The organism is Gordonia zhenghanii, assembly GCF_021738965.1.
Taxonomy (GTDB): Bacteria; Actinomycetota; Actinomycetes; order Mycobacteriales; family Mycobacteriaceae; genus Gordonia; species Gordonia zhenghanii.
On sequence record NZ_JAKKOQ010000012.1, the window covers coordinates 114,263 to 217,700 of the forward strand.

The following is a 103,438-nucleotide window of genomic DNA, read 5'->3' on the forward strand; positions in this document are numbered from 1 at the left end:
CGACATACGCGCGGCTGTTCATGTTCCCGCAGACCTACGCCAAGCACGACATGCCGAACGCCCTGCCCGGTCTCGCGTGGGTCGCTGCTCGATTCCCCGCGGTCGCCGTGGTCGAGACGCTGCGGCGCATTCCGCCGCTGGGACGTGTGCACGAGAAGGTCATGCGCTGGCACCGAGAGAACTGGTATCGCGCCCAGATGTCCGACCGCGAAGCCGAATTCGACGCGTCCGGAGCGTTGCGCCGATGACCGACGACTACCGAAAGGGACTCCTATGACACAGTCTTCGACCGACGGGGCCCAGCTCGACGGGGAACTGCTGTACCTCCGCGGATTCGGCAACGAGCATTGCTCCGAGGCTGTCGCAGGCGCGTTGCCGCCGCTGCAGAACTCGCCGCAGCGCCCGCCGTTCGGGCTGTACGCCGAACAGATCTCCGGCACCGCGTTCACCGAACCACGGGCACACAACCGGCGTACCTGGTGCTACCGCATCCGGCCGACGGCCGGGCATCCGCCGCTCGCTCGTATCGACGACGGCGCTCTGGCGTCCGCACCGTTGCCCGGCGGCCCGGTGCCCAACCGGTTGCGCTGGAACCCATTGCCGCCCAACCCGTCCGGGACGGACTTCGTCGACGGCCTGTACACCGTCGCAGGCAACGGCGACGTGCTCGCCCGCACCGGCATCGGGGTGCACCTCTACTCGGCGACGACGTCCATGACGCGCCGCTACTTCCAGAACAGCGACGGCGAGCTGCTGATCGTCCCGCAGTCCGGGCCGCTCCGGGTGCGGACCGAGCTGGGCGTCGTCGACGCGGCCCCGGGCGAGATCGTGGTGATCTCGCGCAGCATCAAGTTCGCCGTCGACCTGCCAGGCGGCGCGTCCGCGGGCTATGTCTGCGAGAACTACGGTGCGCCTTTCGAACTGCCCGAGCTCGGCCCGATCGGCGCCAACGGGCTGGCACACGCCCGGCACTTCCGGCACCCGGTGGCCGCATACGAGCAGGGAGTCGGCGAGGCGCAGCTGGTGCACAAGTTCGGCGGGCACCTCTGGGCGTGCACGCTTCCGGACTCACCGCTCGACGTGGTCGCGTGGCACGGCACCCACGGCGTGTACGTCTACGACCTGGCTGAGTTCAACGTCTTGGGCACCACCAACTGGGACCACGCCGATCCGTCGATTCACACAGTGCTGACCTCGCCGACACCGATCCCGGGGCAGGCGAACGTCGACTTCTGCGCGTTCGGTCCGCGCTGGCTGGTCGGCGAGCACACGTTCCGTCCGCCGCACTTCCACCGGAACGTCATGACGGAGTTCATGGGCCTGATCTATGGAGCACACGACTCCAAGGCCGAAGGATTCGTGCCGGGCGGAGCGAGCCTGCACAACATGTTCGCCGCGCACGGGCCCGACCTGACGACCCACACGCTCGGCACCGAAGCCGAACTGTCGCCGCAGAAGTTCGACAACTCGATCGCATTCATGTTCGAGACCCGGCTGCCGCTGACCGTCGCCGAACAAGCCATGTCGGGAGGCCACCGACAACCGGACTACGACTCGGCCTGGGGTGGTCTCACCCCGCGCTTCACCCCACCCACCAGCACTCCTGAAGGAGACGACCGATGACCGATACAGCGAACGCAGCGGCCCGCTTCGAACCGACGATTCCCGACGTCAGTCTGCGGATCGGCGACACCCGTCGCGCGGCCTCGGGCGGGGCGACGTACGTCTCGACCAATCCGGCCGACGAGAGCGTCGTCGCCGAACTCCCCGCCGGAACCGAGACCGACGTCGACGCCGCAGTCGCGGCCGCCCGCGAGACGTTCGAGTCGGGCGTCTGGTCCGAACTGCCGGGCGCCGAGCGCGGCCGCATCCTCTCGCGCGCCGCCGACCTGATCGAAGCCGACGCCGAGAACCTCGCGGCCCTCGAATCGGTGGAGATGGGCAAGCTGTACGTCGACAGCGTCAACGGCGACATCCCGGCCACCGCCGGGACCTTCCGGCACTTCGCGGGATGGGCCGACAAGATCGTCGGACAGACCTCGGTCCTCCCGAGCTACGGTCCGCAGCAGCGTTTCGGCTACACCCTGCGGCAGCCGCTCGGCGTCGTCGGCGCCATCACGCCCTGGAACAACCCGGCGGTGATCGCCGGCTGGAAGCTCGCGCCTGCATTGGCGGCGGGCAACACGGCCGTCATCAAACCCGCTGAGGACGCATCCCTCTCGACCATCCGCCTCGCGCAACTGCTCGTCGAGGCCGGAGTGCCCGAAGGCGTGCTCAACGTGGTGACCGGCCTCGGCGAGGAAGCCGGCGCGGCGCTCGCCCGACACGAGGGCATCGACAAGATCAGCTTCACCGGCAGCGCGCGCGTCGGCCGAACCATCGCGCCCCGCGCAGGCGACAAGTACCGCAAGATGACCCTCGAACTCGGCGGCAAGTCGCCGCAACTGGTGTTCGCCGACGCCGACCTCGAGCAGTCCATGCCATGGATCGCAATGGGCAACTTCTACCACCAAGGGCAGGTCTGCGCGGCGGGCACTCGCGTGCTCGTCCATGAATCGCGGGTCGACGAGGTCATCGCAGGCCTCGTCGCCGCGGCCGAAGCCGCCGTCATCGGCGACCCGCGTGACGCGTCGAGCACCATGGGCACCATCGTCAACCGCAAACAGCTCGACACGATCGAACGCTACATCGGCCTCGGCACGAGCGAGAACGCCGAACTGATCACCGGCGGGAAAGTCCTGGACCGGGCGGGCTACTTCGTCGAGCCGACCGTGTTCCGCGGACACAACGACCTGACGATCGCCCGCGAAGAGATCTTCGGCCCCGTCGCCACCGTCATCCCGTTCTCCACCACCGACGAAGCCGTACAGATCGCCAACGACACCGAGTACGGGCTCAACGCCATGATCCACACCAGCAGCCTGTCCACCGCACACTCGGTGATCCCCCGACTGCGCGTCGGCATGGTGTGGGTCAACGGCTGGGGCGTTCCCGAACCCGGTCTGCCTTGGGGCGGCCGCGAAGCCAGTGGCTACGGGCGCGAACTGGGGCAGTCTGGTATCCATGCCAACACCGAAGAGAAGACCGTCCACCTTGGTTTCTAATACAGGGGTTTCTAATACAGGGGTTTCTGAAACGCGGGCACCCGACAACGCAGGCGCATTGGCCGATCTCCGGGTTCTGGAACTGGGCACGCTCATCGCCGGACCGTTCGCGGGCAGGCTGCTCGGCGATCTCGGAGCCGACGTCATCAAGATCGAGGCTCCGGGCAAAGCCGATCCGCTGCGGACCTGGGGGCAAGCCGAGGTCGACGGGGAACGGGCCTTCTGGACCGTGCACGCCCGCAACAAACGGGCCATCAGTCTGGACCTGCGCTCCGGCGAGGGACGGGAGATCTTCCTCGACCTCGTCGAGCGCAGCGACATCATCGTCGAGAACTTCCGGCCGGGCACCCTGGAGAAGTGGCAGATCGGCTATGACGTTCTCGCCGAACGGAATCCGGGTATCATTCTGGCTCGAGTCTCCGGCTACGGACAGACCGGTCCGGCCGCGTTCAAAGCCGGCTACGCCTCCGTCGCCGAAGGAGTCAGCGGACTGCGCTACATCAACGGGTTCCCCGGAGGTCCCGCGCCGCGGCTGTCACTGTCCATCGGGGATTCGCTCGCGGGCATGTTCGCGGTGCAAGGCGTGCTGGCCGCGTTGCACACCCGCCATCTCACCGGTCACGGTCAGGTGGTCGACGTGGCGCTCACCGAAGCCTGCCTGGCGATGCTCGAATCGACGATCCCGGACTACGACCTCGGCGGCGTCGTCCGGCAGCCCTCCGGCACCAGGCTCAGCGGGATCGCGCCGTCCAACCTGTATCTGACGCGGGACGAACGGTGGGTGATCATCGCCGCCAATCAGGACACCGTGTTCCGGCGCCTGTGCGCGGTGATCGGCCGCGAAGACCTGATCGACGACGAACGCACCCGAGACCACGTGGCCCGCGGCAAGCACGAGGATCTCCTGGACGAGATCATCGGCGCGTGGGTCGCCGACCGCGACGGAGCCACGGTCATCGATCTGATGGCCGAGGCAGGGGTGGTCGCTGGCCCGGTCAACACGGTCGCCGACGTCGTCGCCGACGAACAGTTCCAGGCTCGAGAGATGTTGGTGCCGCACCCGGACGAACGCCTGGGCCGCGACGTGCTCGGGCCGGGTGTGGTGCCGAAACTGTCGGAGACGCCCGGCAGCGTCCGGTCGGCCGGACCGGCGTCCGTCGGCCAGGACAACACCGAGGTGTACTCCGGCTTGCTCGGCCTCGACGAGCAGCGGCTCGCCGAGCTCGCCGCCGCCGGAGTCATCTGAGTCCAGAAGCGATCTGAATCGGGGGCCGGACGGCGCCCGACAGAACACAACGAAGCGAAGAACAGGAAACGAGATCCCATGACGACCATCGACGCCGTTGAAGCGTGGAACGGGCCGGGCCGCAGCGACGGAACCATCACCGCAGTCCGCCCCGAGCACAACGCCCTGCACGCGCGGGCGGAGCGAACCGCCTTCGAGCATTGGTACTTCGACGCGCACCTCGACAACGGCTACACCGTCGTCGGCTTCCTGGTGAAACGTCGCCCCGAAGACCCGCCGATGGCGCGCCCCTGGGTCGAGGTCATCGTCTACAAGCCGGACGGCAGCACGCTGCAGATCTCGCAGAAGTATCCGGTACGGGCCGCGCACTTCTCCACCGATGAGGTGGACGTGCGGATCGGCCCGAACTCGGCTCGCGTCGAATTCGACGAGAACGACATGCCGACCTACTTCGTGACCTTCGACGAAGAAGACGTGCAGCTCGACCTCGAGTTCCGCAACGAGATTCTGCCCTGGATGCCCGGACGCGGGGAGACCCAGTTCGGCGACGGCGGCGTCTTCGGCTGGTGCGTCGGCGCGCCCCGTGCAGCGGTGAGCGGCACCGTCGCCATCGGCGACGACCGATGGGAGGTGACCGGCCGCGGCTACGCCGACCACAACTGGGGCGTCGGCAACATGCCCCGCGTCATCGAACGCTGGCACTGGGGCCGCCTCTACACGCAGGACTACTCGCTGCTCTACGCCGTGGTGGCCTGCAACGAGAAGTACGGAAACCTACAGATCATGCCGGTGATGCTGGCTAAGGGCGACGAGGTCCTCCTGTCCACGGGCGACGTCGAGTTCACCCTCGGCCCGTCGGTCTACGACGACGTCGCCAGACAGGACTACCCGGAGACGTTCACCCTCGAAGCGCCCGGAAAGTTCCGGCTCGAGATGAGCGTCCGGCAGGTGTTGCAGTCGTACTCCCTGATCGAACAGATGCCGGTGATCGGAAGCAAGGTGATGCGACCGATCGCCGACCGGGTGATCGGCAAACCCGGGTACTTCCGATTCCAGTCGGACTTCACCCTCGCAGTGACACAGGACGACGGCTCGGTCGAGACCGTGGAGGGCAGCACCCTGCACGAGTTGGTCGCGTTGAGTTGAGCGAGCGCGGCGAGTAGCGGCCCGCTCAGCGCTGCGGCGGCGCGAACGTCAGATATCCGGTCCCGGAACCGGGCGACACTGCTTCGTCTAGGTCGGCGAGATCGTCGTCGGTCGGCGCCCACAGCACCGACTGCGCGTTCGCGGTGATCTGCGCCGACGACGTCGCCCCCGCGATGATCGAGTCGACTGTCGGTTGCGCGCGCAATCCGCCGAGCGCCACGTCGAGCATGCTGATGCCGCGGTCGGCCGCGAACGCCCGGACAGCGTCCACGACGTCCCAGTCGGCGGCGTCGTACCGGAACGACTCGGTGACCAGGCGCGACCCCGCGGGCGGCGCCTCGTCGCGCGAGTACTTGCCGGTGAGCAGACCGTACGCGAGCGGGAAGTAGGGGAGCAGACTCATCCCGTAGCGCTTCAGCGCAGGCACGAGTTCGGCTTCGGCGCTGCGGTTGTACAGCGAGTACTCGTTCTGCGCGGTGATGAAGTGCTCGCTGCCGATCGCGTCGGCGACGCCCGCAGCGTCGGCGACCTCCCACGCCGCCAGGTTCGAGCAGCCGATATAGCGCACCTTGCCGGACCGGACGAGATCCGTCAGCGCCGACAACGTCTCGTCGATCGGCGTGATCCGGTCGGGCGTGTGCAACTGGTACAGGTCGATGTAGTCGGTGCCGAGCCGCTGCAGGCTGCCTTCGACGGCCCGCGACATGTACGAGCGGCTCGCGCGGTTGGTCTGCGCGCCCGGGTAGACGTCGCCGAGATCCATGCCGAACTTCGTCGCGATGACGACCTCGTCGCGGTGCGAGCCGAGTGCTTCCCCGAGCATCGCCTCCGACTGTCCTGCGCTGTACGAGTCGGCCGTGTCGAAGAAGTTGACCCCGTTGTCGAATGCGCCCGCAACGACGTCGTTCGTCGCGGCCTGGTCGATCCGTCGGCCGAAGGCGTTGCAGCCGACGCCGAGCGCCGACACCACCAGGCCGCTGTCTCCGAGAGGCGAGTAGTCCATGATTCGCACGCTACTCGCGGTGGCACCGGACGACCTCGTCAGCTTAGGCTGAAGACCATGGCGGACCGGAACGATGCGTGGTTCATTGCGGGCGAGGTCAGAGTCGTGTTCAGCCGTCTGCGTCGGCGGTTCCGGGAGGTCGCTGCCTTCGATGAGCTCACTCCGTCGCAGACCGTGGTCGTGAGCCGGCTCGCGGGAAGCGAGATGTCGTCGAGCGATCTCGCCGACGCCGAACGGGTGCGTCCACAGTCGATGGCGGCGACGGTCACCGTCCTGACCGAACGGGGCCTCGTCGAACGTGCCCCGGATCCGAATGACGGTCGCAGGCAAGTTCTCTCGCTCTCGGCCCAAGGGCGTGCGCTCGTCGACGGCACCCGTCGCACGCGCGACGAATGGCTCGCGCACGCCGTCGACGAGCGCCTCACCGAGACCGAACGCGAGACGCTCGCCGCAGCACTTCCGCTGCTGGACCGGCTCGCAGACTGACGAGAACCGTCCCAGTATCTCGACACGACAAGACACGACACGACGAGAGAAGGAACTGTATGCCACTCACTCAGGTCGACGAGAACGCCGCACTGGTCGTCATCGACCTCCAACGCAACATCGTCGGCAGGTTCGCGGAGGCCGCACAGCAGACGGTGGCCAATTCGGCGGCGCTCGCCGCCGAATTCCGGGCCGCAGGGCGGTCGGTAGTGCTGGTGAACGTCGCAACGCGACCGCCGGGCCGCACCGACGTGGGCGCGGGCACCGGTGAGTTCGCCGCCGACGACATCATCGTCGACGCGTCGCTCGGGTCCGCCGCAGACGACATCCTCGTCACCAAGCGCGGGTGGGGCGCGTTCACGAACACCGACCTGGACGCGCGGCTCCGCGAACGCGGCGTCACCCAAGTCGTGATGACCGGGATCTCGACGTCGATCGGTGTCGAGTCGACCGCCCGCAGCGCCTACGAGCACGGCTACCACGTGGTGCTCGTCGAGGATGCGATGACCGACTCGGGCACCGCCGCGCACGACTACTCGGTCACGTCGATCTTCCCGAAGCTCGGCGAAGTGACGACCACCGCCGACGTCATCGCGGAGCTCCACGGCTGACGGAACGCGCCCCGCTCGACCCCGGTGCAGGCCACCTGGCTCTCAGGCCAGCATGTCCTTGACCATCGGGACCACCTTCTCGCCGTACAGCTCGATGGAGCGGCGCTGCACGGAGTGGGGGACCGGCTGGTCGTACTTGAAGTCGAACCGGTCGATCTTCAACGCCTCCAAGGTGCGCGCGATCTTGCGAGCGACAGTCTCGGGCGACCCGAGATACAGTGCGCCGTCGGTGATCTCGTTCTCGAAGTCGGCAGGAGTCGGTGCGGGCCAACCGCGTTCGGCACCCATCTGGCGTCGCATGGCGAACCACCCGTCGTAGGCGAGCTCACGCGCCTGCTCGTCGGTGTCGGCGACCAACCCCGGCGAGTGGACGGCGATCGGCGCACGCGGACGCCCGAACTGGTCCTGCGCGCGTTCGAACAGGTCGATGTACGCGGCGAAGCGCTCGGGTGCACCGCCGATGATGGCCAGGAACAGTCCGAACCCGTGCTCGGCCGTGCGCACCACCGACTCGGGTGATCCGCCGACCCCGACCCATGCCCGCATGCCGTTCGCGGTGGTCGGGAACACGCGCTGCTCGCTGAGGGCGGCGCGCGTGGATCCGCTCCACGTGACTGGCTTCTCGGTGAGCAGTTTCGACAGGAGGTCGAGCTTCTCGTCGAACAGGACCTCGTAGTCGGCCAGGTCGTACCCGAACAGCGGGAACGACTCGATGAACGAGCCGCGACCGGCGACGATCTCGGCTCGCCCGTCGGAGACGGCGTCGAGCGTCGCGAAACGCTCGAACACCCGGACCGGGTCGTCGGAGCTGAGGACGGTGACGGCCGAACCGAGGCGGACCCGCTCGGTCCGCGAGGCGATCGCCGCGAGCACCGTCTCCGGGCTCGACACGGCGAAGTCGGGACGGTGGTGTTCGCCGACGCCGAAGAAGTCCAACCCCGATTCATCGGCGACGACAGCGTCGTCCACCAGGTCTCGGATGACTTGGGGATGGGTAACCGGCGAGCCCTGCTCGTCTTTCGTGACCCCGCCGAACGTGTCCAGACCGAACTCGATTTCACTCATATCGGTGTCAACGTGCCGGGTCAGCGGGTATTCCCCGCTCTGCATGCCCCTGTTCTGCGGATCCATGTTCTGCAGGTCACTGTCGGGCATGGCTGCGCAGCCGGTGGGGGCCGGACCAACTAACCTGTGAGGCGACAACCGGAGTTCGGCTGCCTTACTGCCCGGTGGCCCGAATCGATTTGGAGACGAAGTGAACCTCATCGGCGTGATCGGTGGCGGCACCATGGGTGCCGGCATCGCAGAAGTGTGTGCCAAGGCCGGCAGCGACGTGATCGTGCTGGAGACCAAGCAGGAGTTCGCGGACGCGGCGAGCGCGCGGATCGCCAAGTCGATCGGTCGCGGCGTGGCCAAGGGCAAGATCTCGCAGGAGGACGCCGACGCTGCGATCGCCCGTGTTCGCGTGACCCTCGACGTCGCCGAGTTCGCCGACCGCGAGCTCGTCATCGAGGCCGCCCCCGAGGTCGAGGCCATCAAGCACGACATCTTCGCCAAACTCGACGAGGTCGTGAAGCCGGAGGCCATCCTGGCGACGAACACGTCGTCGATCCCGGTCATCAAGATCGCCGCGGCGACCAAGCATCCTGAGCGCGTCGTCGGCGTCCACTTCTTCAACCCGGTCCCGGTGATGCCGCTCGTCGAGATCATCTCGACGCTGCTGACCTCGGACGAGACCGCGGCCTCGGTCACCGCCTACACGGGCGAAGTGCTCGGCAAGACCACCGTTCAGGCGGGCGATCGTTCGGGCTTCATCGTCAACGCCCTACTCATCCCGTACCTGTGCCAGGCCATCCGCATGTTCGACTCGGGCTACGCGACCGCCGAGGACATCGACGCCGCGATGAAGGGCGGCTGCGGCTACCCGATGGGGCCGCTGACCCTCTGCGACACCGTCGGCCTCGACATCTGCCTCGCCGCCGCCGACTCGCTGTACGCCGAATTCGCCGAGCCGCACTTCGCACCCCCGGCGCTGCTGCGCCGCATGGTCGACGCGGGACGCCTCGGCCGCAAGAGCGGTCGCGGGTTCTACGACTACAGCAGCTAGGACGACGTCGCAGAACGGGCGGAACAACTGCGGTGCACCGGGTGTTGAAGCCTCTGAACACCCCATTCATCGGAGGCTCCAACATGCAGGTCGAGATCTGGACCGACATCAACTGCCCGTTCTGCTACCTCGGAAAGAAGCGGTTCAACGACGCGCTCGCCGGGTTCGAGAACGCGGCCCGAGTGCAGGTGACGCATCGGTCGTTCGAGCTGGACCCGACGGTTCCCGCCGGAACCTCGAGCGGGGTCGTCGAGCACATCGCGAAGAAGTACGGGCGCAGTCTCGAGCAGGCCGCAGACGGGGAACGTCAACTCGGCGCAGCCGCCAATGAGGCGGGGCTCGAGTACGTGACGTCCGGGCGCGACTCGGGCAACTCGTTCGACATGCACCGACTCCTGCACTGGGCGGACGAGCTCGGCCGCCAGGAGTTGATGCTCGACGCCCTGTACCTCGCGAACTTCGCTGACGAGGCCCCGCTCTTCGGCAGCGACGATCGGCTCGTGGAGGTCGCCGTCGGTGCAGGCTTCGACGAGGAAGCTGTCCGTGATGTGGTCGCTGACAAGACTCGCTACGCCGACGCCGTCCGGCGCGACGAATCACAGGCGCAGGAGTTCGGAGTCCAAGGCGTCCCGTTCTACGTCTTCGACCGCAAGTACGCCGTCTCCGGCGCCCAACCCGTCGAGACGTTCGCGCAAGCCTTGACCAAGGCGTGGGGCGACCGACCTGCAGTGCCGCAGATGCTGAACGCGGACGGCGACGCCTGCGGTCCCGACGGTTGCGCCGTGCCGCAGTAGGTTCCCTCCGTTGATCGAGCGGTTCCTCCGTTGATCGAGCGGAGTCGAGATCGCCTGTGGTGAGCGGGGTCTCGACTTCGCTCGACCGGCGTGGGGTCTCGACCGGCGGATTGGGTCTCGACTTCGCTCGACCGGCGGATGGTGGGCTCGACCAGCGGAGCTGTCTCGACTTCGCTCGACCGGCGGATGGTGGGCTCGACCAGCGAGATCAGGGCGAAGTGGCCAGGTAGTCGGGGAAGCCGTACTGATCGTGGGGTCCGATGACCGCGAACTCGAAGAGACCGTCACCGGAGGCGGCGTCGGCGCCGTCGGTATAGGTGAACGTCGAGTAGTGGTCGACGGGACAGAACATCTTCATCGTCGGATCCAATTCCGAAATGCGGTTCCGCACGGCTTCGACCTTCTCGTCGCCCTGCCACATCCCGTGCCGCCAGTCCTGCTCCAACCCGTAGCCGGTGCCGAAACCGATGTAGTTGGCCACCCGTGGCTCACATCGCACACTCGAAGCCGATCCGTCCGGCTTCACGAAACGCAGCGTCGCGCCGGAGGGTTCTCGTGTGCCCGAGACGAATTCGATGTCGTGCTCCACGCGGCCCAGCCATTCCGGTTCGCGTGACGCATCGTTCCAGACGCGTCTCGCGTCGCCCATGATCCGCTCGCCCGTGCGTAACTCCTGGACGATCACGACGATCGCGTACTCGTCGAACCGCATCACCGAGTAGATCCAGAAGAACGACGCCGCGTCGCTCTCTGCGGCGCGACGGCCCGCGGGCTCGGCCTCGCCGACCGGCCGAACGCCCCACGACCGGTCGCGGTTGCCTCGCCAGGTGTCCGGCTGGACGTCGTAGTCGACGCCGTCCACCGACAGCGCACCCGTCCACGTCCCGGTCTGGACGAACCGCATCGTGTCGAACGTGACCCGCTCCAACTGGCGCTGGAAATGCCGTGGCTCCAGCTGTGCGGGCCCTTCGGCGTCGAAGACCAGGTCGAAGGAGACGTCGCCGTGCTCGGGCTCCAGCGACACTCGAAGACGCTGGAGGCCCGCCAGGACCTGAACCCTCAGCGGCCCGATGGACAGGTCGTTCCGGTTGTCGCCCAACGCTTTCGATGCTCGAACGACGATGTGGTCGTCGCCGCGACGGACCACCGCGAAGCCGTCGACCACACCGAGGTTCGGGTAGACGCCCAAGCCGACGATCAACCACGGGTCCGGACCGTCGCCGCGCATGTCGCCGTGGCAGTTGAAGTAGTAGCGGTCGTAGAAGTTGCGGTCCGACGTCCCGACATGACGCACCACCTCGGCGATCTGGTGGATCGGGTAGTCGTCCATCTCGGAGAGAGTCATGATCTCGACTCCGCTCGATCAGCGGGTGGGGGCTCTCGATCAGCGGAAGAGGATCTCGACTCCGCTCGATCAACGGGTGGAGGCTCTCGATCAGCGGAAGAGGATCTCGACTCCGCTCGATCAGCGGGTGGGGGCTCTCGGTCGGCGGAAGGGGATCTCGACTCCGCTCGATCGGCGGAGGAGGAGGCTCGATCGGCGGAAGGGGAGGAGGCTTGATCGGCGAGAGCGGGCCAATAGGTGCCGGCCATCATGGCGTCGAGGGTGGCGCGGTGCAGGATCATGTCGTCCGGATCGGCAGGCTCCTCGGCCTGGCCGAAATGGATGGCGCGGCAGTTGATTCGATACATGATGACAGCGTGGATCAAGGCCGCGTACAGCGTGTAGAAGTTCAGGTCGGCGGGGGTGTGACCGGTCTGGCGCTCGTATTCGGCGGCGACGTCGTCGCGCGTCAGGAACGCAGGCATTCCGTCCAACTCGGCCATCTCGGTGAGGTCCTGGAAGAAGCGGTGGATGAAGATCATCCACGCGACGTCGAGTTCGCGCGGACCGATCGTCGCCATCTCCCAGTCGAGGACGGCGACCGGCGCGAAGTCCTGGTACACGATGTTGCCGATCCGAGCGTCGCCCCAACACAACACCGGGTCGGCCGGCGCGGGCAGGTGTTCCTCGACCCACGCGAACCCGCGCTCGATCAACGGCGCACCGGTTCGGCCGCCGGACGCCCACCGGTAGAAGTCGCGCAGCCGACGGATGTGTGCACGCAACGGATCCTCGCCCGGCTCAGGCAGTGCGACGCCGACGTCGGGCAGGGGAGCGGCGTGAATCTTCGCGAGCACCCCGACGGACTCGGTCATCAGCCGCTGCTGTTGGTCGGCACTTCCCTCGGACACCCATGAGCCGAACGTGTACGGCATCACGTCCGGCGGGACCTCACCGTCGACGCGACTCATCACGAAGAACGGTGCGCCGAGCGCCGCCGAATCCGGTTCGGACCACCACAGTCGCGGCACTGGAACGTCGGTGTGCTCGGCGACGTGACCGATCAGCTGGAACTGTCCGTCGAGGTCGTACGAGGGGAACACCGGGTCGCTGTCGGGCATCGGCGCGACCCTGGCCACGAGTTCGTGATCGATCCCGTCGATTCGCGCCGACACGAGCAACGTCTCGCTCGACATCCCGTTGGCCGACGGGATCTCGACTGACGTGACTTCGGCTCGGGGGCCTTCGTGCGTCTTGATCCAGGCGTCGAGGCGTTCGCGGAGCCACTCCGGGTCGCGGCGTGACTCGCTCGGCCGCGCGACTTGGGCTCCGTCATTCTCTGTGATCGGTGACACATTTGAATTGGAACACGTTTCAGTTCATTGCGGGCCGGTTGGCACGGAATGGATCTCAGGCCGCAGATCTTCTCTATCGCGCGCAGATAAGTTATCGTCGTTAACGTAACGGTGTAAACGTAAGGGGAACTCGTGCTGTCACGTGTTGCGGAGCGAGTGGTCGCTGCGCCGAGAATCGTCCTGGCCATCGCGGTGGTGATCCTGGCGCTGAGCGGCGTGTACGGACTCGGCGCCGCGCAGAAGATGCTGTCGGGCGGCTTCGAGGACCCGTCCGCCGAGTCGAGCCACGCGACCGCGGTCCTCGACGAGACATTCGACCGCGGGGGCATGCAGTTCGTCGTCAAACTCGACGGCGACGCCGACATCAGCACGAACGCCGATGCGATCGCCGCCCGCGACGAGATCCTCGCGATTCTCGACGCGAAGTCCGTCGCCCGCGGCGGTTACGTCCAGCAACCCGTCATGACGGTGTGGAACACACCGGACCTCGCGGGCGAACTCCTCAGCACCGACAAGACGTCCACCCAGATCGTCACGTCGATCGGGGGCGGTGACGAACAGGCGCCCGGCAACGCCGAGGAACTCGCAGACCTGGTCGGGACGCAACGGCACGGCGTCGACATCTCCACCGGCGGGATGTCGCTCGTCTACGGCCAGATCAACGAGCAGACGTCGAAAGATCTCGCCGTCGCCGAAGCCATCGCCATCCCGATCAGCTTTCTTCTGCTGATCGTCGTGTTCGGCGGTGTCGTCGCAGCGTTGCTCCCGGTGCTGATCGGTGGCGTCGCGATCGTCTGCACCCTCGCCCTGCTGCGTCTCTTGACGTCGTTCGTCGACGTCTCGATCTTCGCGCTCAACCTCACCACGGCGATGGGGTTGGCGCTCGCCATCGACTACACCCTGCTCATGGTGACCCGGTACCGCGAAGAAGTCGCTCGCGGACTCGACCGTCGCGCCGCGATAGTCCGCACCGTGGACACTGCGGGCCGCACGGTCGCGTTCTCGGCCGTCACGGTGGCACTCGCATTGGCGGCGCTCGCGATCTTCCCGATGTACTTCCTGCGATCGTTCGCCTACGCGGGCGTCGGGGTGGTGGTGGTCGCCGCGATCGCCGCGCTGGTCGTCACCCCCGCGCTGCTCATGGTTCTCGGCGACCGCGTCGATGCTCTCGACGTCCGACGAGCAGCCCGCAGACTGTTCCGAAGGCCGGCCACGGTCGACGCCGCGTCGAAGCCGATCGAAGAGTCCGGCTGGTACCGGCTCGCGAGCGCCGTGGTGCGTCGCGCCGTCCCGGTCGCCGTCATCGTTCCCGTCCTGCTCCTGATCCTCGGCGCGCCGTTCCTGAACCTCAAGTTCGGGTTCCCCGACGAGCGAGTCCTGCCTAAGGACACCGCGGTCCATGCGATGGCCGACGAGACGCGTGCCGACTTCGCGCAGAACTCGGGAGGTTCGGTCCTCGCGGTCATCGAAGGCGACGTGTCGCAGACCGATCTGCGGCACTACGCCGCAGCGGTCTCGAAGGTCGGCGACGTCGGTGCGGTGACCTCGCCGGTCGGTACCTTCGTCGACGGGAACGCTGTTGCGCCGGGCGCGCCCGGCGACGCGAAGGACGGCGTCGCGCTCCTGTCGATCTCGAGTGACGTCGATCCGATGACCGATGCGGGCTCCGACCAGATCGCCGCGCTGCGGGCGCTCGACGCGCCACCGGGCGGGAACGTCTCGTACACCGGTCTCGCCGCAGTGAACGCCGACGCCGTCGACTCGATGTTCGCGCACCTCCCGTGGGTGCTGATCGTCATCGCCGTCGCGACGTACATCCTGTTGTTCCTGTTCACCGGCAGCGTGCTGCTGCCGTTGAAGGCGCTCGTGGTGAACGTGCTGTCGCTGTCGGCGACGTTCGGCGCCATGGTGTGGATCTTCCAGGACGGGCACCTCGGTGCGCTCGGCACCACACCGCTCGGCTACCTCGTAGCGACGATGCCGGTCCTCATGTTCTGCATCGCCTTCGGGCTGTCGATGGACTACGAGGTGTTCCTCCTCGGCCGTATCCGTGAAGAGTGGCTCGCCTCGGATCGGACTCGAGCCGCGAACGATCACGCCGTCGCGGTCGGACTCGCCCGGACCGGGCGGGTGGTCACCGCCGCCGCGCTGCTGATGGCCATCGTGTTCGCGGGGATCGCGGCGTCGGAGGTGTCGTTCATGAGAATGTTCGGAGTGGGTTTGACGCTCGCGGTGCTCATGGACGCCACGGTGATCCGGATGTTCCTGGTGCCGGCGTTCATGCGGTTGATGGGCGCGTGGAACTGGTGGGCGCCAGGCCCGCTTCGCAGACTGCACGACCGCATCGGGTTCAAGGAGGAATGAGCGGACATGACCGATCCCGTCGAGCCGCGACCGAGGTCGCCGCGCGGCAGCGGTGACCAGCTCGCAGACGAGATCATCGACGCCACAACAGAACTGCTGATCTCGCTCGGCAGTGCCGAAGCGGTGTCGATCCGGGCGGTGGCACAGCGCGTCGGGGTCACGTCGCCGTCGATCTATCGGCATTTCGACGACAAGGACGAACTCCTCGACGCAGTGTGCGCCCACTACTTCGAACGCTTCGCCGACGTCATGAAACAGGCGTCCGAGGGCGTCGACGACCTGTGGGACCGCGTGCTCGCCCAAGGTCTCGCCTACATTCGCTTCGCGATCGACAACGACGTCGTCTACCGGACGGCGTTCGTGCGCATCACCGAACCGGGCAGGCCGTCGAAGACCGACGAAGTGCTGCTGTCGTCCGCGTTCGTGTACTTCTCCGACACCGTCGAGCAGATGATGGCGCAGGGGATGCTGGAGCCCGGGAACCCGGTGACGACCGTCATGAAGCTGTGGTCGGCGGCGCACGGGGTCGCGTCGCTGATGATCTCGAAACCCGGGCTGCCGTGGGGGGACGGTCTCGAACTGGCCGAGCAGACGTTGCGCGCCGTCGCCGACGGGATGGGCCGGCCGCGCGTATGAACGACGCAAGAAACGCCCATTCGGTCAAGAACCGGTAAAGTGGGGAACATAGCGGGTCCGACGTTCGTTGAATCTTCGAATAAGTCGTTCGCAGACATTTGATGCGCACCGTAACCGTCTAAGGAGCACACGTGCGAGAGAGCAGCAATCCGATCATGCGAGGCGTGGTCCGCGACAACAAGAAGGATGCGTCCGGCTACGCGAACTTCGGAGCCGGCATGGCCGGCGTGGGCCAGGCATCGATGATGCAGGGACAGCAGCAGCACGCGGATCAGTACACGCAGCCGGGCTACACCCCGTCGACCACGACGCGCACCCTCACGATCGACGACGTCGTCACCAAGACCGCGATGACCGTCGGTGTCGTGATCGCGTTCGCGATCGCCACATACTTCGTCATCAGCGGTCGCGACACCGTCGACGCACAGATCGCGCTCGCCGCGCCGATCATGGGTGTCGGCGCGATCGTGGGCCTCGTCCTCGTCCTGGTCGCGAGCTTCGGCCGCAAGCAGGACAACCCGGCGATCGTCTTGGCGTACGCGGCCTTCGAGGGCCTGTTCGTCGGCGCCATCTCGTTCGTCTTCGCCAACCTCCGGGTCAGCGACGTCTCGGCGGGATCGCTCATCGGCCAGGCCGTGCTCGGCACGATCGGCGTCTTCGTCGGCATGCTCGTGGTCTACAAGGTCGGCGCCATCCGCGTCACGCCGCGTTTCACACGCATGCTGATGGCAGGCATCTTCGGCGTCCTCGCGCTGGTGATCGGTAACTTCGTGATCAGCATGTTCACCGGTGGCGACGCCTTCGGCATCTACTCGGGCGGACCGATCGCGATCATCTTCTCGCTTGTCTGCATCGCGCTCGCCGCGTTCTCGTTCCTCCTCGATTTCGACTCAGCAGATCGACTGATCCGCGCGGGTGCACCGGCGAAGGCCGCGTGGGGCGTCGCCCTCGGCCTGACCGTCACCCTGGTGTGGCTGTACGTCGAGATCCTGCGACTGCTGAGCTACCTGAACAGCGACTAGTCGTCTGACGCGTTCGACGGCCCGGGCCCCACGGCATCACCGTGGGGCCCGGGCTCTTTCGTGCGGTGAGTGCGAGTGCGCGACGCCGGTTTACGCGAGGGCGTCGACGGCGAGGTGGAGCGCGGTGGTGACGGTCAGTTCGCGGACCTGCTGCCGGTTACCGGGAAACGATCGGGTGACGGTGCGAGTCTCCCCGCCTGCCACCGCGATACCGATGCACACGGTGCCGACCGGCTTGCCGGGGACTGCGCCGCCCGGTCCCGCGATGCCCGTCGTGGAGATCGCGACGTCGGCGTTCAGCCGGGCCGCGACTCCGTCGGCCATTGCGGCGGCGACCTGCTCGCTGACGGCGCCGTGCTCGGCGATCAGATCGGCGGGGACGTCGATCGCGTCGGTCTTGACGTCGTTCGAGTACGAGACGACGCCGCCGAGCATGTACGCGGACGATCCTGCGCGCTCGGTGAGGCGAGCCGCGACGAGGCCGCCCGTGCACGATTCGGCGGTCACGATGGTCCGGCCCGCGAGCCGTTCGATCAGGAGGTCGTCGATCTCGCGTCCGTCGGTCGAGTAGATGCGGTCGCGGTGCCGATCGAGGAGGAAGGACGAGAGAGCGTCGTAAGTTGCGGAGTGCTCTGCCGCGAACCGAGTGGTGATCTCGAGCTCGCCGCCGCGCATGCACGTGGTGATCTCGAGCGAGCCGAATCCGTCGACGGTCTTCTCGGCGTCGGCGAGCGACACGGCCAGGTCGGGTTCGGACAGCCCGAAGGCGCGGATCGTCGCCAATGCGTTCGGCACCCGGTTACGCAGAGCGGCGGTGACGGCTCCGGTGTCCAGAGCGCTCGGCCACATCGCCCGCAGTTCCCGCGGGGGACCGGGGAGGACGAGGACTGCGGGGAGGTCGTCGGTTCCGGGCACCGCGACGCCGGGTGCGGTGCCCGTCGGCGGAATCGCCTCGGCCCCTTGCGGAACCAATGCTTGCTTCTCGATGGACGCCACGGTGGACGCGGGCAACTCGTCGATGTCTGCGTACTTTCGCCACCCGCGGATCACCGACTCGATGGTCTGCGCCATCACGGCGTCACGCGCGACGGGGCGCGACGCGAACTCGGCGACCGTCGCAACCGTCAGATCGTCGGCCGTGGGGCCCAGCCCGCCGGTCGTGACGATCAGGTCGACGTTCTGGTCGGCCAGGAAACGTAGTTGGGCGAGAAGGTCGTCGGGCCGGTCGCCGCACACGGTCAGATGGGCGACGTCGACGCCGAGTTCGAGCAGTCGCTGCGACACCCACGGCCCGTTCTGATCTGCGATCCACCCGCTCAGTACTTCGGTCCCAGTGACGACGATCCCCGCACGTGTACTCACGAATTCGAGAGTACGCGTGCGGGGATCGAGGTTTTAGCCCGCTGGTCGAGCGGCCCACGCTGGTCGAGCGGAGTCGAAACCCTACCAACGTTAGTCGAGACCCACTTACGTTGGTCGAGCGGAGTCGAGACCCCACTCACGCTGGTCGAGCGGAGTCGAGACTCAGCCCAGGCTGAACGGCTTGCCGTACAGCGTGATGTTGCCCTTGAAGGTGTCGGTCTTGGCCTGGACCTTCACGATGGCGCGCGCTGAGGCGTGGCCTGCGCAGCCGTCGACGCCGAAGCGCTCCTGGCTGTAGGCGAGACCGCCACGGCCCTTGGTGAAGCTGATGGAGTTGATGTCGTCCTCGTCGCCGGAGACGTTGATGATCGGCTTGAACGCCGTCTCGCCGGGTCCGAGCTTGAAGCCGCCGCCGACTTCGCTGGTCCCGGACGCTGTGCCCTTGGCTGTGTCACCGGTAACCCCCGCGCCGCCCTCGCCGGATGCGCCGAAGTTGACCTGGCAGCCCACCTGGTAGCCGGAGGTGAGCGTCGCGCCCTTGATGTCGCCCTTGGTGGTGATGGCGATCTTGCCCGACACCAACACCTCGCGGCTGGTCGGGATGTTGGTGACGGCCTTGGTGCGGGTCACCGACTCGTCGAACAGGCGGATCTGGATGCTGTTGCCGTCGCCGAGGTTCTTGCTCTTGAAGCCGCCGGGCAGTTTGCCTGCGTCGGCGGTGCCAGCCACGGTGCCGGAGACGGCGATGAGTGCGGCGCCGGCGACTGCGGCGCCCGCTGCGATGCGAGAGTTCTTCTTCATATCAGTTCAAGTCCTTGTGCAGAAGGTCGTCGGGAGGTCAGTTGAGGCTGAACGGCTTGCCGTACAGGCTGGACTGGACGTAACCGCTGTCCGCGGAGATCGCGTCGTCCTCGGTGCTGAAGCCGTCGGCGGCCAGCACCTGGACCACGGAGCGTGCCGACGCGTAGCCGCCGCACTGCTCGACGTTGATGTTGAACGAGTCGACCATGACGGTGCCCTTGCCCTTCTTGAGGGAGAGGGAATCGCCCTTGACGAACTTCACTTCGCCCGGCTTCAGCGGCACGGAGAGCGAACCGCTTAGGGACGGCGAGGTGCCGATGGTGCCCGACAATCCGCCTTCGAGGCCGGTGATGTCGATCTGGCAGCCGACCAGGTAGCCGACGGTCATGGTGCCGGTGCCCTTGCTGAGCGTGGCCTTGTAGGTGCCCGAGACGGCGGCCGAACGGCCTGCGCCGTTATTGGCGACCGAGTGCAGCCCGCGGGCGCTCTCGCCGGAACGCTTGATCTTGACGACTTGACCGTCGATGCCGGTCGAGGTCTTGCTGCCGCTGGGGAGGCGCGCTGCATCGGCGTCGCCTGCGCTGATCATCAGTCCAGCGGCGCCGACTGCCGAAACAGCGGCGACCGCTGCGGCGCGACGCGCGATCGTTGTGGCCTTCTTGCTCATTCAGGTTCTCCTACAGGTGCGGGGAGGGTCAGACGTTCGGATGGTTTCCGGGGGAACTGTAACGTAAGGCCACCCTCAGAGCGAACGTTAAACTCACCGTAAACCGCATTTAACCTGATGAATCCCTCACGATTGGCACAGATTTAACCCAGCGTTAGCTTTGGGCTTTCTCAGGAAATGCGAAACGTCCAATTTGCGCCATATATGCGTGACTCAAAGTAACGGTCTGACGATCGTTAATAATGTGTGACAAATCACGTCACTTGCACTGCCTCAAGGCTTTTCGAACACGCTGCTGGATATCTTTCGCGGCCGGTGTGAGGTATTCGGTGTCGAACGTCGGCAGCTCGCCACAGTCGCCGACGCGGGTCGATCCCTCCCATTCCTGGTCCGATTCTTTCCGCATACCGTGCTCGGAAGTAAGAGTCCACTTCAATGTCATAGGCGAGAGTTGTGCGGCGTCGAGTTCGGACGCCAGTGCGACGAGAGTGTCGTAGGCCGCCGGGTCCTCGGGGACTTCCACCCTTACCAACGAGATGCCGACACCGTCGATCTCGACGTACTCCGGAACGGTCGACAGTCCGGCGACCACGCGCTGAGCCGATACGACGGCCGCGTCGGTCGTCGGTGATCCGAGCGACCACCCGGGTCGCACGCCGCCTTCGTCGACTTGTAATGATCCGACAAGCGGAATGTCGCCCGCGACCTGAACGACGTCGCGCACAATCGCCGACGGGTCGTGCACTTCGACCCGACCGAATGACGTCACACCGTCGGAGATGTCGAGCGTGACGTTGCCGATGACCGGATGCAGGTCGCGGGCGAGGCCGGCTCGGGTCGCCGCCCACTCGGGATCGAAGGTCGTCCACATCGATATGGCCGTATGCTCGTCGACGACGATGTCCACCGTCACGCCGTACTCCTCGAGGCTGTCGGCCTTGGCCGCTCCGATCGTCGAGGTCACGTCGCCGACCTGCGCGGTCGACGCCGCAGGCATGTCGACGTCGAGCGACACTGTATAGCCCGCGGTGAAGTCGTGGCTGTAAAACATGTCGACGGCGTCGACGCCGGGCATCGACGCCAGAGTGTCGCGCAGCTCGTTCGCTTCCTTACTGCGATCGGGAGGGCCGCAGGCTGCGATCGCAGCGGTCACCACGACGACGACGAGCAGTGCCACCAGGCGTCGGACGGTGGTCAGACGGACAGCCATGTGCTCAACGTATCGGCCCAGATCGGCCGTGTACGTCAAAGGACGGACCCGGGAAACCCGGATCCGCCCTTTGGACGATGCGTCAGATCAGCTGAGGCGCTCGATGATCATCGCCATTCCCTGGCCGCCGCCGACACACATGGTCTCCAGGCCGAACTGGCCGTCGTACGTGTTCAGGTTGTTCAACAGGGTGGTGGTGATGCGGGCGCCGGTCATACCGAACGGGTGGCCCAGCGCGATCGCGCCGCCCGACACGTTCAGCTTGTCGTGGTCGATGCCGAGCTCGGCAGCCGAGCCCAGGACCTGGACGGCGAACGCCTCGTTGAGTTCGGTCAGGTCGATGTCGTTGATCGACATCCCGGCGACCCGCAGCACCTTGCGGACCGCTTCGATCGGGCCGAGGCCCATGATCTCCGGGCTCAGTCCGGTGGCCGCGGTCGCCACGATGCGGGCGAGCGGCTTGAGGCCGAGCTCCTTGGCCTTGGTGTCGCTCATGACGACGAGAGCGGCGGCGCCGTCGTTCAACGGGCAGGCGTTACCGGCGGTGATCGTGCCGTCCGGACGGAAGACCGGCTTCAGCTGCGAGATCTTCTCGTACGTGGTGCCCGCGCGGGGGCCGTCGTCGGCGGTCACCTGGGTGCCGTCGGCCAGCGTGATCGGGTCGATCTCGCGAGCGAAGAAGCCGTCGTTGATGGCCTTCTCGGTGCGGTTCTGCGACAGGACGCCCCACCGGTCCTGGTCCTCACGGGAGATGCCGGTGTAGCTGGCGACGTTCTCGGCGGTCTCGCCCATCGCGATGTAGACGTCCGGGATCAGACCGTCCTCGCGGGGATCGTGCCAGGCGCCCGCGCCGCCCTCGGCGGTCTTCGCGGTACGGGCCTGCGCCTCGTCGAACAACGGGTTCTTCGAGTTCGGCGCGCCGTCGGCAGCACCCGAGATTCCGAAGCTCGAGACGCTCTCGACGCCGCCCGAGATGAAGACGTCGCCCTCGCCTGCCTTGATCGCATGGAACGCCATGCGCGTGGTCTGCAACGACGACGAGCAGTAACGGTTCACCGAGACGCCGGGGAGGTGGTCGAAGCCGAGCTGAACGGCGACGCTGCGGGCGATGTTGTAACCGCCCTGGCCGCCGGGCTGGCCGATGCCGAGGTGAAGATCCTCGATGAGCGACGGGTCGAGTTCGGGCACCTTCGCGAGGGCCGTCGCCACCATCTGGCGAGCCAACTCGTCCGGGCGAACGTCCTTCAACGACCCCTTGCCTGCGCGGCCGATCGGGGAACGGGCTGTTGCAACAATCACTGCTTCTGTCATGCGCGCCAGCCTACCTTTGTTACAAGAATTCGTTTCGTGTTCAGTCCTGGCGACGGCGGTGTTCCGTCCGCTCGGCGGGCCGGTCAGGTGAGAACACCGCAAAGGTGCGACCATGGACGTTATGCGCATCGCGAATCACGTCGTCGACCTGGTCGGAAACACCCCGCTCGTGAAGCTCAACTCGGTTGTGAAGCCGGGAGCGGGCCTCGTTGCAGCGAAAATCGAGTACCTCAACCCAGGCGGCAGTTCCAAAGACCGCATCGCCACCCGCATGATCGACGCGGCCGAGGAGTCCGGCGAACTCAAGCCGGGCGGCACCATCGTCGAGCCGACCTCCGGCAACACCGGCGTCGGGCTGGCACTCGTCGCCCAGCAGCGCGGCTACCACTGCGTTTTCGTGTGCCCCGACAAGGTGGCCGAAGACAAGCGGAACGTGTTGCGCGCGTACGGCGCAGAGGTCGTCGTGTGCCCGACGGCCGTCCCGCCGGAGCACCCCGACAGCTACTACTCGGTCTCCGACCGGCTGACGCGAGAGACGCCCGGCGGCTGGAAGCCCAACCAGTACGCGAACCCGGCAGGGCCGCAGTCGCACTACGAGACGACCGGCCCCGAGATCTGGAACGACACCGACGGCAAAGTGACCCACTTCGTCGCGGGTGTCGGCACCGGCGGCACCATCACCGGCACCGGCCGGTACCTCAAAGAGGTGTCGGACGGCGCCGTGAAGGTCGTCGGCGTCGACCCCGAAGGCTCCGTCTACTCGGGCGGATCAGGTCGTCCGTACCTCGTCGAAGGCGTCGGCGAAGACTTCTGGCCGGACGCCTACGACCCGACCATCCCCGACGAGATCATCGCCGTGAGCGACTCCGACTCGTTCGAGATGACCCGCCGCCTGGCCCGCGAAGAGGGACTGCTCGTCGGCGGATCGTGCGGCATGGCCGTCGTCGCCGCACTCGAAGTCGCCGAACGTGAAGGACCCGACGCCCTCGTCGTCGTCCTGCTGCCCGACGGCGGCCGCGGCTACATGTCGAAGATCTTCAACGACGACTGGATGAGCAGCTACGGCTTCTTGCGCACGCCGCTCGACGGTCGGGAGGCTCCGCAGTCGACGGTCGGCGACCTGCTCCGCGACAAGTCCGGCTCGCTGCCCGACCTCGTCCACACGCACCCGCAGGAGACGCTGCGCGACGCCATCGAGATCCTCCGCGAATACGGGGTGTCGCAGATGCCCGTCGTCGGAGCCGAGCCGCCGATCATGGCCGGCGAGATCAGCGGAGCCGTCAACGAACGCGACCTGCTGTCGGCCGTGTTCGAAGGACGCGCCAGCCTCGCCGACCCGGTGTCGGCGCACATGGGTGAGGCGTTCCCGCTGATCGGCTCCGGCGAGCCCGTCGCTGCCGCGATGCGTGCACTCGGTGAAGCAGGCGCACTGATGGTCGTCGAAGAGGGAAAGCCCGTCGGCGTCATCACCCGCCACGATCTCCTCGCGTTCGCGAGCACCAACCCGATCCCGGCACACAAGGAAGGCTGACGACATGGGCGATCACGGTTTCTCCACGAAGGCGATCCACGCGGGCTGGGACCCGGACCCGCAGACCGGCGCCGTCAACGTGCCGATCTTCGCGAGCTCGACGTTCGCACAGGACGGCGTCGGCGGAATGCGCGACGGCTTCGAATACGCGCGCACCGGCAACCCGACGCGTCGGGCGCTCGAGGCCAACATGGCCGCGATCGAAGGCGGCACGTACGGGCGCGGATTCTCGTCCGGTATGGCGGCCACCGACGCGATGCTGCGGGCAGGCCTGCGCCCCGGCGACCACATCGTCATTCCGAACGACGCCTACGGCGGGACGTTCCGTCTCATCGACAAGGTGTTCACCCAGTGGGGGATCGACTACTCGGTCGCGCCGGTCGTCGACCCCGACGCCGTGGCCGCAGCGATGACGCCGCAGACCAAGCTCGTGTGGATCGAGACGCCGACCAACCCGCTCCTCAACGTCGGCGACATCGCGAAGCTCGCCGACGTCGCCCACGCGGGCGGCGCGCGGCTGGTGGTCGACAACACCTTCGCCACCCCGTTCCTGCAGCAGCCCCTGGCTCTGGGCGCGGACGTCGTCCTGCACTCGACCACCAAGTACCTCGGCGGTCACTCCGACGTCGTGGGCGGCGCGATCGTCACCAACGACGAGCAGACCGACGCCGACATCGCGTTCCTGCAGAACGGATCCGGCGGCGTGCCGGGACCGTTCGACGCCTACCTGACGATGCGCGGCATCAAGACGCTGTCCGTGCGGATGGACCGGCACTGCGACAACGCGGAGAACCTCGTCGACTTCCTGGCGTCGCACAAGGCGATCGACACGGTTCTGTACCCGGGACTCGCCGGGCACCCCGGCCACGAGACCGCCGCTGCCCAGATGCGTCGTTTCGGCGGCATGATCTCCGTTCGCCTCGCGGGCGGACGCCAGGCGGCCCTCGACTTCTGCGCGAAGACCAAGGTCTTCACGCTCGCCGAGTCGCTCGGTGGCATCGAGTCGCTCATCGAGCACCCGGGCGCCATGACCCACGCGTCCACGGCGGGCTCGCTCCTGGAGGTTCCCGACAACCTCGTCCGCCTATCGGTCGGCATCGAAGACATCGAGGACATCCTCGCGGACGTCGACCAAGCGTTGAGCTGAGTCTCGCGACACTTCGGCACTTTCTTTCGGCGTACGGCCGAAAGAAAGTGCCGACTTCGTCAGCCGACGTTTCGTCGCAGTTCGATCGCGGTGCCGAGCTCGCGTAGGACCTCGTCTGGGGCGAATTCGAGGCGCTTCCAGGTGAAGATCAGCGGTAGCCAACCGATATTGACCAGCATGTTCGTGATCTCCTGATCGCGTTCCCACTGTGCATGGGCGTGGTGGAACGCCCACCCGTGCAACTGGACGGCGATGCGCTCTTCCGGCCAGACGAAGTCGATGCGGTGGCCGCCGACGTACTGCTGTTGCAGCCACCCGTCGATCTTGTGCCTGCGGAGGAAGCGGACGAACTTTCGTTCCAACTCCGACTCCGACAAGTCTTCGGCCGAGGCCAACAGCTTTCGGGCTTTAGCCATCCCGTACACACCGGAGTTGCGGTCCGCAGCGGCGCGCAGTTGTCGCAGCGTCACCAGTCTGCGGAGGAGTGCGGCGTCCATCATGTCGATGCCGTCCCGAAGTGCGGCGGCCCCGAGCAACACGGTGAGCGGCCGGGCGGTGACGGCGATGCCGCGGACGGTGGCGATGTCCTCGGCGGGGAACGCGCGGCGTCGGACCTCGGTGTGGACTGCGCACGCCGCACCGTGCGCAGTGCGGGGGACCGACAGCGTGATCGGCGTCGGCAACTCGTCGGTGAGCCCGTGCAGCCAGACGGCCGACGTCCGATCGATCACGCCGCCGTGCGCGAGAGCCGCTGTCCGGACGAGTGCGATGTCGGTCATCCGATGCTCGGCGGACAAGAAGGTCGAGTTCGCGTGCCGAATCCACAGTCCGGCAGTCGACTTCCCGTAGACCTCGTCGTGTGACATCCCCAGCGACTTAGCCTGATCGGTCGAGATCACGCCGTCGTGCTCGGCCAGAAACTCGGCGACCTTCACCGCCTTTGTCCGTCGTTCCCCCATACTCAGTCAGACGCAGCGGCACCTAATCCGGTTCCACAGCGCCACGTTGCGCGTGTCGAACCGGCACGCGTTCCGCGCCGAACACTTCGGCACTTTGTTTCGGCGTACAGCCGAAAATAAGTGCCAGAGTCTTTTTACATGCCGGCTTGTAGCCGGAGCCCGGCCAGTACGAGGTCCAGTCCGGCACGGAACTGGTCGGCGTCGTCGTGCGTCGCGAACTCATCGACGATGTAGTGGACGAACGGATACTCGTCGGGGTCGAGCGAACGCCACTGGTCGGCGGCGCGGGCGATGAGCTCCTCGCCGGACACGGTTCCGTCGCGCACCTCGGCTGGCACCTGCTGACCGAGGTCGGTCGCGGTGCCGATGACGAATCCGAGCACCGCGGACACCCCGTGGAATGCCTCGCGCGGACCGAGTCCCAACCGCATCACCTGCTGGCCGAGCGCCTCGTACATGCGCATGCCGTTCGGTTGAGTTCCATTGTCGCGCATCAGGTATCGACCCAGCCATGGCCGTTCGACGACGGCGTCGAACAGTGCGACCGCAACGGCCCGCAGATCGGAGATCGGATCGTCGGTGTCCGCGAACTCGTCGGTCTGTTCGACGACTCCGCCGAGGACGTGGTCGGTCGCGCGGTCGAGGAGCTCGTCCCGGTTATCGACGTACCAGTAGATGCTTGCGACGCCGCCGCCGAGCCGGGCGGCGAGTGCCCGGAACGTCAGCGCGGCCTCGCCTGCCTCGTCGAGCAGCGCGACGGTCTCGCCGATCACGGTCTCCATCGAATGCGACGCGCGGCGCCTGCCTCGGCGCGGCGTCGACCCGTGTGCTGTTCGCTGTGTCATCGGACCTCCCCCTTGCACTCTATCGAACGCCGTTCTATTGTATGGAACGCCGTTCGATAACCGAACGCTGTTCGATAGAGAGGAGGGGGTCCCATGGCGACGACCACTGAGGCCGCACCGACCCGCACGTACCCGTCCCTTCGCGCGGCCTGGATTCCGATGGCGGCCCTGTGTCTTGCCTTCTTCGTGGAGATGGTCGACAACACCCTGCTGACGATCGCGCTGCCGACCATCGGCCGCGACCTCGGCAGCGGGACGACCGCTCTGCAATGGGTCACCAGCGCCTATTCGCTGACCTTCGGCGGACTGCTGCTGACGGCGGGGTCGATCGCCGACCGCTTCGGACGGCGACGCGTTCTGCTCGTCGGACTCGCGGCGTTCGGCCTGATCAGCCTGGCGGTCCTCGCGGTGTCGTCGACCGGCGGACTGATCGCGCTGCGCGCCGCGCTCGGAGTGGCCGCGGCCGCGATGGCGCCGATCACCAACTCGCTCGTCTTCCGCCTCTTCGATGACACGGCGCTGCGCATGCGCGCGATGACTGTGATGATCGTCGTCGGCATGAGTGGTTTCATTCTCGGTCCCGTACTCGGCGGCACGGCGCTGGCCCACGTCGGGTGGGAATGGCTGCTTCTGGTGAACGCGCCGATCGCGCTCGCCGCCTGGGTAGGAGTTCGGGCCGGGGTGCAACCCGATCGTGCCGCGGACCTCACCGACGATCGACTCGATCTGCCGGGAGCGGTGCTGAGCATCGTCGCGATCGGGCTGGGCTGCTACATGCTGACCTCGGGCATCGAGCACGGCTGGGCGTCGGCGACGACGTTGGCAACCGCGGTCTGCGCGGCCGCCGCGCTCGGACTGTTCGTCTGGCACGAACGTCGTACGAAGCAGCCGATGCTCGACCTGCGGCTGTTCGCTGACGGCACGGTCCGCGGGGCCGTCATCGCGCAGATCGCGACGTCGATCGCGATGGCCGCGGTGATGTTCGGACTGATCTTGCACTTCCAGTACGCGTACGGATGGAGCCCGATGAAAGCCGGGCTGGCCAACCTCCCATTGATCCTCACGATGGTCCTGGGCACGCCGCTCTCCGAATACCTCGTGAAGCAGTTCGGGCACCGGGTCGCGTGCCTGATCGGCGCCGTGTTCCTCGGCGGATCGATGGCGGGTCTGGCCTGGGGTGTCGACCACGGGTACCTCGTGATCGCAGGCTTCATGGTGACGCTCACGATCGGACTGCGGACCGTCATGACGATCGGCGCCGTCGCACTGATCGGTGCGATGCCCGAGAAGCGGACGTCGATGGGTGCTGCCCTCAACGACACCGCGCAGGAGGTCGGGACCAGTCTCGGGACGGCCATCGTCGGTACGCTCATCGCCGCGCTGGTGACGACGAGCCTTCCCGCGGGAGTGTGGAGTGACGACCTGGTCGCGTCGTTCTTCCACGGCGAGCGGATCGCCTACGCGGTCCTCGCCGTCGTCGTCGGCGTGATCGCGTTGTGGGGAGCGTCGACCCTCACGGACTCTCGGGAGGCGGACGAACACCCGTGAGGTCCCGCACGATCAGCACATGCCGCTCCAAGAACAGTCGCTCGTTGTACTTCTTGCGCCGCATCCACGTCGTCAGCTCCGAATTGCACTTGCTGGCGTTGCACGAGCGGCACGCGGGCACGACGTTGTCGACCGTGTAGCGGCCGCCGCGGGAGATCGGCTGCATGCAGTCCTTCTGCAGACCGGGGCCGGGAGCCGCGCAGTAGGCGCACCCGCCCCAGGCGTCCTGCAATGCGGTCCACTGCTCATCGGTGAGATCGTGGTTCTGCGCGGCCATCCGGGTGCGGCGCCGCCGAGCGTAGCGGGCGGCGCGAGGACGTGGAGGCACGAGTGCAACCATATGTGAATGACAGCAACGCTCGTCGCGAAGGACGTCTCCGGCGGGTACGCGCACCGCGTCCTGTTCGATCACCTGGATCTCACCGTGACACCGGGTGACGTGGTCGGCGTCGTCGGTGCCAACGGGGCGGGGAAGTCGACGCTGCTGCGGATCCTGGCGGGCGAGCTCGCGCCGTTGGCCGGCACGGTGTCCCGGTCGCCGTCGGACGCATTCGTCGGTCGGCTCCCGCAGGAGCACGACCGGGTACCGGGGGAGACCGTCGGCCAGTACGTCGCCCGACGGACCGGCTGCACGGCGGCCGCTCGCGCGATGGACGAGGCCGCGCAGGCGCTCGCCGAGTCGGAGACTCCCGATGCGGCAGACACGTATGCGGCCGCACTCGACCACTGGCTCGCGACCGGAGCCGCCGACCTCGACGAGCGACTGCCCGCGGTACTGGCCGACCTCGGTTCGGCCACCGGCGCCGTCGCGACGGAGTCGGCGTTGATGACCGGCCTGTCGGGCGGTCAGGCGGCACGAGTCGGGTTGGCGGCGCTCCTGTGCTCGCGATTCGACGTCGTCCTGCTCGACGAGCCGACGAACGATCTCGACCTGGACGGACTAGAGCGGCTCGAAGCCGTCGTCCACGGCATGCGCGGCGGCGTGGTCCTCGTCAGTCACGATCGGGAGTTCTTGGCGCGCAGCGTGACCCGCGTGCTCGAGCTGGATCTCGCGCAGCACACCAACGCGGTGTACGGCGGCGGCTACGAGAGCTACCTCGAGGAGCGGGCGGTCGCGCGACGGCACCGGCGCGAAGAGTACGAGGAGTTCGCCGAGCGCAAGGCCGACCTCGTCTCCCGGGCCCGGACGCAGCGCGAGTGGTCGAGTCAGGGTGTACGCAACGCGATGCGCAAGAATCCCGACAACGACAAGGTCCGCCGTCGGGCCGCGTCGGAGTCGAGTGAGAAGCAGGCGCAGAAGGTTCGGCAGATGGAGAGCCGCATCGCGCGGTTGGACGAGGTCGTCGAGCCGCGGAAGGAATGGGTCCTGGAATTCACGATCGGAGCCGCGCCGCGGTCGAGTTCGGTGGTGTCCACGCTCAACGAGGCAGTGGTTCGGCAGGGCGACTTCGTCCTCGGGCCCGTCTCGCTGCAGGTGAACGCCGGGGAGCGGATCGGGATCACCGGTCCGAACGGTGCCGGGAAGTCGACCTTGCTGGCGACTCTCCTGGGAAGAATCGAGCCGGACGAGGGGACCGCGCAGTCGGGCGCGAGCGTCGCCGTCGGCGAGATCGACCAGGCGCGCGCACTGTTCGCCGGCCCGCAACCGCTCGCCGAACGGTTCGAGCGGCTCGTCCCCGAGTTCACGACTGCTGAGGTGCGCACTCTGCTCGCCAAGTTCGGGCTGCGCGCCGACCACGTCGACCGCGCCGTCGACGATCTGTCGCCGGGGGAGCGCACGCGGACCGCGCTGGCGTTGCTGCAGGCGCAGGGCACCAACGTGCTGGTGCTCGACGAGCCGACCAACCACCTCGACCTCGCCGCCATCGAACAGCTCGAATCGGCATTGGCCTCATACGACGGCGCCCTGCTCCTGGTGACCCACGACCGACGGATGCTCGACAACGTCCGCGTCGATCGACGCTGGCACGTCGAGGACGGGCACGTCACCGAGCTGTGAGACGCAGCCGCCTCAGAGCAGGCGGACGACCATCGGCTCGGCGCCCGCAGTGCGCATCGGCGAGATCTTGACCGACGAACCCGACTGCGGAGCCTCGAGCATGGTTCCGTCGCCGAGAACGAGGGCGACGTGCTGCGTTCCGCCGGGACCGTAGAAGATCATGTCGCCGCGCTTGGCTTCCGACAGCGGGAACTGCGGACCGGACGTGTACTGGTATCCCGAGTACTTCGGCAGATCGATGCCGACGCCTGCGAAGCCGTAGACCATGAGGCCTGAGCAGTCGAAGCCGACCTTCTGGTAGTCGCCGTAGCTGTCGGCGACGCCGCCGTCGCGCACGCCTAGCGTCGGGCCGTTCGCGTCGCCGCCGCCCCACGAGTACGGGACACCCAACTGCGACTTCATCCGGTTCACGACCACCTCGATGGCCTGCGGGCCACGTAGGCCGGGACGGATCGCGCCGCCGCCTTGGCCGCTGAACAGGGAGCCGAGGGAGCCGTTTCCGAGGCGGGTGAACGTGTTGCCCTCGCCCTGTCCGAACGGGCTGGTCCCACCGATTCCGATCTCGTCGAGGAGCTTGGAATGCGGGATCTGTTGCTGGCCGACGAGGCTGGCGAGCAGCGACTGGCCGGTGTCGGTGGCGAGCTTGGCTGCGGCCTGCGCGGCCTGAGCCGCTACATCATCGCCTTCGACGGGCTTGGCGGGAATCGCATCGATCGCGCGCGAGAGTCCGTCAGTGGCCTCCTTCGGGACACCGGGGATCAATGGTCGCTGCGGTGCCCCCGGCGTCGTGGTCCGCGATTTCGGTGCGGTGGCCGCCGACTTGCCGCGGAGCTTCGCGAGGCGGGCTGCCAGCGCGTCCCGCTGCTGCAGAAGATCTGTCCGCTTGGTCTGCTGATCGCGCATCGCCTGCTGGGCCGCGCGGTACGCGGAGACTGCGTCGTCGCGGCGGTCGGACGCATCCTGCGCCGAGGCGACGCTCTGCCGCTTGGTGATCTCGGTAGCGGCGACACGGTTGGCCTGCTGGTTACGGGCCACCTGCAGTTTTCGGATCACGCGTTGCTGCTGGCCGGTGACGCGCTCGACGGCGGACATCTGTTCGAGGACCTTGTCCGGGTCGTCGGAGGCCACGTACTTGGTCATCGCCCCGCGATTGTTTCCCTGGCGGTACACCGAGCGCACGAACGAGTCGAAGTCGCGCTGGGCGCGCTCGACCTCTCCGCTGACCTTATTCAACGACGACTTCGCTCCGCTGTTGGCCTTGACCGCCAACTGGCGCGCGGCGACCGCGTTCTGGAAGTCGACGAGCGCCTTGTTCACGCCCTCCTGTCGGGTGGCGACGGCATCGGACAGGTTTGTCAACGTCTGGTCGACGTCGGCGATCTGATTGATCACCGACGCGACCGGATTGGCTTTGCTGGGCTCGGCGACGGCGGGGCCGGCGGCGAGCATCGCGGCCAGGAGCGCTGCTCCCGCAGTGGTGCTGCGCGCAGCCCACCGCGTGCGCGGATCAACTCGCATCTGACGTGCACTTCCTTAACATCTATCCCCCTCGTAACACGAGTGTCTTCTGCACCGTACGTCACAGTGACGGGTTGTGAAACCCGAGGAGGTGAATAACAGAGTTGTTATTAGAAGTGAAGGTCGGATCGAACGGATCCGTAATGGGATGCGGTGTCAGGCTTCGCTTGGGTGAAACCGCTTCACCCGATGCAGCGTGTTCTTGTCGGTGTGATGCATCGTGACTCCGGCGGCGACCAGTCGCAGGGTGAGGTCCGAGGTGTAGCTGAAGGTCTCGTCGTCGACGATGGTGAACGAACTGGTGAAGTCCTTGATCTCCGCGCGCTCCATCAGATACTTGTTCTGCAGGATTCCGTACGACGGGTCACCCGGCTTCGCATCGAAGTGGAGTTCCCGATCGTGCGGGCCTGCGTCGCTTCCCGCCAGGATCGCGATTCCGCGGCCGAACACGACGTTGCGCATCACCTGGCCGTTGATCTTGTCCCACAGCAGGAAGCCGATCTCGTCGTGGAACGGGTCCATTCCCTCCTCGCCGTGCCGCCATGCGGTCATCGAGTAGTTCAGGCCCCACAGGGTCTGCTGTCCGTTCTCTTGGACCGGGATCGGCGAGAACGAGGCCTTCTCGAAGTACGACGTGTGGCTCGTCTCATCGTCGTCGTTGTGGTACGAGAGGTCCACTCCGATATCGCCCTCCCACTCGCCGACCAGCGGAGTCAGCGGGCCGAGCTTCTGTGGGCCGCGGATCTCGCTGAGGTCGGGGGTCTCGGGGGTCTCGGGGGTCTCGGCGGTGGTGGTCATGGTGTCTCCAATCGTCTGGGGTCGCATCCGTCTGGGCTGACGTTCGCGCGGCTGCGGGACATGCCGCTAGGGCACGCCTAATGCAAGTCTTGCATAACGCAAGACTTGAATCACGCGAAGCGAACGTCCGTCGCAGATTGCGACGGACGTGGTCAGCGTGGTGGGGAGGCGGGCCGGTTCACAGCGGGAGGTGACGACGCGACTCGTGGTCGTCGTCGCCGGTGTCGAGTGCCTCGTGCAGCGTACGAAGCGCGTCGGCGCATGCTGCGCGCTGCTGCGGGTCCAGGCTGTCGAGGGCCGTGGACAGCTCGTGCCGACGACGGTCGACGACCTGCTGGACGGACCGACGCCCGGCGTCGGTCAGCTGCAGTGTCACCACGCTTCGATTCGTGGAGTCGATGCTCCGGACGAGATGGCCGGACGTGTGCAGGCGGTCCGCGAGCCGGGTCACCGACGACCCCACGATGCCGAGTGCCCGCGCGCAGGTCACCGAACTGGATGGCCCCAGTTCGTGCAGGGCCAGGAGCAGCCGGAACTGGGGGAGTGAGATGTCGAGACTGTCGACGCTGCGCAGCGCCAGCCCGACGAGATCGCGCGTCGCGGACTCGAATGCGAGCACCTCGTCGAACGATGCTCCCGCCTGTGACTTGGCCCGGTCGTCGTCCACTCCGCGAGTATTGCACGCGGCGCGCCGATCAGTTTCCTGTGTGTGGTTCCCAGGTTCGGTCCGTAGACTCACGCCCCGGGGCGAGGGCATGGGGTGCTCGAGGTGTACTCAGATGCATCTTGAGCGTGTATTGGGTGCATTTGGGACTCGCGGAGGTGTCGACTTTGGAGCAGACCGTCGAAGGGGCGGAGCGTGTGAGGACTGGCGACGGGCAGACCGTCGTCGATGAACGCACGGCAGCGCCGCCGCGCCCGGCCCGACAACGTGCACTGACCGCCGACTTCGTTCGCGTCGTGCTGTTCGCAGGCGTCGTCGTGGCGCACAGCGTCGCCAAGATCAACACTGACCCAGACGTCTTTCGGTCCGCGCAATTGGTCGGGACCCTCCTGCACGTCACCCGATACGGTTTCGTCGCAGTCACCCTGTTCGTCCTGGTACTGAGCATGCGCGGGCGCACGATGAGCCCGGTCCAGTTCTGGCGACGACGATTCGGCCTGATCGTCGCTCCCTATCTCGTGTGGACCATTGTCTACACGACTGTCGACCATCTCGTCATCGAAGGCAATCCGTTTCCGTCGCCCGGGCGGTTCCTGCAGGACATGGGTTTCGCGATCATCTCCGGAACCGGCAAGTATCAGCTGTACTTCCTTCTCATCTCGATGCAGATCTACCTGTTCTTCCCAGTGATCTCGTGGGTCATCGATCGGACGATGAACCGGCCGTGGTCGGTGCTCTCGGCGGCGGCGGCCATCCAGATCCTCGTGTTCGTGACATACCAATGGCTGCCTCGCCCCAGTGGGTATGCCTGGGATCAGGTGTACGAGCACGCGTGGAAGTCGCTCCCGATGTACACGCTGTTCGTCGCGATCGGCGCACTCACCGCGGTACACCTCGACCGGATTCAGGCGTGGTTGCGCGCTCACGTCGTCCCCGTCGTTATCGCCTGCCTGATCGGCACGTCGGCGAGCGTCGCCGTCTACCTGTGGATGACCGCTCCCGGCGACGTCCCGTGGCAGGCCACCACTCCGTGGAACCCGCCGCTTCTGCTGTGGCTGGTCAGCGGAGTCGTTCTGCTGTGGCTCGTGGCAATGGGCTGGGACGGACTCCGCACCAGCGGGCGCAAGGTCGGCGCCCGGGCGGTCTCGTACGCGACGATCCGAGCCTTCGGTGTCTTCGCGGTCCACCCGCTGATCCTCGACCTCCTGGAACGAGTCGGGTTCTACAACGAGTTGGACGCGTGGTTCCCGAGCTCGGCAGCCACCCGCACCGCCATTCTGGTGATCGTGGTGCTCGCGGTGTCGCTGGTCGTGGTCGATCTGCTGCTGCGCACTCCTGCTGCGAAGTGGCTGGTCGCGCGCGACCGGATCCCGCTCAGTAGAAACCCGACAGTGAAGAGCCTGATGGAGAAGAGCCCGCTGGGCAAGAAGAAGGTCTCGACCGAATGATCGTCGCGTTCTCCGTCGCCCCGTCCGGGGCGCCGTCCGACCCGTCCGTGACACAGTCGGCAACCGATCAAGCGAGCGTCCACGAGGCGGTCGCCGCGGCAGTGCGGATCGTCCGGGAATCCGGACTTCCCAACCGGACGAGCGCCATGTTCACCGAGATCGAAGGCGACTGGGACGAAGTGATGGACGTCGTGCGACGGGCCACCGACGAGGCCGGCCGTTACGGATCGCGCGTCTCGCTGGTCCTCAAGGCCGATATCCGTCCGGGACACACCGGCGAGATCGACGGCAAGCTCGACCGCGTCGAGAAGGCTCTCGGGCGCTAGATTCGGCGCGAACCCGTCAGCCCTGACGGCCCTTGAATCGCGGGTTCTTCTTATTGATGACGACCGTTCTTCCGCGTCGTCGGACGAGTTGTGCGCCGGGCTGATTCTTGAGCGAGCGGAGCGAGTTCCGTACCTTCATGCCCGCCACTCTAACGGTAATGACAATCGTTAACAAAATGCGGTGGAGTGTGCGGCGTGCGCGGCGGTCGAGTCGGTAGCGTGAACAGTCGGGTGCGTTCGGCGTCTGTTCCATACCGACGAGAGGTGCCCGTGTCCGAAACCGCCGCCGATATCCGACTCGTGGTCTGCGACATGGACGGCACGCTGCTCGACGCCGACGGTGCGGTACCCGGCGACTTCTGGCCGCTCCTGCGTGAGATGACCGCCCGCGGAATCGCGTTCGTCCCCGCCAGCGGCAGGCAGTACCAGAGCCTCGCGCGGTTGTTCGAGGCATTCGACTCGACGCTGTCGTACGTCGCGGAGAACGGAGCCGTCGCCGTCCACAACGGTGCACTGCTGCACGCATCGGCGATGGACCGCGCATTCGTGCGCCGTGCGATCCTCGCCGTCCGTGCAGCGAACGCCGAGGGCGCTCGGCTGGCCGCTGTCGTGTGCCGTGCCGACGGAGCCCTCATCGAGTCGACGAATCCAGCCTTCGCCGCCCACGCTGGGACCTATTGCGCGGTGCTCGACCAGGTGGACGACCTGACTGCGAACACGTCGGGCGTCGTCAAGATCGCGATCTACGACTTCGACGATGCGGCAGCGACCGCGGAGGGCGTCCTCGCACCGCTCGGCCGAGATCATGCCCTCGTCGTGTCGGGCGCGCACTGGCTCGACATCACCGGATACGGCGTCCACAAGGCGGTCGGCGTCCGCCGACTCCAGGAGGAACTCGGAGTCGGCCCATCGCAGACGGCCGTCTTCGGCGACTATCTCAACGACCTGGAGATGCTCGACGCCGCCGACTACTCGTACGCGATGGCCAATGCGCACCCGGACGTGGCGGCCCGCGCCCGCTATCGCGCTCCGTCGAACGTCGACCACGGCGTGGTGACCGTGTTGACCGAACTGCTCACGTGAGCCTCGGTCCGACTGGCTCGAATCCTCTAGGGTGCTAAGTCATGACCGCTGAGAAGGATCTGGCCGCCCGGCTGCTCGATGCGCAAGTCGAGTTCACCCGCAGGCAGCTGACCGATCCCGACGAGTTCGCTGCGCTGGTGCACGACGAGATCACCCACGCCCTCGACGACGCCTCCCAGATCACGCTGTCCGAGTCGGTGTCGCGAGACCTGATCAAAGCGGTCGCCCACAAGTACGCGATCGCGTTCCCGGTCGAGGGGGCGATCCCCGAACTCGTCGGACGCGTCGCGGCACGGTTGTACGACATCACCGCTGCCGAAGACGTCGGGCCTGCCGATCTGATCGGTCGGAAGCAGCTCGACGACCTGACCGACGACATCGCGCAGCTCGGCCTGTCGCAGCGGCTGGTGCAGCGGTTGCTCGACTCGCCCGCGACCGTCGACACGTTCGTGGAAGTCGTCCAACGATCGGTCGACTCGTCGCGGCTCCCGAGTGGCCTGGGCCGATTCGTCGACGGCGCCGTCGAGTCGGTCGTCCGGCACGGCGCGGCGTTCGTGTTGCGCGCCAACAGGTCCGACTCTGACGAGCTCCTCGCGGACACGATGCGCGATCTGTCGCGCGCAGGGACCGGGAAGAGTGTCGGTGACCTGAGCTCGCTCGTCGAGCCCGGCGACCTGGAAGACGTCGTCGTCCTCGTCTTCGAGTTCTGGCGTGCGTTCCGTGACACCGAGTATTTTGCGGGACTTCTGGCGGCAGGAGTCGACGAGGTGTTCGACACCTACGGCGACACCGCGCTGGACGATCTGCTCACCGACCTCGGTATCGGGTACGACGATCTCGTCGAGGAAGGTCTCCGGTTCGGTCCGCCGGTCATCGCCGACTTGGACCGCCGCGGACTCCTCGAACCGTCGCTGCGTCGGCGTTTCGCGCCGTTCTACGCCTCGCAGGAGTTCCGCGACGCGGTCGGCTCCGTAGACTGACCCGGGCCAACACGCCGGGTCACTACAGGACCTGCGACAAGAACGCGCGGAGTCGTTCGCTGCCCGCGTCGTCGAACAGCTTCGCCGGCGAGCCGGTTTCGACGACTGACCCCTCGTCCATGAAGACGACGTGGTCGGACACGTCGCGGGCGTAGCCCATCTCGTGCGTGACGACGACCATCGTCATCCCCTCTTTCGACAGTTCGGCCATCAACGAGAGAACGCCCTTGACGAGTTCGGGGTCGAGCGCGCTCGTCGCCTCGTCGAAGAACATGATCTCCGGCTTCATCGCGAGCGCTCGCGCGATCGCCACACGTTGCTGCTGTCCGCCGGACAGGGTGGCCGGGCGGGCGTCGGCCTTGTGTTTGAGGCCGACGGCGTCGAGCTCGGCGAGAGCGAGTTCGTGCGACTCATCCTTGCTCAGACCGCGGAGCTTGCGGGGCGCCAGTGCGACGTTCTGCGCGACGGTCTTGTGGGGAAACAGGTTGAACTGCTGGAAGACCATGCCGATCCGCCGACGCAGTTCGTCCGGGTCGTCGCCGAGGACCGAACGGCCGTCGATGAGGATGTCGCCCTGATCGGGCTCGTGGAGTCGGTTCAGCACGCGCAGGAGCGTCGACTTGCCTGAGCCGGACGGCCCGATGACGGTGGTCGTCGTGCCCGCGTCCACCTGGATGTCGACACCGCGCAGCACATGGTTGTCGCCGAATGACAGGTGCAGGTCGGTGCCAGTCAAGGAGACCGCGGAGTCGGAGCTGACCAGCGGAGTGGTCACCGGCGGGGTGGGATCGCTCATTGGGAGGTCAGGCCTTTCCGGTGCGCAGGCGCTTGTCGATGTAGTTGACCAGATGGGTCAGCGGGACGGTGAGGATCAGGTACAGCAACCCGGCGGCGAGTAGCGGAGTCAGGTTGCCGCTGTCGGCGTTGAAGTCCTTGCCGACTGCGAACAAGTCGCGCTGGGTCACGGTGAGGCCGAGGAAGTAGATCAGCGATGAGTCCTTGATGAGGACGATGAACTGGTTCATCAGCGCGGGTAGGACGCGACGGACGCCCTGCGGCACGACGACGAGCGACATCGAGGAGCGGTAGGAGAAGCCGAGCGCACGCGAGGCCTCCATCTGGCCGCTCTCCACACTCTGGATGCCGGACCGGAAGATCTCGCCGATATACGCCGCCGCGAGCAGACCCAGGGCGATCGAACCGAGCCAGAACGGGTTGCCGCCGGTGATGTTCTTGACCACCGGGCCGAAGCCGAGCCCGACCATGAGGATGACGACGACGGCGGGGAGTCCGCGGAAGACGTCGGTGTAGACGCGGGCGGGCCAGCGTAGCCACCGGGTGCGGGAGATGCCTGCCACGGCGAGCAGCATGCCGAGGACGGTGCCGATGACGCCAGAGGTCAGCGCGATCTTCAACGTGTTCGGCAGCCCGGTGGTGACCAGGTCAGGCAGTGCTCGACGGAACTGTTCGCCGCTGAAGAACGTGTCGCCGAGTTGTGCCAGAGTGCTCTTCGGGGCGACGGCCTCGGTCTTCTGAGCGCCCGCGTTCTCCGCGGCGATCTTCTCGAAGTCCGGGAGCTGCGGCATCGGCGCGGCCTTTGACCCGGGCTTCCATCCGTCCGGGAGTTCGCGCGGAGCCCAGTCCTGGTACAGCGTCGACCAGGTGCCGTCGGCGATGATCGCGTCGAGCGCACTGTTGAGGGCGTCGGTGAGCTTCGTGTTGCCCTTGCCGACGGCCCATCCGGTGAAGTTGTTGATGCTGAACGTGTTCTCCAGGATCGCGATGCCGTCGGCGGCCTGGACTGTTCCTTCGGCCTGCTGGCTGGGGGCGACCCACGCGTCGATCTGGCCGGAGCGAAGGTTCGCGTACGCGGTCGCGTAGTCGGGGTACTTGACCGGGTCGAGATGCAGGGTGTTCGCGACATAGTCGTCCTGCACCGTGCCCTGCACGACGCCGATGCGCGTGCCTGCATTCAAGTCGGCGAAACTCTGCACGGGGCCGTCGACCGGTGCCGCGAGTGCGAAGTAGCCGAAGTCGTAACCGTTGGTGAAGTCGACAGTCTGCCGACGTTCGTCGGTAGTGGTGATCGACGACGACCCGACGTCGAAACGCTTGCCTGCCACTTGCGCGAGCAGCCCGGAGAACTCGGTGCCGACGAATTCGACCTTCAGCCCGAGCTTGTCGGCCATGGCGCGAAGCATCTCGTTGTCCATGCCCGTGTACTGCTGCTGGGAGTTCACGCAGATGCTCGGGGGAGCGTCGCCGAGGGTGCCGACGATGATCGTCCCCGGTTTGATGAGGCCGAGATCGGAGGTGTCGATCTGATCGAGCGGCGTGACGTTCGGCGTTGTGAACTCGTCCGGCGCCTGAGCGCTCTTCGCGAGGTTGGTCGGCGCCGCCGACGCGCTGGCGACTCCGGGCGGGGCGCACAACCCCTCGTCTTCACCGTCGCCGGACGAGGACCCGCACGCCGCGAGAGCGCCGATCAGGAGCACCACGATGAGCACAGGTAACCACCGGCGAGCCGAGCGCGGGCCGCGAACCCGCTGCCGGGCCGTGTGAAGGACAGTCATGGTTGGTCAGATTAGTCCGACCGGAACGATGTACCCATAGATACAACCGGGCTGGGGATAAGTCGGTCCCACGATCGGTCAGCCGCGAGATCAGTCAGGGCATACGACTGCGCCCCGGACCGTGTGGTCCGGGGCGCAGTGGATGAAGTTCGGGTCGCGGATTCAGTTCGCGGCCTCGTATGCGGCGATCACATCGGCGGGAATGCGGCCGCGGTCGCTCACGGTGAATCCGTTCTCGTTGGCCCACTGGCGGATCACTCGCGTATTGGCGGCCGGGCGCGCGGCACCGGTGGCGCGGCGCTGCGATGCGCGACCGACGGACCGTGATGCCGCGACATACGTGGCGACGTGGTTACGGAATTCTTCGGCGTGCTCGGGAGAGGTATCGAACTCGTAGCTCTTGCCGTCGAGGCTCCAGCGAACGGTCTCGTATTCGTCGAGTTCCGCACCGTCGATGTCGTCGACGATCTTGATTACAGTCTTCTTTGCCACGTGGCGCCCCTCAATAGAATTTCTTCGGGTAATTCGTCGCCTACTGTACACATGATCAGCGAGTAGGCACCACACGAGAATGCGACGTCGACCCAGATGTTTCGTCGTCTACTCCGGTCAATGATTTCGGTGCACGAGCATCCGCCCTGATCTCGGTGTAACCGTCGTCAGTCAAAGCGAATCCGGTGCCCGAGTCCGATTCAACGCAATAGACGTCGGTGTCCTGCGATAAACATGCGAAACGGCCGACGGTGATCGCTGATCCGGATGGGATGCTCCGCGAGCGGAACAACGCCGAGTAACGGTTCGCGCAGCCTCCTTCGGACGCTCCGTCACTGGAGAGCACCGCGAGTTCACGGTCCCACGAACAGTCGGGATCCTCTTTCGCAGGCGGACTCTTGGGCCCTTTCACCGTGTCGGAGGTGCAGACCAGTGCGTTCGCGCCGTTGTTACCGGTAGAACACCGGATCTCGCGGTCGGCAGAAGAGAAGTGATATCCGGAGACGTCCTCCCGTGTGCCGTCCTTTCTGGAAGCGGCTACTTGGAACTCCGAATTACTCACCCGCGGAGCGCTTTTGATGACTCTTTCAAAGCTCCACTCGGACGGGATGTCGTTCGACTGGGAGCGGCTGGTCTTCGAGGTCTCCGACAACGTCGACGGTTTCGTCTCGGTGGACAACTGGTCCGTGCTGGGGATGACGATCCGGTCCGGCGTCCCCTGCGCCGAGAGGAGGCCGCAGCCACTGAGCGTCAGCATGGCGAGAAGGGCGATTGTGCCGATCGCACCGCGTTGTCCGTACCCTTGCACTGTGGCGACCCCCAAAATCGTGCTCTTCTATGTGTTCACGCCGCTGCCCGATCCGGAGGCGATCCGGCTCTGGCAGCACCGGGTATGCGAGTCCCTGGGCTTGCGCGGCAGGATCATCGTGTCATCCCACGGCATCAATGCAACAGTGGGCGGCGACATCCGCGAAGTGAAACGGTACGTGAAAGCCACGCGTGAGTATGCGGCATTTCGCGATGCCGACATCAAATGGTCCGACGGGGTGGGTGAGGACTTTCCTCGCCTGACGGTCAGAGTACGGCCGGAGATAGTCACGTTCGGGGTACCGGACGAGGTCGAAGTGGACGAGAACGGTGTCGTCGGGGGAGGGACCCGACTGAGCCCCGACGAACTCCACACGTTGATCGACGAACGCGGTGACGAAGTCGCATTCCTTGACGGCCGAAATGCGATTGAGGCACAGATCGGACGATTCCGCGGCGCAATCGTGCCAGATGTCGACACCACCCGTGACTTCGTCGGGCTTCTCGAAAGCGGAGAACTCGACCATCTCAAACACGCGCCGATCGTGACCTATTGCACGGGAGGCGTGCGCTGTGAGGTTCTCAGTGCACTGATGCGACATCGAGGATTCACTGACGTGTATCAACTCGACGGCGGAATAGTCCGATACGGCGAGCGTTTCGCAGACCAAGGCCTGTGGGAAGGCTCCCTGTATGTATTCGACAAACGAATGTCGATCGAATTCGGCAGTCCGACGGTCATCGGACGATGCGTCGAATGCGGGACGCCGACCTCGCGCGTCGTCAATCACCCCGATCGGAACGGCCGTGAACTGGCAGTCGCCTGTGAAGAATGTGTGCCGACCGGTGCGTGAACGACATATTCCGGTCGTCGTACTCGCCGGATTCCTCGGTGCGGGCAAGACGACGTTGCTCAATCATGTTCTGAGCAATGCGGACGGCAGACGTATCGGTGTTCTGGTCAACGACTTCGGCTCGATCAACGTCGATGCTCTTCTCGTGTCCGGTGTGGCGGGCGGCACCGTCACCCTCGAGAACGGATGCATGTGCTGCACGACCGATGCTGACGGTCTCGGTGACGCGATCGGTGCGCTGTCCGCACCGAGTGCGGGTCTGGACGCGATCCTCATCGAGGCGAGTGGAATCGCCGAACCGAGCGCACTGATCCGGTTGGTGCTCGCCGCGTGCGGTCCGACCGCGTCGTACGGCGGTCTGGTCTACGTCCTCGACGCCGTCGCGCTGATGCGCACCGTCGCCGACTTTCCATCCGTGCGCGATCACGTCGGGATCGCCGACCTCGTGGTCTGCAACAAGGCCGACCTCGTCGACGAGGCGGCACTCCAGTCGGTGCGCGGTCTGGTCGCCGCCGCGAATCCGACGGCCCCGACCGTCGTCGTCAGCGATGCTGCGGTCGATCCGTCGATGATGTTCGACGATGCGCCCGAGCGCGCCGTCGACGTCGGCGTGCGGCAACTCGCTCTGGACGAACTCCTCGCGGAGGAGGCGGCCGAGCACGATCACAGTGCTCACCTGCACGCCGCCTTCGAGTCCACGTCGATCCAGACGCCGGATGCGGCGGACCCGCGTCGTCTCGCGCGCTTCCTGGAACGCCCACCGGTCGGCACGTACCGGATCAAGGGTCGAGTGTTCCTCGACGTCGCGGGGCACCGCGATCACGCGTACGTGGTGCACGCGGTCGGCGGCATAGTCCGGGTGACGACGCAGGCGTGGGCCGATCAGACGCCGGGCACGTCACTCGTGGTGATCGGCGCAGGCCTCGACGTCGCCGCAGCAGACGACGCGCTCGCCCAGGTCGTCGCCCCGCCCGGCGTCGACGGCGGCGTAGACGACGAGTACGGCATCCTGCACATCACCCGTTACATCGTCGACGAGCAGATCCCGTCAGCCCAGAAGGGGCGAGGCGAGCCAGTCGGCGTCGATGCCGACCCATCCGGCGGCGAGATGCAGCGCACCGGTGAGCCAGAGGGTGGCGATCACAATGGCGCAGGTCGCGATGCCGAGCAGGATCTGGGCTAGTAGGTTGCCGTCGATGTACCGGGAGTAGAAGGCGTTGAGCTTCTCCATGATCCACCGGCGAAGGCGGGCCGCCCACTCGAGTTCCTGCGACAGGATCAGCAAGCCGAGGAAGACGATGGCCCACCCCGGGCCCGGGTACGGAATAGTGATCACGCCGACGGCTGTGACCAGCACGCCGACGACGATCGTCACGTAGCGGAGTAGGAAGCCGTAGCGGTGATTGTGGCGCAGGTCGTGATACTTGGCGCCGATTCTGGAGAACATGCGGGGCTTTCCGGTGGGGACGGGCCGACGTCCGGACTCTACAGGCTCTGCACCTACGTGCTTGGGGCTCACGCGCTCGGGGCCTACGGGCTCTGGCGTCTCTACAGGCTCGGGGGTCACAGCCGGTTAACGATTTCCCTCCGCGGAAGGTTCCCGTTCGACAGCGACCCTCAACTACTGATTGACTGTTACGCAAGTTATCAGTGTGAAAGCTGATGTGTCGTCTGGAAAGGGAGCAGCGCCGATGAACGCTGTCCGTGCACGCCGTGGAACACTCGCCGCGGCATCGCTCGTCGCAACCGCAGCACTGAGTCTCGGGCTGGTGAACGCGCCGTCGTCGGAAGCCGCGCCGCTTCCGGGCGCAGGCAAGGATCTCGCCGGGAAGACGATCTTCCTCGACCCCGGTCACCAGGGGTCTGCCGCAGGTCACGACCTCAACAAGCAGGTGCCGGACGGGCGGGGCGGCAAGAAGGCCTGCCAGACCACCGGGGCGACCGCGGTGACCGGCAAGGCCGAGCACACCGTCAACTGGGAGGTCTCCCAGTTGGTGAAGGCGGCACTCGAGAGCAAGGGCGCCCGCGTGGTGTTGAGCCGCAAGGACGACACCGGCTGGGGCGGGTGCGTCGACGAGCGCGCCGAAGCCGCCAGCCGGTCCGGCGCCGCGGTCGCGGTCAGTCTGCACGCCGATTCGACGAGCAAGACCGCCGACAACTCGAAGAGTGGCTTCCACCTGATCGTCCCGACCCTGCCGCTGCCGGACAAGGCCGCGGACAAAGCGCAGGCGAGTGAAGGCCGCAAGGCGTCCAACACGATGCGCGACGCACTGGTCAAGGCGGGGCTGCAGCCAGCAGGGTATGCGGGCGCCGTCGACGGAATCCAGACGCGTGCGGACATCGCAGGCGTCAACCTGACCCGTGTCCCCGCGGTGTTCGTCGAGATGGGCAATCTGTCGAACCCGGCCGAGGCCAAGTCGTTGTCGTCGCCGCAGGGCGCCGCGAAGTACGCGATGGCGATCACCGACGGGATCACGTCGTACGTCGACGGCAAGGCGAGCTCGGCCAATCCGACCGCACCTGTTCCGGCGCCCGGCGACGACAAGTCGAGCCAGGGCGTCGACCCGCGGGAGCAGGCGTCGCCGGAGTCGGACGACTCCGCCGGAGGCGTCGACCTCGCCGGACTCGCCGCGGCCGGCCCGCTGTTCGAGAAGATCGCGAAGGCCAATAGCCCGCAGGAGGCGCAGCGCATCCTGATGACCGAGGGGCAGGACGTGTCGGCAGAGGTCCTCAAAGCGATGCTGTCGGTCGTGTACGCCGTCTTCGGCGGCAAACTGCCCGTCTGATCCTGAGGCCGGGACGCCCGCAGGGTCGGGGGCGGTTGTGACTCACCGGTTAGGCTTGTGACATGGGCCATGATCCGCAGGGACTTCTGACCACGATCCGCGAGCTGTTCTGGGTTCCGACCCCGGTTCCTACCTTGCGCGGCCGCACGGTGCTGATCACCGGAGCAGCCAGCGGGATCGGGCGCGCCACGGCGCTCGCCGCAGCGCGGGAGGGCACCGACCTCGTCCTGACCGACCTGCACCCCGATCCGTTGGACGCGGTGGTCGCCGAGGTCGGCGCAAGCGGCGGATCCGTCGTCTACCACGCTGCGGGCGACGTGTCGGACTACGACTGGGTGGCGTCGTTCGCCCGAGCCGTCGACGCGGAGGTCGGCGTCATGGACGTCGTCATGAACGTCGCCGGGATCTCGGCGTGGGGGACCGTCGAGAATCTCCAGCACCGTCACTGGCGCAAACTCGTGGAAGTCAACCTGATGGGTCCGATCCACATCATCGAGAGCTTCGTCCCGCAGATGGTGCGGCGCGGGGCAGGCGGCCAGGTGGTCAACGTGTCGTCCGCCGCGGGGCTTCTCGCACTTCCGTGGCACGCCGCGTACAGCGCCAGCAAGTTCGGCATCCGCGGCGTCTCCGAAGTGCTGCGCTACGACCTTCGTCGGCACAACATCGGGGTGTCGCTCGTCTGCCCGGGCGGGGTGGACACGCCGCTCGTCGGAACCGTCGAGATCGTCGGTCTCGACCGGAGTGATCCGCGTGTTGCGGCGCAGGTCGATGGCTTTCACAAGATCGCGGTGACGCCGGAGAAGGCGGCGCAGGCCATCGTCCGCGGCGTGGTGAAGAACAAGTTCATGGTCTACACGTCGATCGACGTGCGATTCGGGTACTGGTGGGCGCGCAAGTTCGCGTTCCCGTACGAAGTCGCGATGCGGATCGCGAACAACCGGTTCGACCACCTCTCGCGGCTGGCCGGACTCGGATCGTCGCACGGAGCCGACGACGGCGCGCCCTCGGTCTCGTCGAAGCCGACCGACTGACGTGGCGCGGACCCTGATCGTCTCGGCGACGCACGCCGAGGCGGCTCACGTGCCGTCCGGCGCCGATCTCCTCGTGACCGGAATCGGCAAGGTTCGCGCCGCGATGGCGCTGACCCGGCGCCTCGAGCGCGGTGAGTACAAGCGTGTCGTCAACATCGGGACTGCCGGGGCCCTGCACGACCACCATGCGGGTCTGTTCGTGCCGTCGGTCGTCATCGAGCACGACATCAGTGCCGCAGCGTTGACGGCCATCGGTTACGACACCGTCGACCGATGGGAGGTCGCAGGCGGCGACGGCACCGTCCTGGCCACCGGCGACACCTTCGTCACCGATCCCGATCATCGTGCGATGCTGGCCGAACGCGCCGACCTCGTCGACATGGAGGGGGCGGCGATCGCCCAGGTCTGCGCCCACTACCGAATCCCGATCACGCTGGTGAAGGCGGTCAGCGATCAAGCCGACGATTCAGCGATGGACTGGCCGCAGGTCGTCGACGCGGCGGCGCGCGACCTGGCCGACTGGCTGCGGAGCGCGGGAGTGGAATACGCCATAAACTAACGGCTTTAGATATAGTCGTCGGGACCGTACCTTCTGACTATCGAACCTGGAGTCCCGATGGCACTCGATCCGCGAACTCCGATCCTCGTCGGTGGAGGGCAGCTCAACAATCGATCCGGCGGCGTCGAACCTGTCGATCTCATCGCCGAAGCCGCCCGTGCGGCGGCAGGCGAGGCTGGATCGGACCGGATCCTCACGCGCATCGATTCGATTCGACTCGTCCGGATGCTGTCCTGGCGATACCGAAATCCAGGTCTGCTCGTCGCCGAGCGCCTCGGGGCTCGGGTGGCGCACACCGCCTACACGGGCGACGGGGGCAACAGCCCGCAGACGCTGGTCTCCGCTGCCGCTGCGGACATTCTCGCCGGACGGTCGGAGGTGGTCCTGGTCGGCGGGGCCGAGGCGTGGCGCACCCGGATGAAGCTCCGTGCGGAGGGGCAGCGTCCCGACTGGACGAAGCAGGACGACGACGTCGAACTTCCCGAACTCGCGATTCCGGAGGTGCCGATGGTGTTCGACGGCCATAAGCGCATCGGTTTGGATCGCCCCGCGTTCGTCTATCCACTGTTCGAGGACGCGTTGCGGACCTCTGCGGGTCGCAGTGTGTCGGAGCATCGCGAGGCGATCGGACGTCTGTGGTCACGATTCGCCGACGTGTCGACGACTAATCCGCACGCGTGGACGCAGAAGCCCCACACCGCCGAGGAGATCATCACTCCGAGTCAAGGGAACCGGTGGATATGCCGGCCGTACACCAAGCTGCTCAACTCGAACAACATGGTCGAACAGGCGGCAGCGGTGCTCGTGTGCTCGGTCGGTATAGCGACCGAGTTGGGCATTCCGCGTGACAACTGGGTGTTCATCCACTCGGCCGCGGATGCGCACGACACCTACGACATCACCGAGCGCAACCAGTTGGACGGCAGCGCAGCGATCCGGGTGGCAGGTGCTCGTGCGCTCGACGACGCGGGTGTCGCCGTCGACGACGTCGAGCACGTCGATCTGTACTCGTGCTTTCCGTCCGCGGTGCAGGTCGCTGCGCGTGAACTCGGACTGCCGACCGACGATCCGTCCCGGGCGCTCACCGTCACCGGCGGGCTGACGTTCGCGGGTGGTCCGTGGAACAACTACAGCACCCACGCGATCGCCACGATGGCCACGACCCTCCGTGCGAATCCCGGTCACCGCGGGCTGGTCACCGCGAACGGCGGCTATCTGACGAAGCACGCGATGGGCGTCTACGGAACCGAGCCGCCGGTGCGAGAGTTTGTGCATCGTGACGTGCAGGCCGAGGTAGATGCGTTTGGCTCGGTGGCCGCGCAGACCGACTTCGTCGGGAGTGCCAGGGTCGAGGCGTACTCGGTCGCACATGATCGTGCCGGGGCGCCTGAGCGGGCCTTCGTGGCGGTTCGAACGCCGGACGGCGGGCGGTCGCTGGTCGGCACGGAGAGCGCGGATCTCCTCGACGCGTTGATCGAAGAAGACCAGGTCGGGAGCGGTGTGAGGGTGGATTCAGCGGCGGTCCTGACCGGCATCGTCTGACGGATCACGTGATCGTCCGTGATACATATGACGAATTGTGTCAGGTGTTGACCTAAATGTTGTAGATAATCTATGCTCGCCTGTGACACGGTTCACAGGCTGTACGCCGCCGTCCGTGTGCTGCCAACGACTTTCGAGGAGATCTTGACGATGACCACCACGGCCCAGCCCGCTGCACCCATCACCTTCGCCGACCGGCCACACGTCTTCATCGGCGGAAAATGGGTCGAGTCGACCGGTGACGATTGGTTCGACGTAGTCGATTCCTGGTCGGAGGGTGTGGTGGCGCGCGTTCGGGGTGCGACGGCAGACGACGTCGCAGCCGCGGTCGGCGCCGCACGGAAATCGTTCGACGAGGGAACCTGGGCGGCGACGCCGATCACCGAGCGCGCCGACGTCATCGATGAGATGGCGAATCGGTTGGCGGCCCGTCTCGACGAATTGACGAAGGTCGGTGTCGCCGAGGTCGGCGTCACGGTTCCGGTCAGTGCAATGACTCAGGAGATGACGGCCGGACTGTTCCATGCCGTGGCGAAGGAGGCCCGGGACGTCACACTCGTCGACGAACGCACGCGGGCCGACGGCGGCGTCTCGCGCGTGTTGAAAGAGCCGAACGGAGTGGTGGCCGTCATCATTCCGTGGAACGGCCCGATCGGCACGATTGCGTTCAAGGTGGCTCCTGCGCTCGCCGCCGGGTGCTCGGTGGTTCTCAAGACGTCGCCCGAAGCTCCGCTGTCCCCGTCGATCTTCGCCGACGTCGTCGGCGAACTCGTCGACGAGGGGCGCATGCCGGAAGGGGTCGTGAGTGTGCTTGCCGCCGATCGAGAAGTGTCCGAAGCGCTGGTCGTCGACCCGCGAGTCGACCACGTCACGTTCACCGGGTCGACGGCCGTCGGTCGACGGATCATGTCCCTCGTCGGTGAGCGAGTCGCCAAGGTGTCGCTGGAGTTGGGCGGCAAGTCCGCGGCCATCGTCCTCGACGACGCCGACCTGAACTCGGTGATGCAGTCGCTGCCGATGGGCGGATGCATGCAGTCCGGTCAGGCCTGCATCGCCCTGACTCGCGTCCTGGTGTCGGAGAAGCGACACGACGAGGTCGTCGCCGCGTATAAGGCCGCCCTGGAGATGCTGCCCTTCGGTGATCCATGGCAGGAGACGAACTTCCTCGGACCGTTGGTCTCGGCGCGGCAGCGTGACCGGGTGGAGAGCTACATCGAGATCGCGAAGTCCGAAGGCGCCACGATCGCGCACGGCGGCGGTCGGGGCGGATTCGAGCACGGCTACTTCGTCGAGCCGACCATCGTCGACAACGTCACCAACGACATGCGTATCGCCCAGGAGGAGGTATTCGGTCCGGTGATCTCGGTCATCACGTACAAAGACGAGGACGACGCCGTCGCCATCGCGAACGACTCTCAGTACGGCCTAGCGGGCGCGGTGTACTCCGCCGATGCCGACCACGCGTACGAGATCGCCAAGCGCATCCGTACCGGAACCGTGAACGTCAACGGCGGGGTCGTCGACTTCACTGTCCCGTTCGGCGGCTACAAGCAGTCGGGCGTTGGACGGGAGGGCGGCCCCGAAGGTCTCGAGGAGTTCTTCGAGACCAAGACCGTGCATCTGTCCTGACACTCGGGACCCGCGGAAGCGATTCCTGCACGGCGTGATCCACGGTCACATGTGGTCGCGGATCACGCCGTGCAGGTAGCTGCGCACGGTGTCCTCGAACAGCTTCCGCTGCGTCAGTTCGTTGTTCGCGAGCGCTTCGGTGAGGAGGGGCTGTGACTGCGGATCGACGTTCGGGAAGATGGTCGTCTTGGTGCTTGGCGTGCGCATCGCTTCCATCAGCACCGCCCCGATCGCGAGCGTCTCCATCCCGTTGAGGATCCGCACGTGAAGCTCGACCGGTACGCCCGAATCGAGCATGAACCGCGCGGTGTCCTCGTAGGTCGACACGAAGAGGTCGCGTGGCAGGTGCTTCAGCAGGACGGGAGCGGCGTTGCGGTGTCGCAGGATCGACTGCCGGAAGTTCAATGCGAGCGAGATGAAGAACTCGGGCCAGTCGGGGCCTGGTCTGCGCCGCGGTGTGACGACTGTCTTGCCTGCTATGTACCGGGCCACCTCGGTGAAGATCTCGTTCTTGTCGGCGAAGTGATGGTAGAGGGACGGGGCCCGTACTCCGAGGTGTTCGGCCAGCTTGGGGAGGCTGAACGCGTCCAACCCCTCGGCGTCGATGATCTCGATCGCCGCCTGCACTGCGGCGTCGCGGCTGATCAACGGTTTGGACGGGCGTGCCATGCCGCACCTTTCGTTCGGTCGTCCGAAAGCAGGAGCCGTCGCGACGGACCCACACGATTTACCTGTCAAGCATAGATTCGGCCCCGCTTGAACCCGAGGAGCAGGGGCCGTAGAGCGACGTCGAGCTGCTGACAAATATCAGTTGACGTCTCATGTCATATGTATTACGGTCGAGGTTGAGAGTGGTACTCATCACAGCTCGATGTTTCGAACGTCCACCTCGATCCGCAGTCCATGGCCCGCTGATCCTGGCCCCGCTGATCCTGATGGGGCATCGATCTGACGCGAGCCAACAGAAGATCCTCAGAGTCAACAGAAAATCCTCAAGGGAGAAGAACGAATGAAACTCGTAGGCAAAGTCGCGCTCATCACCGGTGCGGGTTCCGGATTGGGACGGCAGTCCTCACAGTTGTTCTCGTCCGAAGGCGCCAAGATCGCCGTGGTCGACATCGATCCCGAACGTGCGGCGGGAACTGTGGAGCTGGTCAAGGAGCAGGGTGGCGAAGCGATTGCGATCACTGCCGACGTCTCCCAGCGTGATCAGATCGGTGCGGCTGTCGACGAGACCGTCAAGACGTTCGGCAAGCTCGACATCGCGTGGGCGAACGCCGGAGTCGTCTCGCGCGGCGGCGTTCCGACTGTTGCGGGCGGCGAGCAGGTGAACTTCGAGGATCTGACGGTCGAGGACTGGAACAACGTGCTCGGCGTGAACCTGACGGGTGTCATCTACACGGCGCAGGCTGCGGTCCCCGCGCTCAAGGCGAACGGCGGCGGCGTCATTCTCGCGACCTCGTCGGCAGCATCGCTGACGGCGTATCACGACATCGCGTTCTACAGCGCGACGAAGGCTGGTGTGAACGGCATGGTCCGCGGTCTCAGCCTGGATCTGGGGCCGTACGGAATCCGCGTCAACGCCCTCGCTCCGACGCACGGCATGTCGCCGAACTTCCTGATGCCTGCCGGTTCGCCGGTCGTCGGGCAGTCGTACGAAGAAGTCTCCGGGCCGTGGGATCCGTTCGTCTCGCCGATCCCGCTCAAGCTGAACCGCCCGCCGTCGCTGGTCGACAACGCCAAGGTCGCGCTGTTCCTCGCGTCGGACGACTCGGCGTACATCTCCGGGGCCGTCCTCGGCTCTACCGACGGCGGCACCCTGTCTCGCGTCGGCATGTGGTTCGAGGAGGACCTGAACCAGACGAACCCGAACGAGCAGTGATGGCCCAAGTGCAGATTCTCGTCGATCGGACCGCGTGCGCCGGACACGGCATGTGTTACGGCACCTCGCCCGATCTGATCGACTGCGACGACGAAGGCTATCCGATCCTGCCCGAGCGTCCGTTGTCCGACACTGAGACCTCGGCCGCACAAGCCGCGGCGGCGGCGTGTCCCGAACGTGCACTGTCGCTCGTCGATGCTTCGACGGCGAGCGGGTCCCGAAAGTGACTGACCCGGTAATGAACCGCCGCGATAAGACGGCCCCGATTCCACTCATCCGCAAGGAGATGTCATGACTACTGCTCACAAGGCACGAGAAGAAGTAACTGTCGACTTCGACGTATACGACCCCGCACTCGCGGCTCCCGTCGATCTGTTCCAGGATCGTGCCAAGGAACTCGCCGACAAGGGGCCGGTCGTCTGGTCGCCGAAGTACGACGGACATTGGATCGTCACTGCGTACGACGAGATTCACGAGGTCCTCCGCGATGCGGAAACCTTCTCCAGCTACCCGAACAACCTCGTGACGAGCGAGGCGTTCGGCAAGTTTCTGCCGATCGAACTCGACCCGCCGGAGCACGCCGGGTATCGCAAGGCTCTCCAGCCGTTGTTCGGCCCCGCGCGGATGAAGAAGCTCACCGACGAGATCCGCGGAGTGGTCAACGATCTGGTCGACGGCTTCGCGAAGAAGGGGAGTGCCGAGTACGTGTCCGAGTTCGCTCACGAACTCCCCGCTCGCGTCTTCCTTGCGCTGATGGACTGGCCGTTGTCCGATGCTCCACTGTTCACGGAGGCGAGCGATATCGCCTTGCTCGGCAAGCCGGGCGCGAGCGAGCAGGAGTCTCTCGAGGCTCGGGCGGGCGCTGCGATGCAGATGTTCGGGTACTTCCAGAAGATGGTGGAGGATCGTCGTGCGAACCCGGGTGACGACATCACGTCGACGTTGATCCACACCGAAGTGGAGCTCGAGGACGGCGTGCGCCTGCTCACCGACGAAGAGCTCAACCGCCTGTTCTTCTTGCTCCTCATCGCGGGCCTGCACACCGTTCAGGGGTCGATGGCATGGATGCTCAAGCACTTCATCGCCAACCCTGATCAGCGGCAGGAGATCATCGACGACCCGGAGATGATTCCGAACGCGGTCGAGGAGATCCTGCGGATCGACGCCCAGGTGATTCCGGGGCGGCGCGCGACGCGCGACACGGTGTTGGGCGGTCAGGAGATCTCCGCCGGTGATCAGTTGATCCTGTTGTTGTGCTCGGCGAACCGCGATTCGTCAGAGTTCGACGACCCGGCGAACCTTGACGTGACGCGCAGCCCGAACCGTCACCTGTCGTTCGGCGGCGGGCCGCATCGCTGCATCGGATCGCACCTGGCCCGCATCGAGCTGAAGGTCGCGATGGAGGTGATTCACGAGCGGATTCCGGACTATCGCTTCGTGGAGTCCGATCCGCCGGTCTTTCAGGCGTCGCAGGTGCGCGGCTGTTTGCGGATGCCCATCGAGTTCACGCCGGAGAGCTAGGACTCGGGAGTCACCGGTCGCGTGACGGGGTCGGGTGTCGTCTGGCGCCCGACCCCATTCGTGTCGGAGCTATCCGTTCTGCTCGATTCGTTGTTTCTTAAACCTACATACGATAGGTTTATCGTACTGATACGACAGGGGTGCGGAACAGCCTCGCACTGCTCGACATCTGATGACGGGAAGAAAATCATGACGACATCACTGCCTCGCCAGGATCGGATCCGGCGCGCGCTGGAACTCCTACGGAACGAGACCACAGACAAGTTCGAGGAAGTCATCGACTTCGCGCCTGAGGAGTTCACCGACCCGGTGCTCGCTCAGGACGAGCGCGACCACATCTTCGGCACAGTGCCGTCGATCATCGCGCACAGTTCGGAGCTGGCCAAGCCGAACGATTTCATGACGGTGCAGATGCCCCGCAACAACATCATCGTGGTGCGGCAGAAGGACGGCAGCCTCAAAGCCTTCGTCAACCTGTGCAGGCACCGCGGTGCCCTGCTCGAGGACCGCGAGAAGGGGCGCTGCCGAATCTTCTCGTGCCCGTACCACCGGTGGTCGTACGACCCGGACGGCTCGCTGCGAACCATCACGCGCGACACGACCTTCGGCGACGTCGACCGCTCCGAGCACGGATTGATCGAGATCCCGATCGAGGAACGCCACGGGTTCGTCTGGGTCGTAGACAACGCGAAGGCCACGATCGACGTCGCGGACTGGCTCGGCCCCGAGATGGACGGCATCCTCTCTGAGTACGACCTCGAGGACTCCGTGTGCTTCAAAGCGGCGGGCTTCGACGAGCCGACCAACTGGAAGATCATGCAGGACGCGTTCCTCGACGGATACCACATCCAGTACGCCCATCCGAACACCGCCGGAAAGATCATCCACACCAATGTCATGGCGTTCGAGGACTTCGGGCGGCACTGCCGATTCATCGCACCGCGCAAGTCGATCGACCGCTTTCTCGAAGAGGACCCCGGCGACACCGAACTCGACAAGTACGTCACCGAAACCCACTTCCTGCTGCCGAACTCCACTCTTCTTCGTCAGCCGGACCACTTCCAACTACTGACGTTCCGTCCGCATCCGACCGACCCGACCAAGTCGCGCATGGAGCAGCGGCTGATCGTGCCGAAGGTCGAGGACAGCGGAATGGAGCCCGAACGGTGGGAACGCTTGTGGACCAAGAACTGGGACATTCTCCTCGCGGTGCTGCATAACGAGGACTTTCCGCTGCTGAGGGGCTCACAGCAGGGTATGGCCAGCGCGGATGCGGGCGACATGATGCTGGGACGCAACGAGGTCGCCAATCAGGTATTCCGCCGCGAGAGTCGGAAGCTGGTCGACGCCGGTCGCGCCGCCGCGGCGGCACGCTAGTTCAGAGGACACGCCATGATTCGTTACGAGTGGTGCTCCGAACTCGCGGGGCAGGATGCGCAACAGCTGCGGGACCTCTTGGTGCGCGCGGCAGCGTACGACGCGGAGCCCGAGTACAACGTGATCGATCCCGACGAGGTCGCGCACGACATGGCCGCGGACAACGGCGTGCGACACCTGGTGGTGTGGCTCGCCGCTCGCCCGGTGTCCCTGGACGGACCGGATGAGCCGGAGCGTGTCGCCGGGGTCATCCGGCTCGTGCCTTCCGGCGACGGGTGGGCGGACGGAACGATCGTCATCGACCCCGACCTCCGTTCGATCGGGATCGTCACCCTTCTGCTCGAGCGCGAGGGCGTCGAGGGGTCGGCTCCGGGCGGATGGCTGGGCAGCGGATTCGCCGGAGTCCGATCGTGGGCCCGCGGTAACCACCCGGCGTCGGGTCGGATCAGCGATCGCAACCTACTGCCGCGCACACGCCTCGTGTGGAAGCTGGTCCGTCCGAGTATCGAGTCCTCCGACGGCGACTCCCAGCGAGCCGAGGAACTGACCTCCGCGGACACGTCCGCGATCGAGGGTCTGTTCGCCGACCTCGACGTCTCGGCGGGCGAGCGCGACCGGCTCCTGGCGGCGGTCGGTTCCGCCGGTCACCACGTGCTCGGCGTCGGGGACGATTCGGGGCTGGTCGGGGCGGCCCGCCTGGACCTCGCGCCGGTGTTCGTCGATGAGATCGGCAGGTGCGGGAACATCGACTGCCTGGCTACCGCGTCGAGCCTGGACGAAGCCCGGCGCAGGAATGTGCTCACCGCGCTCCTACCGGCGGCCGGAGCGCGAGCCGCGGCAGTGGGTCTCGACGGAGTCATCTGTTACGCGCCGTCGAGTGACGACGTCCTCGTATCGGTGAGTCGACGTACCGGATTCCAGCATGACCGCACAGACGTTCAGTACGAGATTCATTGAAGGAGAACAGCGTTCATGAAAAGTGATCTCTTCGAGGCCGATCACCTCGCCTACGCGGATGCGGTGCGGGGCTTCGTCGCCCGCGAAGTCGTCCCCCATCTGGACAGGTGGGAGGAGGAGCGGGAGATAGGTCGCGCGGTCTGGACTGCTGCCGGCGGTCAGGGGCTGCTCGGTCTTGCGGTGCCCGAACGTTTCGGAGGCAGCGGAGTGACCGACTACCGGTTTCGCGCAGTGCTGATCAACGAACTCGCCCGAGTGGGTGCGAGTTCGTTGCAGTCGGGCTTCTCCACCAACGACGACATCGTTCTCAACTATTTGCTGCGGCTGGCGGACGAGGAACAGTCCGCGCGGTGGCTTCCCGGGTTCACGACGGGCGAGACGATCGGCGCCATCGCGATGAGTGAGCCGGGAACCGGTAGTGACCTGCAGGGGATCACGACCACTGCGACGCGCGTGGACGGCGGCTGGAGCCTATCGGGTTCCAAGACGTTCATCACGAGCGGAATCCTCGCAGATCTGGTGATCGTGGTAGCTCGCAACGACGTCACGGCGGGCTCCAAGGGGTTCACCCTGCTGGTCGTTGAAGAAGGGATGGACGGTTTCCGTAGAGGACGCAAACTCCGCAAGGTCGGACTGCAGGCCCAGGACACTGCCGAACTGTTCTTCGACGATGTTTTTGTACCGGATGCGAATGTTCTCGGCGGCGTCGGCTCAGGGTTCGCCCATCTCATGGACAGCCTGCCGTTGGAACGACTCGGCATCGCGCTCGCCGGACAGTTCTCGGCTGAGGCGGTCCTGCGGTGGACCGTCGACTACGTGCGGGAGCGGCGAGCGTTCGGAAAGGCGATCGCCGACTTCCAGAACACGTCGTTCACCCTTGCCGATCACATCACCCGAACCGAGGCGTGCCGCGCCTACCTGGATCGTGCGGTTCGGCAGTTCAACGAAGGAGCACTCACCGCCGAGGACGCAGCGAAGACCAAGCTGATCGCAACCGAGAACCAGTGGGCGGTGACCGACGCCTGCGTGCAACTGCACGGCGGATACGGCTACATGCTCGAGTACCCCGTCGGCCGTGCGTTCACCGACGCACGCATTCAGCGGATCTACGGCGGCACGAACGAGATCATGAAACTCATCATCGGTCGACACGAGCTCGCTGCCGCACCGCGACCCTGACTGTCCAGAACCCTGACTGTCCAGAACCCTGACTGGCCAAGAACGCCGCCCGCAGACCACAGCCCGCGAACAAAGGAACACACGTCATGACTGCAACTATCGGAGCCGCCCTCGACTGGTGGGGCAGAACAAAGCCGGACTCCGTCGCACTCGTCTTCAACGAGTCTGAACTCACCTACGGGTCGCTTCGTGATTGGACCGGCCGCGGAGCCCGCCACCTCGTCGAGTCGGCGAACGTGAAGCGGGGCGATCGCGTCGGTCTGCTCGGCCCCAACTCGTTGGAATGGCCGGTGGCCGCGCTGTCGATCCTGAAGTCCGGCGGCACTCTCGTTCCGTTGAACAGTCGGTACCGACCGGTGGAGCTTCGCAAGATCGCCGACGAGGCCGGTGTGTCCGCGATCGTCGTCGCGCCCGGCTTCGAGGAACTGGCCGCTGAGACCGCAGCGCTCGGTTCGGATTTCACCAGGGTGCCGTTCAGTGATCTCACGGCACTCCGGGACGGTGGCTCTGACGACTTCCGCGTGGACGTCGAACCAGACGAGCCGACCACGATCCTGTTCACGAGTGGTTCCACCGGACTGTCCAAAGGCGTGGTCCTCACCAACCGGACGCTGCTGTCGATCGTCCTGGAGAACACCCTGACCGAGGAGGGGTTCCGGCCCGGGACCACGACACTGCTCGTGCTTCCCTTGGCGTTCACTCCGGGTCTGGTCTACGGATTGCTGATAACGACGGTGCTCGGCGGAAAGCTCGTCGTCGAGCCTGAACTCCTGCCGTCCCGCGCGGTGACGCTGCTGGAGAAGCATTCGGTCCAGGCGATCTTCGGGGTTCCGCTGATCTTCGAAGCGATCTCGCGAGCGCCGGAGTTCGCCGGAGCAGATCTGTCGTCGCTGAAGACGGCGATCGTCGGCGGCGCGGCCGTGCCGACGGACTTGCTCAGTCGCTGGTCCGACAAAGGCGTGCTGCTGCGCCAGATCTACGGCATGACCGAGGCAGGCGGCGTCGCGACGGCGACCATCGCCTCCGAGGCGCTGGACTATCCCGATCGCTGCGGGACGGGATCGATCTTCACCGAAGTCAAGGTGTTCGACGAGAACGGAAGGCAGGCTGCGCCGGGCGAGACCGGCGAGTTGGTGGTTCGCGGGCCCGGCGTGACACCCGGTTACTGGAACGACCCCGAGACTACCGAGCACGCGCTGCGCGACGGGTGGCTGCACAGCGGTGATCTCGGTGAGGCGGACGCCGCCGGGCGGGTCAGGTTCGTCGACAGGCTGAAGGATCTGATCATCTCCGGCGGTATCAACATCTCGCCCGTCGAACTCGAGAGTGCGATCGGAGAGGTTGACGGGGTCGTCGAGGTCGCAGTCATCGCTGCGACGGACGAGCGGTTCGGCGAGACGCCCGCCGCGATCGTCACCGTCAAGGGCGACGTGGACGCCGCAACCATCGTCGAGCACTGCTCGAGCGTCCTCGCGGACTTCAAAGTGCCGCGGTACGTCGTGGTCACCGAAGACCCGCTCCCGCGACTGCCGTCAGGCAAGATCGCAAAGAGTGCGATCCGCGACTCGTACAAGGACGTCCACGTGCGTTTCGAGAAGGTGCGATGAACGACCCCGTCGACGTTCTCCTCGAACGTCCGACGCTCTGGGTCCAACGCAGGCAGTCCACCGCTGTCATCTGGCTGAATCGGCCAGATAGGTTGAACGCCTTCACCTTCGGCATGCGTGATGACATGGTCGCAGCCTTCGACGCCACGGATGCCGACGATTCGGTGCGAGCCGTAGTGATCACCGGGACCGGTCGCGCGTTCTGTGCGGGCGCCGACCTGGAAGCGGGCGGCGACACCTTCCTGCCGGAGTCTGGACGAGGGGACATCCCGCCGGATTCGGGCGGCATCGCGTCGTTGCGGATCTTCGACTCGCGCAAGCCGGTGATCGTCGCGGTCAACGGCCCGTCCGCGGGTGTCGGCGTCACGATGACCCTTCCCGCCGACGTGCGCATCGCATCCGACGATGCGAAGTTCGCGTTCGTGTTCACCCGACGAGGCCTGGTGCCGGAGGCGTGTTCGACGTGGTTCCTGCCGCGGATCGTCGGCATGGCCACCGCCCTGCGGTGGACGATGTCCGGTGCGACCGTTCAGGCTGCCGATGCGCTCGCCGCCGGACTCGTATCCGAGGTCGTGCCCAAGGCATCGGTCCTCACCCGTGCGCTGGAGATCGCCGACGAGTTCGTCGACGGCACGGCACCGGTGTCGGTGGCGCTCACGCGGGCGATGATGTGGCAGATGTCAGCGGCCGACAGCCCTCGACGAGCACACCGTGTCGAATCGGCGCTGCTCGTCGAGCGGGGCCGGTCCGGTGACGTTCGAGAGGGCGTCGCGTCGTTCTTGGACAAGCGTTCGCCCGTCTTCGGTGACACGGTCAGCGAACACGAGGGCGACTTCGATTGGGAGTCGCTGACATAGAACAACATGCGTCTCATGTATCGTTGCCCCGTACAGGTACGAGGAGAAGGATCGATGATGGCGCGCAGAAAGACCGGGAACGTCCTGTCGGAGGATGCGGACGAGGCTCGCGTACAGATCATGGTCGCAGCCGAGAAGGTCTTCGCCAAGTACGGTCCCGCCAAGACCACGATGGACGACATCGGCCGCGAGGCAGGCGTCTCGCGGCCGACTGTCTATCGGTACTTCGCCGGGCGTGACGCGCTGATGTCGGCGCTCATCGAGCGGCGCTCCAGACTGCTGTTCGTCAAGGCGAGGAAGTTCCTTCTGGACCAGCCGACGTTCGCCGATCAGCTCGTCGAGGGATTGGTGTTCCTCGTCGAGCGTGGCCGACAGGATCCGCTGATCAGGGTCCTGGTCTCACCCGAGCACATGCAACTCGCCGAGCCCCTGGTCGGCAGTTCCGGACTGGCCGCGCGGCTGACCGCCGAGATGTGGGAGCCGGTGCTCGACCGCGCGTTGGAGCGCGGGGAGATCCGCAGTGATCTGGATCGAGCGAAGATGGCCGAGTGGATCGCCTTGATCCAGTTCATCCTCGTCGGTCGGCTCGACTTCGATCGGCCGGACGATCCGTCGCACCGCGAGATGCTCCGCACCTTCGTGCTGCCTGCGTTCCTGCCGGCCGCGCAGGCTTCAGATGGGTCGAAGTAGTTCGCACCGCTAGGCGCGGCGCCGAGCGGTGGCGCCTACAGGTCGATGACGAGACGGTTCGACCTGCACCGTGACACGCAGATCATCATCACGTCGCCCGCGGCGGCCTCGTCTTCGTCCAGGACGGAGTCGCGGTGGTCGATGTCGCCGCTGAGAACTGCGACCTCACAGGTGCCGCATGTTCCTTCGCGACAGGAGAAGTCGGCGTCGACTCCCGCGTCGAGCACGGCTGACAGCACTGATTCGTCGGCTCCGACCGTCAGGACCTGGCCCGACTGTGCCAGCTCGACTTCGAACGCCTCGTCGACTGCGTCTTCGTCAATTGCTTTGGCTGCGAACCGCTCCACGCGCAGCTGCACGCCGAGTCGTTGGCTGACGTCCTCGATCGCCAGGAGTAGCGGCTCGGGGCCGCAGCAATAGACGACACACCCGTCGTCGACGTCGTTCAGCGCCGACTCGAGATCGAGTAGGCCGACTTCGTCTGCGGGGGCCAGTGTCACCTGGTCGGGGCGGGATTGGACCAGGTAATCCGCGAACGCCATGCTGCCCCGCGCGCGTCCGCCGTACAGCAGCCGCCACGGCGAGCCTGCGCGCGTCGCGGCCTCCATCATCGGAACCAGGGGAGTGATGCCGATTCCACCGGCGACGAACAAGTACGAATCGGCGTCCACGAACTCGAAGTGGTTGCGCGGCCCCTGCGTTCGGACCTCGGCGCCGACGGCGAGTTCGTCGTGAACGTATGCCGAACCGCCGCGGCCGTCGGTCTCCCGTAGAACCGCGATCCGCCAGTACTCGTCGCCCGGCTCGCCGCACAACGAGTACTGGCGGGTGAGCCCGTTGTCCAGCTCGACATCGATGTGTGCGCCGGGCTGCCAATCGGGCAGTTCGGCACCGTCCGAATCCTCGAGGCGGAGTGACACGACTTGATCGGCGACTTCGTCCTTGGCGGTCACGCGCAAGGTGCGGTGAGTGGGCATACGCGCCTTCCCGGAAACGGTTGAGTACCGCATAATCTTATGCTATTAGTTTTAGGTGGGCAACTGAGGCTGTCGATCTTCGATTCGGTCCGGTTGGCGTACAACGACTCTCACGGGCTGATCTGCCCAGTTCAAGGTGGTCTCCGAATGACCCGCACAGATACTCGACAACACTTCCGAGGCGATGGCGTCGACCTCGCTGCTACGAGTTGGTCGCCGGCCGGACCCAGCTCGGGCATCGTCGTGCTGTTGCACGGCGGTGGACAGACACGGCACTCGTGGCAGCGCACCGGAGAGCGACTGGCCGACGGCGGGTGGCGCGTGCACGCCGTCGATCTCCGAGGGCACGGCGAAAGCGAATGGGCGTTCGATGGCGACTACACCATCGACGCGCACGCACGTGACGTCAGCGCACTGGTGAGCAGGCTCCCCGAGGCGCCGATCCTGGTCGGGGCCTCGCTCGGCGGGATGGCCTCGCTGATGGCACAGTCTGCGAACGGTTCGCTCGCACGCGGACTGGTCCTGGTCGACATCACGCCCAAGGCGCGGCCCGAGGGGCTCACCAAGATCCACGACTTCATGGCGCGTGGGATCGAGGGGTTCGACTCCCTCGACGACGCGTTGGCCGCCGTCGTCGCTTACAACCCGAACCGGAGGCGGATGCCGCGGGCAGCGGGTCTGCGCAAGAACCTGAGACAGCGTGACGGACGCTGGTATTGGCACTGGGATCCGCGCATCCTCGCCCAGCGCGAGAACTCGGTCGAGGCCGCCGCCGAGCGTGAGAGCGCGGCTAGATCGGCGGCACGGCGCATCACGGTCCCGACGCTGCTCGTCCACGGCGCGCAGTCGGACGTGGTGTCCGACGACGGTGTCAATGACCTGTTGGCTCTCATCCCCGACGCGAGACATGTCGAGGTGCGCGGGGCGGGCCACATGATCGCCGGCGACGACAACGACGTGCTGAGCGGGGGAATCGCGGACTTCTGCAGCTCGCTGCGCGCGGATTCCGCCGAGCACTACCGGTTCTCGCGCACCGAGCATTTTTCATCCACAACAGGTTTCACCCCACGAGAGGAATGAAAGTATGGCACGACTGGACGGAAAAGTAGCCTTCATCACGGGTATCGCGCGAGGTCAGGGTCGTTCGCACGCGGTGCGGCTCGCCGAAGAGGGCGCTGCGATCATCGGCATGGACATCTGTGCGCAGATCCCGACGGTGTTCTACCCGATGGCCACCCGAGAGGACCTCGCCGAGACCGAGCGTCTCGTCAAGGAAGTAGGTGGCCAGATCGTCACGACGATCGGCGACGTGCGCAAGCGCGAGGACATCGAAGCGGCGTTGGCGGCAGGCATCGAACAGTTCGGGCACGTCGACACGATCATCCCGAACGCAGGCATCATGCCGGTCATCGAACCCGGAGATCAGAGGCAGGCCTGGTTCGACGCCGTCGACGTCATGCTGACCGGGGTCTGGCAGGTGCTGGACGTCGTCACACCTGTTCTCATCGAGCAAGGCCGCGGTGGAACCATTACCATCACCAGTTCGGCGGCAGGCCTGCGCAGTATCGGACTCAACACGCTGCCCGGACAGGCGGGCTACACAGCGTCGAAGCACGGCGTCGTCGGTCTGATGCGCCTGTACTCCAAGCAGCTCGCCAAGGACTGCATCCGCGTCAATACGATCCATCCGACCGGAGTGGACACTCCGATGGTCGCCAACGCGGAGTACGGGGAGTTCGTCGGTAACCATCCCGAGGTGGCGAGCGACGACGCGTACAAGAACCCGATGCCCGTCGAACTGATCGAAGCCGTCGACATCAGCAACGCCATAGTCTTCCTGGCATCCGACGAAGCTCGTTACGTGACCGGTGTGACGATGCCGGTCGATGCCGGATACAACAACCGCTGACGCCGCACAAACGAAAGAAGGCGGGGCGGAGTCGACCGACTCCGCCCCGCCTTCTATCGCGTCGGCGATTGCGGCTCACGGTGCTGGTTGGAGCACCCCGGTGTGGACGAGACGGTCGTATTCGGCGTCTGCCATACCGAGCAGATCGGTGCAGATCTCTCTGGTGTGCTCGCCGGCGAGAGGGGCCTGACGTGACGGCGGGTCTCCGACGGCGCCGAACACGGCGGCTCGTGCGGTGGCGGGAAGTGCTGCGGGCAGCAGGTCGTGTGTCACCGTCGTGAACGTTTCGCGCGCACGCAGATGCTGGTCTTCGAGGAGTTCCGGGAGCCGTAACATCGGCCCGGCAGCCACGCCCACTTCCTGGAGTTCCGCGGCCGCCTGAGCCGGAGTCCGCGTCACAGCCCACTGGGCGAGGACGTCGTCGGCCGCTGCCCGGTTGGTCAGGCGCGCCGCCGCCGTGGCGAACCGTTCGTCCGTCGCGAGGTCCGGGCGGTCGACGAGGGAGCAGACAGCGACCCATTCATCGTCACCGCGCACCGTGGCCACGCACCATTCGTCGTCGCCTGCGCAGGCGAATACGCCGCTCGGCGCGTGACGGGGATGGGCGTTCCCGGTCGGCGATGTGGAGCCGGGCGTCAGGCTCTCGGTGGCGAGGGACGCACCGATGTGGCTCAGTGCGACGTCCGACTGGGCGAGCGCGATGGACGTTCCGCGGCCGGTACGTCTGCGTGCGATGAGTGCGGACAGGACGGCGGTCGCGCAGAGATGTCCGGCCACGTGATCGGGATACACCGTCGACCCGTCGCAGAGGAGCTCGTCGTCGGGGTAGCTCCACAGCGCGGACACCCCGGACGCAGCGCGCACGAGGGGGCCGTAGCCCATCCGCGTACGCCACGGCCCGGTGGCTCCGAACGCGCTCGCCTCGGCGACGATGATCGTCGGGTTGATCTCGGCGAGCGCCTCGTACGACATTCCCATGTTGGCCAAGGTTCCGGGTTTGAAGTTCGCAACGACGACGTCAGCGTCGGCGGCCAGCCGTCGAAAGAACTGCGCTCCTTCGGGCGACCGCAGGTCGAGTCCCAGGCTCCGCTTGTTGCGATGGCCCCAGGCGATCGATGCGGGGATCTTGGCTCCGCGTTTGGACTGTCGCAGGCCGTCGGGATAGTCGGCGTTCTCGATCTTGATGACATCGGCCCCGTAGTCGGCCAACTGTCGACTCAGTTCCGCGCCGAACACGATCACGCCGAGATCGAGGACACGTACGCCGGCGAGTGGGGCAGCGGTCCGATCCCCGGTTCCCTCGAGCGCGGGAGTCTCGAGTGCTGGGGTCTCGAGTGGTCGGGGCGCGTCCCACTGCGGGAGCGCGTCGATGGTCCGTTCGGACATTCGGAATCCTGCTCTACGGCCGGCGAAGCTTGTGTGGCCTGCCGGCACGCGAGCTCGGACGCCGGGGAACAGCTCAGCGTCGAGGAGCGCGCCGGACTCCGTGAAGTGGTCGACGGTGAGCGCCTGACCGAGTGTGTAGACCGCGCCGACCGGGATGCCGCGGCGTGCACCCTCGTCGACGAGTTCGTCCTGTGTGCGGTCGGCGAAGAGGGCAGCGATCAGCGGGTGCAGGCGGTCGGCCGCCGCGAAACGTGCGGGAATCGTGTCGAAGCTGGGGTCGGCGAACTCCGGGGGCCCGCCGAGCCAGTCGAACATCGCCCGCCACTGGCGTTTGGCGAGCAGACAGATGCGGACCCGCCCGTCGCGGCACCCGAACACGGGATAGAAGTCGGCGGCAGCTGGGCGATTGCGCGGGTAGTCCTCCGACCGGCCGGCAGCGGCCGAGCCCTGGGTGCCGAACCCCGGGTCGAAGCCGTGTACGAGCGCCTCGAATGCGGAGACGTCTACGGTGTCGCCGACGCCGGTCTCGAGTCGTCTGCGGTACGCCAGCAGGGCGGCCCACGCGGCGTGCGCGGCAACGGTTCCCTCGGCGAGACCCGCCGGGGGGAGCAGCGGGACCTCGCCGGGAGCGCCCGACCGTGACAGCACGCCGGACATGGCATACAGAACGTTCTCGTCGGCCACGCGTCGTCGGTACGGGCCCGTCTGACCGAACGGGGTGATCGAGACCCACACGAGGTGGGGCGCGTCCGCTCTCGCCGTCGCGATGTCGAGACCCCAGCAGTCAGCGGCTCCGGGGCCGTCGGAGGCGAGCACGATGTCGGCGCCTGCGATCAACCGGGAGACGGTCTCGGCGTCCGAATTCGGGTCGAGGACGAGACGTTGTTTGTTCGCGCTGCGTAGCGCGTCGGCGATCGGCCCGTCCCGGTCCTCCTCATTCGAGTGCGCGGTGTCGGATCGGACGACACGAACGACTTCGGCGCCCAGGTCGGCAAGTAGGCGTCCGGCCGATGCGCTCGGCCCGTCCGCGAGGTCGACGACACGGACCGTTTCCAGAGGCAGAGACATCTCGATCACTCGCTTCGCGTCTAAAGGTAGATGGACTTGAACCGCAGGTACGGGGTCAGGCCCTCGGGGCCGAGCTCGCGGCCGAGGCCGGACTCCTTCACCCCGCCGAACGGGGCGGCGAGGTCGAGCGCGTAATGATTCACTCCGAAGGTGCCGGTCTCGATCCGGTCGGCGATGGAGATTCCATGCTCTTCGTCGGCGGTCCACACGGTCCCGCCGAGCCCATACGGGGAGTCGTTCGCGATCGAGACCGCCTCGTCGTCGTCGGCGTACGGGGTGATGGTCAGCACCGGACCGAAGACCTCTTCTTGCGCGAGGCGCGCGGAATTGTCGACGTCGGCGAACACAGTGGGAGCCACGAACCACCCCCGGTCCAGGTCTTCGGGGACGCCGCCGCCCGCGATGAGACGGTGGCCGGCGCTGCGACCGATCTCGATGTAGGCCCGCACGCGATCGCGTTGGGCCCGGGTCACGAGCGGGCCGACGTGTGTCGACTTGTCGAGGGGATCGCCGACAGTCAGGGCCGCCACAGTCGAGCTGATTGCGTCGACGACCTCGTCGTAGCGGGAGCGCGGAGCAAGTATCCGCGTGCACGCATGGCAGGTCTGCCCGTTGTTGACCAGCGAGACCTCGGCCAGGTGGGAGGTGAAGTGGTCGAGGTCGGCGTCGGCCGAGACGATCGACGCCGACTTGCCACCGAGCTCGAGCGTGACCGGGCGAAGTAGACGACCGCACACTTCACCGATCGCACGGCCCGCAGCGGTGGACCCGGTGAACGCCACCTTGTCCACGCCGGGGTGCTCCACCAGGTGTGCGCCGGCCTCGCGGCCGCCCGGGACGATGTTCAGGACGCCCTCGGGCAGACCGGCGGCGAGCGCTGCGTCGGCGAACACGTATGCGTCCAGGGCAGTCTCCGGAGACGGTTTCAGGACGACGGTGCAACCCGCGGCGAGGGCGGGCGCGATCTTCATCGCTGCCAGCGACTGCGGGTAGTTCCACGGCGTGATCGCAGCGACGACTCCGACGGACTCGTGACGCACGATGGTGCGGCTCCCGAGGGTGCTCGGGCGGACGTCTGCGGTGTCAGAACGTCGAAGGAGGTCGGCGTAGTACGCGACCATCATCGACGGCGCGTACCCGTTGACGCCGACCGACAGTGCGATCGGCATGCCGTTCTCTCGGCTGGACAGGACGGCCGTCGACTTGGCGCGCGCTTTGAGTTGTGCCGCGAACGCGTCCAACAGGTCGGCGCGGTCGCCAGCCGGGGTCGCACGCCACGCAGGAAGTGCGCGCCGAGCTGCGTCGACGGCCTGGTCGACGTCGGCGGGTGTCGCAGATGCGGCCGCGCCGAGGACGCTCTCCGTGGCCGCCTCGATGACGTCGGTGACTCCGCCGTCGGACGGGGCGATCCACCGACCGTCGATGAAGAGGTCGGGTCGGTCCAGTGCGGGTTCGGTGATCGGCGATGTCGTCATTGTGGTGTCCTTCGAGAATCGAGTGCTAGAGCGTGTCCTGGTGGCCGAACAGTGTCGACGAGACCAGCGGTGCCATCGGGCCGCCGATGAACAGCGAAGTCCGCGCGCCGTGGACCTGGTTAGTCGACGTGCCGCGGATCTGGCGGACGGCTTCGACCGCGAGTCCCATGCCGTTGACGAAGCTGTCGGCGATGTTGCCACCACTCGTGTTCACCGGGAGGTCGCCGATCCCCGCGGTCAAGTTGTCAACGGTGAGCGCCTCGCCCGCTGCGGCTCCGGTCGGCGCCAGACCGTGGTCGATGAGCGCGGCGACGGCCGGACCGGAGAAGTTCTCGTAGACCTGGGTGACGTCGACGGCGGTCGGGCCGAAGCCTGCTGCGGCCCATAGGCGGTCGGCCACGCCGGGACGGTCGCCGCGGCCCGCGAAGCCTGCTGTGGTGTACAGGTCGTCGTTGTCGATCAGCGCCGAGTAACCTCCTGGCGCGCCCTGCGCCCCGGCGATCAGGTACGCGGCGTCCGGACGCATGGCGCGTGCCCGCTCTGCGGACACGACGAGCAGCGCGACAGCCCCGTCGTTCTCGCGGGAGCAGTCGAAGAGGTGGAACGGCTCTGTGATGAGTCGGGACTCGTCGTACCCCGACTCGTCGAGGGGGCGGCCGTAGCCAGCCGCTGACGGATTGTTCTGGGCGTGGCGGTAGGCCGCGAGCACGAGCGACCGAAGGGCTTCGCGGGGCACGCCGTCGTGCTCGAGGAGACGCTGGGTGCGGAGCGCGCACACTTGCGCGGGAGAGCCGACTCCGTGGGCGAGGTAGTGGGGGCCGTAGAAGTAGGAGGCGTACCCGAGGCGTCCGGTGTCTTCCTGCGCCATCGATCGGTAGACCACGACGGTGTCTGCCTGACCGGTGGCGATGGCGATGTTCGCGTTGTTGATCGCGGCAGCCACGCCGCCTCCTCCGCCGCCCCACATCATGGTGGACCAGCGCACATCGTCGACGCCGAGCGCACCGCCGAGGGTAGACCCGTCGAAGCCTCCGCCCGCATATGACACGAACCCGTCTATCTCGTGCGGGTTCACGCCGGCGTCCGCGCACGCTGCGACGATCGCCTCCAACGTCATCGGGAGCTCGCCGTACGGGGCTTCGCCACGTTTGTAGTGGTGGTCGGCGACGCCGACCACCGCGGCCGCGCCGCGCAGTTCGATGGTCATGGTCTGACTACCTCCTGGTCTCGGACGGGTACCACCGCAACAGCGGCCACGTCGCGTCCTCGTCGAGTTCGAAACGGCCCTCGACCGCATCGCCGATACGTATCTCGTGTGCGTCGGGCATCAGGCCGAGGACCCGTCGACCACCCGCGCGAGGGAGTTCGACGAGGGCGGTCACATACGGTGCGCGATCGGCGTACTCGCGAATGAACGGGTAGTGACTGCGCGACCATGCGTAGACGACGCCGGTCGGCTCCACAGCCTCCCAGCCAGGTTCGAGTGCGTGGCATCGTCCGCAGATCCACTGTGGTCCCCAGATCCACGTGCGGCACTGGTTGCAGCGCTGCAACCGCAGTTCACCTGCGATCATTCCGTCCCAGTACGGCTGGTCCAGACCGTCGGCCGCGGGACCCCACGGATAGTTCTGGTCGGTGCTCACGCGTCGCTCCCCAGCGGGTCGAAGTTCTCGAGCCCCGCGGCCAGCCAGCGACCGCCGTGGTGCTCCCAGATCGAGCGCAGGCCGATCGTGCGGTCGGGGAGGCGGTAGACCGCCTCCCCGATGCGAAGATCGCCGTCGGCCCGGACATCGACGATCTCGACGCTCTCGACAGCGGAGCGGGGAACGTCGACTCCGTCGAACACGGCGGGCACGTTTGCGCTGACCATCTCCGCGATCGCGGCCTTCGTGTCGCCGACCCGCACGTGCTCGACGTGCCGTTCGTAGATCTGACGGAACTGGTCGAGATCGGACTCCGGCATGTGCTGCTCCTGCTCTCTCTCGGGTGCGGTACGTCGTCGATAAAGCTAATGACTATAGATAAAATTAGCAAGAATCCGCAGGCGTGAGAAGGGTTTCGCGATTGCGGGGGCCGGTTGTGGTAAATCTAACGGTATTAGTCCAGTGGCCGGTTCGATGCGGCCCGCGAGAGGCTAAGGGCGGCCGCGACTGGATCGATCAAGCGGGGGTCGAGGCGATACTCCTCGACGCGAGCACCGTGCTGCGCGCCGCAGCGTTGAACTCGCGCGGGCGAATCACTGACCTCGGCGTGCGCGGACTCCGTGCAGGAACGTGCGGACGGACTCCACGAACAGACGGTCGTCGTCCCACTCGCCTGAGGTCAGGGACGCGACGACGTCGGGGTCGAACTGGTCGGGATCGATAGGTGCGGACATGGCGGGTCGGCCCGTCGCCGCGCACATCGCCGAGCCGATGGTCATCCGGTGCACGCTCTCGACGATGAACATCTGGTCAGCGACCGGCACTCCGTTGTCCTGCAGGATCCGGCAATGCAGTGCGTACAGCCGTTCGAGGAGGCGTCGAGGAAAGTTCTCGACGACGAGCGGCACCGACCGGGCGTGGGCCAGGAGGACTCCGCGGAAGGCTATCGTGCCGTCGACGAGCCATTCGATCCAGTCGCCGTCGACGACGTCGGCGTGCTCGGGTGTCTCAAGCACGATGGTCCGTGCGGCCTCTTCGAGGATCTCGGTCTTATCGGCGAAGTGGTTGTACAACGATGGAGCCTTCACACCGAGCCGCGTCGCGATCCGCTCCAGACTCAGCGCCGCGGGGCCGTCCGCGTCGACGATCTCCACCGCCGCGCGGGCGACTGTCTCACGCTGGATCAGCGGTTTGCGTCCCACAAGGGTCAGACTCTACGCGAGGAGATCCTCGTACCTCGTGCGGGCAGGTCGGCATAGTCGCTGCGCAGCAAGCCTTTACGGATCTTCATCCCAGCGGTGCGCGGGAGGGGGTCGGCGAGGAATTCGACGTAACGCGGAGCCTTGTACGACGACAACCGGGATCGGCAGTGCTCGACGACGTCGGACGACGTCAGCTCCTCACCGTCGACGGTGCGGATCAGGGCTGCGGGTGTCTCGCCGAACTCGGTGTCGGAGACACCGATCACCGCAACCTCGGCCACCGCAGGCATCTCCGAGATGACGCGCTCCAGTTCCGCGGCGTAGATGTTGATGCCGCCCGAGATGATGATGTCCTTGGTACGGCCGACGACCCGGATGCGTCCCTGAGTATCGCGCACGCCGATGTCGCCGGTCCTCAGTTGTCCGCCGCCGAACGTCTCCTCGGTCAGTTCGGGGTTCCGCCAGTAGCCGGCAGCCATGCCGGGACCGGAGATGACGATCTCGCCCGGCTCGTCCGGGCCGCACGAGGCCCCGTCGGCGCCGACGATGTCGAACTCGTTCAGGACCCCGCCGATGCCGACGCTGTCTGGATGCGTCATCGCGAGTTCGGCGGTCGGCAGCGTCACGTGTGATTGCGACTCGGTGAGCCCGTACACCTGGCGAAGCCCGATGCCCTTCGCGCCCCACTGCCGGATGAGGTCGGCGGTGACCGGGTTGCCGCCGGTGAAAGCGATGGTCAACGACGACAGATCGGCGTCGTCGAAGTCGGGGTGCGCCGCCATCTGCTCGTAGAACAACGTGGTGGCTCCGAGGTGATTCACGTCGTGGTCTCGGATGAGAGCCAAGGCAACGGACGGGTCCCACTCGGGGAGGTAGACGATGCTTCCGCCGAGCACCAGCGGGCCGAGGAAGCCGTTGAGGAGGCCCGCGCCGAAGGCCATCGAACTGACGCTCAACGCTCGGGCATGGAGGAACGCGGGTTCGGCCAGGCACCATTCGAAGAAGCTGCTCGCCAGCGAGTCGTGTGTGAAGACGACGCCTTTCGGTGCGCCCGTCGATCCGGACGTCGCAAGCACTGCGACCGGGTCGGAGCCGTCGACCTTCACCTGTGGCGCCGTCGCGGTCGATCCTTCGGGTCGGCCGACACGAGCGAGGTCGGTGGTCGGCACGTCCAGATCGGCGACCCCGGCACGAAACGCGTCGGCCACGACGATGACACTCGGCGTGGTCTGGGCGACGGACTGGGCGAGGTCGGCTGGGCCGCTGCGCTCGTTGAGCGGACAGACGACGGCGCCGAGCCGGATCGCACCGAGTGCGGCCACCACCCACTCGGTGCCGGGGCGGCCCAGGATCGCGACGCGGTCGTGCTGTGCGACCTGGTGCTCGTCGGCGAGTTCGGCTGCCGCCCGCGTCGAGGCGGCATCGAGTTCGCGCCAGGTCAGTCTCGTGTCGTCGCACGCGACCGCGAGTTCGTCGGGTCGGCGGACGGCCCATGCGGACAGTGGTCGGAGAATGCTGGTGTTCACGGGGTGATCCTCGGGTCGAATTGAATGAGAACGTCGGTTCGGTCGTGACCGAAGGCGGCCGACCGAAGGAGGTCGATCAGCTCGTCGTCGCGGCCGTCGACGGCCGCCTCTATCGAAGTGGCGCCCGCTGCGAACAGTCGAGTGACCGCGTCGTGGATCGTCGCAGGGGTGTGGACCGCGGGCCCGCCGCAGGCGAGATCGATTGAGCCCGTTCCGTCGACCACGTCGTCGACGACGCGCTCGGCGAGGGCGCCCCAACGATCGCCGGACACCGACGCGGAGTCGTGCGACGTGTCCGCAGTCGGAGCGCGGTACGCCGACATCGCCGGCAGCACCATATGGTGTCGCTCGCCCACGGTGATCGCGCCGAAACGACGGGCCAGGCGCAGCGCTGCCGGGTGTGATCCGTATGCGCACGCGACGACGAAGTCCGACACGCCGGGTGCGGCGAACCAGCCTTCGATGCGAGTTCGTTCGATCGCCGCTGTCGCGACGCCGGTTGAGCGGTACTCCGGCGCGATCACGACGTCGAGGACTCTCGCCGACGAACCGGGGCGGTCTGTCATCACCCCCGCGAGACGGGACCGGTCGGCCGCGGGGAGCGACCATCGGTGCAGTCCGGTCCGGACCTCGACGGTCGATGTCGCCGGTGCTGTCCGTCTGCCGCGCTGCGACGCAAAGCTCATCTCTTCGTCCACGGCCCGCGCGGCGGCGATCAGTTCTCGGGCGGTCTGGCGAGGCGGGCCGTCGTAGAACTCCAGGGTCACCAGTGGATCGTCTGCAGCGGCGTCATCGGTTCGCACCCTCGTCATCGGGGTGCACCGATCAGGTCGGCGATCAGCCTGCGGAACATGTGGCTGGCGATCTCGTTGCGCCCCAGCAGCATCGGTCCCGCATCCAGATTGTTCATCGACCGCTGTGAACCGTCGAGAATCGGGAAGTCCTCATCGTGCAGGATCGCGATGAGGAGTCCCCAGTTCTTGGCCCACCTCTTCTCCCAATGGGCGGGCTCGAGTCCGCTGGCCTCGACCGACGGGGCCATGATGCGCATCTGCATGATCGATTGGTTGGGGTCGGCTCCGACCGGTCGAAACGTCAGCAACTCGAAGTGCGTCGCATGCTTGAGCAGCATCGTGTTCGGGCCGAGGAAGCAACTCTCGATGGTGTGCGCCTCGAAGGACTCGTCCCATTCGACGTCCTGGCCGATGTACTGGTCGAGAGTCTTACGAGCGGTGAGGAACCAGAACGAGCGACCGAAGTCCTCCAATGCGACGGCGTTGGTGTGGAGCATCTTCCCGGCGGTGTTCGGGTGCGCGTACTTGACGTGGTAGTTGTCCAGGAAGCCGTCCTGCATGATCTTCCAGTTGGTCGGCCGGCGGTAGGTGTGGGGGTCGATGCTCACGAGGTCGCCGATGTCGTACGACGCCATGATCGCGTCCATCTCCGGGCCGAGCCAAGCGGCGACGTCGATGCTGCGGTTCGGGTCGTCGACGACCCAGATGAATCCGTGTCGCTCCTCGACTGGGATCTGGACGAGGCCGTACTGCGATCGGTCGAAGTCGCCGAAGGTGTCGTCCAGGGTGACGGTGCGCAGTTCGCCCGACGGGTCGTAGGACCACCGGTGGTACGGGCAGGAGAACAGACGGCACCGACCAGACTCCTCGGCGACGAGTTCGGCTCCGCGGTGGCGGCACGAATTGATCATGGCCTTGACCCCACCGTCGCGCTGCCGGATCAGAATCACCTTGTTGCGCGGAAGTTCCACAGTCACGAAGTCGTTCTTGCGCGCGATTTCGGACGAATGCGCGGCAATGAACGGCACTGTGCCGAAGATCCGGTCGCGCTCGAGTTCGGCCCGGAGCGGGTCGGCGAAATCGGGTGCGGCCGATCCCGCGACCTCTGGCCACAGGTCGGTGGTCGACCCGTCTAGATGGCCGAGCAGGTTGCGCAACGCGCGTGTCCTCAGATGATTGATGTCGATGGCAACGGTCATGGCGACCTCCTGTGACGAGTGGGTGGCTGTGATCACCGACACTGACGGCGGGTGTGGCATTAGACTAATGGTATTAGTTTATTGCCGTCAACCGTCGAGTCGATGGGGCCTCGTGCCGTCACCTATTCGGCGCGCCACGCTGGTGCGCGTTTCTCGGCGAATGCGCGCGGGCCCTCCTGCGCGTCCCTGCTGGAGAACACTGCGCGGATCTCCGACTTGTTGGCCGCCCACCGATCGCTCTCGGCAGGCACCGTGCCGTCGACGATGCCGAGTGCGAGCCGCTTGGACGCCTGGACTGCCAGTGGGGCGTTGGCGGCGATCTCTTCGGCGAGTTCGATCGCTGCGTCGACGACGTCGGTGTCCGGTACGACGCGGTTCACGAGTCCGAGGTCGGCGGCGTGGGCGGCCGAGACGGCACGGCCGGTGAGCAGAATCTCCATGCCTGCCTTCTTTGGCAGCGCCGCGACGATGCGGAACGCGCCGCCTGCTGCGGCGATGATGCCGCGCCTGACCTCGGGGAGTCCGAATGTCGCACGTTCGGCGGCGACCGCCAGGTCGCTGGCCAGGACGAGTTCGGTGCCCCCGCCGAGTGCTGTGCCGTTGACGGCTGCGATGAGCGGGGTGCTGATCGGATGTGTCACGACGCCTGCGAATCCCCACTTCCGGCGGGTCTTGTCGGTCGCGTCGATGCTCTCGCCGCGCGAGATCGCCTTGAGGTCGGCACCTGCGCAGAACGACTTGTCTCCGGCGCCGGTCAATACGATCGCACGGATCTCGGGGTCGGTGTCAGCCTGCTCGAGGGCTTCGCCGAGTCCGTCGGCGACGGCGGAGTTCACGGCGTTGCGCGCCTCCGGTCGGTTGATCGTGATCACGGCGACGTGACCGCGATTCTCGACGAGGACGGCGGGTTCGTCGGCTCGCGTGTACTCGGGTGCGTTCATGGGGGTCTCCATCGGTCGTCGTCGGCGGCTTCGTCGGTTGCGAAGTGCACTTTGGGGTTCGATCGAACTCCGGTGTCGTAAATCTTATAGCGATAGATTTACCGGGGCTGGCGTTCGGTAGTGACGAGGAGCAGCGAATGCGGGGAGACCGTCCGGAGAAAGTACCGTTGGGATGAGGTGATCAGCGCTGGGACGCCGCGTAGATCTCCTCGATAACGTCGGAGTACTTCGATGCGACCCCGCGACGCTTGAGCTTCATCGTCGGAGTGAGTTCCTCCGAGTCGGGAAGCCACTCGTCGTCGAGGATGCGATATGCCTTGATCTGTTCGATGCGCGAGAGTTGCGAGTTCGCGGTCTCGACGGCTGCGTCGACGGCGGCGATCAGGTCGGGATCGTTCACGATCGCGGCGGGCGAGGTGTCGGCGTACCCGTGAGCGGCAGCGAACGTGCGCGCCGCATCAGGGTCGATGACCACCAGTGCCACGTTGTAGGGTCGTCGATCACCGATCACGCACGCCTGGCCGATGAGCGGGTTCGCGCTCTTGAGCTTGCCCTCGATGTTGACCGGCGACATGTTCTTTCCCGCCGCGTTGATGATCAGTTCCTTCTTGCGGTCGACGATGGTGACCCAGCCGTCGTCGTCGATGGTGGCGATGTCCCCGGTGTACAACCACCCGTCGGCGTCGATCGCCTCGGCGGTCTTCTTGGGGTCCTTGCGGTAGCCCCGCATCACGTGAGCGCCTCGCAGCAGCAGCTCGCCGTCCGCAGCGAGCTTGGCCTCCGTGCCGGGCTGAGCCAGTCCGACCTTGCCGACCCGGATGTCGGTCGGGATGTTGGTGAAACCGAGTGCGCCCGTCTCCGACATGCCGAAGCCTTCCTGCAGCGGCAGGCCGAGCGCCAGGAAGAACTCGTGCACGGCGGGTGCGATCGGTGCGGCGCCCGTCATCAGCAGTGCGACTCGGTCGAACCCGAGCTGTTCACGGAGTCCGGCGAAGATCTCCGCGTCGGCGTGGGCGACCGCGGCCTCCATGTCGGCGGGTACGTCGGACCGACTCTGCTGCAGCCGGACGCGTGACGTCGCGGTGTCGACGGCGGCCAACACGTTCGGTCCGTTCGCGGTGTCGGACGCTGCGCTGAACCGGGCCAGAAGAGCAGCCCGCAGCTTCTCCCAGATTCGGGGGACGCCGAGGAACCACGACGGGTGAGCGGCGGCCACCGCCGCGAACACCTGCGATGCATCGCCGACGGTGGTGATCGGCCATCCGGTCACCGTCGCCAAATAGTGCGAGAACACCCGGTCCGCGGCATGCGCGGTAGGCAGGTACGAGATAGCCGCGCCGTCGACGGCGAAGGGGAAGCGCTGATTGCACGTGTGCATGACGAACATCAGGTTCGCGTGGGTGAGTTCGACGCCTTTGGGTGCGCCGGTAGTGCCCGAGGTGTAGATCAAGGTGGCCACGTCGTCCGGCGACACGTCCGACCATGTTGCGGCGTAGTCGAATTCGGCAGGCGTGCGGGTCCGGAGGTCGTCGAGCGAGAGAACCTGTGCGGCGCCGACCGTCGAGGGGAGGTCGTCATCGGGATCGAGCACCACGACGTACCGGAGTGCGGGAGCCTCCGAGCGCGCGATGACGTCGAGGAACCGGCGCTGGGCCACCACGACCGAGTTCTCGGCGTTGCCGAACAGGTAACTGATCTGGTCGGGCGCCGACGTCAGGTAGATGGAGAACGGCGTGGCGGCGAGATGCAACGCGGCCATGTCGACGATGTGGAACTCGGGACTGTTGGGCGCCATCACTGCGACCGTGTCGCCGCGTCCGATGCCGAGCGAGGCCAGCCCGCCTGCGACTTCCTCGACGGCTGTGGCGTACTCACTCCATGAGAGTTCCCGGTCTTCACCGAAGGCGATGAGCGCGGCCTGGTCTGCGCGGTTCGCTGCGGTCGCCTGAAACGCGGCGGGCAGGGTGGAACAGGCGACGCCGGGAGCCGCGGTGACGGTGTCGGTGGTCTGTGCACTGGACATGTGTGGCCTCATCTGGAGTGGATCGACAGGGTGTGGGATCGGGGCGAGCGAGAGGTTCAGGACGTCTGGGCGGAGGCGGGAGTCTTCTCGGTGACGATGAAGTCGGCCTCGTTCGGCTCGTGCACTCGCGACCAGTAGTCGACGTAGCGCCACGGACTGTTGGTCACGATGCGACCGCGGTCGTTGCGGTAATAGGTGGTGGTTCCGCCGAAGTCCCACACGGTGGACGCCATCGCCTCATCGAGTTCGGTGTTGTATGCGTCGTGCACGTCCTCGCGGACCTCGATGCTCGCCAGTCTGCGGTCGATCATCGACGAGATGAGGGACGTGACGTGCTGGACCTGCATCTCCGTGCCTGCGATGACGGTGCCGCCGTGTCCCGTGTTGGTGTTGGGTCCGTACAAGCAGAAGAAGTTCGGGAACCCGGGGACGGTGATGCCCAAGTAGGCGCGGCCGTCTCCTTCGCCCCATGTCTCGTGCAGGTCGCGGCCGTCGCGGCCCTTGACCTCGATCGACGCGAGTACGTCGACGGCTTTGAACCCGGTCGCGAGCACGAGGACGTCGGCTTCGTGCTCGACCCCGTCGGCGGTCCGGACCCCCGTGGGGGTGATGGCCTCGATGCCGTCGGTGACCAGGTCGACGTTGTCCCGGGTGAGCGTGCGGAACCAGCCCGCGTCGATCAGCAGGCGCTTCCCGTACGGCGGGTAGTCGGGCACGCTCTTGGCCAGGAGGTCGGGGTGCCGGGCCAACTCGTGCTCGATGTAGGCGGTCAGATGCGCTCGCAGCCGATCGTTGGCCTTGTTGACCGCGCGACCGAGGTGGGGGTACTCGGGGTCGACCTGCAGTAGCTTCCACACCTTGTCGCCCATCCGCCAGAACAGGCGGGAGCGGTACCACGCCACGTAGAAGGGGACATGGGCGTTCAGGAAGTGCTTGGCGTCGTCGACCGACTCACCCTTCAACGGGTGTGGCATCGCCCACTGCGGAGTCCGCTGGAACACGGTGACCTGATCCGCGATCTCGGCGCTCGCCGGAACGAACTGCATCGCGCTGGCCCCGGTGCCGATCACCGCGACGCGCTTGCCTTCGAGGCTGACAGCGTCGTCCCACCGGGCGGTATGCAGAGCAGGCCCGGCGAAATCGTCGAGGCCCGGAATCCTCGGGACGCTCGGCTGATTGAGGAGCCCGACCGCGCTGACGACGACGTCGGCGGCAATGGCCTCGGTCGGCTCGTCGCCGTCGGCCGGGCCGATGGTGACGGTCCAGGTCGATGCGTCCTCGTCGTACGATGCGACGTGCACCTTGGTGCCGAAACGCGCGTGCTCGTCGACGCCGTGACGGGCGGCGAGTTGGTTCCAATAGGTGTTGAGCTCGGACTGCGGTGCGAAGTATCCCGACCAGTCGGGTTTGGGGTCGAAGGAAAGGGCGTAGAGGTAGCTCGGGGTGTCCACACCGCAACCGGGGTAGACGTTCTCGTGCCAGGTGCCGCCGACGGAGTCGTTCTTGTCGATGATCGTGTAGTCGATCCCGGCCTGCCCCAACCGAACCGCCATCGCCAGTCCGGAGATTCCCGCCCCGATGATGACGACGTGGAACGGCGTCGTCGACGCCTGTTCGGGCTCGGTGTGCCGCGGCGCGAGCCCCATCTCCTCGGCGAGCAGCGGGCCGTACTCGGGGCCAATCGGCTCGGCGAGCATGACCGAGAGGATAGCCGCGACGCGCTCGGGTGCGGGCGGATCTGTCGGCGCCGTCAGCTCGCCCGACTGCCACCGGAGGAGCACCTCGCGTGCGTTGTCGCGAATCCGGGCGGCCGTCGCCTCGTCGAACCCACCCGAATCGTGGTCGCCGAGATCGGTGGGAGCCGTCGGCAGATAGGGGTCGCGGATCCACTTGTCGTCGCCGGTTAGCAAGGCCAGAGATCCGAGCAGGATCGGCAGATTCGCCTCTGCGAGAGCGGAGTCGAGCTCGGTCTCGGTGAAGTCGGGGGACGGAGCGAACGCGCCGGCGGGCTGTGCGCCCCAGTTGGAATCAGGGAAGTTACTGGACTGCGGCATACGCTTGACCATACAATCTGTTCAGACGTGGTGTCAATCACAATCGCAAGACCGGACGGAGTCCATAGATGTTCTTGGAGTGCAAGCAGGACGTGATGGCCGAAGCGCAGATCGTCGACACACGAATTACAGTGGGCGACTACCGAACTCGAGTTCTAGAGGTGTCGGGTCACGGCCCGCTGGTCTTGCTGCTGCACGGCTTCGCCGACAGTGCCGACACATGGCGTCCACTGCTTCTCGAACTGGCTGCGCGAGGGCAGCGAGCTGCCGCCGTCGATCTTCCGGGCTTCGGCGCAGCCAGCGGCGTCGGACGCACGGATCTGCTCGACGAGTACGACGGATTCATCACCGCGGCGCTACAGGTGCTGCACCCGAGCAACGGTCCCGCGGACACTGGCTCGGCCGCAGATCCGATTCCGGCGGTCGTGGTCGGCAATTCGATGGGCGCCACTCTCGCGTTACGCGCGGGGACCGACCGGTCCGACGTGGGGGCAGTGGTCGCACTGGCTCCGGCGGGTCTTGGGTTCCATCCGGTGCTGCACACGATGAGCGGAGCACTGGACCGCCTACTGCCCGCGCTGAGGGTGGCGTACAGGGTGCCCTATCCGGCGATCTATGTGCAGACGCTCATCGCGGCCTATTACCGTGTGCGACTCGCTCCAGGCCTGTGCAACGCCTGGCGGTTCGGGTCGCATTACGACGGGATGCGTGACTTCCGACGGATCGGAGTCATCGGCAGAAGACTCATGGCCGAGGTGCAGGCCGGCTGTTTGGACTTCTCGACGATGACCCGGCCGATCATCCTCGTATGGGGGTCGGCCGACCCGGTATGCGACGTCGGTGGCGCAGATGCGCTCATCGACGCGGTCACCGACTCTCGCCTCCTCGTCGTTCCCGGCAGTGGGCATCTTCCGCAGATCGAGGCTCCCGACGTCGTCGCAGACGCGATCGGAGACGCAGTGGACCTCGCCCGCGGCTGAGGCCGCCACACCCCACCGAATCTCGCTGACGAACAGGAAGTCCCGACATGCCCGAATCAGACCAGCCGGAATCTGACCAGCACGGACCGACGCGGAACGACGGCGGGCCGTGGGCCACGTTGAGCCACGCCGCTCGCACTGCGGCGAACGTCGTCGAGTATCTCCGCTTCGGCGGGCTGGAGACCGGCGAGGAGCCGTCGCCGTTCGACATCGTCATGCGCACGCCATTGTTGACCTGCGCCGCTACTTCTCGGGCGAGGCCGTTGACGACGAGGGCGCCGTTCGGGCGCCGGTACTCCTGGTTCCTCCCCTCATGCTCAGCGCCGACGTCTGGGACGTGTCGCCGTCGACGAGTGCGGTCGGGTTCTTGCACCAGGTGGGGCGCGATCCATGGGTCGTCGACTTCGGAGACCCGGCTGCTGAACCCGGCGGACGGCAGCGCACCGTGACCGATCACGTCCTCGCGGTCTCCGATGCGATCGCCAAGGTCCGTGAGATCTCTGGATCCGACGTGCACATCGGTGGCTACTCGCAGGGCGGCCTGTTCTGCTATCAAGCCACCGCACTGCGCCGGACGGACGGTGTCGCAAGCATATTCGCGCTCGGAAGCCCGATGGAACCGCTCTCGCTGCCCGGCGTCGACCTGCCGGAGGAGGTGTTCGCCGCGATCTCGCGCTTCGGTGTCGACGTGCTGTCCAAGACGGGGCTGCCCGGGTGGGCGGCGGCCAACCTGTTCAGCTGGACGTCGCCGGTCGCCACCGCCAAACAGCGTGTGCAGTACCTCGCCGCACTCGGGGACCGGGATGCACTGCTGCCTCGAGAACGCCAGCGACGCTTCTTGGCACGTGAGGGGTGGATCACGTTCCCCGGTCCCGCGATCGCGGAGGTGATGGAGTCGATGACCAACGAGCGCTTCGTGCGCGGGGGACTGGTCTTCGACGGCCGGGTCGTGACGCTCGCCGACGTGACCTGTCCGGTGCTGATCTTTACCGGACAGTACGACGCCTTCGCGCCGCCGCGCGCGGTGCGTGACGTGGTCAAAGGTCTGCCGTACGCAGACGTGTGGGAGTGCTGCATCCCGACCGGGCACTTCGGGCTCGGTGTGGGCTCCCGTGCGAATCGCGAGACTTGGCCGACAGTCACCGAATGGGTCGAGTGGACGAGCGGTCGCGGCGAGCGTCCGGCGAAGATCGTCGACGCACGCGACGGCGGCATGCAGGCGCGGCCTCGACCGCCCGGCGGGAGCATCGTGCGCCAGGTGGTCAACGTGGGGACGGCGGGTGCGCTCGCAGCTCTAGGTCTCGCAAAAGGCGTCCTCGACCGGGTCGGCGGCACGCTGACCGATCTGGCGAACGAGGCCGTCGAGCAGATCCCCAGACTGATCCGACTCGAGCGGGTCGGACCGACGACGACGGTCTCCTACGGGAGTCTGCTGGCCCAGTCGCACGAGCAGGACCCAGACGCCGTCTGTCTGTTCTATCGGGGCCATGCCTATTCGCGTGAGGACATCCGGCGCGAGATCGACGACCTGGTATTGCGGCTTCTACACGTCGGCGTGCGGAGAGGGGAGCACGTCGGGGTGCTCGTCTCCTCCGGAGCGGTACTCCTGTCTACGGCCGCGGCACTGAGTCGCATCGGTGCGGTCGCCGTTCTCCTGCGGCCCGGCAGCGACACTGCGACCGAGGCTCGGCTCGGCCGAGCCCGGCGGATCGTCGTCGACGGTGAACACCTGCCGGTGGTCGTGGGACTCGATGTCACAGTGCATCTGGTCGGCCCGGCGGGTGAGCAGACGAGCGGTGGTGCCGCGGGCGTATCGGAACTCGATGCCGTCGACTCCTCGCTGGTTCGGGTCCCGCAGTGGTTCAGGACCGATCCCGGCCGTGGCCGCGACCTCGGGTTCGTTCTCTTCGGCGACGGCGCAGAAGGCATCCGCGCGCTGCCGGTCAGCAACAGTCGCTGGGCGCTGTCGGCTTACGGGGCCGCGTCGGCGGCGGCACTCACTGAAGCCGACACGGTGTACGCGGCCAACCCCATGTATCACCCGTCAGGTCTGTTGTTGGCTACCGCGGCTCCGGTCGCGGCGGGCGCACGGCTCGCCCTGACTGACGAGTTCGATCCCGAGCGGTTCTGGACCGACGTGAGGCAGTACGGCGCGACGGTCGTGCCCTACACGTGGAGCATGCTGTCGCTTCTCGTGGCTGAGCCGAACCGGGTCGAAGAGACTCATCATCCGATTCGGCTGTTCATCGGATCGGGGATGCCGGTGGCGTTGTGGCACAGAGTAGTCGACCGCTTCGGTGAGGCACGCGTGCTTGAGTTCTTCGCTCCGGTGCGCACGGACGCCATCCTCGCCGAGGTCTCCGGTCGCAAGATCGGGTCGGTGGGGAGGTGCCTTCCAGGCACTGCGCGGACCGAGTTGGCCGCAATCGATCCGGCGACGGGCGGTCTGCGATACGACGCGGGCGGCTACCTAGTTCGCGCGAAGTCGACCGCTCCGGCACGCCTCCTCGTCGCCGCGGACCGCGAGCGACCGCAATGGGAGGACGCGCCGATGCGCGGGGTATTCGGTCCGCACGACGCGTGGATCGACACCGGTGAGGACTTCTACGCAGACGCCGACGGCGATCTGTGGCCGTTGGGTCGGGCGAGTGACGTCGTCGTCGGCGACGACGGCCCACTGCGGCCTCGCACGGTCGAGGACGCCCTCTCGTCGCTGCCCGACGTCGCGATGGTGGTCGTCGGTTCACTCGACGGACGACTGTTCGCGGCCATCGCGACGAGCGACGGGACGCGACTCGACACGGCACGTGCCCGCACGGTGCTCGCCGGCATGTCCGGTGCGGCGTCGAACGTGGTCGTAGTCGAAGTCGACCGGATTCCGCTGAGCCGTTGGTATCGCCCAGACATGGCTGCGCTGAGTCGTCTCGTGGCAGGAAAGCTGTCGACGAAATAGCGAGAGACAAGCTATATAGACAAGGTGTATGGTGTTCTGATGACTGCAATGACTACTGAACGTCCGTCGCGATCGGTGTACAGCGGAGATCACGAAGAATTCCGCTCTAGCTTCCGAAAGTTCCTGGAGACCCGAGTCGTGCCCCACTACGACACATGGGAGAAGCAGGGTGCTTTTCCGCGGGAGATGTTCGCCGAAGCGGGGTCTCATGGATTCCTCGGAATGGCGATAGGGGAGGAATTCGGCGGCGGGGGCGTCGATGACTTCCGGTTCAACGCCGTCATCGCGGAAGAAGTGGCGCGCGCGGGCGTGATGTCATTCGGGGTCAACCTGCACAATGACATCTGCATTCCGTACTTTCTGCGTTATGCAGACGCCGATCAGCGTCGCCGATGGCTGCCGGGGCTCGCCTCCGGTCAGTTGATCGCAGCGATCGCGATGACCGAACCCGGTACCGGTTCGGACCTGGCAGGCATCGCGACGACGGCGGTTCGAGACGGCGACGAGTTCGTGATCAACGGAGCCAAGACCTTCATCTCGAACGGCATCAATGCCGATCTCGTCATCGTCGCCGCTCGGACCGAGAGCGACGGCGACCGGCACAGTGGCCTGTCCTTGATCGTGGTCGAGCGTGACACACCGGGGTTCACTCGGGGTCGCAATCTCGACAAGATCGGCATGCATGCGCAGGACACCGCCGAACTGTTCTTCGACGACGCTCGCGTGCCTGTGTCGAATATCCTCGGCGAGTTGGGATCCGGGTTCAAGGCGCTGGTCTCGAACCTTCCACAGGAACGGTTGACGATCGCTGTTGCGAGTGCCGCGGCCGCCGCGCGGGCCGTAGAGCTCGCCTCGGAGTATGTGACCGAACGGACCGCGTTCGGCAAACCGTTGTCGGCCAATCAGAACACGCGATTCACCCTCGCGGACTGCCACGTGCAGGCCGAGGTGGTGCGCACGTTCGTCGCGGACTGCCTCGCGTCGCACGTCGACGGGACGTTGAGCGCCGACCGCGCCGCGATGGCGAAGTTGGCGGCGACCGAGGCCCAGGGCGTCGTCGTGGACAAGTGCCTGCAGATGTTCGGCGGATACGGATACATGGCGGAGTTTCCGATCGCTCGCGCGTACGTCGATGCGCGCGTCCAGCGGATTTACGGCGGCACCAGCGAGATAATGAAAGAGATCATCGGAAAGTCGATGGGTGTCTGAGATATGAAGCGCACAATCTTCGAGACCGAACACGAACAGTTCCGAGAGACCGTACGCGCCTTCTTGATCAAAGAAGCGGTACCCCATACCGCTGACTGGGAGTCGGCGGGACTGGTCGATCGAAAGTTCTGGTCTGCGGCAGCGGCTCACGGAATGGTCGCCTTCTCTGCACCCGAGGAATACGGGGGAGCAGGGCTGCGTGATTTCCGATTCAACGCGGTGATCGACGAGGAGATCGTCCGCACCGGCGCGGTCGGCGACGGCTTCTCGCTCACCAACGACATCGTCCTTCCGTACTACCTGGACATCGCCACACCGCAACAGCAGGAGCGATGGCTGCCGGGCATCACCGCCGGTGACACCGTGATCGCGATCGCGATGTCCGAACCCGGAACCGGGTCGGACCTGCGCGCGATCAAGACCACGGCCGTCCGCGACGACGGCGGCTGGCGTCTCACCGGATCGAAGACGTTCATCACCAGCGGCATTCAGGCCGACCTGGTGATCGTCGCTGCGCGGATCCCCGAGGACGACGGCGGCGGGTTCGGCTTGTTCGTAGTCGCAGCCGGCGCAGACGGATTCGAGAAGGGGCGCAAACTCGACAAGATCGGTCGCCGGGCGCAAGACACCGCCGAACTGTTCTTCGCCGACGTCTTCGTACCCGACGCCGACGTGCTGGGTGAACCGGGATCAGGCCTGCATTACATGATGGGCAACCTTGCGCAGGAACGCCTTTCGATGGCGGTGGTGGCAACCGCGAGCGCTGAGTACGCACTGGAGACGGCGGTCGCGTACGCATCGGAACGCACGGCGTTCGGCAAACCGATCGGCAGCTTCCAAGCGAACCGATTCACACTCGCCGAACTCTCCACCAAAGTGTCCATCGCGAGGGTCTACATCGACCGATGCATCGCGGCCGCAAACGCGGGAGAACTGACCGCGGCCGAGGCTGCCGGTGCGAAGTTCTGGACCACTGAGTTGGAGTTCGAGGCACTCGACACGTGCCTGCAGATCCACGGCGGCTACGGCTATATGGAGGAATTCGAGGTTGCCCGCCGCTGGCGGGACGCGCGAGTACAGCGGATCTACGGCGGTACGAACGAGATCATGCGCGAGATCGTGGGGCGCTCGTTGGGGCTGTAGCGGCGCCGTCGCACAGCCGGCTGCTAGGTCGACCCCGGAGCCCTCGCGGGCGCGGGGTCGACGTGGTGTGAACAGCGGCTATCCGAGTCGTGCCGGACTGCCGCATCCCACCCCGCCGCCGTCGAGGGGGATGACCGTTCCGGTGAGGTATCGACCCGCTGCCGAGGCCAGGAATATAGTCAGGCCTGCGATGTCGTCTGGTTCGCCGAGTCTCCCGAGTGGGACGCTCGCGCGAACGCGATCTAGGGATTCCGGATCGTCGGTGATGAAGCGCATCATACGAGACTCGAATGGCCCCGGCGCGATCGCATTCGCGGTGATCGCTTCGGGCGCAAGCTTCTTCGCGAGATGTCGGGTGAGTTGGTGCAGCCCGGCCTTGCTGGCGCTGTAGCTGAAGCTGTCCATCTCCGGAACATTGATGCCGTCCACCGAGCCGATGTTGATTATCGAGGCGCGATCGTCATTCTGGCGGGCGGCGCGCAGCGCGGGAAGCAAGGCGACGGTCAGATGAAACACCCCGGCGAGGTTGGTGCTGAGGACCTTCTCCCAGCCGTAGTCGGGGAACTCCTCGAGCGGCGCGCCCCACGTGACACCGGCATTGTTGACGAGAATGTTCAGTTTCGGGTGCACCGCAACGACTTCGGCGCCGAGTGCACGCGCAGAGTCGGGTGTCGACACGTCGCCCACAATGCCGGTGACGACGCCGAGTTCGGTGAGGTCCGCGACGGTGTCCGTGACCGCTTGGGCCTTTCGCGATGCGATGACGACGTGTGCACCGGCCGCGGCCAACCCAGCGGCGATCATCTTCCCGATTCCGCTGGTGCCGCCGGTCACCAGGGCCGTCGAACCGCTGATGTCGAACAGTTCTGCTGGCTTCACTGGGCTCCTCCTCCAAAGCTCGGGTACTGCCGGCCCGCGGTACGACTACCCGTGTGACCGTACGGAACGTCAGGCGTTCCGGGGCTTCGACCCGTGAAAACAGTCAATCGAGCGAGGTGACGCCAGCGGCCGTCAGCTCGTCTATCTCGGCATCGCTGAACCCGGCGTCCGCCAAGACCTCTCGACTGTCGGCCCCCGGCGACCGGCGGCTCCTCGGAGTCGTCGGCGGCACACCGTCGAACCGCGGTGCTGGAGCCGGTTGGACGACGTCGTCGACCTCGAGGAAGGTGCCGCGGGCGACGTGGTGAGGATGCTCGACGGCCTCCGCAAGCGGTAGCACCGGTGCGTAGCAGGTGTTGCGCCCAGCGAAGGCGACGTCCAACTCGTCGCGAGTGCGCTCACTGACCGCGGCGGCGAGCACGCCTCGGAACTCGTCCCAGCGGCTGCGGTCGAACTGGTTGTGTCGGACCTCGTCGGGCAGGGCTAGGACATCGCACAGTTCGGCCCAGAACTGCGCCTCGATGGCGCCGATGCTGACCCAGTGTCCGTCTCGGGTGAGATACGTGTCGTAGAAGAACGCGCCGGTGTCGAGCAGATGAGTGCCGCGTTCGGTCGAGAACTCGCCCTCCGCGCGGTACGAGTGCCACATCGCCATGAGTGCCGACACACCGTCGATCATCGCGGCGTCGACGACGCGTCCTCCTCCGCCGCCACGTGCGGCGAGGATCCCGGACACCATGCCGAAGCCGAGAAGCATTCCGCCGCCGCCGAAGTCGCCGACCAGATTCAACGGCGGCACGGGTGGCTGTCCCTCGCGACCGATCGCGTGAAGTGCTCCGGTCAGCGCGATGTAGTTGATGTCGTGACCGGGCATCGCAGCCATCGGCCCGGTCTGACCCCAGCCCGTCATTCGGCCGTACACCAGGTCGGGGTTCACCGCTCGGCACTCCTCGGGACCGACCCCGAGATGTTCTGCGACACCGGGGCGGAACGTCTCGATGAGGCCGTCGGCCGTCGAGCACAGGCGGCGGACCACTGCTGCGCCGTCGGCCGTTTTCAGGTCGACGGCGAGGTGGCGCCGACTGCGGAACATGATGTCGTGGCCCGCGACTGCCCACGGATTGCCGCCGGGCCGGTCCACGCAGACGACGTCGGCTCCGAGATCAGCGAGCATCATCGCGGCGAACGGCCCGGGGCCGATGCCCGCGAGTTCGATGACGCGGACTCCGGCCAGGGGAGGGGGATGCTGTCGGGAACTCACCCCTGTTTCACCGTCGGCATACCGCCCTTGTTGGCGGCGATGTCGGCTCCGACCTCTTCCGGGTTGGCCACCTCGTGCGAGGTGTCGCCGTCGGGTACCGCAATGGCGTCGTTGAAGTTGTGCAGGAGCGTGAACGCCGCCTTCTCGTCGTCGTGCGGCAGGGCCCGCTGGATGCGGTCGGCGACTCGGATGAGCGGGCGGGCCGCAGGCAGAATGTGTCGCCATGGCGTCTTCTCCGCGCCGAGTGCATCCATGACATCGGCCGGCAGCCATTCGCGCAGCAGTCCGTAGGCGAGCTTGAGACGCCGGTCGTTGGTCATGACCTTCGCGATCGGGCCGGGCAGGACTTCGACGTCGCCCGGCGGGTGCTCGATGCTGAACCTGATGACGGAGTCGACGACGTCGCGGCACAACTCGTCCGGCGGCAGTTCGAGCATGGTGTGCAGATCGGTCTTGCGGCGCGCGTCCTCGTAGCCGGTGTGCAGAAGTTCGGGCGGCACGCCGATCACCCAACCCACGTAGCGAGACAACGCGAAGATGTCTTCGAGTTCGCGATCGGAGAACCGAATGCCCGAGGCTTGGACGGCGTCGGTGAACTTGACGCCGAACTGACCGGCCTGCGTGACCATCGAGTCCATGTTGTTGATCGGGATGCCCCAGTCGGCCCAGTCCCACGCATCTGAGGTGCTCAGACCGTGTCGTACGGCGGCGTGGATCATCCGGACCTTGGCGGTGAGTCGGAAGCCCTCCTCGAATCGCTGCATGCCGCCCGGCGTGTATGCGGCGACGACATAACGGAAGCTCTCGACCAGCCGCGTGCCGACCTTGTCTGCTTTACGGAGGCGGCCGCTGAAGAGGACTGGTCGGGTAGCGCTGTACATCGAGAACCCGCCTGCGATGGTTCCCCAGGCGAGGATCGGCTGGACGATCAGTCCGGCGCGCCAGAACGCGACCGCGCCCCGGTACAGCTGGTCGAAGTCGACCCAGTCGGGGACCGTCTCCATCTGTTCGAACAGTGCCGCGACGCCGGGAGTCACATCGTCCAGCGCGTCGATGCCGTGTTCGACTGCGGTGTCGAACGTCCGCCAGTTCATCGAGTTGCTCTTGTCTTTGAAGTCGAGGAACGCCCGGTAGGCGTAGTCGTCGGCAAGGAGAGCGTGATCTGTCATGGTCTCGACCTCGGAACGCCCGTACATGGCGACGGCCTTGTCGACGTTGTTCATTCGGCCGAGGTCGATGCCCTTCGGCAGCCCTTCGGGGACGTCGAGGTCACCGCGGAAGGTGAGCGGCTCGGTGGTCATCAGATGTGCCTCCTGTGCGTGATCGGATGTCCTTGATCGGATCTTTGTGACGACTGTTACATCGAGGGTAGACCCAACCGGACACTATGTCTACACTCAATGTCTAGTTAGGTGTTCAGTGGTATTGGCCGATCGACAGGAGACCCCATGACTTCCGATTCCGACGACTCGGCGACCGCCGTGCTAGAGGAGTTGCTCGCCACCCGGTGGAGTTGCCGAGCGTTCCTGCCCGATCCGGTGCCGCGTGACGAGATCGAGCGCGTGCTCGACGTCGCGCGGCGGACGCCCTCGTGGTGCAACACTCAGCCGTGGCACCTGCACGTGACCTCGGGTGGCCGGACCGACGACCTCCGCGCGGCGTTGGCCGCAGCGATTACCGAAGGTCCGTCCGAGCAGCCCGACCTGCCATTCCCGGGCTCGTACGACGGCGTCTACCGCGACCGCAGGCGCGCCAGTGCCTGGCAGCTGTATGAGAGCTTGGGGATCGACAAGGGCGACCGCGCGGCGTCGGCGCAGCAGACGCTCCGAAACTTCGACTTCTTCGACGCGCCGCACGTCGCGGTCCTGACCACGGATCGCAGCCTCGGCACCTACGGGGCGGTGGACTGTGGGTTGTTCGTGAACAACTTCCTGCTCGCCGCCCACAGCCGCGGAATCGCGAGCATTCCGCAAGCAGCCCTCGCGACGCAGGCTCCGGTCCTGCGAGCGTTCTTCGATCTGCCAGAGGATCGGCTCGTCGTGATCGGCATCTCCTTCGGATATGCGGACCCCGACCACGTCGTCAACAACTACCGGACCGATCGCTGCACCGTCGCCGACGTCGCTACGTTCGTCGGCTGACGGTGAACTCACTCGGCGGCAGGCCGTCACCGAACGTATTGAAGGAGAAGGAATGACTCAGCGACTGGTCGCGACCGCGAGTGGGACTCGAATCAGTGTGCGAGAAGTGGGCGAGGGTCCGCCGGTGCTCTTCATTCACGGGTGGAGCCTGTCCGGCGAGGTGTGGGACCGCCAGTTGCGGATCGTCGCCGAAGCCGGGCATCGTGCGATCGCGATGGATCAGCGCGGACACGGAGACTCGGACGCGCCGCTCTCGGGATACGACATCACCGACCTGACCGAGGATGCGATCGGCGTGCTCGACGCCCTGGACATCTCGTCCGCCGTCGTCGTCGGATGGTCGCTCGGCGGCATGGTCGCACTGCGCGCCGCGCATGATCACCCCGACCGAGTCGATGCCGTCGTGATGGTGGCCTCGAACGGCGTCGCGGCCTCGCGAACGGAGTCGTTTCCCTTCGGTGTGCCAGCGGACGGTCCGCTTGAGCAGATCCTCGCCGCCGAGCATGCGAATCGAATCCTGTTGCGGCGTAAGGCTGTCGGCGATCCGTTCAAAGAGCCTCCCGCACCTGCGGTTCTGGACTGGCTCCATCGGGTCTCGCTGCAGACGCCGAGTTGGGCGGGGCGTGCCGCGATGCGGACGTTGATGTGCACCGATCAGACCCACGTGCTCGACGGACTGTCAGTTCCGGTCACGGCCCTCGTCGGCGTCGCCGACCCGGCGTTGTCGCTGCGCGGCGCTCGGTGGGTCGCGGACCGCCTAGGCAGTCGACTCGTGGAGTTCGACTGCGGGCACTATCCGATGCTCGAGTGTGCGGACGACTTCGACAGCGAGTTGCTCGCCGCAGTCACGGGGCGCGTAGCAATCACGGGGCGAACTGCCGTCACTGTTCAGACGTAGTGTCTTTACATCGTGTAAGATCGGGCGAATGACTCAGCGGTCCTTTGCCCGGCGTCGGCCACGTGAATTCGACGGTACGACGACGGCTGAGCAGGCCGTCTTCGACGCGACGGAGCGGCTTCTCGCGGACACGTCGCTGCAGGATCTGACTGTCGCGCAGATACTGCCTGTCGCTGGACTCTCCCGTGCCAATTTCTACCACTACTTCGCGAGTAAACACGACGTCCTCGTCGCACTCGTGGCACGGATCTTCGACCAGTCGTACGGTGGCGAGGCTCCGTGGTCGAGTTCCCCGGGGCGCGATCGTGCCCGTCAGATGGGGCTGTCGCTCGCGAGCACTCTGGAGATGTGGTCTCAACACGGCGCGGTGATCGGCGCCGTCATCGAGCATATGCACAGCCAACCCGCAGTCGGTGCTGCGTGGCAGAAGACGTTCGCGCGCTTCGTCGACACCGTCGCCGGGCAGATCCGGTACGAACGGGAGGCCGGTCGAGCGCCGGACGGGGCGCCGGCCGAGATGGTCGCGTCCCTACTCGTCGGAGCCGTCGAGCGGACGTTCTACGTGAGTACCAGGGGGCTGGATCCTCGGTTGCCTGCAGTGGAGGACATCGCAGACTCGCTACGGGCACTCAACGAAGCGGCCATCTACGGCGGTCGTGTCGCGACTGACGCGGCCGACGCGGACCCGGCGGCGAGCCAGATCTCGGTCGACCTGCCCGCGTCCACCACCGCCGACGACGAACTCGAGTCCGAGACGCCTCAGGCGATTCTGAAGGCGATGCGCGAGCTACTGGTGGACTGCACACTCGCGGAACTCAGCGTCGCGAAGGTCCTGGCGAAGGCCGGGACATCTCGCGCGTCGTTCTACTTCTACTTCCGAAGTAAGGAAGATGCGTTCGTGGCGCTGTTCCGGCATGCGGCGGTCGACGTCGTCGCGGGCCTGCGCGGCCTCGTGGACATCGACCGCTCCGATCCGGAGGCAATGAGCGAACTGGTTGTGCAGTGGCTCAGCTTAGAAGGCTTCACCGGTCCGATCATCCGGAATGCCGTGCACGAATGGCCGCGCCTGCCCGAGTTGCGGGACGAGTACCTGACTGCGATGACTGCCATGGAGACGACACTCGAAGCGGTCATCGAGACCGACCGTGCCCGAGGACTGGCGCCAGAGGGCCCGCCCGCGCGGCAGTTCGCGGCGACACTGCTCTGGGCGGTCGAGCGAGCGGTCGCCGGATCGCTCGCGAGGGAGGATCATCTCGAGGATCTCCAAGCGGTGATCGGGATGGTCGGCACTGTTCTGTTCGCGTCGATCTACGGGCGGCGGGCGGAGCGAGTCGGCTCCTGATCCCCGGCCGGGTGCGCGTGGCTATCGACCAGTGAACGTCGGAGCTCTGCGCTCGGCGAATGCCGCCACGCCTTCCCTGAAGTCCGCGGCGTCGACGAGTGCGCTCTGGCCTGCGACCTCGGCTTCGAACGTGGCATCGAGCCTGCCGAGAAGCGCAGTGTTCAAGCTCTGTTTAGTCGCAGCGAATGCGCCAGTCGGACCTGAGGCGAGCGTCTCCGCGAGTGTGCTCGCTCGCTCGATCAGGCCGTTGTCTGGGACGACCTCGTCGACCATTCCCCACAATTGGGCGGTCGTCGCGTCGACCTTGGTCCCGAGCATCGCCATCCGGGTGGCTCTTCCGATCCCGATCCGCGCCCCGATCAGGAGCGAGGCACCTGCGTCGAGCGTGAGCCCGACTTTGGCGAACGCGAGCGAGAACCACGCGCCTTCCGCGGCGACGACTTGATCGCAGGCCATCGCCAATGCGCAGCCGAGACCGATGGCGGATCCGTTGACAGCGGCGACCACTGGTTTGTCCATTGTCCGCAGCGTGCGGATGGTCGGGTTGTACCTCATCCGGAGTTCTTCCTCGGTCCGAGGCGCGAGTCTCGTGTCGGGTCTGAGGTCGTCCAACGAGAGGTCGGCGCCTGCCGAGAACGCGCGTCCGCGGCCGGTCAGTACGACGCACCGTACGGAGTCGTCACGAGCCGCGGCGTCGACCGCGGTGCGGAGTTCCTCCTGCAGTTGCGTATCGAAGGTGTTGAGAGCCTCGGGACGGTCCAGAGTCAGGTGTCGAGCAGCTCCTGACTGCGAGACTTCGAGCACCTCGGTATGCGAGATCGATTCGGAGAGCATTCCTCGACAATAGTCCATACAAAATGTATGTACGTGTTGTTCGACTAGCTCACGGGTGTCGACTGAGGGCTGCTGACAAAGAACGCTTGACGTCTCATGTAAACCTATCTACTGTAGGCACACGTTGGTGTTGTGGATCACATGGCGCTGATTGGTGATGTGGATCGTTGAGTATAACCGCTAGTGATTGACATCACGTCTGAACACTATGTATGCTCAGCCCGTTCACCGATACGGCGTCGGAACGCAGACCGATCGTCTCGGAGGACCTGTGCCCAATTTCGTTCGACCCAGGAGTTTCCGATGAGCGTTACCGAGATCGCAACGGCAAGAACATCGTCCGTCGGTGACGAGGTCGGCATCGCCCGCCAGGCGTTTCGGGACGGTCGCACCCGTTCGTTCGCGTGGCGTCAGGCTCAGTTGCAGGGCCTCCTCCGATTCATCGACGAATGTGAGGGCGACATCGTCACAGCGATCGAATCCGACCTCGGCCGCGGAGCGATGGCATCGTTCATGGCAGACGTCGGGCCGGTCCGCCACGAGATCCGACACACGCTCGCCAAGCTGAACACGTGGATGCAGCCGACCTCGGTGCCGATCAGCGCGGCGACCGCGCCCGGCAAGGCGTTCACGGTGCCTGAGCCTCGAGGCGTCGTCCTCGTCCTCGGAACATGGAACTTTCCGCTACTGCTTACTCTCCAGCCGCTCGTCAGCGCGCTGGCAGCAGGCAACACCGCAGTCGTCAAGCCGTCCGACCTCGCCGACGCGACCGGACGGGTCCTCGCCGAGAAGCTCCCGCGTTACATCGACGGGGATGCGGTCCGGGTGGTGCTCGGCGACGGCATGACGAACCGGGAGCTTCTGACCCACCGCTTCGACCACACCTTCTTCACCGGCTCCACGAAGGTCGGAAAGGCCGTCATGGAGGCTAGCGCGAAGTACCTCACCCCGGTGACCTTGGAACTGGGTGGAAAGAGCCCGGTGATCGTCGCGGCCGACGCCGACATCGAGGTCGCTGCTCGGCGCATTGCGTGGGCCAAGTCGATCAATGCGGGGCAGACGTGCATCGCCCCCGACTACGTCCTGGTCGAGGAGTCGGTGCGTCCGAGACTAGTGTCGCGACTTCTGGAAGAGCTGCCTGCGCAGGCAGCCGCCGACACGACCCACATCGTCAATCGGCACCATCTGGACCGGCTCGCGGGCCTACTGCAGACCAACGGCGGCGAGACTTTCGGCGGTGCCGTAGACGAGAGCGCGCTGTCGATTGCGCCGGCTCTGGTCACCGACCCGGACCTCGACTCCGAACTCATGACCGAGGAGATCTTCGGTCCGATCCTGCCGTTGATCAGCGTCCCGTCGATCGCGGACGCCGTCGAATTCATCAACGAGCGACCCAAACCGCTCGCTCTGTACCTGTTCACCGAATCTCGCGGGGTCGAAGAGACGGTCATCGGGCAGACCTCGTCCGGAGTGGTCGGCGTGAATCATCTCCTCTATCAGCTTCTTGTCCCGGAACTGCCGTTCGGCGGCGTCGGCGACTCAGGACTCGGCCGTTACCACGGCAAGCACGGCTTCGACACGTTCAGCCACCACAAGGCGGTACTGCGCAAGCCGACTCGACCGGACGTCTCCGTCGCGTATCCGCCCTACGGGTCGGCGATGCGCCGAGTACTCCGCAAATTGATGGGCTGACCGGCCCCGATCAGTAAGAAACGCCGTCGACCTGGTGGTCGCCGGTGAGAACGGCGGGTGCACCGGCGCCTGACGACCGAAGAAGTCTCCGAATGAGTTCGACGTTTCGGAACCACGAGAGAGGTGACGATGAGCGCAACGACGCTCCAGCCTGACGGCGTGCGCAGCCCGCGAAGTCGGGTGCATATGCGTGATCGAGTACAGGCTCTGATCAGGGGAGTGGGCAAGTTCCTCACCGGTTTCGTCGGCCGGGTCACGCAGAGCATCGACACTATCGGCCGATCGGCGGGGCTGGCCGGTGAGATGGTGCGCTTCACCGTCACCGATTCGTTGTCGCTGAAGCTCGCGGGCAGCGAGGTGATCGACCAGATATGGAAGTTGTTCAAGGTCACCGCACTGCCTGCACTGTTGATGGCGGTCCCGATCGGCGCCGAAGTCTCCGTGCAGGTCGGCGGCGTCATGGACCAAGTCGGAGCCAACTCGCTCGCTGGCGCAGCGAGCGGCCTCGGAGTTGTGAGCCAAGGGGCGCCGATGGCCGCCGGGCTCCTGATGAGTGGTGCTGCCGCGTCGGCGATCGCGTCCGATCTCGGTTCTCGGTCGATTCGTGAGGAGATCGAGGCCATGCGGGTGATGGGCGTCAATCCGGTGCAACGTTTGATAGTTCCCCGGTTTCTCGCGATGCTCGCCATCGCGCCGGCCCTCTGCGTGATGATCATCGCGTCCGGCGTGGGTGCGGGTCTGGCGATCTCCGCCAACGTGAACAACGTGGTGCCCGCCAGCTTCTGGCAGTCGTTCGGTGCGTTCGCGACTCCGGTCGATCTGGCCTTCTCGGTGTTCAAGGCAGTGTTGTTCGCCTTCATCGTCGTCGTGATCGCGAGCCTGCGAGGGCTCGAGGCGAAAGGCGGACCGAAGGGCGTCGCCAACGCCGTGAACGCCTCGGTGGTGCTCAGCGTCTTCTGCATCTTTATGACGAACCTCGCGGTGAGTCAGGTGCAGACGATGTTCTTCCCGGCAAGGCTGGCGTGACGACATGACACAGAACGAGATGCGCGCTCATAGCGTTGCGGCCCCCGGAGGAATCCTCGTCCGGATCGGTCGGGGTATCAGAGGCAAGATCGCCGGCGCCATCGCCGAACTCGGGCAGATCGCGGTGTTCGTGTGGAAGACGATCGTCCTGCTGCCGACCACGATCCGCCAGTACCGCAAGCAGACCCTCAAGACCATGAACGACATGGCATGGGGCAGCGGGTCGGTGATCGTCGACGGCGGCGTGGTCAGTCTGCTGTTCTTCCTCGGCATCGCAGTCGGAGCCGTGGTGGCGATCATGGCCTTTATGGCGTTCGACCTGTTGGGCTTCGGTCCGTTGACCGGGATCATCGGATCATTCGGCAATATCCGCGTGGTGGCTCCGATCATCACCGGTATCGGATTCGCCGCCCAGGCGGGGTGTCGGATGACGGCGGAGATCGGCGCCATGCGCATCTCTGAAGAGATCGACGCGACGGAGACGATGGGCCTGCGCGCCATCCCGTTCGTCGTCGGCACCCGACTCGTCGGCGGCATGCTCGTGGTCCTTCCGAGCTACGTGATGGCCTTGGTGGTCAGCTTCATCACGGGAGGACTCATCGTCAAGGTCTTCCACGAACAACCGGCGGGGACCTACGATCACTACTTCGCTCAGTTCGTGACCTGGCAAGACCTGCTGGCGTCGATTGCGAAAGCCCTCATCTTCTGTGCGATCGTCACGATGATCCACTGCTACTACGGTTACTTCGCCAGTGGCGGTCCTGCCGGGGTCGGTGCGGCGTCCGGACGTGCGATTCGAGCGTCCCTCGTGGCGATCGTCGTCCTGAACTTCCTCATGACCGTGGTCATCTGGGGTCTCAATCCACCGCTTCCGTTTAGGGGTTGACATGGCCAAATCAATGCATCAAGACTTCGTCCGAGGAAGCGTCGGAAATCAGACCAGGACCCTGGTGACTGCGGGCTCCACAGCGATCATCGTCATCGTGCTGGCCCTCATCGTGACCGCGGTCGTCTACCCGAAGGCGACCGAACCGTCCGGCACCGAGGTGCACCTGGTGTTGCCTGCCAGCGGCCCGGGCCTGAAGGAGAAGAGCAAGGTATTGCTCCGCGGCGCCGAAGTGGGTGTCGTCACGTCGATCGACTCCACCGACCCCTATTCGGTCCAGGTCGACATCGCGCTCGACGAAGCGGCCGCAGCGACCCTGACCGATACGTTCGACGTCGACTTCCGGCCGGCGAACTACTTCGGTACGACTGCCGTCAACCTGATCGCGAAGCCCGGCGGGGGATCGATCAGTGACGGTGAGACGATCGCGCGTGACTCCGCCCCTGATTTCACGATGTCGACCATGCTCGAGCACGGATCGATCGTGGTGGACGGCAGCCTGACCCGGGACGTCATCAGCAGCCTGAACAAGGTCACTAAGTACGCATCCGGTCTCTCGCCGCTGATCGAGACGATGATCGTCGTCAGCGACAACGTGTCCCGCACCCAGAAGCAGCTGCCCAGCACCCTGCTCGGCAAGTTGAACGACATCACTGCGGTGTTCCCGAACGCAAACGTCGAGGCCCTCGGTGCATTGGACGCGATCACCAACGCGCAGTTCAACCGGATGCCGGACGGGTCTCGCGGGGCCGACAAGGCCTACCACGACCTGATGAACCGGTCGCTGACCGTGGCGTCCGACGGTCTGTTCGGTGCGATCGGCACTCTGCTGGCATCGCACGCGACTGAACTCACACCGGTCGTCACGTCGATCAAATACTTGGCCGACGAGGTTCCGGGAGTCATGGGCGACGCGTCGAACATGACGAAGCTCCAGAAGGCTGTCGAAGGCCTGGAGCGGAGCTTCAAGGGGCCGAAGGGCAAGCAGACGCTCCAGCTGCGGATTCTCCTCGACTCGGTGCCGGGCCTCTCACAGACCATGACAGCGATGGGAGTCAAACCGGGCGCGACGTCGCAACCCGACAAGAACTCCCGGCCGAGTGATCGGCCGACGAAGAAGAAGGAGAACTGACTGTGGCCTCACCACGAGTACAGACTCTGATCTCGGGCTCCAAGGTGGCAGTCGTGGCAGTGGTCGCACTGCTGCTGTTCATCCTGGTGATCAACGCGATGCGCAATCCGGTGCAGGAGAGTACCCACTCGTACTCCGCGGACTTCACCGATGCCTCGGGGCTGCATGAGAACGGCGACGTCCGGTACAAGGGCAAGCGAGTCGGCAAGGTGACCAAGGTCGAACTGACCGAGGGCGATTCACCGGACAAACCGCTCGCGCACGTCGAGTTCACCCTCGACGACGATCACAAGATCACCGACAAGACGGAACTGGCGATCAAATACCAGAACCTGACCGGTGTGCGATACGTGGACGTGCGGGGCGACGACGAGTCGGGACCGCGTATCAGCCACGTGCCGGTGACCAAGACCGTCCCATCGTTCGACATCACCGAACTCTTCAACGGTCTGCAACCGGTGCTGACCACTATGCAGACAAAGGACATCAACGAGTTCAGCCAGAACGCGATCGCTCTGCTTCAGGGAGACGGAACCGGGTTGGGTCCGATGCTCGACAGCACGCAGAAGCTGACGGAGTACGCGAAGAGCCGCCAGCAACTCCTGTCGACGCTGACAGCGAATCTGGCGCGGATCTCAGATGTCATGGGCGGCCGGAACGAGCACGTCATGTCCTTCCTTCGTGCGGTCGATCTACCGATCACCGCAGCGACCACCGTCCTGGACGAGTTCGCCGTCACCGCGTCCGCCGGGCCGGCACTGTTCGAACCCATTGAACGGCTCCTCGCTGCGCTGAATGTGCAGGACGGCGTGGACATGCCACACCGCATCAAGACGATCTTCAAGAATGCGACCCAGCTCTTCGGAGTGTTCGAGCTCATGCCCAATGCGTTGGAGGGGCTCAAGAGCACTGACGGATTCCAGGAGCCGTATCCGAAGTGCTCGAACGGGACTGCAGAGATCCCGCTCGAAGCCAAGTACTTCTTCAATGAGGGACAGGTGACCCTGTGCAACCCATGACCGCTCTCCGAAGGCTGTGGCCGACGCGCAAGAAGAAGCCACACCGGGACACCAACCACAAGCTGCTCGGCGTGGGAGTGATCGTCACGGTCGTGCTCGTGCTCGCTGGAATCTTCATTCTGTACGTGCATCCGCCCGGGAAGAAGTCGATCACGTTCGAGGTGACCGACGCCGCGTCGATCCACTCCGGCGAAGACGTTCGCGTCGCGGGCATCGTCGTCGGCAAGGTCTCCGAGGTGACCATGCAGCAACAGTCTGTGCTGGTCGAGGCCAGGATCGACGAGTCGACCTTCGTCGGCGACCAGGCCACAGTCGACGTTCGCATGTTGACGCCCGTCGGCGGGTACGCCATCACCCTCACCCCGCGTGGCAGCAGTGAACTGTCGGAGACGATCCCGGTGTCGCGCGTGACAGTGCCGTACTCGATCGGCGACGTCATTCAAGCGGCACCGCACACGACAGACGACGTCGAGACGCCTACCTGGCATTCGAACATCCAGCAGGTCGCCGACTCGCTCGGCAAGAACGACACGTCACTCCGGTCGATCGTTGACGGACTCGACTCGGTGACCGGCGTGTTCGCGAAGCAACGAGACCAAGTCCACCAGGTGGCGGAACTCGCGTCGCGGTATCTGAACACCTTCGAGTCGAACAAGGACTTCGTGTTCTCACTGGTCAAGAAGCTCGACTCGGTCGTGACGACCTATCACGTCAACTCGGCCGGCTTCAACTACGCCTACAAGCTGTTCTCCACTGTTCTGTACCGGGCAGCACCGACGTTCCGAACCTACCTGGTCAACAGTCAGGCCTACGAGCCGCAGATTCGTTCGATCATGGGTCAGATCCGAACGATGGAGGCGGAACTGGTGCCCACGATCAATGGCCTCATCGGCATGCGCGACAAGCTGAAGTCATCGTTGACGCCCGGCAGTCTGCGGCAGATGAGCAACGGCCAGTTGATGCTCGAGAACCTCTGCATCCCACTCGCGGGGAAGGAATGCTGACATGACGCAAACGAACGAAGTCGCAGAGGGTGCAGGCGGCGCGGACGATCATGCTCGGGCGGTACACGATTCGAAGATCAGGAGACGGTTGTTCGCAACTCTGGCCGTCACCATGGTGGTCGCGGTCGGCGTCGCGGTCACCGGCGTGGGGTTCAGTTCCGCAACGGCCACCACGGAAGGTGCGGACGGAGGCGATGGCTTCTGCGTCGACTTCACCGACGCCATCGGACTCTACGAAGGCAACCCGGTGACGCAGATGGGCATGAAAGTGGGCACGGTGGAGGAGATTCGTGCCCAGGGACCCAAGGTCAACGTCACCTTCTCCTTGGACTCCGGGCGAGCCTATCCGGCCGACGTGAAGGCCGTCACCCGTTCTAAGTCGTTGCTCGCCGACCGAGGCCTCGAACTCGTGGGCAACTACCAGAAAGGCCCGACCCTTGAACCCGGGCATTGCATCTCGATGGACGACAGCTACACGCCGAAGTCGATCAGCGAGGTCGCCGGATCGGCGTCGGACTTCCTCAAAGGACTCTCGAACGACGGTGGCCTCGACCTGCAGCGCGCACTCGATGGGAGCGACCGCGCATTGGAAGGCACCGGCGCCATGGCGAACTCGATGTTCCGTAATGCCGCGCTGGCCGCGCGAGACCCTGACGCCTTCACCGCCGACATCGGCTCGTCGATCGCAGACATGGCTCCGCTGACCGCAGAGGCGCTCAGGCATTGGGACCAGATCACGTCGCTGTCCAGTCAGGGCGAATCAGTGTCCAAGATCGGTGCCAAGCTCTTCTACGATGTGGCCAAATTCTGCCGTGGCATCGGTTGGACCATCGCGTTGATGTACGACGTGTGGAAGAACTACGGACCAGAGCTCGAGAAGATCGTCCTCGACGTGGGTACACCGGTCGTCGAAGCGATCGCAGGCAATGCACCGACATGGAACAAGACTCTGAGTAGCCTGTCGCCGGCGATCGGAGACGCGTTGCGAGACCAGACTGCGGCGTCCGGAGCACTGTCGGTGCCGTATAAGGCGCCGTCGGTGAAGGTCTCGGCCGATCAGTGCAAGGCCTTGGGCAAGGCGTGCAAGCGCGGCTCAAACGAGACGACGTCGGTCAATCCGATCGACCTGGTGCTGAAGGCGGGTGCGAAGTGAAGACTAAGTACACGGCGGTCCTCATCGCCCTCTTCGCAGTGATCATGGTGGTGTCCGGCTGTTCGCTCAGCCCCAACCGGCTGCCGTCGGTGAAGGCGGGTGTCAGCTCGGATTACGAGGTGACCTTGAAGTTCGCCAGCGTGTTGAACCTCCCGACCGGCGCAGACGTGATGATGAACGGTCTGCAGGTCGGGCGAGTCAAGGAGCTCAACGAGTCCAAGGACGGTGTCGACGTGGTCGTCGGACTCACCGAGTCCCGTCCGGTACCGGCCGACTCAACGGCGATCATCCGCCAGAACACGCCGTTGGGCGACACCTACCTGGGATTCACACCGCCGAAGAATCCGACCAATCAAGGGAATCTGCATGACGGTTCGGTGATCCCGATGGCACGAACCACGTCGCCGCCGACTCTCGAAGACACGATCGCGGTGCTGGCCTACTTCGTGAACGGCGGCAGCATTCAGAAGGTTCAGGACACGATGGTCACCCTGAACAAGACGCTGCCGAACGTCAAGGACGTCCGACGACTCGCGGACACGGTGTCGACAGACTTGCAAGACCTGGGTGACAACCTCAACGAGATCGACGGACTGCTCAACGGCCTCAACGGCGTCGCGAAGTCGTTCCCGAAGAGCGCGACGGAGATCGAGCACGTGTTCGGTGACGAGGGCATCGACTACTTCCACACCGTCGCGCACTCATTGGTCCGGCACATCGCGACCCTGCTCCCGTCGGTCGGGTCGGTGTTCACCGGCGGTCTCTTCCTGGTTCCGCTCCTCACATCGATGGCCGAAGGGGCCGAGAACGCGGCGCCGATCTGGCCTGCCGGCGACGGCGTGATCGCCAGCACGAACGACTTCGTCAACGACACGTTGAAACCGTTCTTGAAGAATCCTCGAGTAGCTGTGAGTTCGGTCAAGGCGAAGGGCAGCGACAAGCAGCTCCTCGCGGACTCCGCTTCGATCCTGCGCATCCTGGGAGTAGTTCGATGATCACTAAGACGCGACTCTCCGTCCTGGGGATGGTGGCGATCCTGGTCCTATCGGTCCTCTACATCTTCAATGTGGGACTGCACATCAAGACCATCGGGGCGAAGTACGCGAGCATCACGGTGCAGGACACGAACGGAATTCTCGTCGGGTCACGAGTCCTGTTGCGCGGGATCGAGATCGGTCACGTCACCGAGATCTCGCAGACCGCTCAGGGGGCGAAGGTGACCTGGGACTACAAGGATTCCCGGAAGATCCCCGTCGAGAGCAACTATCGTGTGGACAACCTCTCGGCACTGGGCGAAGCGTATATAGCGGTGCTGCCGACGACGGAGTCCGGTCCGTACCTGCAGGACAACGCGAGCATCGACGGGGAGCGGGTCCGGGAGGCGTCCACCTTCAAGGATCTGTCGCAGCAGGTCACCGAGGTGCTCACTCAAGTCGACCCGAAACAGGTGAAGAACGTCTTCTACCAGCTCAACGCTGGTCTGCCCGATGATATCGAGGTGTTGGGCGACCTGAACCGGGTCGGCAAACTCCTGACCGACGAGTTCCTCCGGAACGAGGACTCGCTGCGGACCCTGCTGTCGACCATGCAGCCGCTGCTGATGCAGTCGTCCCGTCTTCCGGGCGACATCGCCAGGCTCACCCCGGAGATCCGCGACTTCGGAAGGATGTTCGCGTATCTGGAAGACGGTGTGAAGGACGCGATCGACTGGTCGGGGCCGATGTTCACCGGCATCAACGAGGGTGCGACTCCGCTGGTCGCCATGCTTCAGGAGTTCCTGGACCGGAATTCGGGCGAGCTGCAGATCATCGGCGAGAACCTGTTGCCGGTGACCTCTGCGGGAGCAGCCGCGATGCGCACCGTCGATACGGGTAAATTGCTCGACACGTTGATCGCCGCGACGAATGGTGGCGACGGCTTGACGGTCCGGTTTCCTTCAGGGGGGCGGTAACGGATTGCTGTTGTTCCCCGCATAAGGCGGACGAACGACGAGATCCAGAGACGACCTCTGACGGCGCCCAGAGCACAAGGGAGCCGACGACAGCCCGAATCCTATTGTTAGGAGATTCATCATGAGTGGTCCCACATCCACCACCACAGCCAAGCTCTCGGAAGAGCGGGTGGACATCGCCTCGCCGCAGGCCGCGAAGGAAGAGAACGTCTCGAAGGCTGAGAAGCTCGAGCCGGAGAAGAAGAGCGCGCGGTTCGACGATGCGGCCGGTGATTCGGGTCGGACGTCCAAGTCGGAAGCGACGGCGGAAGGCAAGCCGGGGCGTCGCGGGGTCGGCGGTGTTTTCGCCAATCGCACGATCACGATGAAGTCGCTCTTGTCCAGTCTCGCGGCTCTGGCGGTCGTCGTCGTGCTGGCCGCGTTGATCTGGATGGTGGTGGACAAGTCGTCGGAGCTCAACGACATGAAAGCTGCGAACGCTGACACGGCACACGCCGAGAAGGTCGCTCTGGACTACTCGACTGGCGCGGCCGAGATGAGCTATGAGGACACTCAGGGCTGGCTCAAGCGGTTGACCGCGAACACAACCCCGGAGTTGGGCACGAGACTGCGCAATGCCGCGGGCCAGATGGAGCAGTTGCTTCGTCCGCTGCAGTGGTCGTCGACGTCGTCGCCGATCTCCGCAAAGGTCACGTCGGTCGAGGGCGACACCTACAAGGTCGACGCGTTCGTCGGCATCACGACGAAGAACGTGCAGACCCCCGCCAGCGGTATCGAGACCACGGCCACGTACAAGCTGACAATTGACAAGGACCAGGACTGGAAGATCACTGCGATCACCAGCAACGGCACGAACCTCGACGCGGACGGCGCCGCACCGGCCGATGGTGCTCCGGCAGCGCCGCAGCCGGGTGCACCCGAAGCCCCGCAGCCCGCCGCACCGGAAGCGCCGGGCGTGCCCGCGGCTCCGGGCAACTGACCGCATGTCGAGTGCAGAGGAATAGATCATGGGTGTAGAAGTCAGTGTCGCGAATCTGACCAAGTCGTTCGGCTCGCAGAACATCTGGCGCGACGTCAGTCTCACGCTTCCCAAAGGTGAGGTCAGCGCGTTGCTGGGTCCGTCGGGTACTGGTAAATCGGTGTTCCTGAAGACGTTGATCGGTCTGCTGCACCCGGAGCAGGGTTCGGTGATCGTGGACGGCACGGACATCACGCAGTGTTCGGCGAAGGAGCTCTACGAGATCCGCAAGCTGTTCGGCGTGTTGTTCCAGGACGGTGCGCTGTTCGGTTCGATGAGTCTGTTCGACAACATCGCGTTCCCGCTTCGTGAGCACACGAAGAAGAAGGAAGACGAGATCCGCAAGATCGTCCTGGACAAGGTCGAGTTGGTGGGTCTGACGGGCGCTGAGGACAAGCTGCCCGGTGAGATCTCCGGTGGTATGCGTAAGCGTGCCGGTCTGGCGCGTGCGTTGGTTCTCGATCCCGAGATCATCTTGTGTGACGAGCCGGACTCGGGTCTGGATCCGGTCCGTACCGCGTACATCTCGCAGCTGTTGATCGACATCAACGCCGAGATCGATGCGACGATCATGGTCGTCACGCACAACATCAATATCGCTCGAACGATTCCGGACAACATCGGCATGCTCTTCCGTAAGGAACTGGTCATGTTCGGTCCGCGTGAGCAGTTGCTGACCTCGGAGCAGCCGGTGGTCAAGCAGTTCCTCGCGGGTGATCGTTTCGGTCCGATCGGCATGTCGGAGGAGAAGGACGAGGGCGCTGCTGCGGCGGAGGCCGCGATGCAGGCCGCGGGTATCTCCGGTGGTGGTACCAAGGACGATTTCTCGGAGATCATTCCGCAGGTCCAGCCGAATCCGGGCATGCCGGTCCGCAAGGCCGCGATCCGCCACCGCGCGAACGTCGAAGCGATGCTGCCCACGTTGCCGCCGCGGGCGCAAGAGGCGATCCGAGCGAGCATCGCTGCCGAGGACGCCAGAGCA

At 65.9% G+C, this 103,438-nt stretch carries 92 protein-coding genes and 2 pseudogenes (1 of these 94 only partly in view); 56 read left to right on the forward strand and 38 right to left on the reverse strand.

What is annotated here, in order from left to right:
• The 5 genes from L5G32_RS13365 to L5G32_RS13385 all read left to right on the forward strand — a co-directional run.
• Positions 1–248 carry the end of an oxygenase MpaB family protein gene (locus L5G32_RS13365; protein WP_237011552.1) on the forward strand. It extends 1,021 nt beyond the left edge of the window, so the window shows 248 of its 1,269 coding nt (coding positions 1,022–1,269); its start codon lies beyond the left edge, outside the window; the stop codon is at positions 246–248.
• Between the two features lie 25 nt (positions 249–273).
• Complete coding sequence (gene hmgA, locus L5G32_RS13370) at positions 274–1,623, forward strand: homogentisate 1,2-dioxygenase (RefSeq protein WP_237011553.1); 1,350 nt, start codon at positions 274–276, stop codon at positions 1,621–1,623.
• Positions 1,620–3,104: an aldehyde dehydrogenase family protein gene (locus tag L5G32_RS13375; RefSeq protein WP_237011554.1), complete on the forward strand. Its 1,485-nt coding sequence runs from the start codon at positions 1,620–1,622 to the stop codon at positions 3,102–3,104. The genes hmgA and L5G32_RS13375 overlap by 4 nt, the downstream gene beginning before the upstream one ends.
• 58 nt (positions 3,105–3,162) lie before the next feature.
• Complete coding sequence (locus L5G32_RS13380) at positions 3,163–4,350, forward strand: CaiB/BaiF CoA transferase family protein (protein ID WP_237011555.1); 1,188 nt, start codon at positions 3,163–3,165, stop codon at positions 4,348–4,350.
• Positions 4,351–4,428: 78 nt separating this feature from the next.
• Entirely contained in the window at positions 4,429–5,496 is a 1,068-nt protein-coding gene (locus L5G32_RS13385) for a lipocalin-like domain-containing protein (RefSeq protein ID WP_237011556.1), read from the forward strand.
• 25 nt (positions 5,497–5,521) lie between these two features.
• Here the strand turns inward: L5G32_RS13385 and L5G32_RS13390 are convergent, their stop codons facing one another.
• A complete protein-coding gene (locus L5G32_RS13390) occupies positions 5,522–6,499 on the reverse strand; it encodes an aldo/keto reductase (protein ID WP_237011557.1) in 978 nt (325 codons plus the stop codon).
• 57 nt (positions 6,500–6,556) lie between these two features.
• On the opposite strand from L5G32_RS13390, the gene L5G32_RS13395 reads away from it, so the two are divergent.
• Both L5G32_RS13395 and L5G32_RS13400 read left to right on the forward strand, forming a co-directional pair.
• Entirely contained in the window at positions 6,557–6,985 is a 429-nt protein-coding gene (locus L5G32_RS13395) for a MarR family winged helix-turn-helix transcriptional regulator (RefSeq protein ID WP_237011558.1), read from the forward strand.
• Between the two features lie 59 nt (positions 6,986–7,044).
• Entirely contained in the window at positions 7,045–7,596 is a 552-nt protein-coding gene (locus tag L5G32_RS13400) for an isochorismatase family protein (protein WP_237011559.1), read from the forward strand.
• A 42-nt stretch (positions 7,597–7,638) separates the two neighbouring features.
• Here the strand turns inward: L5G32_RS13400 and L5G32_RS13405 are convergent, their stop codons facing one another.
• Positions 7,639–8,661, reverse strand: coding sequence for an LLM class flavin-dependent oxidoreductase (locus L5G32_RS13405; protein ID WP_237011560.1), 1,023 nt, complete (start codon positions 8,659–8,661; stop codon positions 7,639–7,641).
• Positions 8,662–8,851: 190 nt separating this feature from the next.
• Between L5G32_RS13405 and L5G32_RS13410 the strand changes: the two genes are divergently transcribed.
• Together L5G32_RS13410 and L5G32_RS13415 are read left to right on the forward strand one after the other, a co-directional pair.
• Positions 8,852–9,703 (forward strand): 3-hydroxybutyryl-CoA dehydrogenase, encoded by an 852-nt coding sequence (locus L5G32_RS13410; RefSeq protein ID WP_237011561.1) that lies wholly within the window; start codon positions 8,852–8,854, stop codon positions 9,701–9,703.
• Positions 9,704–9,786: 83 nt separating this feature from the next.
• Positions 9,787–10,497 carry a DsbA family oxidoreductase gene (locus L5G32_RS13415; RefSeq protein ID WP_237011562.1) on the forward strand — a complete coding sequence of 237 codons (711 nt, stop codon included), beginning with the start codon at positions 9,787–9,789 and terminating at the stop codon, positions 10,495–10,497.
• A 208-nt stretch (positions 10,498–10,705) separates the two neighbouring features.
• Here L5G32_RS13415 and L5G32_RS13420 read toward each other — a convergent pair whose 3' ends face one another.
• Both L5G32_RS13420 and L5G32_RS13425 read right to left on the reverse strand, forming a co-directional pair.
• The gene (locus L5G32_RS13420) at positions 10,706–11,842 is read right to left on the reverse strand and encodes an Rv3169 family protein (RefSeq protein WP_237011563.1); all 1,137 of its coding nucleotides are present in this window, start codon (positions 11,840–11,842) and stop codon (positions 10,706–10,708) included.
• 227 nt (positions 11,843–12,069) lie between these two features.
• A pseudogene (locus L5G32_RS13425) lies at positions 12,070–13,176 on the reverse strand (phosphotransferase family protein); the annotation flags it as partial.
• A gap of 132 nt (positions 13,177–13,308) precedes the next feature.
• On the opposite strand from L5G32_RS13425, the gene L5G32_RS13430 reads away from it, so the two are divergent.
• From L5G32_RS13430 to L5G32_RS13440, 3 genes are all read left to right on the forward strand, one after another.
• Positions 13,309–15,540: an MMPL family transporter gene (locus L5G32_RS13430; protein WP_237011564.1), complete on the forward strand. Its 2,232-nt coding sequence runs from the start codon at positions 13,309–13,311 to the stop codon at positions 15,538–15,540.
• Positions 15,541–15,546: 6 nt separating this feature from the next.
• Positions 15,547–16,176, forward strand: coding sequence for a TetR/AcrR family transcriptional regulator (locus L5G32_RS13435; protein WP_237011565.1), 630 nt, complete (start codon positions 15,547–15,549; stop codon positions 16,174–16,176).
• 131 nt (positions 16,177–16,307) lie between these two features.
• A complete protein-coding gene (locus tag L5G32_RS13440) occupies positions 16,308–17,198 on the forward strand; it encodes a Bax inhibitor-1/YccA family protein (protein WP_237011566.1) in 891 nt (296 codons plus the stop codon).
• 90 nt (positions 17,199–17,288) lie between these two features.
• Here the strand turns inward: L5G32_RS13440 and L5G32_RS13445 are convergent, their stop codons facing one another.
• The 5 genes from L5G32_RS13445 to L5G32_RS13465 all read right to left on the reverse strand — a co-directional run bounded on the left by L5G32_RS13445 (position 17,289) and on the right by L5G32_RS13465 (position 22,549).
• On the reverse strand, positions 17,289–18,560 hold the full coding sequence (locus L5G32_RS13445; RefSeq protein WP_237011567.1) for a competence/damage-inducible protein A: 1,272 nt from the start codon (positions 18,558–18,560) through the stop codon (positions 17,289–17,291).
• 162 nt (positions 18,561–18,722) lie between these two features.
• The gene (locus tag L5G32_RS13450; RefSeq protein WP_237011568.1) at positions 18,723–19,361 is read right to left on the reverse strand and encodes an MspA family porin; all 639 of its coding nucleotides are present in this window, start codon (positions 19,359–19,361) and stop codon (positions 18,723–18,725) included.
• 37 nt (positions 19,362–19,398) lie between these two features.
• Positions 19,399–20,028 carry an MspA family porin gene (locus L5G32_RS13455; RefSeq protein ID WP_237011569.1) on the reverse strand — a complete coding sequence of 210 codons (630 nt, stop codon included), beginning with the start codon at positions 20,026–20,028 and terminating at the stop codon, positions 19,399–19,401.
• Between the two features lie 259 nt (positions 20,029–20,287).
• Complete coding sequence (locus tag L5G32_RS13460; protein WP_237011570.1) at positions 20,288–21,238, reverse strand: hypothetical protein; 951 nt, start codon at positions 21,236–21,238, stop codon at positions 20,288–20,290.
• An 87-nt stretch (positions 21,239–21,325) separates the two neighbouring features.
• Positions 21,326–22,549, reverse strand: a complete 1,224-nt coding sequence (locus L5G32_RS13465) for an acetyl-CoA C-acetyltransferase (protein ID WP_237011571.1) — start codon at positions 22,547–22,549, stop codon at positions 21,326–21,328.
• Between the two features lie 121 nt (positions 22,550–22,670).
• On the opposite strand from L5G32_RS13465, the gene L5G32_RS13470 reads away from it, so the two are divergent.
• Both L5G32_RS13470 and L5G32_RS13475 read left to right on the forward strand, forming a co-directional pair.
• Positions 22,671–24,080, forward strand: coding sequence for a cystathionine beta-synthase (locus L5G32_RS13470; protein WP_237011572.1), 1,410 nt, complete (start codon positions 22,671–22,673; stop codon positions 24,078–24,080).
• A gap of 4 nt (positions 24,081–24,084) precedes the next feature.
• Positions 24,085–25,227, forward strand: coding sequence for a cystathionine gamma-synthase (locus tag L5G32_RS13475; RefSeq protein WP_237011573.1), 1,143 nt, complete (start codon positions 24,085–24,087; stop codon positions 25,225–25,227).
• 59 nt (positions 25,228–25,286) lie between these two features.
• Here L5G32_RS13475 and L5G32_RS13480 read toward each other — a convergent pair whose 3' ends face one another.
• Together L5G32_RS13480 and L5G32_RS13485 are read right to left on the reverse strand one after the other, a co-directional pair.
• On the reverse strand, positions 25,287–26,162 hold the full coding sequence (locus L5G32_RS13480; RefSeq protein ID WP_237011574.1) for a type IV toxin-antitoxin system AbiEi family antitoxin: 876 nt from the start codon (positions 26,160–26,162) through the stop codon (positions 25,287–25,289).
• Positions 26,163–26,320: 158 nt separating this feature from the next.
• Positions 26,321–27,031, reverse strand: coding sequence for a TetR/AcrR family transcriptional regulator (locus L5G32_RS13485; RefSeq protein ID WP_237011575.1), 711 nt, complete (start codon positions 27,029–27,031; stop codon positions 26,321–26,323).
• Positions 27,032–27,124: 93 nt separating this feature from the next.
• Here L5G32_RS13485 and L5G32_RS13490 point away from each other — a divergent pair, with 93 nt between their 5' ends.
• Entirely contained in the window at positions 27,125–28,579 is a 1,455-nt protein-coding gene (locus tag L5G32_RS13490; RefSeq protein ID WP_237011576.1) for an MFS transporter, read from the forward strand.
• Here the strand turns inward: L5G32_RS13490 and L5G32_RS13495 are convergent.
• Positions 28,545–28,856, reverse strand: a complete 312-nt coding sequence (locus L5G32_RS13495) for an HNH endonuclease (RefSeq protein ID WP_237011646.1) — start codon at positions 28,854–28,856, stop codon at positions 28,545–28,547. The two genes, L5G32_RS13490 and L5G32_RS13495, sit on opposite strands and share 35 nt — an antisense overlap.
• A gap of 69 nt (positions 28,857–28,925) precedes the next feature.
• Between L5G32_RS13495 and L5G32_RS13500 the strand changes: the two genes are divergently transcribed.
• Complete coding sequence (locus tag L5G32_RS13500) at positions 28,926–30,578, forward strand: ABC-F family ATP-binding cassette domain-containing protein (RefSeq protein WP_237011577.1); 1,653 nt, start codon at positions 28,926–28,928, stop codon at positions 30,576–30,578.
• Positions 30,579–30,590: 12 nt separating this feature from the next.
• On the opposite strand, the gene L5G32_RS13505 is transcribed toward L5G32_RS13500, so the two are convergent.
• From L5G32_RS13505 to L5G32_RS13515, 3 genes are all read right to left on the reverse strand, one after another.
• Positions 30,591–32,096 carry an NlpC/P60 family protein gene (locus tag L5G32_RS13505; protein ID WP_237011578.1) on the reverse strand — a complete coding sequence of 502 codons (1,506 nt, stop codon included), beginning with the start codon at positions 32,094–32,096 and terminating at the stop codon, positions 30,591–30,593.
• A 156-nt stretch (positions 32,097–32,252) separates the two neighbouring features.
• Positions 32,253–32,894, reverse strand: coding sequence for a heme-binding beta-barrel domain-containing protein (locus L5G32_RS13510; RefSeq protein WP_237011579.1), 642 nt, complete (start codon positions 32,892–32,894; stop codon positions 32,253–32,255).
• Between the two features lie 178 nt (positions 32,895–33,072).
• Positions 33,073–33,561 carry a MarR family winged helix-turn-helix transcriptional regulator gene (locus L5G32_RS13515; protein ID WP_237011580.1) on the reverse strand — a complete coding sequence of 163 codons (489 nt, stop codon included), beginning with the start codon at positions 33,559–33,561 and terminating at the stop codon, positions 33,073–33,075.
• Between the two features lie 194 nt (positions 33,562–33,755).
• On the opposite strand from L5G32_RS13515, the gene L5G32_RS13520 reads away from it, so the two are divergent.
• Both L5G32_RS13520 and L5G32_RS13525 read left to right on the forward strand, forming a co-directional pair.
• Positions 33,756–35,006 carry an acyltransferase gene (locus L5G32_RS13520; RefSeq protein ID WP_237011581.1) on the forward strand — a complete coding sequence of 417 codons (1,251 nt, stop codon included), beginning with the start codon at positions 33,756–33,758 and terminating at the stop codon, positions 35,004–35,006.
• Positions 35,003–35,332 carry a thiamine-binding protein gene (locus L5G32_RS13525; RefSeq protein WP_237011582.1) on the forward strand — a complete coding sequence of 110 codons (330 nt, stop codon included), beginning with the start codon at positions 35,003–35,005 and terminating at the stop codon, positions 35,330–35,332. The genes L5G32_RS13520 and L5G32_RS13525 overlap by 4 nt, the downstream gene beginning before the upstream one ends.
• Before the next feature lie 16 nt (positions 35,333–35,348).
• Here L5G32_RS13525 and ykgO read toward each other — a convergent pair whose 3' ends face one another.
• Positions 35,349–35,471 (reverse strand): type B 50S ribosomal protein L36, encoded by a 123-nt coding sequence (gene ykgO / locus L5G32_RS13530; protein ID WP_237011583.1) that lies wholly within the window; start codon positions 35,469–35,471, stop codon positions 35,349–35,351.
• 131 nt (positions 35,472–35,602) lie between these two features.
• Here ykgO and L5G32_RS13535 point away from each other — a divergent pair, with 131 nt between their 5' ends.
• Both L5G32_RS13535 and L5G32_RS13540 read left to right on the forward strand, forming a co-directional pair.
• A complete protein-coding gene (locus L5G32_RS13535) occupies positions 35,603–36,415 on the forward strand; it encodes a Cof-type HAD-IIB family hydrolase (protein ID WP_237011584.1) in 813 nt (270 codons plus the stop codon).
• 41 nt (positions 36,416–36,456) lie between these two features.
• Positions 36,457–37,395, forward strand: a complete 939-nt coding sequence (locus tag L5G32_RS13540; protein WP_237011585.1) for a hypothetical protein — start codon at positions 36,457–36,459, stop codon at positions 37,393–37,395.
• A 22-nt stretch (positions 37,396–37,417) separates the two neighbouring features.
• Here L5G32_RS13540 and L5G32_RS13545 read toward each other — a convergent pair whose 3' ends face one another.
• The 3 genes from L5G32_RS13545 to L5G32_RS13555 all read right to left on the reverse strand — a co-directional run bounded on the left by L5G32_RS13545 (position 37,418) and on the right by L5G32_RS13555 (position 40,460).
• On the reverse strand, positions 37,418–38,191 hold the full coding sequence (locus tag L5G32_RS13545; protein ID WP_237011586.1) for an amino acid ABC transporter ATP-binding protein: 774 nt from the start codon (positions 38,189–38,191) through the stop codon (positions 37,418–37,420).
• Positions 38,192–38,198: 7 nt separating this feature from the next.
• A complete protein-coding gene (locus L5G32_RS13550) occupies positions 38,199–39,968 on the reverse strand; it encodes an ABC transporter substrate-binding protein/permease (protein ID WP_237011587.1) in 1,770 nt (589 codons plus the stop codon).
• 162 nt (positions 39,969–40,130) lie between these two features.
• Complete coding sequence (locus tag L5G32_RS13555; protein ID WP_237011588.1) at positions 40,131–40,460, reverse strand: histone-like nucleoid-structuring protein Lsr2; 330 nt, start codon at positions 40,458–40,460, stop codon at positions 40,131–40,133.
• Between the two features lie 809 nt (positions 40,461–41,269).
• Here L5G32_RS13555 and trhO point away from each other — a divergent pair.
• Entirely contained in the window at positions 41,270–42,121 is an 852-nt protein-coding gene (gene trhO / locus L5G32_RS13560; protein WP_237011589.1) for an oxygen-dependent tRNA uridine(34) hydroxylase TrhO, read from the forward strand.
• A pseudogene (locus L5G32_RS13565) lies at positions 42,114–43,154 on the forward strand (CobW family GTP-binding protein); the annotation flags it as partial. The gene trhO and the pseudogene L5G32_RS13565, both read left to right, overlap by 8 nt.
• 15 nt (positions 43,155–43,169) lie before the next feature.
• Here the strand turns inward: L5G32_RS13565 and L5G32_RS13570 are convergent.
• Positions 43,170–43,568 (reverse strand): TIGR02611 family protein, encoded by a 399-nt coding sequence (locus tag L5G32_RS13570; RefSeq protein WP_265738994.1) that lies wholly within the window; start codon positions 43,566–43,568, stop codon positions 43,170–43,172.
• A 244-nt stretch (positions 43,569–43,812) separates the two neighbouring features.
• Here L5G32_RS13570 and L5G32_RS13575 point away from each other — a divergent pair, with 244 nt between their 5' ends.
• The 5 genes from L5G32_RS13575 to L5G32_RS13595 all read left to right on the forward strand — a co-directional run bounded on the left by L5G32_RS13575 (position 43,813) and on the right by L5G32_RS13595 (position 49,668).
• The gene (locus L5G32_RS13575; RefSeq protein ID WP_237011591.1) at positions 43,813–44,907 is read left to right on the forward strand and encodes an N-acetylmuramoyl-L-alanine amidase; all 1,095 of its coding nucleotides are present in this window, start codon (positions 43,813–43,815) and stop codon (positions 44,905–44,907) included.
• A 62-nt stretch (positions 44,908–44,969) separates the two neighbouring features.
• On the forward strand, positions 44,970–45,938 hold the full coding sequence (locus L5G32_RS13580; protein WP_237011592.1) for an SDR family oxidoreductase: 969 nt from the start codon (positions 44,970–44,972) through the stop codon (positions 45,936–45,938).
• Position 45,939: 1 nt separating this feature from the next.
• Positions 45,940–46,497, forward strand: a complete 558-nt coding sequence (locus L5G32_RS13585) for a nucleosidase (protein ID WP_237011593.1) — start codon at positions 45,940–45,942, stop codon at positions 46,495–46,497.
• 57 nt (positions 46,498–46,554) lie between these two features.
• Positions 46,555–48,039, forward strand: coding sequence for an acetyl-CoA acetyltransferase (locus L5G32_RS13590; RefSeq protein WP_237011594.1), 1,485 nt, complete (start codon positions 46,555–46,557; stop codon positions 48,037–48,039).
• A 150-nt stretch (positions 48,040–48,189) separates the two neighbouring features.
• Positions 48,190–49,668, forward strand: a complete 1,479-nt coding sequence (locus tag L5G32_RS13595) for an aldehyde dehydrogenase (protein ID WP_237011595.1) — start codon at positions 48,190–48,192, stop codon at positions 49,666–49,668.
• 45 nt (positions 49,669–49,713) lie between these two features.
• Here L5G32_RS13595 and L5G32_RS13600 read toward each other — a convergent pair whose 3' ends face one another.
• Positions 49,714–50,337, reverse strand: coding sequence for a TetR family transcriptional regulator (locus L5G32_RS13600; protein WP_237011596.1), 624 nt, complete (start codon positions 50,335–50,337; stop codon positions 49,714–49,716).
• A gap of 340 nt (positions 50,338–50,677) precedes the next feature.
• Between L5G32_RS13600 and L5G32_RS13605 the strand changes: the two genes are divergently transcribed.
• The 9 genes from L5G32_RS13605 to L5G32_RS13645 all read left to right on the forward strand — a co-directional run bounded on the left by L5G32_RS13605 (position 50,678) and on the right by L5G32_RS13645 (position 59,738).
• A complete protein-coding gene (locus tag L5G32_RS13605) occupies positions 50,678–51,550 on the forward strand; it encodes an SDR family NAD(P)-dependent oxidoreductase (RefSeq protein WP_237011597.1) in 873 nt (290 codons plus the stop codon).
• Positions 51,550–51,777, forward strand: a complete 228-nt coding sequence (locus tag L5G32_RS13610) for a ferredoxin (protein WP_237011598.1) — start codon at positions 51,550–51,552, stop codon at positions 51,775–51,777. Before L5G32_RS13605 ends, L5G32_RS13610 begins: the two co-directional genes overlap by 1 nt.
• Positions 51,778–51,841: 64 nt before the next feature.
• Positions 51,842–53,071 (forward strand): cytochrome P450, encoded by a 1,230-nt coding sequence (locus L5G32_RS13615; protein ID WP_237011599.1) that lies wholly within the window; start codon positions 51,842–51,844, stop codon positions 53,069–53,071.
• 189 nt (positions 53,072–53,260) lie between these two features.
• On the forward strand, positions 53,261–54,448 hold the full coding sequence (locus L5G32_RS13620) for an aromatic ring-hydroxylating oxygenase subunit alpha (RefSeq protein WP_237011600.1): 1,188 nt from the start codon (positions 53,261–53,263) through the stop codon (positions 54,446–54,448).
• A 15-nt stretch (positions 54,449–54,463) separates the two neighbouring features.
• Positions 54,464–55,405 (forward strand): N-acetyltransferase, encoded by a 942-nt coding sequence (locus L5G32_RS13625; protein WP_237011601.1) that lies wholly within the window; start codon positions 54,464–54,466, stop codon positions 55,403–55,405.
• A 15-nt stretch (positions 55,406–55,420) separates the two neighbouring features.
• Positions 55,421–56,584 carry an acyl-CoA dehydrogenase family protein gene (locus L5G32_RS13630; protein WP_237011602.1) on the forward strand — a complete coding sequence of 388 codons (1,164 nt, stop codon included), beginning with the start codon at positions 55,421–55,423 and terminating at the stop codon, positions 56,582–56,584.
• Positions 56,585–56,670: 86 nt separating this feature from the next.
• Complete coding sequence (locus L5G32_RS13635; RefSeq protein ID WP_237011603.1) at positions 56,671–58,191, forward strand: class I adenylate-forming enzyme family protein; 1,521 nt, start codon at positions 56,671–56,673, stop codon at positions 58,189–58,191.
• Complete coding sequence (locus tag L5G32_RS13640) at positions 58,188–59,048, forward strand: enoyl-CoA hydratase-related protein (RefSeq protein WP_237011604.1); 861 nt, start codon at positions 58,188–58,190, stop codon at positions 59,046–59,048. Before L5G32_RS13635 ends, L5G32_RS13640 begins: the two co-directional genes overlap by 4 nt.
• A 57-nt stretch (positions 59,049–59,105) precedes the next feature.
• Positions 59,106–59,738 carry a TetR/AcrR family transcriptional regulator gene (locus tag L5G32_RS13645; RefSeq protein ID WP_237011647.1) on the forward strand — a complete coding sequence of 211 codons (633 nt, stop codon included), beginning with the start codon at positions 59,106–59,108 and terminating at the stop codon, positions 59,736–59,738.
• A 35-nt stretch (positions 59,739–59,773) separates the two neighbouring features.
• Here the strand turns inward: L5G32_RS13645 and L5G32_RS13650 are convergent, their stop codons facing one another.
• The gene (locus L5G32_RS13650) at positions 59,774–60,715 is read right to left on the reverse strand and encodes a PDR/VanB family oxidoreductase (protein WP_237011605.1); all 942 of its coding nucleotides are present in this window, start codon (positions 60,713–60,715) and stop codon (positions 59,774–59,776) included.
• Positions 60,716–60,862: 147 nt separating this feature from the next.
• Here L5G32_RS13650 and L5G32_RS13655 point away from each other — a divergent pair, with 147 nt between their 5' ends.
• Both L5G32_RS13655 and L5G32_RS13660 read left to right on the forward strand, forming a co-directional pair.
• The gene (locus tag L5G32_RS13655) at positions 60,863–61,795 is read left to right on the forward strand and encodes an alpha/beta fold hydrolase (protein WP_237011606.1); all 933 of its coding nucleotides are present in this window, start codon (positions 60,863–60,865) and stop codon (positions 61,793–61,795) included.
• A gap of 4 nt (positions 61,796–61,799) precedes the next feature.
• Positions 61,800–62,624, forward strand: coding sequence for a mycofactocin-coupled SDR family oxidoreductase (locus tag L5G32_RS13660; RefSeq protein WP_237011607.1), 825 nt, complete (start codon positions 61,800–61,802; stop codon positions 62,622–62,624).
• Positions 62,625–62,699: 75 nt separating this feature from the next.
• Here L5G32_RS13660 and L5G32_RS13665 read toward each other — a convergent pair whose 3' ends face one another.
• From L5G32_RS13665 to L5G32_RS13720, 12 genes are all read right to left on the reverse strand, one after another.
• On the reverse strand, positions 62,700–65,078 hold the full coding sequence (locus tag L5G32_RS13665) for a CaiB/BaiF CoA-transferase family protein (protein WP_237011608.1): 2,379 nt from the start codon (positions 65,076–65,078) through the stop codon (positions 62,700–62,702).
• A gap of 20 nt (positions 65,079–65,098) precedes the next feature.
• Positions 65,099–66,553 carry an aldehyde dehydrogenase gene (locus L5G32_RS13670; protein ID WP_237011609.1) on the reverse strand — a complete coding sequence of 485 codons (1,455 nt, stop codon included), beginning with the start codon at positions 66,551–66,553 and terminating at the stop codon, positions 65,099–65,101.
• Between the two features lie 25 nt (positions 66,554–66,578).
• Complete coding sequence (locus L5G32_RS13675) at positions 66,579–67,760, reverse strand: thiolase C-terminal domain-containing protein (RefSeq protein WP_237011610.1); 1,182 nt, start codon at positions 67,758–67,760, stop codon at positions 66,579–66,581.
• A gap of 7 nt (positions 67,761–67,767) precedes the next feature.
• A complete protein-coding gene (locus L5G32_RS13680; RefSeq protein ID WP_237011648.1) occupies positions 67,768–68,127 on the reverse strand; it encodes a Zn-ribbon domain-containing OB-fold protein in 360 nt (119 codons plus the stop codon).
• A gap of 65 nt (positions 68,128–68,192) precedes the next feature.
• Positions 68,193–68,516 (reverse strand): hypothetical protein, encoded by a 324-nt coding sequence (locus tag L5G32_RS13685; protein WP_237011611.1) that lies wholly within the window; start codon positions 68,514–68,516, stop codon positions 68,193–68,195.
• A gap of 273 nt (positions 68,517–68,789) precedes the next feature.
• Positions 68,790–69,398 (reverse strand): TetR/AcrR family transcriptional regulator, encoded by a 609-nt coding sequence (locus L5G32_RS13690; RefSeq protein ID WP_237011612.1) that lies wholly within the window; start codon positions 69,396–69,398, stop codon positions 68,790–68,792.
• 5 nt (positions 69,399–69,403) lie between these two features.
• Complete coding sequence (locus tag L5G32_RS13695) at positions 69,404–70,924, reverse strand: class I adenylate-forming enzyme family protein (protein ID WP_237011613.1); 1,521 nt, start codon at positions 70,922–70,924, stop codon at positions 69,404–69,406.
• Positions 70,921–71,736 carry an N-acetyltransferase gene (locus L5G32_RS13700; RefSeq protein WP_237011614.1) on the reverse strand — a complete coding sequence of 272 codons (816 nt, stop codon included), beginning with the start codon at positions 71,734–71,736 and terminating at the stop codon, positions 70,921–70,923. Before L5G32_RS13700 ends, L5G32_RS13695 begins: the two co-directional genes overlap by 4 nt.
• Positions 71,733–72,917, reverse strand: a complete 1,185-nt coding sequence (locus L5G32_RS13705; RefSeq protein WP_237011615.1) for an aromatic ring-hydroxylating oxygenase subunit alpha — start codon at positions 72,915–72,917, stop codon at positions 71,733–71,735. The genes L5G32_RS13700 and L5G32_RS13705 overlap by 4 nt, the downstream gene beginning before the upstream one ends.
• A 122-nt stretch (positions 72,918–73,039) precedes the next feature.
• Complete coding sequence (locus tag L5G32_RS13710) at positions 73,040–73,858, reverse strand: crotonase/enoyl-CoA hydratase family protein (protein WP_237011616.1); 819 nt, start codon at positions 73,856–73,858, stop codon at positions 73,040–73,042.
• Positions 73,859–74,039: 181 nt separating this feature from the next.
• Complete coding sequence (locus tag L5G32_RS13715) at positions 74,040–75,881, reverse strand: AMP-dependent synthetase/ligase (RefSeq protein ID WP_237011617.1); 1,842 nt, start codon at positions 75,879–75,881, stop codon at positions 74,040–74,042.
• Positions 75,882–75,937: 56 nt separating this feature from the next.
• On the reverse strand, positions 75,938–77,935 hold the full coding sequence (locus L5G32_RS13720; RefSeq protein ID WP_237011618.1) for a flavin-containing monooxygenase: 1,998 nt from the start codon (positions 77,933–77,935) through the stop codon (positions 75,938–75,940).
• Between the two features lie 68 nt (positions 77,936–78,003).
• Between L5G32_RS13720 and L5G32_RS13725 the strand changes: the two genes are divergently transcribed.
• The 4 genes from L5G32_RS13725 to L5G32_RS13740 all read left to right on the forward strand — a co-directional run bounded on the left by L5G32_RS13725 (position 78,004) and on the right by L5G32_RS13740 (position 84,220).
• Entirely contained in the window at positions 78,004–78,915 is a 912-nt protein-coding gene (locus L5G32_RS13725) for an alpha/beta fold hydrolase (RefSeq protein ID WP_237011619.1), read from the forward strand.
• A 313-nt stretch (positions 78,916–79,228) separates the two neighbouring features.
• The gene (locus tag L5G32_RS13730) at positions 79,229–81,868 is read left to right on the forward strand and encodes an AMP-binding protein (RefSeq protein WP_237011620.1); all 2,640 of its coding nucleotides are present in this window, start codon (positions 79,229–79,231) and stop codon (positions 81,866–81,868) included.
• Between the two features lie 48 nt (positions 81,869–81,916).
• On the forward strand, positions 81,917–83,077 hold the full coding sequence (locus L5G32_RS13735; protein WP_237011649.1) for an acyl-CoA dehydrogenase family protein: 1,161 nt from the start codon (positions 81,917–81,919) through the stop codon (positions 83,075–83,077).
• Between the two features lie 3 nt (positions 83,078–83,080).
• Positions 83,081–84,220, forward strand: coding sequence for an acyl-CoA dehydrogenase family protein (locus L5G32_RS13740; protein ID WP_237011621.1), 1,140 nt, complete (start codon positions 83,081–83,083; stop codon positions 84,218–84,220).
• A gap of 78 nt (positions 84,221–84,298) precedes the next feature.
• Here the strand turns inward: L5G32_RS13740 and L5G32_RS13745 are convergent, their stop codons facing one another.
• The 3 genes from L5G32_RS13745 to L5G32_RS13755 all read right to left on the reverse strand — a co-directional run bounded on the left by L5G32_RS13745 (position 84,299) and on the right by L5G32_RS13755 (position 87,661).
• Positions 84,299–85,099: an SDR family oxidoreductase gene (locus L5G32_RS13745; RefSeq protein ID WP_237011622.1), complete on the reverse strand. Its 801-nt coding sequence runs from the start codon at positions 85,097–85,099 to the stop codon at positions 84,299–84,301.
• Between the two features lie 103 nt (positions 85,100–85,202).
• The gene (locus L5G32_RS13750) at positions 85,203–86,360 is read right to left on the reverse strand and encodes a CaiB/BaiF CoA transferase family protein (protein ID WP_237011623.1); all 1,158 of its coding nucleotides are present in this window, start codon (positions 86,358–86,360) and stop codon (positions 85,203–85,205) included.
• Complete coding sequence (locus tag L5G32_RS13755) at positions 86,357–87,661, reverse strand: oxygenase MpaB family protein (RefSeq protein WP_237011624.1); 1,305 nt, start codon at positions 87,659–87,661, stop codon at positions 86,357–86,359. The genes L5G32_RS13750 and L5G32_RS13755 overlap by 4 nt, the downstream gene beginning before the upstream one ends.
• A 147-nt stretch (positions 87,662–87,808) precedes the next feature.
• Between L5G32_RS13755 and L5G32_RS13760 the strand changes: the two genes are divergently transcribed.
• Genes L5G32_RS13760 through L5G32_RS13770 form a run of 3 tightly spaced genes read left to right on the forward strand, consistent with a single transcriptional unit; the run spans position 87,809 to position 90,741 of the window.
• The gene (locus L5G32_RS13760) at positions 87,809–88,501 is read left to right on the forward strand and encodes a nitroreductase (RefSeq protein WP_237011625.1); all 693 of its coding nucleotides are present in this window, start codon (positions 87,809–87,811) and stop codon (positions 88,499–88,501) included.
• Between the two features lie 52 nt (positions 88,502–88,553).
• Positions 88,554–89,399, forward strand: a complete 846-nt coding sequence (locus L5G32_RS13765; RefSeq protein WP_237011626.1) for an alpha/beta fold hydrolase — start codon at positions 88,554–88,556, stop codon at positions 89,397–89,399.
• Positions 89,400–89,427: 28 nt separating this feature from the next.
• Positions 89,428–90,741 carry a TetR/AcrR family transcriptional regulator gene (locus L5G32_RS13770; protein ID WP_237011627.1) on the forward strand — a complete coding sequence of 438 codons (1,314 nt, stop codon included), beginning with the start codon at positions 89,428–89,430 and terminating at the stop codon, positions 90,739–90,741.
• Positions 90,742–90,762: 21 nt separating this feature from the next.
• Here the strand turns inward: L5G32_RS13770 and L5G32_RS13775 are convergent, their stop codons facing one another.
• Complete coding sequence (locus L5G32_RS13775) at positions 90,763–91,575, reverse strand: enoyl-CoA hydratase/isomerase family protein (RefSeq protein ID WP_237011628.1); 813 nt, start codon at positions 91,573–91,575, stop codon at positions 90,763–90,765.
• A 303-nt stretch (positions 91,576–91,878) separates the two neighbouring features.
• On the opposite strand from L5G32_RS13775, the gene L5G32_RS13780 reads away from it, so the two are divergent.
• The 11 genes from L5G32_RS13780 to L5G32_RS13830 all read left to right on the forward strand — a co-directional run.
• On the forward strand, positions 91,879–93,267 hold the full coding sequence (locus tag L5G32_RS13780; RefSeq protein ID WP_237011629.1) for an aldehyde dehydrogenase family protein: 1,389 nt from the start codon (positions 91,879–91,881) through the stop codon (positions 93,265–93,267).
• Positions 93,268–93,390: 123 nt separating this feature from the next.
• The gene (locus L5G32_RS13785; RefSeq protein ID WP_372491697.1) at positions 93,391–94,293 is read left to right on the forward strand and encodes an ABC transporter permease; all 903 of its coding nucleotides are present in this window, start codon (positions 93,391–93,393) and stop codon (positions 94,291–94,293) included.
• Between the two features lie 4 nt (positions 94,294–94,297).
• The gene (locus L5G32_RS13790; protein WP_237011630.1) at positions 94,298–95,179 is read left to right on the forward strand and encodes an MlaE family ABC transporter permease; all 882 of its coding nucleotides are present in this window, start codon (positions 94,298–94,300) and stop codon (positions 95,177–95,179) included.
• A gap of 1 nt (position 95,180) precedes the next feature.
• Positions 95,181–96,311 (forward strand): MlaD family protein, encoded by a 1,131-nt coding sequence (locus tag L5G32_RS13795; protein WP_237011631.1) that lies wholly within the window; start codon positions 95,181–95,183, stop codon positions 96,309–96,311.
• A gap of 2 nt (positions 96,312–96,313) precedes the next feature.
• The gene (locus L5G32_RS13800) at positions 96,314–97,330 is read left to right on the forward strand and encodes an MlaD family protein (RefSeq protein ID WP_237011632.1); all 1,017 of its coding nucleotides are present in this window, start codon (positions 96,314–96,316) and stop codon (positions 97,328–97,330) included.
• Positions 97,327–98,334: an MlaD family protein gene (locus tag L5G32_RS13805; protein WP_237011633.1), complete on the forward strand. Its 1,008-nt coding sequence runs from the start codon at positions 97,327–97,329 to the stop codon at positions 98,332–98,334. Before L5G32_RS13800 ends, L5G32_RS13805 begins: the two co-directional genes overlap by 4 nt.
• 1 nt (position 98,335) lies before the next feature.
• Positions 98,336–99,487 carry an MlaD family protein gene (locus tag L5G32_RS13810; RefSeq protein ID WP_237011634.1) on the forward strand — a complete coding sequence of 384 codons (1,152 nt, stop codon included), beginning with the start codon at positions 98,336–98,338 and terminating at the stop codon, positions 99,485–99,487.
• Positions 99,484–100,482, forward strand: coding sequence for an MlaD family protein (locus tag L5G32_RS13815; RefSeq protein ID WP_237011635.1), 999 nt, complete (start codon positions 99,484–99,486; stop codon positions 100,480–100,482). Before L5G32_RS13810 ends, L5G32_RS13815 begins: the two co-directional genes overlap by 4 nt.
• The gene (locus L5G32_RS13820; RefSeq protein ID WP_237011636.1) at positions 100,479–101,438 is read left to right on the forward strand and encodes an MlaD family protein; all 960 of its coding nucleotides are present in this window, start codon (positions 100,479–100,481) and stop codon (positions 101,436–101,438) included. The genes L5G32_RS13815 and L5G32_RS13820 overlap by 4 nt, the downstream gene beginning before the upstream one ends.
• 121 nt (positions 101,439–101,559) lie before the next feature.
• Positions 101,560–102,417: a hypothetical protein gene (locus L5G32_RS13825; protein WP_237011637.1), complete on the forward strand. Its 858-nt coding sequence runs from the start codon at positions 101,560–101,562 to the stop codon at positions 102,415–102,417.
• 28 nt (positions 102,418–102,445) lie between these two features.
• Positions 102,446–103,438, forward strand: a 993-nt coding sequence (locus L5G32_RS13830) for an ABC transporter ATP-binding protein (RefSeq protein ID WP_237011638.1), incomplete at its 3' end; no start/stop codon positions are given.

Excerpts from the sequence above, each read along its gene's own strand:
- hmgA (WP_237011553.1), top strand. The coding sequence starts at position 274 with ATGACACAGTCTTCGACCGACGGGGCCCAGCTCGACGGGGAACTGCTG.
- L5G32_RS13375 (WP_237011554.1), top strand. The coding sequence starts at position 1,620 with ATGACCGATACAGCGAACGCAGCGGCCCGCTTCGAACCGACGATTCCC.
- L5G32_RS13385 (WP_237011556.1), top strand. The coding sequence starts at position 4,429 with ATGACGACCATCGACGCCGTTGAAGCGTGGAACGGGCCGGGCCGCAGC.
- L5G32_RS13390 (WP_237011557.1), bottom strand. The coding sequence starts at position 6,499 with ATGGACTACTCGCCTCTCGGAGACAGCGGCCTGGTGGTGTCGGCGCTC.
- L5G32_RS13395 (WP_237011558.1), top strand. The coding sequence starts at position 6,557 with ATGGCGGACCGGAACGATGCGTGGTTCATTGCGGGCGAGGTCAGAGTC.
- L5G32_RS13400 (WP_237011559.1), top strand. The coding sequence starts at position 7,045 with ATGCCACTCACTCAGGTCGACGAGAACGCCGCACTGGTCGTCATCGAC.
- L5G32_RS13405 (WP_237011560.1), bottom strand. The coding sequence starts at position 8,661 with ATGAGTGAAATCGAGTTCGGTCTGGACACGTTCGGCGGGGTCACGAAA.
- L5G32_RS13415 (WP_237011562.1), top strand. The coding sequence starts at position 9,787 with ATGCAGGTCGAGATCTGGACCGACATCAACTGCCCGTTCTGCTACCTC.
- L5G32_RS13420 (WP_237011563.1), bottom strand. The coding sequence starts at position 11,842 with ATGACTCTCTCCGAGATGGACGACTACCCGATCCACCAGATCGCCGAG.
- L5G32_RS13435 (WP_237011565.1), top strand. The coding sequence starts at position 15,547 with ATGACCGATCCCGTCGAGCCGCGACCGAGGTCGCCGCGCGGCAGCGGT.
- L5G32_RS13450 (WP_237011568.1), bottom strand. The coding sequence starts at position 19,361 with ATGAAGAAGAACTCTCGCATCGCAGCGGGCGCCGCAGTCGCCGGCGCC.
- L5G32_RS13455 (WP_237011569.1), bottom strand. The coding sequence starts at position 20,028 with ATGAGCAAGAAGGCCACAACGATCGCGCGTCGCGCCGCAGCGGTCGCC.
- L5G32_RS13460 (WP_237011570.1), bottom strand. The coding sequence starts at position 21,238 with ATGGCTGTCCGTCTGACCACCGTCCGACGCCTGGTGGCACTGCTCGTC.
- L5G32_RS13465 (WP_237011571.1), bottom strand. The coding sequence starts at position 22,549 with ATGACAGAAGCAGTGATTGTTGCAACAGCCCGTTCCCCGATCGGCCGC.
- L5G32_RS13470 (WP_237011572.1), top strand. The coding sequence starts at position 22,671 with ATGCGCATCGCGAATCACGTCGTCGACCTGGTCGGAAACACCCCGCTC.
- L5G32_RS13475 (WP_237011573.1), top strand. The coding sequence starts at position 24,085 with ATGGGCGATCACGGTTTCTCCACGAAGGCGATCCACGCGGGCTGGGAC.
- L5G32_RS13485 (WP_237011575.1), bottom strand. The coding sequence starts at position 27,031 with ATGACACAGCGAACAGCACACGGGTCGACGCCGCGCCGAGGCAGGCGC.
- L5G32_RS13490 (WP_237011576.1), top strand. The coding sequence starts at position 27,125 with ATGGCGACGACCACTGAGGCCGCACCGACCCGCACGTACCCGTCCCTT.
- L5G32_RS13495 (WP_237011646.1), bottom strand. The coding sequence starts at position 28,856 with ATGGCCGCGCAGAACCACGATCTCACCGATGAGCAGTGGACCGCATTG.
- L5G32_RS13500 (WP_237011577.1), top strand. The coding sequence starts at position 28,926 with ATGACAGCAACGCTCGTCGCGAAGGACGTCTCCGGCGGGTACGCGCAC.
- L5G32_RS13505 (WP_237011578.1), bottom strand. The coding sequence starts at position 32,096 with ATGCGAGTTGATCCGCGCACGCGGTGGGCTGCGCGCAGCACCACTGCG.
- L5G32_RS13510 (WP_237011579.1), bottom strand. The coding sequence starts at position 32,894 with ATGACCACCACCGCCGAGACCCCCGAGACCCCCGAGACCCCCGACCTC.
- L5G32_RS13525 (WP_237011582.1), top strand. The coding sequence starts at position 35,003 with ATGATCGTCGCGTTCTCCGTCGCCCCGTCCGGGGCGCCGTCCGACCCG.
- ykgO (WP_237011583.1), bottom strand. The coding sequence starts at position 35,471 with ATGAAGGTACGGAACTCGCTCCGCTCGCTCAAGAATCAGCCCGGCGCA.
- L5G32_RS13540 (WP_237011585.1), top strand. The coding sequence starts at position 36,457 with ATGACCGCTGAGAAGGATCTGGCCGCCCGGCTGCTCGATGCGCAAGTC.
- L5G32_RS13545 (WP_237011586.1), bottom strand. The coding sequence starts at position 38,191 with ATGAGCGATCCCACCCCGCCGGTGACCACTCCGCTGGTCAGCTCCGAC.
- L5G32_RS13550 (WP_237011587.1), bottom strand. The coding sequence starts at position 39,968 with ATGACTGTCCTTCACACGGCCCGGCAGCGGGTTCGCGGCCCGCGCTCG.
- L5G32_RS13570 (WP_265738994.1), bottom strand. The coding sequence starts at position 43,568 with ATGTTCTCCAGAATCGGCGCCAAGTATCACGACCTGCGCCACAATCAC.
- L5G32_RS13575 (WP_237011591.1), top strand. The coding sequence starts at position 43,813 with ATGAACGCTGTCCGTGCACGCCGTGGAACACTCGCCGCGGCATCGCTC.
- L5G32_RS13580 (WP_237011592.1), top strand. The coding sequence starts at position 44,970 with ATGGGCCATGATCCGCAGGGACTTCTGACCACGATCCGCGAGCTGTTC.
- L5G32_RS13590 (WP_237011594.1), top strand. The coding sequence starts at position 46,555 with ATGGCACTCGATCCGCGAACTCCGATCCTCGTCGGTGGAGGGCAGCTC.
- L5G32_RS13595 (WP_237011595.1), top strand. The coding sequence starts at position 48,190 with ATGACCACCACGGCCCAGCCCGCTGCACCCATCACCTTCGCCGACCGG.
- L5G32_RS13600 (WP_237011596.1), bottom strand. The coding sequence starts at position 50,337 with ATGGCACGCCCGTCCAAACCGTTGATCAGCCGCGACGCCGCAGTGCAG.
- L5G32_RS13605 (WP_237011597.1), top strand. The coding sequence starts at position 50,678 with ATGAAACTCGTAGGCAAAGTCGCGCTCATCACCGGTGCGGGTTCCGGA.
- L5G32_RS13610 (WP_237011598.1), top strand. The coding sequence starts at position 51,550 with ATGGCCCAAGTGCAGATTCTCGTCGATCGGACCGCGTGCGCCGGACAC.
- L5G32_RS13615 (WP_237011599.1), top strand. The coding sequence starts at position 51,842 with ATGACTACTGCTCACAAGGCACGAGAAGAAGTAACTGTCGACTTCGAC.
- L5G32_RS13620 (WP_237011600.1), top strand. The coding sequence starts at position 53,261 with ATGACGACATCACTGCCTCGCCAGGATCGGATCCGGCGCGCGCTGGAA.
- L5G32_RS13625 (WP_237011601.1), top strand. The coding sequence starts at position 54,464 with ATGATTCGTTACGAGTGGTGCTCCGAACTCGCGGGGCAGGATGCGCAA.
- L5G32_RS13630 (WP_237011602.1), top strand. The coding sequence starts at position 55,421 with ATGAAAAGTGATCTCTTCGAGGCCGATCACCTCGCCTACGCGGATGCG.
- L5G32_RS13635 (WP_237011603.1), top strand. The coding sequence starts at position 56,671 with ATGACTGCAACTATCGGAGCCGCCCTCGACTGGTGGGGCAGAACAAAG.
- L5G32_RS13640 (WP_237011604.1), top strand. The coding sequence starts at position 58,188 with ATGAACGACCCCGTCGACGTTCTCCTCGAACGTCCGACGCTCTGGGTC.
- L5G32_RS13645 (WP_237011647.1), top strand. The coding sequence starts at position 59,106 with ATGGCGCGCAGAAAGACCGGGAACGTCCTGTCGGAGGATGCGGACGAG.
- L5G32_RS13650 (WP_237011605.1), bottom strand. The coding sequence starts at position 60,715 with ATGCCCACTCACCGCACCTTGCGCGTGACCGCCAAGGACGAAGTCGCC.
- L5G32_RS13655 (WP_237011606.1), top strand. The coding sequence starts at position 60,863 with ATGACCCGCACAGATACTCGACAACACTTCCGAGGCGATGGCGTCGAC.
- L5G32_RS13660 (WP_237011607.1), top strand. The coding sequence starts at position 61,800 with ATGGCACGACTGGACGGAAAAGTAGCCTTCATCACGGGTATCGCGCGA.
- L5G32_RS13665 (WP_237011608.1), bottom strand. The coding sequence starts at position 65,078 with ATGTCTCTGCCTCTGGAAACGGTCCGTGTCGTCGACCTCGCGGACGGG.
- L5G32_RS13670 (WP_237011609.1), bottom strand. The coding sequence starts at position 66,553 with ATGACGACATCGCCGATCACCGAACCCGCACTGGACCGACCCGACCTC.
- L5G32_RS13675 (WP_237011610.1), bottom strand. The coding sequence starts at position 67,760 with ATGACCATCGAACTGCGCGGCGCGGCCGCGGTGGTCGGCGTCGCCGAC.
- L5G32_RS13680 (WP_237011648.1), bottom strand. The coding sequence starts at position 68,127 with ATGATCGCAGGTGAACTGCGGTTGCAGCGCTGCAACCAGTGCCGCACG.
- L5G32_RS13685 (WP_237011611.1), bottom strand. The coding sequence starts at position 68,516 with ATGCCGGAGTCCGATCTCGACCAGTTCCGTCAGATCTACGAACGGCAC.
- L5G32_RS13700 (WP_237011614.1), bottom strand. The coding sequence starts at position 71,736 with ATGACGAGGGTGCGAACCGATGACGCCGCTGCAGACGATCCACTGGTG.
- L5G32_RS13705 (WP_237011615.1), bottom strand. The coding sequence starts at position 72,917 with ATGACCGTTGCCATCGACATCAATCATCTGAGGACACGCGCGTTGCGC.
- L5G32_RS13710 (WP_237011616.1), bottom strand. The coding sequence starts at position 73,858 with ATGAACGCACCCGAGTACACGCGAGCCGACGAACCCGCCGTCCTCGTC.
- L5G32_RS13715 (WP_237011617.1), bottom strand. The coding sequence starts at position 75,881 with ATGTCCAGTGCACAGACCACCGACACCGTCACCGCGGCTCCCGGCGTC.
- L5G32_RS13720 (WP_237011618.1), bottom strand. The coding sequence starts at position 77,935 with ATGCCGCAGTCCAGTAACTTCCCTGATTCCAACTGGGGCGCACAGCCC.
- L5G32_RS13725 (WP_237011619.1), top strand. The coding sequence starts at position 78,004 with ATGTTCTTGGAGTGCAAGCAGGACGTGATGGCCGAAGCGCAGATCGTC.
- L5G32_RS13730 (WP_237011620.1), top strand. The coding sequence starts at position 79,229 with ATGCTCAGCGCCGACGTCTGGGACGTGTCGCCGTCGACGAGTGCGGTC.
- L5G32_RS13735 (WP_237011649.1), top strand. The coding sequence starts at position 81,917 with ATGACTACTGAACGTCCGTCGCGATCGGTGTACAGCGGAGATCACGAA.
- L5G32_RS13740 (WP_237011621.1), top strand. The coding sequence starts at position 83,081 with ATGAAGCGCACAATCTTCGAGACCGAACACGAACAGTTCCGAGAGACC.
- L5G32_RS13755 (WP_237011624.1), bottom strand. The coding sequence starts at position 87,661 with ATGACCACCGAGCCGCTCACCTTCCGCGGTGACCTCGACGTCCCCGAA.
- L5G32_RS13760 (WP_237011625.1), top strand. The coding sequence starts at position 87,809 with ATGACTTCCGATTCCGACGACTCGGCGACCGCCGTGCTAGAGGAGTTG.
- L5G32_RS13765 (WP_237011626.1), top strand. The coding sequence starts at position 88,554 with ATGACTCAGCGACTGGTCGCGACCGCGAGTGGGACTCGAATCAGTGTG.
- L5G32_RS13770 (WP_237011627.1), top strand. The coding sequence starts at position 89,428 with ATGACTCAGCGGTCCTTTGCCCGGCGTCGGCCACGTGAATTCGACGGT.
- L5G32_RS13775 (WP_237011628.1), bottom strand. The coding sequence starts at position 91,575 with ATGCTCTCCGAATCGATCTCGCATACCGAGGTGCTCGAAGTCTCGCAG.
- L5G32_RS13780 (WP_237011629.1), top strand. The coding sequence starts at position 91,879 with ATGAGCGTTACCGAGATCGCAACGGCAAGAACATCGTCCGTCGGTGAC.
- L5G32_RS13790 (WP_237011630.1), top strand. The coding sequence starts at position 94,298 with ATGACACAGAACGAGATGCGCGCTCATAGCGTTGCGGCCCCCGGAGGA.
- L5G32_RS13795 (WP_237011631.1), top strand. The coding sequence starts at position 95,181 with ATGGCCAAATCAATGCATCAAGACTTCGTCCGAGGAAGCGTCGGAAAT.
- L5G32_RS13805 (WP_237011633.1), top strand. The coding sequence starts at position 97,327 with ATGACCGCTCTCCGAAGGCTGTGGCCGACGCGCAAGAAGAAGCCACAC.
- L5G32_RS13810 (WP_237011634.1), top strand. The coding sequence starts at position 98,336 with ATGACGCAAACGAACGAAGTCGCAGAGGGTGCAGGCGGCGCGGACGAT.
- L5G32_RS13820 (WP_237011636.1), top strand. The coding sequence starts at position 100,479 with ATGATCACTAAGACGCGACTCTCCGTCCTGGGGATGGTGGCGATCCTG.
- L5G32_RS13825 (WP_237011637.1), top strand. The coding sequence starts at position 101,560 with ATGAGTGGTCCCACATCCACCACCACAGCCAAGCTCTCGGAAGAGCGG.